The sequence below is a fragment of the Phytomonospora endophytica genome (assembly GCF_014202425.1).
Classification (GTDB): domain Bacteria; phylum Actinomycetota; class Actinomycetes; order Mycobacteriales; family Micromonosporaceae; genus Phytomonospora; species Phytomonospora endophytica.
The window spans coordinates 1-115,343 of the sequence record NZ_JACHGT010000002.1 but is presented as its reverse complement, the minus strand read 5'-3'; the positions used below and the strand labels follow the sequence as shown (position 1 = coordinate 115,343).

92 protein-coding genes (1 of these 92 running past the window's edge) are annotated in these 115,343 nt (G+C 70.1%); 47 read left to right on the top strand and 45 right to left on the bottom strand.

The features are described from left to right. On the bottom strand, positions 1-974 hold the 5' end (the start) of the coding sequence (locus HNR73_RS03740) for a protein kinase domain-containing protein (protein ID WP_203685915.1). It extends 5,230 nt beyond the left edge of the window; 974 of the gene's 6,204 nt are visible here — the first part of the coding sequence; the start codon lies at positions 972-974; its stop codon lies beyond the left edge, outside the window. A 220-nt stretch (positions 975-1,194) separates the two neighbouring features. Here HNR73_RS03740 and HNR73_RS40610 point away from each other — a divergent pair, with 220 nt between their 5' ends. Then, positions 1,195-2,610, top strand: coding sequence for an ATP-binding protein (locus HNR73_RS40610; RefSeq protein ID WP_184785848.1), 1,416 nt, complete (start codon positions 1,195-1,197; stop codon positions 2,608-2,610). A 135-nt stretch (positions 2,611-2,745) separates the two neighbouring features. On the opposite strand, the gene HNR73_RS03730 is transcribed toward HNR73_RS40610, so the two are convergent. Beyond that, positions 2,746-4,920 carry an Lsr2 family DNA-binding protein gene (locus tag HNR73_RS03730; protein ID WP_184785847.1) on the bottom strand — a complete coding sequence of 725 codons (2,175 nt, stop codon included), beginning with the start codon at positions 4,918-4,920 and terminating at the stop codon, positions 2,746-2,748. 433 nt (positions 4,921-5,353) lie between these two features. Between HNR73_RS03730 and HNR73_RS03725 the strand changes: the two genes are divergently transcribed. The 5 genes from HNR73_RS03725 to HNR73_RS03705 all read left to right on the top strand — a co-directional run bounded on the left by HNR73_RS03725 (position 5,354) and on the right by HNR73_RS03705 (position 11,415). After that, positions 5,354-5,578, top strand: coding sequence for a hypothetical protein (locus HNR73_RS03725; protein ID WP_184785846.1), 225 nt, complete (start codon positions 5,354-5,356; stop codon positions 5,576-5,578). 56 nt (positions 5,579-5,634) lie between these two features. Then, the gene (locus tag HNR73_RS03720; protein WP_184785845.1) at positions 5,635-6,159 is read left to right on the top strand and encodes a hypothetical protein; all 525 of its coding nucleotides are present in this window, start codon (positions 5,635-5,637) and stop codon (positions 6,157-6,159) included. Continuing rightward, entirely contained in the window at positions 6,159-7,964 is a 1,806-nt protein-coding gene (locus HNR73_RS03715; RefSeq protein WP_184785844.1) for an ABC transporter ATP-binding protein, read from the top strand. The genes HNR73_RS03720 and HNR73_RS03715 overlap by 1 nt, the downstream gene beginning before the upstream one ends. Then, the gene (locus HNR73_RS03710; protein WP_239122011.1) at positions 7,961-8,371 is read left to right on the top strand and encodes a S26 family signal peptidase; all 411 of its coding nucleotides are present in this window, start codon (positions 7,961-7,963) and stop codon (positions 8,369-8,371) included. Before HNR73_RS03715 ends, HNR73_RS03710 begins: the two co-directional genes overlap by 4 nt. An 86-nt stretch (positions 8,372-8,457) precedes the next feature. Beyond that, a complete protein-coding gene (locus tag HNR73_RS03705) occupies positions 8,458-11,415 on the top strand; it encodes an AfsR/SARP family transcriptional regulator (RefSeq protein WP_184785843.1) in 2,958 nt (985 codons plus the stop codon). Here HNR73_RS03705 and HNR73_RS03700 read toward each other — a convergent pair. From HNR73_RS03700 to HNR73_RS03690, 3 genes are read right to left on the bottom strand one after another with little or no spacing between them, the layout of a single operon-like run. Next, positions 11,378-12,166 carry a hypothetical protein gene (locus HNR73_RS03700; RefSeq protein WP_184785842.1) on the bottom strand — a complete coding sequence of 263 codons (789 nt, stop codon included), beginning with the start codon at positions 12,164-12,166 and terminating at the stop codon, positions 11,378-11,380. The genes HNR73_RS03705 and HNR73_RS03700 overlap by 38 nt on opposite strands. After that, the gene (locus HNR73_RS03695) at positions 12,163-14,460 is read right to left on the bottom strand and encodes a hypothetical protein (protein ID WP_184785841.1); all 2,298 of its coding nucleotides are present in this window, start codon (positions 14,458-14,460) and stop codon (positions 12,163-12,165) included. Before HNR73_RS03695 ends, HNR73_RS03700 begins: the two co-directional genes overlap by 4 nt. After that, positions 14,457-15,227, bottom strand: coding sequence for a nucleotidyl cyclase domain-containing protein (locus HNR73_RS03690; RefSeq protein WP_184785840.1), 771 nt, complete (start codon positions 15,225-15,227; stop codon positions 14,457-14,459). Before HNR73_RS03690 ends, HNR73_RS03695 begins: the two co-directional genes overlap by 4 nt. A 136-nt stretch (positions 15,228-15,363) precedes the next feature. Between HNR73_RS03690 and HNR73_RS03685 the strand changes: the two genes are divergently transcribed. From HNR73_RS03685 to HNR73_RS03675, 3 genes are all read left to right on the top strand, one after another. Then, on the top strand, positions 15,364-15,843 hold the full coding sequence (locus tag HNR73_RS03685) for a hypothetical protein (protein WP_184785839.1): 480 nt from the start codon (positions 15,364-15,366) through the stop codon (positions 15,841-15,843). Positions 15,844-15,913: 70 nt separating this feature from the next. Further along, on the top strand, positions 15,914-16,612 hold the full coding sequence (locus tag HNR73_RS03680; RefSeq protein ID WP_184785838.1) for a Crp/Fnr family transcriptional regulator: 699 nt from the start codon (positions 15,914-15,916) through the stop codon (positions 16,610-16,612). 78 nt (positions 16,613-16,690) lie between these two features. After that, a complete protein-coding gene (locus HNR73_RS03675) occupies positions 16,691-17,767 on the top strand; it encodes a metalloprotease (protein ID WP_184785837.1) in 1,077 nt (358 codons plus the stop codon). 3 nt (positions 17,768-17,770) lie between these two features. Here the strand turns inward: HNR73_RS03675 and HNR73_RS03670 are convergent, their stop codons facing one another. After that, positions 17,771-18,364 carry a hypothetical protein gene (locus HNR73_RS03670; RefSeq protein WP_184785836.1) on the bottom strand — a complete coding sequence of 198 codons (594 nt, stop codon included), beginning with the start codon at positions 18,362-18,364 and terminating at the stop codon, positions 17,771-17,773. A 49-nt stretch (positions 18,365-18,413) separates the two neighbouring features. Next, entirely contained in the window at positions 18,414-18,761 is a 348-nt protein-coding gene (locus HNR73_RS03665; RefSeq protein ID WP_184785835.1) for a hypothetical protein, read from the bottom strand. 186 nt (positions 18,762-18,947) lie between these two features. On the opposite strand from HNR73_RS03665, the gene HNR73_RS03660 reads away from it, so the two are divergent. Beyond that, positions 18,948-20,939: a restriction endonuclease gene (locus HNR73_RS03660; RefSeq protein WP_184785834.1), complete on the top strand. Its 1,992-nt coding sequence runs from the start codon at positions 18,948-18,950 to the stop codon at positions 20,937-20,939. Here HNR73_RS03660 and yidD read toward each other — a convergent pair. The 8 genes from yidD to HNR73_RS03620 form a co-directional block, all read right to left on the bottom strand. Then, a complete protein-coding gene (yidD, locus tag HNR73_RS39445) occupies positions 20,936-21,394 on the bottom strand; it encodes a membrane protein insertion efficiency factor YidD (RefSeq protein ID WP_239122010.1) in 459 nt (152 codons plus the stop codon). The genes HNR73_RS03660 and yidD overlap by 4 nt on opposite strands. A gap of 9 nt (positions 21,395-21,403) precedes the next feature. After that, entirely contained in the window at positions 21,404-22,303 is a 900-nt protein-coding gene (locus HNR73_RS03650; RefSeq protein WP_184785833.1) for a DMT family transporter, read from the bottom strand. Continuing rightward, positions 22,300-22,785, bottom strand: a complete 486-nt coding sequence (locus HNR73_RS03645; protein WP_184785832.1) for an anthrone oxygenase family protein — start codon at positions 22,783-22,785, stop codon at positions 22,300-22,302. Before HNR73_RS03645 ends, HNR73_RS03650 begins: the two co-directional genes overlap by 4 nt. A gap of 41 nt (positions 22,786-22,826) precedes the next feature. Continuing rightward, positions 22,827-23,612, bottom strand: coding sequence for an SDR family NAD(P)-dependent oxidoreductase (locus tag HNR73_RS03640; protein ID WP_184785831.1), 786 nt, complete (start codon positions 23,610-23,612; stop codon positions 22,827-22,829). Between the two features lie 55 nt (positions 23,613-23,667). Then, positions 23,668-24,093, bottom strand: a complete 426-nt coding sequence (locus tag HNR73_RS03635) for an OsmC family protein (protein WP_184785830.1) — start codon at positions 24,091-24,093, stop codon at positions 23,668-23,670. Positions 24,094-24,278: 185 nt separating this feature from the next. Then, a complete protein-coding gene (mctP, locus tag HNR73_RS03630) occupies positions 24,279-25,892 on the bottom strand; it encodes a monocarboxylate uptake permease MctP (protein ID WP_184786297.1) in 1,614 nt (537 codons plus the stop codon). A 2-nt stretch (positions 25,893-25,894) separates the two neighbouring features. Continuing rightward, the gene (locus tag HNR73_RS03625; RefSeq protein WP_184785829.1) at positions 25,895-26,116 is read right to left on the bottom strand and encodes a DUF3311 domain-containing protein; all 222 of its coding nucleotides are present in this window, start codon (positions 26,114-26,116) and stop codon (positions 25,895-25,897) included. Between the two features lie 1,476 nt (positions 26,117-27,592). Then, positions 27,593-28,558: a cation diffusion facilitator family transporter gene (locus HNR73_RS03620; protein ID WP_239122009.1), complete on the bottom strand. Its 966-nt coding sequence runs from the start codon at positions 28,556-28,558 to the stop codon at positions 27,593-27,595. Positions 28,559-28,701: 143 nt separating this feature from the next. Between HNR73_RS03620 and HNR73_RS03615 the strand changes: the two genes are divergently transcribed. Beyond that, positions 28,702-31,347 carry a valine--tRNA ligase gene (locus HNR73_RS03615; protein ID WP_184785827.1) on the top strand — a complete coding sequence of 882 codons (2,646 nt, stop codon included), beginning with the start codon at positions 28,702-28,704 and terminating at the stop codon, positions 31,345-31,347. A 420-nt stretch (positions 31,348-31,767) separates the two neighbouring features. On the opposite strand, the gene HNR73_RS03610 is transcribed toward HNR73_RS03615, so the two are convergent. Then, the gene (locus HNR73_RS03610; protein ID WP_184785826.1) at positions 31,768-33,114 is read right to left on the bottom strand and encodes an MFS transporter; all 1,347 of its coding nucleotides are present in this window, start codon (positions 33,112-33,114) and stop codon (positions 31,768-31,770) included. A 514-nt stretch (positions 33,115-33,628) separates the two neighbouring features. Between HNR73_RS03610 and efeU the strand changes: the two genes are divergently transcribed. The 7 genes from efeU (at position 33,629) to rarD (ending at position 41,095) form a co-directional block, all read left to right on the top strand. After that, a complete protein-coding gene (gene efeU, locus HNR73_RS03605) occupies positions 33,629-34,501 on the top strand; it encodes an iron uptake transporter permease EfeU (protein WP_239122008.1) in 873 nt (290 codons plus the stop codon). Beyond that, positions 34,498-35,646, top strand: a complete 1,149-nt coding sequence (gene efeO / locus HNR73_RS03600; RefSeq protein ID WP_184785825.1) for an iron uptake system protein EfeO — start codon at positions 34,498-34,500, stop codon at positions 35,644-35,646. The genes efeU and efeO overlap by 4 nt, the downstream gene beginning before the upstream one ends. Positions 35,647-35,656: 10 nt before the next feature. Next, on the top strand, positions 35,657-36,931 hold the full coding sequence (gene efeB, locus HNR73_RS03595; protein ID WP_184785824.1) for an iron uptake transporter deferrochelatase/peroxidase subunit: 1,275 nt from the start codon (positions 35,657-35,659) through the stop codon (positions 36,929-36,931). 37 nt (positions 36,932-36,968) lie between these two features. Next, complete coding sequence (locus tag HNR73_RS03590) at positions 36,969-38,288, top strand: bifunctional folylpolyglutamate synthase/dihydrofolate synthase (protein WP_184785823.1); 1,320 nt, start codon at positions 36,969-36,971, stop codon at positions 38,286-38,288. A gap of 19 nt (positions 38,289-38,307) precedes the next feature. After that, positions 38,308-38,733 (top strand): DUF4233 domain-containing protein, encoded by a 426-nt coding sequence (locus tag HNR73_RS03585; protein ID WP_184785822.1) that lies wholly within the window; start codon positions 38,308-38,310, stop codon positions 38,731-38,733. Positions 38,734-38,843: 110 nt separating this feature from the next. After that, positions 38,844-39,914, top strand: a complete 1,071-nt coding sequence (locus tag HNR73_RS03580) for an LCP family protein (RefSeq protein ID WP_184785821.1) — start codon at positions 38,844-38,846, stop codon at positions 39,912-39,914. Between the two features lie 224 nt (positions 39,915-40,138). Further along, entirely contained in the window at positions 40,139-41,095 is a 957-nt protein-coding gene (rarD, locus tag HNR73_RS03575) for an EamA family transporter RarD (protein WP_184785820.1), read from the top strand. Here the strand turns inward: rarD and HNR73_RS03570 are convergent. Then, entirely contained in the window at positions 41,073-41,987 is a 915-nt protein-coding gene (locus tag HNR73_RS03570; protein ID WP_184785819.1) for a VOC family protein, read from the bottom strand. The genes rarD and HNR73_RS03570 overlap by 23 nt on opposite strands. A 240-nt stretch (positions 41,988-42,227) precedes the next feature. On the opposite strand from HNR73_RS03570, the gene ndk reads away from it, so the two are divergent. After that, complete coding sequence (ndk, locus tag HNR73_RS03565; RefSeq protein ID WP_184785818.1) at positions 42,228-42,632, top strand: nucleoside-diphosphate kinase; 405 nt, start codon at positions 42,228-42,230, stop codon at positions 42,630-42,632. A gap of 7 nt (positions 42,633-42,639) precedes the next feature. Here ndk and HNR73_RS03560 read toward each other — a convergent pair whose 3' ends face one another. The 3 genes from HNR73_RS03560 to HNR73_RS03550 all read right to left on the bottom strand — a co-directional run bounded on the left by HNR73_RS03560 (position 42,640) and on the right by HNR73_RS03550 (position 46,786). Then, on the bottom strand, positions 42,640-44,268 hold the full coding sequence (locus tag HNR73_RS03560; RefSeq protein WP_184785817.1) for an alpha/beta hydrolase: 1,629 nt from the start codon (positions 44,266-44,268) through the stop codon (positions 42,640-42,642). Positions 44,269-44,278: 10 nt separating this feature from the next. Next, the gene (locus HNR73_RS03555; protein ID WP_184785816.1) at positions 44,279-44,581 is read right to left on the bottom strand and encodes a hypothetical protein; all 303 of its coding nucleotides are present in this window, start codon (positions 44,579-44,581) and stop codon (positions 44,279-44,281) included. Between the two features lie 72 nt (positions 44,582-44,653). Further along, positions 44,654-46,786, bottom strand: a complete 2,133-nt coding sequence (locus HNR73_RS03550) for an anthranilate synthase component I (RefSeq protein WP_184785815.1) — start codon at positions 46,784-46,786, stop codon at positions 44,654-44,656. Between the two features lie 381 nt (positions 46,787-47,167). Between HNR73_RS03550 and HNR73_RS03545 the strand changes: the two genes are divergently transcribed. The 6 genes from HNR73_RS03545 to ileS all read left to right on the top strand — a co-directional run bounded on the left by HNR73_RS03545 (position 47,168) and on the right by ileS (position 56,526). Beyond that, positions 47,168-48,928 carry an ABC transporter family substrate-binding protein gene (locus tag HNR73_RS03545; RefSeq protein WP_184785814.1) on the top strand — a complete coding sequence of 587 codons (1,761 nt, stop codon included), beginning with the start codon at positions 47,168-47,170 and terminating at the stop codon, positions 48,926-48,928. Positions 48,929-49,003: 75 nt separating this feature from the next. Continuing rightward, on the top strand, positions 49,004-50,032 hold the full coding sequence (locus tag HNR73_RS03540) for an ABC transporter permease (RefSeq protein WP_184785813.1): 1,029 nt from the start codon (positions 49,004-49,006) through the stop codon (positions 50,030-50,032). Further along, the gene (locus HNR73_RS03535; protein WP_184785812.1) at positions 50,025-50,933 is read left to right on the top strand and encodes an ABC transporter permease; all 909 of its coding nucleotides are present in this window, start codon (positions 50,025-50,027) and stop codon (positions 50,931-50,933) included. Before HNR73_RS03540 ends, HNR73_RS03535 begins: the two co-directional genes overlap by 8 nt. Next, positions 50,930-52,015 (top strand): ABC transporter ATP-binding protein, encoded by a 1,086-nt coding sequence (locus HNR73_RS03530; RefSeq protein ID WP_184785811.1) that lies wholly within the window; start codon positions 50,930-50,932, stop codon positions 52,013-52,015. Before HNR73_RS03535 ends, HNR73_RS03530 begins: the two co-directional genes overlap by 4 nt. Further along, a complete protein-coding gene (locus tag HNR73_RS03525; protein WP_184785810.1) occupies positions 52,012-53,037 on the top strand; it encodes an ABC transporter ATP-binding protein in 1,026 nt (341 codons plus the stop codon). The genes HNR73_RS03530 and HNR73_RS03525 overlap by 4 nt, the downstream gene beginning before the upstream one ends. Positions 53,038-53,379: 342 nt before the next feature. Next, positions 53,380-56,526 (top strand): isoleucine--tRNA ligase, encoded by a 3,147-nt coding sequence (gene ileS, locus HNR73_RS03520; protein WP_184785809.1) that lies wholly within the window; start codon positions 53,380-53,382, stop codon positions 56,524-56,526. Between the two features lie 105 nt (positions 56,527-56,631). Here the strand turns inward: ileS and HNR73_RS03515 are convergent, their stop codons facing one another. The 3 genes from HNR73_RS03515 to eccB (HNR73_RS03505) form a co-directional block, all read right to left on the bottom strand. Next, complete coding sequence (locus HNR73_RS03515) at positions 56,632-57,579, bottom strand: WXG100 family type VII secretion target (protein WP_184785808.1); 948 nt, start codon at positions 57,577-57,579, stop codon at positions 56,632-56,634. Positions 57,580-57,582: 3 nt separating this feature from the next. After that, entirely contained in the window at positions 57,583-57,987 is a 405-nt protein-coding gene (locus HNR73_RS03510) for a hypothetical protein (protein WP_184785807.1), read from the bottom strand. 82 nt (positions 57,988-58,069) lie between these two features. Beyond that, a complete protein-coding gene (gene eccB, locus HNR73_RS03505) occupies positions 58,070-59,428 on the bottom strand; it encodes a type VII secretion protein EccB (RefSeq protein ID WP_184785806.1) in 1,359 nt (452 codons plus the stop codon). 175 nt (positions 59,429-59,603) lie between these two features. Between eccB (HNR73_RS03505) and HNR73_RS03500 the strand changes: the two genes are divergently transcribed. The 3 genes from HNR73_RS03500 to HNR73_RS38955 are packed head-to-tail and all read left to right on the top strand — an operon-like array spanning position 59,604 to position 62,719. After that, a complete protein-coding gene (locus HNR73_RS03500) occupies positions 59,604-60,776 on the top strand; it encodes a type VII secretion protein EccE (protein ID WP_184785805.1) in 1,173 nt (390 codons plus the stop codon). A 51-nt stretch (positions 60,777-60,827) separates the two neighbouring features. After that, positions 60,828-61,331, top strand: coding sequence for a hypothetical protein (locus HNR73_RS03495; RefSeq protein WP_184785804.1), 504 nt, complete (start codon positions 60,828-60,830; stop codon positions 61,329-61,331). 11 nt (positions 61,332-61,342) lie between these two features. Continuing rightward, complete coding sequence (locus HNR73_RS38955; protein ID WP_203685914.1) at positions 61,343-62,719, top strand: WXG100 family type VII secretion target; 1,377 nt, start codon at positions 61,343-61,345, stop codon at positions 62,717-62,719. Positions 62,720-62,779: 60 nt separating this feature from the next. On the opposite strand, the gene eccD (HNR73_RS03485) is transcribed toward HNR73_RS38955, so the two are convergent. Continuing rightward, entirely contained in the window at positions 62,780-64,189 is a 1,410-nt protein-coding gene (eccD, locus tag HNR73_RS03485; protein WP_184785803.1) for a type VII secretion integral membrane protein EccD, read from the bottom strand. Positions 64,190-64,389: 200 nt separating this feature from the next. Between eccD (HNR73_RS03485) and eccCa (HNR73_RS03480) the strand changes: the two genes are divergently transcribed. The 3 genes from eccCa (HNR73_RS03480) to HNR73_RS03470 all read left to right on the top strand — a co-directional run bounded on the left by eccCa (HNR73_RS03480) (position 64,390) and on the right by HNR73_RS03470 (position 69,160). After that, positions 64,390-68,358 carry a type VII secretion protein EccCa gene (eccCa, locus tag HNR73_RS03480; protein ID WP_184785802.1) on the top strand — a complete coding sequence of 1,323 codons (3,969 nt, stop codon included), beginning with the start codon at positions 64,390-64,392 and terminating at the stop codon, positions 68,356-68,358. Positions 68,359-68,523: 165 nt separating this feature from the next. Then, a complete protein-coding gene (locus tag HNR73_RS03475) occupies positions 68,524-68,853 on the top strand; it encodes a WXG100 family type VII secretion target (protein ID WP_184785801.1) in 330 nt (109 codons plus the stop codon). A gap of 16 nt (positions 68,854-68,869) precedes the next feature. Further along, positions 68,870-69,160, top strand: coding sequence for a WXG100 family type VII secretion target (locus HNR73_RS03470; RefSeq protein WP_184785800.1), 291 nt, complete (start codon positions 68,870-68,872; stop codon positions 69,158-69,160). A 61-nt stretch (positions 69,161-69,221) separates the two neighbouring features. Here the strand turns inward: HNR73_RS03470 and HNR73_RS03465 are convergent, their stop codons facing one another. The 12 genes from HNR73_RS03465 to eccB (HNR73_RS03410) form a co-directional block, all read right to left on the bottom strand. Then, entirely contained in the window at positions 69,222-70,406 is a 1,185-nt protein-coding gene (locus tag HNR73_RS03465; RefSeq protein ID WP_184785799.1) for a S8 family serine peptidase, read from the bottom strand. A gap of 40 nt (positions 70,407-70,446) precedes the next feature. Further along, positions 70,447-71,085: a hypothetical protein gene (locus tag HNR73_RS03460; protein WP_184785798.1), complete on the bottom strand. Its 639-nt coding sequence runs from the start codon at positions 71,083-71,085 to the stop codon at positions 70,447-70,449. Beyond that, positions 71,086-71,655, bottom strand: coding sequence for a hypothetical protein (locus HNR73_RS03455; RefSeq protein ID WP_184785797.1), 570 nt, complete (start codon positions 71,653-71,655; stop codon positions 71,086-71,088). Positions 71,656-71,732: 77 nt separating this feature from the next. Continuing rightward, positions 71,733-72,803, bottom strand: a complete 1,071-nt coding sequence (locus HNR73_RS03450) for a hypothetical protein (RefSeq protein ID WP_184785796.1) — start codon at positions 72,801-72,803, stop codon at positions 71,733-71,735. Positions 72,804-72,858: 55 nt separating this feature from the next. After that, on the bottom strand, positions 72,859-73,287 hold the full coding sequence (locus tag HNR73_RS03445; protein ID WP_184785795.1) for a YbaB/EbfC family nucleoid-associated protein: 429 nt from the start codon (positions 73,285-73,287) through the stop codon (positions 72,859-72,861). Next, on the bottom strand, positions 73,284-73,691 hold the full coding sequence (locus HNR73_RS03440; RefSeq protein ID WP_184785794.1) for a YbaB/EbfC family nucleoid-associated protein: 408 nt from the start codon (positions 73,689-73,691) through the stop codon (positions 73,284-73,286). The genes HNR73_RS03445 and HNR73_RS03440 overlap by 4 nt, the downstream gene beginning before the upstream one ends. A gap of 85 nt (positions 73,692-73,776) precedes the next feature. Beyond that, the gene (locus HNR73_RS03435; protein WP_184785793.1) at positions 73,777-74,973 is read right to left on the bottom strand and encodes a hypothetical protein; all 1,197 of its coding nucleotides are present in this window, start codon (positions 74,971-74,973) and stop codon (positions 73,777-73,779) included. Then, positions 74,970-75,965: a hypothetical protein gene (locus tag HNR73_RS03430; protein ID WP_184785792.1), complete on the bottom strand. Its 996-nt coding sequence runs from the start codon at positions 75,963-75,965 to the stop codon at positions 74,970-74,972. Before HNR73_RS03430 ends, HNR73_RS03435 begins: the two co-directional genes overlap by 4 nt. 29 nt (positions 75,966-75,994) lie before the next feature. Continuing rightward, complete coding sequence (locus HNR73_RS03425; protein ID WP_184785791.1) at positions 75,995-76,312, bottom strand: WXG100 family type VII secretion target; 318 nt, start codon at positions 76,310-76,312, stop codon at positions 75,995-75,997. A 188-nt stretch (positions 76,313-76,500) separates the two neighbouring features. Beyond that, complete coding sequence (locus tag HNR73_RS03420) at positions 76,501-77,733, bottom strand: hypothetical protein (RefSeq protein ID WP_184785790.1); 1,233 nt, start codon at positions 77,731-77,733, stop codon at positions 76,501-76,503. Next, positions 77,733-78,089: a hypothetical protein gene (locus HNR73_RS03415; protein ID WP_184785789.1), complete on the bottom strand. Its 357-nt coding sequence runs from the start codon at positions 78,087-78,089 to the stop codon at positions 77,733-77,735. Before HNR73_RS03415 ends, HNR73_RS03420 begins: the two co-directional genes overlap by 1 nt. Before the next feature lie 128 nt (positions 78,090-78,217). Next, complete coding sequence (gene eccB / locus HNR73_RS03410; protein WP_184785788.1) at positions 78,218-79,663, bottom strand: type VII secretion protein EccB; 1,446 nt, start codon at positions 79,661-79,663, stop codon at positions 78,218-78,220. A 142-nt stretch (positions 79,664-79,805) separates the two neighbouring features. On the opposite strand from eccB (HNR73_RS03410), the gene HNR73_RS03405 reads away from it, so the two are divergent. Beyond that, positions 79,806-81,137 carry a S8 family serine peptidase gene (locus HNR73_RS03405; protein ID WP_184785787.1) on the top strand — a complete coding sequence of 444 codons (1,332 nt, stop codon included), beginning with the start codon at positions 79,806-79,808 and terminating at the stop codon, positions 81,135-81,137. Positions 81,138-81,776: 639 nt separating this feature from the next. On the opposite strand, the gene eccD (HNR73_RS03400) is transcribed toward HNR73_RS03405, so the two are convergent. Next, positions 81,777-83,171: a type VII secretion integral membrane protein EccD gene (gene eccD, locus HNR73_RS03400; protein WP_184785786.1), complete on the bottom strand. Its 1,395-nt coding sequence runs from the start codon at positions 83,169-83,171 to the stop codon at positions 81,777-81,779. Between the two features lie 206 nt (positions 83,172-83,377). On the opposite strand from eccD (HNR73_RS03400), the gene eccCa (HNR73_RS03395) reads away from it, so the two are divergent. From eccCa (HNR73_RS03395) to HNR73_RS03385, 3 genes are all read left to right on the top strand, one after another. After that, the gene (gene eccCa, locus HNR73_RS03395) at positions 83,378-87,355 is read left to right on the top strand and encodes a type VII secretion protein EccCa (RefSeq protein WP_184785785.1); all 3,978 of its coding nucleotides are present in this window, start codon (positions 83,378-83,380) and stop codon (positions 87,353-87,355) included. Between the two features lie 162 nt (positions 87,356-87,517). Further along, positions 87,518-87,817 carry a WXG100 family type VII secretion target gene (locus HNR73_RS03390; RefSeq protein ID WP_184785784.1) on the top strand — a complete coding sequence of 100 codons (300 nt, stop codon included), beginning with the start codon at positions 87,518-87,520 and terminating at the stop codon, positions 87,815-87,817. Positions 87,818-87,860: 43 nt separating this feature from the next. Continuing rightward, entirely contained in the window at positions 87,861-88,145 is a 285-nt protein-coding gene (locus HNR73_RS03385; protein WP_184785783.1) for a WXG100 family type VII secretion target, read from the top strand. Positions 88,146-88,338: 193 nt separating this feature from the next. On the opposite strand, the gene HNR73_RS03380 is transcribed toward HNR73_RS03385, so the two are convergent. After that, positions 88,339-89,796 carry an AAA family ATPase gene (locus tag HNR73_RS03380; protein ID WP_184785782.1) on the bottom strand — a complete coding sequence of 486 codons (1,458 nt, stop codon included), beginning with the start codon at positions 89,794-89,796 and terminating at the stop codon, positions 88,339-88,341. A 122-nt stretch (positions 89,797-89,918) separates the two neighbouring features. On the opposite strand from HNR73_RS03380, the gene HNR73_RS03375 reads away from it, so the two are divergent. Genes HNR73_RS03375 through HNR73_RS03365 form a run of 3 tightly spaced genes read left to right on the top strand, consistent with a single transcriptional unit; the run spans position 89,919 to position 92,750 of the window. Further along, complete coding sequence (locus HNR73_RS03375; RefSeq protein WP_184785781.1) at positions 89,919-90,635, top strand: hypothetical protein; 717 nt, start codon at positions 89,919-89,921, stop codon at positions 90,633-90,635. Between the two features lie 42 nt (positions 90,636-90,677). Further along, positions 90,678-90,977: a hypothetical protein gene (locus HNR73_RS03370; RefSeq protein ID WP_184785780.1), complete on the top strand. Its 300-nt coding sequence runs from the start codon at positions 90,678-90,680 to the stop codon at positions 90,975-90,977. Positions 90,978-91,034: 57 nt separating this feature from the next. Then, positions 91,035-92,750 carry a hypothetical protein gene (locus HNR73_RS03365; RefSeq protein ID WP_184785779.1) on the top strand — a complete coding sequence of 572 codons (1,716 nt, stop codon included), beginning with the start codon at positions 91,035-91,037 and terminating at the stop codon, positions 92,748-92,750. A 773-nt stretch (positions 92,751-93,523) separates the two neighbouring features. Here HNR73_RS03365 and mycP read toward each other — a convergent pair. The 6 genes from mycP to eccD (HNR73_RS03335) form a co-directional block, all read right to left on the bottom strand. Next, on the bottom strand, positions 93,524-94,789 hold the full coding sequence (gene mycP, locus HNR73_RS03360; RefSeq protein ID WP_184785778.1) for a type VII secretion-associated serine protease mycosin: 1,266 nt from the start codon (positions 94,787-94,789) through the stop codon (positions 93,524-93,526). A 56-nt stretch (positions 94,790-94,845) separates the two neighbouring features. Then, entirely contained in the window at positions 94,846-96,138 is a 1,293-nt protein-coding gene (locus tag HNR73_RS03355) for a S8 family serine peptidase (protein WP_184785777.1), read from the bottom strand. Positions 96,139-96,147: 9 nt separating this feature from the next. Then, positions 96,148-97,539, bottom strand: a complete 1,392-nt coding sequence (gene eccB / locus HNR73_RS03350) for a type VII secretion protein EccB (RefSeq protein ID WP_184785776.1) — start codon at positions 97,537-97,539, stop codon at positions 96,148-96,150. A gap of 861 nt (positions 97,540-98,400) precedes the next feature. Continuing rightward, positions 98,401-98,697 carry a WXG100 family type VII secretion target gene (locus HNR73_RS03345; RefSeq protein WP_184785775.1) on the bottom strand — a complete coding sequence of 99 codons (297 nt, stop codon included), beginning with the start codon at positions 98,695-98,697 and terminating at the stop codon, positions 98,401-98,403. Positions 98,698-98,714: 17 nt separating this feature from the next. After that, positions 98,715-99,050 carry a WXG100 family type VII secretion target gene (locus HNR73_RS03340; protein ID WP_184785774.1) on the bottom strand — a complete coding sequence of 112 codons (336 nt, stop codon included), beginning with the start codon at positions 99,048-99,050 and terminating at the stop codon, positions 98,715-98,717. Positions 99,051-99,188: 138 nt separating this feature from the next. Continuing rightward, positions 99,189-100,583: a type VII secretion integral membrane protein EccD gene (gene eccD, locus HNR73_RS03335; protein ID WP_275414554.1), complete on the bottom strand. Its 1,395-nt coding sequence runs from the start codon at positions 100,581-100,583 to the stop codon at positions 99,189-99,191. Between the two features lie 127 nt (positions 100,584-100,710). Here eccD (HNR73_RS03335) and eccCa (HNR73_RS03330) point away from each other — a divergent pair, with 127 nt between their 5' ends. The 4 genes from eccCa (HNR73_RS03330) to HNR73_RS03315 all read left to right on the top strand — a co-directional run bounded on the left by eccCa (HNR73_RS03330) (position 100,711) and on the right by HNR73_RS03315 (position 107,344). After that, a complete protein-coding gene (gene eccCa, locus HNR73_RS03330; protein ID WP_184785772.1) occupies positions 100,711-104,700 on the top strand; it encodes a type VII secretion protein EccCa in 3,990 nt (1,329 codons plus the stop codon). A gap of 63 nt (positions 104,701-104,763) precedes the next feature. Next, positions 104,764-105,066: a hypothetical protein gene (locus tag HNR73_RS03325; RefSeq protein WP_184785771.1), complete on the top strand. Its 303-nt coding sequence runs from the start codon at positions 104,764-104,766 to the stop codon at positions 105,064-105,066. 85 nt (positions 105,067-105,151) lie between these two features. Further along, positions 105,152-106,876: an alpha/beta hydrolase gene (locus HNR73_RS03320; RefSeq protein WP_184785770.1), complete on the top strand. Its 1,725-nt coding sequence runs from the start codon at positions 105,152-105,154 to the stop codon at positions 106,874-106,876. Between the two features lie 12 nt (positions 106,877-106,888). Further along, positions 106,889-107,344, top strand: coding sequence for a hypothetical protein (locus HNR73_RS03315; protein WP_184785769.1), 456 nt, complete (start codon positions 106,889-106,891; stop codon positions 107,342-107,344). A gap of 51 nt (positions 107,345-107,395) precedes the next feature. On the opposite strand, the gene HNR73_RS03310 is transcribed toward HNR73_RS03315, so the two are convergent. Beyond that, entirely contained in the window at positions 107,396-107,953 is a 558-nt protein-coding gene (locus tag HNR73_RS03310; protein ID WP_184785768.1) for a hypothetical protein, read from the bottom strand. 143 nt (positions 107,954-108,096) lie between these two features. On the opposite strand from HNR73_RS03310, the gene HNR73_RS03305 reads away from it, so the two are divergent. From HNR73_RS03305 to HNR73_RS03285, 5 genes are all read left to right on the top strand, one after another. Then, on the top strand, positions 108,097-108,531 hold the full coding sequence (locus HNR73_RS03305; RefSeq protein ID WP_184785767.1) for a hypothetical protein: 435 nt from the start codon (positions 108,097-108,099) through the stop codon (positions 108,529-108,531). A gap of 10 nt (positions 108,532-108,541) precedes the next feature. Beyond that, a complete protein-coding gene (locus HNR73_RS03300) occupies positions 108,542-110,131 on the top strand; it encodes a WXG100 family type VII secretion target (protein WP_184785766.1) in 1,590 nt (529 codons plus the stop codon). 103 nt (positions 110,132-110,234) lie between these two features. Next, positions 110,235-111,482 carry a S8 family serine peptidase gene (locus HNR73_RS03295; RefSeq protein WP_184785765.1) on the top strand — a complete coding sequence of 416 codons (1,248 nt, stop codon included), beginning with the start codon at positions 110,235-110,237 and terminating at the stop codon, positions 111,480-111,482. Positions 111,483-111,577: 95 nt separating this feature from the next. Beyond that, entirely contained in the window at positions 111,578-112,822 is a 1,245-nt protein-coding gene (gene eccE, locus HNR73_RS03290) for a type VII secretion protein EccE (RefSeq protein WP_184785764.1), read from the top strand. Then, positions 112,819-114,450 carry a hypothetical protein gene (locus tag HNR73_RS03285; protein WP_184785763.1) on the top strand — a complete coding sequence of 544 codons (1,632 nt, stop codon included), beginning with the start codon at positions 112,819-112,821 and terminating at the stop codon, positions 114,448-114,450. The genes eccE and HNR73_RS03285 overlap by 4 nt, the downstream gene beginning before the upstream one ends. Positions 114,451-115,343 lie beyond the last annotated feature (893 nt).

The window sequence follows — 115,343 nt, the reverse complement described above, 5'->3', positions numbered from 1 at the left end:
TCAGAGGTGGCCTCGTCGTTGACGGCGTACGACGGGTGGTCCGCTGTCGGCGTGTCGGGCAGGAAGGCGGCGGGGTCGCCGGTTCGGAAGCGCGCGGGCAGAGCCGTGGCCGCAGTGGTCCTGACGACTTCCCACAGGGCCTCGGCCACCGCCTCGGCGGTTTCGGGACGTCCGGCCAAAGCGGGATCGAGGAGGGCGGCCACAAGGATGGCGAGACGGGGAGGGACGTCTCCACGCAGATCCGTGAGTGCCGGGATCGGCACGTCGATCCCGACAGCCAGCTGCTCGGCCCGACGAGCGGTGAACGGTGAGGCGGAGGGCTCGCACAGAAGTTCGTAGAGGAGGCAACCAAGGCCGTACAGGTCTGTTCGGCCATCCAGATTCCCGCCGGACAGCTGTTCGGGAGCCATGTAGTTCTTCGAGCCCACCACTGTGCCGCTGCTGGTGATGCCGGGAAGGTCCAGTGGCAGGCCTACTCCGAAGTCGATGAGCTTGACCCGGCCGTTCGGCAGGAGCATGACGTTGCTGCGCTTGAGGTCGCGGTGAAGGATGTCCGCTCGGTGCGCGACCGCGAGGGCGTCGGCGAGCTGCGCGCCGATGGCTGCGACGGGTCCGACCGGGAGTGCGTCGCCCACCAGATCATTCAGGGTCAGTCCGTCGATGTACTCCATGATCAGGTAGGGTTGACCGCTGGCTTCATCGTGGCCGGAGTCCAGAACGCGGGGCAGACCTGGGGCGTCGAGTCGTTGCATGATCCGGATCTCGCGCTGGAAGCGCTCCAGGTCCTTGGCGGCTCCATGCCGTTTGATGGCATCGACGGGTTCGTGAAGGGGCAGGACGACTTTCAGCGCCACGATCGAGTCGGCTTCGCCCGTGGACTTCGTCACGTCCGCGGCGCGGTACACAGTGCCCATTCCGCCACCGCGTAGTTCGAGCCTGCGGTAGCGTCCCCCGACGAGATCACCCGATGCCATACGCCCTCCGCCTCCACAATCGGTGATGCCTGTCCATCATGCTGCATGTGGATTCGTTGTCAGGCAGGACGATGGCTGGGCAGGTGTGAATCTAGTACACACGGGCGGGCGCGGGCTGGCGCAGTGTGGTGGTGGTGCCAAACCTGCAACCGGGAGCCGGCGCGGTTCTAGGCCCCAATGCTATCGGCACCGATACTATCGCAACTGGTAGTATCGCTGGGTGCAAGCATTCATCGGCAGGCGTCGTGAACTCGCGGTTCTGCGGGAAGCCTTCGATCGTGTCAGTGACGGGATCGGCTCGTCGGAGCCGGGGCGTTGCCTGCTGATCCGAGGAAGACGCCGGGTGGGTAAGTCGAGCCTCGTCGAGGAGTTTCTCCGCGTCAGTGGGGCGCCTTCGGTGTACTTCACGGCGGCCGGGGGATCGGCTGACGCGGAGCTTGCCGAACTGTGCGACGCGGTCGCGCAGTCCGGCCTCCCGGAACGTGGTCTGTTCATCGACGAGGCGCCCGGTCAGTGGAACGCGGCGCTTCGGCTCCTCGCCGACATCCTGCCCGACGACCGTCCTTCCGTAGTCGTCATCGATGAGGTTCCGTATCTCATGGACAGTGTCGACGCCTTTGAGGGACAGCTTCAACGGCTGTGGGACCGGCATCTTCGGCGCAAGCCCGTTCTGCTGTTGCTGGTCGGATCCGACCTGTCGATGATGGAGGCGCTCAACGAATATCGCCGTCCGTTCCACCAGCGGGGCACCGAAATGGTTCTCGGACCCCTGGGGCCCGCTGATCTGGCCGAGATGCTCGATCTTGACGCCGCCACGGCGTTCGATGCCGCCCTGATCACGGGCGGACTGCCGTTGGTCGCGCGCGACTGGCTGCCGGGGACGTCGGTATGGGAATTTCTCGGAACCGCTCTCGACAACCCGACGTCGGCGTTGCTGGTCTCGGCGGAGCGGTCGCTCGCGGCGGAGTTCCCGCCGCAGGCCATGGCCGGGGAGGTGTTGCGGGCGATCGGGTCGGGTGAGAGGACGTTCACCAACATCGCCCGGGCGGCCGGCGGTATCGCACATTCCACCCTCACCCGTGCGACGGACCTGTTGATCGGGAAGCGGATCGTCATCGGTGAACTGCCACTGTCCACCCGTCCCTCGAAGGAGCGGCGGTACCGGATCGTCGACCCGTACCTGCGGTTCTGGCTGACGTTCCTGGAACCCCACATGGCTGAGATCGAGCGGATGCGTGGGGACCTGGCGTTGCGGAGGATCCGCGTCGGATGGACGTCATGGCGTGGTCGAGCCGTCGAACCCCTTATCCGAGAGAGCTTGGCCCGGTTGCAGCCCATCGACGGTCTGCCCGCGTCCGCGGTGGTCGGAGCCTACTGGACCCGGGGAAACGACGTCGAGATCGACCTGGTCGGTGCGGACCGGGCACCGATCGCGAAGCAGGTCCATTTCCTCGGATCGATCAAATGGCTGGAGAACTCCCCGTTCGACAACCATGATCTCGTGGCGCTCCAACGCCATCGTGTCGCGTACGGTGTCGAGCCGCTTCCGCTTGTCGCGGTTTCTCGCAGCGGCGTCACCAGTGCCGGTCTGCATGCGGCCTATGGGCCCGACGAGCTTGTCGAAGCTTGGCGCTGACCGTGGTCGCACCGTCGTGTGGCGGTAGAAGTCAGGCCGCGACGATCGGCATGGTGTACATCGCGGAACCGCGACCCGGCGCGGTTCCAGGCGCTGGGCGTCCGGATCTGTGAGTGGGCACTGGTCGACCGGTGCCTACGGCGAATCCGTTGAGTGGTGCGCGTGGAACGCTTCGACGACGCTCTTGGGCAGCTTTCCCAGCTTTCCGACACGGAAGCCGTTCTCAAGCGCCCAGGCTCTGATGCGGCCGGCGCGCACCGGGCTCGATACTCGTGGTGCGGGGATCGTGCGTGGTGGGGATGGACGCGTTGGTGGCCTCGTCGAAGGGGATATGAGTTCCAGTTTGGCGGCCATCGCTCGCAGCCGGGCGGCGACATGTGTCGGCGTGTCGGCCATGCTGAATCCTCCGCCTGCGGATTCGACGACGCCCTGGACGTTCGGGTGCGACAGCAGTTGAAGCACCTCGGTGACCTCGAGCTTGTCCAGCGGCGCATCCAGGTCCTTCCTCGCGGCGCGCCAGATCTCGTTCAAGCTGAGGCTTCCGCTGTTGTACTTGACCTCTTCAGGGTCATTGCCGCTGTCCCACAAGGTTCGTACGACTCGGCTCAGGACGGTGAACGAGCGCTCTTCGGAGGCCCAGATCGCGTCTGTATCCGAAGAGCCCAGGAGTTCAAGGGTCCGTTCGGCGTGGACCGGAATCTCGGCGTGCCGATCGACCAGAAGCCCGAGTTCACCGGCCGTGATCGACAAGACGCCCTTTTCCTTCGCCCAGGAAGACAGCTCCCGGGCGAAGGCGGGGGCGACGATCGCGGCCATCTTCGCCCTGTACTGCCGTCGGTACGTCTCCAGTCTGTCGAGGACGAAGTCCTCGCCGAGCTCGCCTGGCTGTGCTGAACGAGCGGCGATGAGCAGTCGTGACCTTTGCGTGGGGGACAACCAGAACGTCGCTACGAAGACCGGATAGTCACGGTCCGAGGTGTACTCGATGCTCGCACCCAGCCGCCCGAAGGCTTCGGCGGTCAGACTCTCGAAGCGGTTACTGTCGCCGCCGACCGATGAGACGAGCAGCTTTGCGGCGAGAGACTCCGCCTCGGCGGGCTTGAGATCGTCGGCCGCCGAGCCCGGGTCGGCGGCCGGCTGCCACAGGGGGATCGAGTTCCGGAAGGCGAGACCCCGCGGGGATAGGCGGTACGTGAGATGGGTGATTCGCTCGACCATTCCGCACTCACGAAGCAGCACGAGGCGGGTGGTGAGTTCGCTGCGCGTCACCGCCGCGGTTCCGTAGCGACTGGTGAGCCAGGCGTGGATGGAGGCCGTGTCGACCTTGTCCGTGGTGGACAGGGCCAGCAGGACCTCGGCGACCAGCGAGACCTTGCTGTGGATGATTCTCACCAGGTCGGCGGGCTCGTCGGAGGCCATCCACTCCTGACCGCAGCCTGTCGGACCAACGGTGTCGAGAGCGGTCTGTTCGAGAATCCCCAGTGAGCGCAGGTTGACCAGTGTCTGCCTCGCGGAGTTGTCGGCGATGCCGAAGTTCTCCACGCATGAGCGATGGAAGTCCTCGAAGGTGATCGACGGCGACGAGATGTTGACCAGGTCTCGCAGACTGTCGTGCAGTCCGTTGCCGGGAACGTACCCGACCGCGCTCTTGCGGTTGGCGAGCGCCTGTGTGTCGAGACTGGAAACGAGTGCCGCGATCTCCGGGCCGGGCGCAGCGATGGTCGGGGTCTCCACTGTTGTGGCCGAGACCGTTGGAAGATCGTCTGAACTCGCGATTCGGATCCTGGATCGAAACTCATGGCCCAGTTCGGTCAGCACGAGCTGGTTCCCCGAACGCCAGAGTTCCACGAGTTCAGCGGCGCGGGCCCAAGCCGTCCGCCGTCGGACCTGATCCATTGATGTCCAGGCCATCTGATACTCAGCGGCTGCGATGTCGTTCAGCTGCTCGTGAGTCCGTGGGGTGTCCAAGGAGTGGATCGCTTCACCCACGAAACGTACGTTGGCGTGGAACACCATCAGGAGATATGAACTGTCGTTCGTCTCCAGGAAGGTTCCCGCTTCCGGAGTCAACGTCGCCACGCCGTTGCCCTTTTCGACGAGTCCGGACCCGCCCAGGCTCTGCAGAGCCTGTCGAATGGTCGTTGTGGATCCTGTGATCGGCCAGGTGAAAGGTCGGTCCAGGTACGGCTGGCGTTCGATGTCCTCCAGCAGCGCGCGCAGATGAGGCAGGATCTGCGCCGTGTTGCCCGGCACCCACGGCATGGCACTGGCGCGGTGCCGCCAAGGCTTCGTGGCGGGTATCTCAGCCATGGTGGTTCTTTCTTGGTGTCGAGTCGAATAGATCTGGACAGTTTGTGCGAAAGGGTTCACTGCCTGTAAATGCTAGGCTGGTAGTTTTTGTGGGTTTCATCGGGTTCATCCGGTTCGGTGTATGGAAGTGTCTGCTATCGCCATGCAGGCGATATGGATGCGGATCGAAGCGGTGGTGGGATGCCGGCGCGTCATCGACCTCCGAAACTCCGTGCCCCGGACCGGCGCGGGCTGGTTGACATGCTCATGCGGCGATCGATCGACTGGAGAACCTGTCGGTCCGTGTCGTCGAGCGCCCGGGACGGCACCGGCGGACCACTTCCCTGCCGCTGCCCCCTCCCACCCCCGATTACAGAACTTGTACAGCCCCACGACAGGTGCGAGAGAGATCGTCTAGCCGCACGAACTCAGCCCCACTCCCCGGAGGTCTCGCATGACGAAGCTCGGCACCAAGATGCTCTCCTTCCTTCTCAAGACCGAGAAGGCCGGCGCCTGCGTCCCGGAGCACGGCAGCCGCTGCTGCGGCTACGCCACCAGCGTCTGCCAGAGCGGCCGCGTCTACCGCGTCTACAAGTACGGCACCATCAGCTGCAACGGCCCCTGCACCAACAAGACCGGTTCCCAGTGCGACAAGCAGGGCACCGGCGCGGTCTGTTAGAACCCCCCAGGTGGGACGGCACGTCCGTCCCACCTGCTCTTCTGCGAGGAGTCGTCATGACCGTTGTCCTTACCGCCGGCCTCGTCCTGGTCGCCTGCGTCGCCGTGCTCAACCTCAGCCTCACCCTCGCGGTGATCAAGAAGCTGCGCACCATCGAGCAGGGCCAGTCCGGAGGCGGCGGCGACACCCTTCCCGAGATCGGCAGCACGATCGAGGGCTTCCACACCACGACCACCGACGGCGAGACCATCGACGCCGCCGCCCTCGCGCACGGCAGGCGCCAGATCTTCGTGGTGTCACCGGGTTGCGAGCCGTGCCGGGACCTCATCGCCCGTCTCGTCGACGACCCCGCGCTCGCCGAGCCCGGCGCCGTGGCGCTGGTCGTCGGAGCCGACGAGGACTCCCGGGCGCTCGCCGCGACCCTGCCCTCCGGGCTGAAGGTCGGCCTCGACCGCGACGAGGTCCACATGGACGTCCTCTCCGTCGGCGCCTATCCCGCCGTCCTGACCCTCGTCGACGGCAAGGTCACGGCCGCGTCGCACGGCCTGCCGAAACGCGCGCGGGCGCGCAGCGCGGCCTGATGAGGGCGGCTCTGGTCGCGCTCCGGCTCGCCTGGCGCGGCCACAAGGGCGCGTTGCTCGCGATCTCGGTGTTGACCGTGGCCGGCGGCATGCTGCCGGTGGCCGGCGCGTGGGCGAGCAAGCTCCTCTTCGACGAACTGAGCCGGGGCCAGCAGGCCGACGGGGAGCGCGCGCTCCTCGTCGCCGTGGCGAGCGCGGTGGCGGTCGCGCTGGGCGGGGCCGTCGGGTACGCGCTCGGGCACCTGATGACGGTCGCGCAGGCCGCGATCGGCCTGGTGGCGGGCGACGACCTGTACCGGCGGGTCAACTCCTTCGTGGGCATCGCGCCCTTCGAGAACCCGTCTTTCCGCGACCGCCTCGAACTGGCGCAGCAGGCCGCCGAGCAGGCCCCGTTCGCGTTGCTGACCTTCGCCATGGCGACCGCGCACGGTTTCGTGAGCGTCGTCGGTTTCGCGGGCGTGCTGTTCGCGGTGGAGCCGACCGTCGGGTGGCTGTTGCTGGCCGCGGCCCTGCCCGAGCTGGTGATCCAGGTGGGCCTGGCGCGGCAGCGCGCGCGGGCGACGGAGGAGGCGACCTCGATCTTCCGTACCCGCTACATGTTCCAGGTGCTGCTCACCGACGTGCGGGCGGCGCGGGAACTGCGGCTGTTCGGCCTCGGCGACCTGTTCCGCGGCCGGATGCTGTCGGCTCTGCGGCGGGCGAACGGGATCGAGCTTCGCGCCGGGCGGCGCACCGCGACGGCGCAGTCGGGACTGTCGGTGGCGAGCGCGCTGGTGCTGCTGGCCGGGACGGTCGTCGCCGTGCGCGGGGTCCTGCGCGGCGAGCTGACCCTCGGCGACGTGGTCCTGTACCTGGGCGCGATGGCGTCGCTCCAAAGTGGACTGTCGGGGATCATGTCCCAGCTCGGCGATGTGGGCACCGGGATGCGGCTGTTCGGGAACTACGTGTCCCTCGTCCACCCTCGCGAGCCGTCGCCGGGCGAGCAGGCCGACGGGGCGCGTCCCGTGGAGCCGTTGCACACCGGGCTCACCTTCGAGGACGTGTGGTTCCGTTACACCCCTGACGGCCCGTGGATCCTGCGCGGTGTCAGCTTCACCGTCGCGGCCGGGTCGTCGATGGGGCTCGTCGGCGTCAACGGCGCGGGCAAGTCCACCCTGGTCAAACTCGCCTGCCGCTTCTACGATCCCGAACGCGGCCGGGTCCTGTGGGACGGCGTCGATCTGCGCGAACTGGACGTCGCCGCGCTGCGGCGGCGGATGGGCGCGGTCTTCCAGGACTTCATGGCCTACGACCTGATCGCCTCGGAGAACATCGGGCTCGGCGACCTCCGGTACCTCGACGACCTGCCCCGGATCAGGACGGCCGCGGGACTCGCGCGCATCGACGAGGCGCTGGAACGGCTGCCGAAGGCGTACCGGACGATGCTGAGCCGCTCCTTCCAGGACGACGAGGCCGACGACGGTGCGGCCCTGTCGGGCGGGCAGTGGCAGCGGGTCGCGCTGGCGCGTTCGCTGCTGCGCGAGGACGCCGACCTGCTGATCCTCGACGAGCCGACCGCGAGCCTGGACGCCGAGGCCGCGCAACAGGTCTCCGAAGTCCTGCGCCACCTGCGCCGGGGCCGCGCCAGTCTAATGGTGTCGCACCGGCTCAGCGCTCTGCGGCGGTGCGACGAGATCGTCGTCCTCGACGGGGGAGTGGTCATCGAGAACGGCGACCACGACGCCCTCATGACCCTCGGCGGTGAGTACGCCCGCCTCTTCGAACTCCAGGCCGCCGACTACCAGGACGCGCGGGTGGGCTCGTGATCGCCGTCACCGTCGCGGTGCTCGCCGTCGTGCTTCTCGTCCTCGCGCGCAGCCGCCTGCGGCTGATCGAGGTCGACGGTGTCAGCATGATGCCGACCCTCAACGACGGGCAGCGGATCCTGGCGTGGGTCGGCCGGTCGCCGAGGCTCGGTGACGTCGTGGTCTTCGCGATGGTTCCGCGCGGGCTGCCGGGCGACCCGCCCTGGATGATCAAGCGCGTACTGGCGTTGCCCGGCGATCCGGTGCCGGCGGGCCTGCGTGCGGTGGTCGGCGGCGATGTGCTCGTGCCCGAGGGCTCGATGCTCGTGCTCGGCGACAATCCGCGCAGCTCCGATTCGCGGGGGTTCGGGTACGTATCGCTCACGAGCGTTCTCGGTGTGGCTCCGGGCAGGCGGCGACGGTCCTGATCGGACGGCGATCGCGTCATGATCGCGTGCGAGAATGCGTGGTCCCTCCGATCATGCAGTGATCGCCGTCCACCTGGAGGCGCCGCGTGAAGTTCCGTGTTCTCGGTCCCCTCGAAGTCTTCGACACGACACGGTGGGTCTCGGTCGGCACGGCGAAATCCCGGGCGCTGCTGGCGACCCTGCTGATCGACGTCGGCCATATCGTGCCGACCGACCAGATCGCCCACGAACTCTGGGGCGACGTCCCGCCGAAGACGGTCGCCAACCAGGTGCACGGCCAGATCGCCCGGCTGCGCCGCGCCATCGGCGACGTCGACGGGCGGATGCTCGTCACCCGCGCGCCCGGCTACCAGTTACTGCTCGAACCCTCGATGATCGACGCGCACCGGTTCACCGACGCGGTCGCGGCCGGCCGGGAGGCGCTGGTCTCCGGCGACGCCAGGACCGCGTCGGTCCGGCTGCACGAGGCCCTCGCCTGGTGGCGCGGCCCGGCCTTCGCCGACGTGCCCGCGACCGCGGCGGTCCAGTCGGCGGCGGCGCGGCTGGAGGAGCAGCGGCTGGCCGCGCTGGAGCTGCGGATCGAGGCCGACCTCGCCTGCGGCCGGTACGCCCTGCTCGCGGGTGAACTGCAGGTCCTCACCGAGCGGCATCCCTTCCGGGAAGGGCTCTGGCGACTGCGCATGCTCGCCCTGTACCGCAGCGGTCGGCGCGCCGACGCGCTCACCGTCTTCCGCGACACCCGCGCGCGTTTCGTCGACGAACTCGGTGTGGAACCCGGTGCCGAACTGCAGAGCCTGCACCAGCGCATGCTCGCCGCGGATCCCGAGCTCGCCGACGTCGCCGCGGGCACCGACCCCGGCCACGCGGCGGCCGTCGTCGCGCCCGCCCAGCTGCCGCCCCCGCCGGTGCTGCGCGGCCGGGACCGGGTGACCGCCGAGGTGACCGCGACACTGACCGAGACCGGCCGGATGCCGGTCTGCGTCGTCCACGGCATGGCCGGCGTCGGCAAGACCGCCCTGGCGCTCAGCGTCGCGCACCGGCTCCGCCCGCGATTCCCCGACGGGCAGCTGTGGATCGACCTGCGCTCCGCCGACACCCGCCCGGTCCTGCCGCTCGACGCGCTCGGCCGCTTCCTGCGGGCGCTCGGAGTGCCCTCGGCGAGCCTGCCCGAGGACGTCGACGAGCGTTCGGCGCTCTACCGGTCGGTGATGGCCGACCGGCGGATGCTGGTCGTGCTCGACAACGCCGTGAGCGAGACACAGGTGCGGCCACTGCTTCCGGGCACGCCCGGGAGCGCGGTGATGATGACCGCGCGCGAGTGGCTGAGCGGACTCACCGACGCGTCCTCCGTCCACCTCGACGTCCTCACCCCCGACGCCGCGATCCAGCTGATCGCCGAAGGCGCCGAGCACCCGCCCGGCGTCGCCGCGGAGGTCGCCGACCTGTGCGGATACCTTCCCCTCGCCCTGCGGGTCGTCGCCGCGAAGGCGAGCGGCTACCCGCCGCGGACCCTGAGCGAGCTGCGCGATCGCCTGTACGACCAGCGCCGCCGCCTCGACGAGCTGTCCGTGCCCGCGATGAGCGTGCGGACGAGCCTCGCGGTGAGCTGGGCCGAACTGTCCGAACCGGACCGGCGGGTGCTCGGGGTCATGGCCGCGCTCGACGTGTCGAGCTTCAGCGCGGCCGCCGTCGGCGGTCTCATCTCCGGCGACCCGCCCGCGGAAGCCGAGGCGACCGACCGCCTCGACTCGCTGACCGGCCGGCACTGGCTCGAAGCCGCCGGCACCGGCGCCGACGGGCGGCGCCGCTACACCCTCCACGACCTGGTCAGGCTCTTTGTGCGCCGCACCGAACCGGCGGGCGACGCCGTCGTCGCCGACATGCTCGCCGACTGGGTGCGCCGCGCCCGCTCCGCGGCGGCGGCGCTGCCGATCCGGCGGCTCGGCGTGCACGTCGGCAGGGAGGACGACCCCACCGCGCTGCCCTGGTTCGACGCCGAACGGCACGTGCTGCCCGGCCTCGTCGAGCAGGCGGTCCGGCTGGGGCGCGACGCCGACGCCGTGGCCCTCGCCGAATACGCCAGCGCGTACTGCGAACTGCGGTCGGCGTTCACCGAGTGGGACGCGATGGTCGTCGCGCTCGAACCGGTCATCGCGCGAGCCGAGCCGGTGCTGCGCATCCGGGCGCTGTGCCTGGCGGCCGCGGCCGACTACAGCGCCGACCGGCTGGAGCTCGCCGAGCACCGCAGCCGCACCGCCCACGACCTGGCCGTCGCGCACGGCGACACCGCCGGGCTCGCGCACAGCCTGTCCGTGCAGACCTATGTGGCGGGTTTCCAGGGCAGGATCGACCTGGCCTACGACCTCGCCGGGCGGTCCCTCGAACGTTTCGAGGAGGTCGGCGACGAGCACTGCGCGGCCTTCTCACGGCAGGCGCTGGCCAACACGATGGCCAGGCAGCCGAAGTACGCCGAGGACGCCTGCGCGCAGGCCAGGATCGCCGCGGAGTGGTTCGTCGTCAACGGCGACCTCATCGGGCAGGCCGGATGCTGCATGGCGTTGCACCACGGCCTGCGCGAACTGGGGGACCACCGGGGCTCCCTGGAGGCCGCCCAGCGGATGCAGACGCTCTGCCGGCGCGCCGGAGACGACCGCGGTGTCGCCGTCGGACAACGCCTCGCCGGTGGCGCCTACCTGGAACTCGGCCGCCTCGCGGACGCCTACCGCGCCCTGACGGCGGCCCTGGAGACCAACCGCCGGATGAAGTCGGAGTCGGGCGTCGCGCGCAGCCTCGTCGAACTCAGCGAGGCCGCCGCCCGCCTCGGTCGCAACGGTGAAGCCCAGGCCCTCCTCACCGAAGCCGCCCACGCCTGGCGCCGCCTCGGCCGCGAAGACCTGCGCACCCGCGCGCTGGAACAGGTCGCGGCCTTCGGCTCCGCCGTCGCGGCGGTCGGGGACGAGGGGGGTGGGGAGGGGTTAGGGGTGGGGTGGGACGCGCCGCGCCGCCTCACGAATCATCGACCGGCTGAACGTGCGTCTGCTTGAGCAGGGCGCGCAGACTCTCCTCGTAGGTCTCGGCCCATTCGAAGCCGCCGATGCCCATGCGCGGGAAGTCGTTGATCGCCTTCCCGAGTAGCTGACTCACCGTCCGAAGTTCGGTGGCATGCTCGGCGGTCATGTCGTTGAGCACGTGATGGAAGTCCTCGCCCCACGCCAGCCTCGCGGCGGTGGCGAGAAGCGGGTCCCCGCGCAGTTCGCCGATGAGTGTGGACCATCGTCTGATGTGGTCGTCGATCATCTCGGCCCGGCGCATGCCGGAATCGTGGCGGTACTCGACCGTCATCCGGTCGATCACCGCAGGCCGCAACGCGTTCCGGACCCTTGGATCGAGAACGATCCGGGCGACGGGACGACACGAGACGGCACAACCGCCCCATCGGTACTGGAGCACCGCGTTCTCCAGTGCCTGGTTCAGTTCGAGTTCGAGCTCACGCGCCTGGTGCGGATGCCGTTCCCGGGCCAGCTCGCTGAGCTGCAGCTGGACGAAGGTCCGGACGGTCGCCTGATGCGCGTTCGCGGCGTCGGCCAGCCGCGCGTCGCTGAGGCCGCTCGCCGTCCAGGTGAGCGTCACCCGCGCGTGCAGCGGAAAGACGTTGCCGAGCGCGCTCGCCGAGAGGAACCCGGGCAGGTTCGCCGTGTGGCTCGCACCGAGGACGCCCACGGGACTGCTCGCCGCCCGCCACGCGGTGGCGAACAGAGCGGCCTTCCTCGTGAGCCATCTCCAGGGATGTATCACCGATCCGCCTCCTTGAGGATTTCTGCGACCTTGACGGCCGTCGGGTACCGGGGTTCACGCTGAGACCACACCCGTTCGAGGTGGAAGCGCATGCGCACCCGAAGCGGCGCGACGGCGCAGAGCCGTCCGACGACCGCCAGGACGATCTCTTCGAGGGCGGGATCGAAGCCGGCCGCGTGTACCCATCCTTCGAGAGCCCGCCAGGCGGCGAAGGCCGAAGGCGGCAGCAGCAGGGCGTTGCACCACAGTTCGGCGATGTGATTCAGGTCCTCCCGGTCGCCTCCGCTCCACCTCAGCACCGTCGGCCACGGGGTCAGCGAGGTCTGCGTGTTGTGCTCGGCGAGTTCGACCATCGTCCGCGCGGCGTGGACCGTTGTGACGGCCAGGCCGTCGTGCAGCCAGTCGAGCAACTGGCCGACCAGGACCGGCGCGGTCTCCTTGCTGAGCAGCCGCCTCATCGCTAGCCCGACCATCGGGCTGTACCAGTACCAGTCCTTTGACGCGATCCGGCGCAGATCCTGCAGGGCCTTCCGCATGGAGACCCGTTCGCTGAGGCCGGCCGCGTACGCGCGGGCCACGGTGTCGAGCACCAGGGAGGAGGTGTTCCGGCTCCACCGCCGGACATGGTCGGTGACGATCTGCTTGGGGTGCTTGTCCTCCATGGCGAACACGCAGGTGAGTGCCGCCGCCTGCCGGACACCGCCTCGGTCGTGTCGCGCCCAGCCGCTGATCAGTTCGCTGAAGATGAGCTCGCGGTCGAAGCCGGAGAAATAGCCCGCGACGACCGCGGCCCGGGACCGCACCTTCGGGCTGCGATCGAGAACCAGCTCATCGAGCCAGGAGGTGAGGATCCGCGGCGAGGACGGATAGTCGTTCCAGGCGACATCGAGGAGCGCCGGCATGATGCGGTTCGTGCTCGGAGTCCGGTTCTCGTCGTCGCCGTCGTGCCGGTCGCGCATGTCCGGCGGGATCAGCTTGTCGAAGGTGATGTCGGGAAGCTGTTCGGGGGACGTCTCGGCAGCCTGCCCCGGTAGCACCGGATTCGTCGTCACCGCGGTGGTCTCGACCGGTCTCATCTTCTGGAAGAGGTCCGAGGCCGCCTCCATCACGGCAACGCGGGGACAGTCGCTGAGCACCGTGTAGGCGATCCGGAAGGCTCGCAGCCATCGCCGCTTGACCGGGTCCGTCTCCGACGTGGCCGCCAGCAGGCTTCGAGCCGTGTCGACGCGACGCGTGGACAGCCCGGCCGTCACCTCCCGCAGGCCGATGTCGTCGGCGATCCGCCTGGTTGCGACCGCCGATGCCAGCATCGTGGCCTCCTGCGGGTTGCGGATCGCCGACAACTCGGCCCGCAGCCCTTGATCGTCGAGGCACCACACGCCGTACGCCTCGACACAGAACGCCGGGCACTCAACGGTCGCGCAACTGCAGCGGGGAGCGCATTTACCGTCCCGGACGAGCAGGCGCCGTAGATGCGCCTGGAACACTTCGGCCGGATCCGGAGACATGTGATCGACCACGAACCGGGCCAGTTCGCCGTGCTGCCCGGTCTGGTCGGCGATCACCACGACCCTCGCGTTGTGCGTTCGGGCGATGCTTTCGAGGTCGGTGAGCTCCCGTCGGCTGAGTTTCGACGCCTCCAGCCTGAGCAGGTGGCCGCAACCGTGGCGGAGCAGGTCCGCTTCCCGGGTCGCGGCGGCGAGAGGTGCGTCCGCGGGACCGATGAGGTCGGCGAGCCCTCCCGCTCCATGGCGCTGGGCGAGCGCCGAGAGCGCGGCGTGCGTCCGGCCGCTGCGCGGCTCGCCGAGCAGGCACACGAGATGCTGATCGCGCAGGCGCTCGTTGAGGAGTTCGTCGCTCGGACCCGCGACGTAGGCGTCCAGCTCCTCGCGCACGCTTTCCTCGGTGCGTGGTTCGAGACGGAAGTCGGGCCGTTCCACACCGAAGTACTGGTTCGCCGTGGCGCCTTCGCCGTAGGCCATGGGGCCGTGGGAGTTGATCCGGTCGGCGCGGTACCCGGTCGCGTTGAGGAGCGCCTCGATCAGATTCTCGGGAATGCTCCGCTCGTCCGGGCCGGGTGCACGGGCGTCCTCCGCGTTTCGGCGTGGCTCGCTCTTCTCCGGTTCGCCGTTATTCTTGTCCGTGCCACCGGACTTCCCCTCCTCGTCCGGTGATCGCGGCTCGTCCTTGGCAGGTGGTTCGTCGGTCTTCGGTTGCCTCTTGGGCGACTCCGCCTCGTCCGGGGGCGGATTCTCCACCTTCGGAGCGGGCGCGGGAGGCTGCGGGCTCGTCATCGTTCGGCCTCGTCCGTCCCGTGGTTGAAGGCCCGCGCGCCTTCCCCGAACGCGAAGGCTCCGTTGTTGTCGACGCGTTCGGCGTAGTAGGTCGCGCGTGGGACCGACCGGCCCGGCGCGGGTTCGCGGCTTGCGGCGCCCGGGGGTGTCGAGGGCTCGACGAGACGGCTCACATCCTCGCCGACGACGCTGAGCCAGCCCTCGGTGCGAAGGTCGTGCTCGTCGTCAACGACCGCGACCTTCCGGAAGCGGTCACGTCGAATTCCGCAGTACTGGGGATGTACGACGTCGTCGTATACGCGCGGCGAGACCATGAGGGCCAGCGCCGCATCCGGGAACGCCTTGAGGATCCTCTTCAGCACCTGGGCATCCCGCAGACGGCAGACGAGGTTGACCGCGTCGCCGGGAACACCGTTCGGCCCGTTCGGGTGGACGGCACCTTCGTGGACGGCCATGCGAAGGCGCACCCGCCCGAGATCGTTGCGGTCGCGGTTGTGTTCCCTGAGCAACTCGTCGATCCGCGCCGATACGGGTCCGACGATCGTCGCGATCTCGATGATCTCCGCGCGGAGCAGTGCCAGCACACTGTCCCCGGCTCGCTGCACGTCCCACTCGGGCACGGTCACGCCGTACTCGGCGAGAGCCGAATCCAGCGCTCGCCGGAAAGTCAGCTGGGCTTCGAACTGCGAGCGGTTGTCCTTTCGGCTGTAGCGTTCCATGTCGACGGTGACGAGCAGCCTGCGGTGTGCCGAGCGCGACGCGGTCATGGTTTCTCCTATCGGTTTTCGGGTCGACGTCCGGTGTACGCCCCGACACGGGGCCCGGACCACGTCAAATGACCAGGTTCGGCGGATCCCGTCCGGTGATGTGGTGTGGCAGGCCCGTTCGCGGTGTCCTTTGGCCATGACGCATCCAGTCCTCCGAAGCACGGAAGCCGCGCACGCTCTGTCCGTCTCCCTCGCGGCGATGGCGGCGAGCCGGTCGGAACTCAGGCGCGCGGACCAGTCCGCGACCGCCTTGATCGCGGTCTTGACCTCGGTCACGGGGGTGGTCGGGACCGTCGAGTCACCCGTCACGACGCTGTGGAGCCTCGGAGTCTGGGGAGCACTCGTGGTACTGGCTCTCGCGTCGACCTTCGCGCTCGGCACCGCCCTGGCCGGCTGGCGGTTCATCTCAGCGGTGACCGCCTGCCGCGGAGCCGATCGCTCCGGTTGTCATGACGATTCCGGCGAGGCTCTTGTGGACGAACTGCGCCGGCTCTCGGTGCTCACCACCGGACTTGTCGCGGCCAAGTACCGCAGGATCCGAAGCGGGGTCCCCTGGCTCGGCCTCGCCGCGGGCGCGGCCTTCCTCTGGTGTCTCCTCGCGGCGCTGGCGAACTGACCTGTCGGCTTCCCGTCACTCACGGCGGTGCGGATGCGCCACGGTGTAATACCGCCAGCACGGAGGCCCAGTGGAGTATCAGGAGAAGTGGCCGGTCGGAACGTACCTGTATCGGCTCGATGAACGAGACCGTCGTGACCTGCTCGGCTTGGGCGCGCTGCGCCGGGCCGATCGGGACGTGTTGATCCGCGCGGGTGAGATGAACATGCACGTGCTGCTGGTCCAACAGGGCTTCGTGAAGATCTCGGTGCCCACCGCCGGCGGGCGCGAGTCACTCCTGGCGATCAGGGTGCCGGGAGATCTGCTCGGGGAGATGGCGGTCCTCAACGGACGACCACGGTCGGCGACCGTCACCGCGTGCGGTGTCGCGGTCGTCCGCATCGTGCCCGAGGCACAGCTGCGTAGGTTCCTCGGGGAGCACCCGGGTGCCGCGGTCCAGCTGGCCGGGATGGTCGCCGACCGGCTGCGCTGGGCGAACCAGCGGCGGGTTGACGCCTCCACGTACTCGGCGGCCACACGGCTCGCCCGGGTCCTGGTCGAAATGGCGGTGACCTACGGGACCCGTACCGCCGACGGCATCGAGATCGGCATCGAGCTGACCCAGCCGGAGCTGGCGACCCTCATCGGGGTCTCCGACATCACGGTCCAGCGCGCGCTGCGAACCCTGCGTTCAGCCGGGCAGGTCGGCACCGGCTACCGGCGGATCGTGGTCACCGACATCGACGGGCTCTGCCGGATGGGAAAGGTTCTCGCGTCCACCGTCGACTAGCACGAATCTGTCGCCGTTTCCCCTCCCCGACCCCCGACTCCTTGATCAACTGTCCTCAGTAGCCGAGAGGAGTCCGCCATGCCGCGCCGCCGTCGCAGGCCGTCGGCGATGGCGGCCGCGTTGGCCCTCGCGCTGCTCTTCCCGGCCGGTGCGGCGTGCGCGCGGAAGCCCGCGGCCGACCCGGCGTGTCTCGCCGGGGTCCTGAAGTTCGAGCATCGCGACGCCGAGGCCGGGCCGGAGAAGCCGTGGGCGACCGAGACGGCGTCGGCCGCCGACTGGGAGTTGTGGAGCGGCACCTCGCAGCTGGCGACCGGCCGGACCGACGCCGACGGGACCTTCGTCGCGTGCGGCGGCGAGTCGTCGTACGCCGACATGCGGTTGCGTTTCCCCTCGGCGTCGGGCGATCTGTCGGAGGTCGTCACCGACCGCACGAAGCGGGCGCGCCACACCTTCGACTCCGCGACGGTCACCGACGTCGTCGGGCGCCGCGATGTCGGGGTCGTCGAGGTGCCGAAGAAGATGGCGAGCGCGTGGCACATCATCGACACTCTCGGCCTGCTCTATGCGAAGCGGGCCGGCACCTCGTCGTGCTGGACCCGCCAGTGCGAGCGGCTGACGGTCGTGTGGGGGCCGGCGCCGTCGGACGACGCGGGCTACTTCGACCAGGGCGGCACCGACGCGGTGATCCTCGCCGGGGACATGCCCGACTCGGAGCACGTCGTGCTGCACGAGGCGGGGCACTGGTTCCAGTGGGAGCTGTACGGCCACTGGCTGCCCGAGGCCGACAACTGCCAGGTCCACTTCGTCGAGTCGCGCAGTTCGCCGACGTGCGCCTGGGTCGAGGGCTTCCCCGACGCCCTCGCCGCCTACACCCTCGGCGATCGCCGCTTCGTCCACGAGGACGGCAACGCCGTCGCCATCGACCCCGACGCCAGCTGGGACACCGGTGACGCCGTCCAGGGCCGCGTCGCCGGCGCCCTCCTCGACCTCTGGGCCGGCCCCGACGGCGGCACGTGGGACGCGACGATCGCGCTCATGTCGCACGAGCGCAGTTCGACCTTCGACGAGTACTTCGCCGTCGACCGCCCGACGGCCGACCCGCCGCTGAGCACGACGGGCGAGGCGGCTGAGGTCGTGGAGGAGTGGGGGTTGTAGCCGTCAGAGCCCGCAGGCTGCCAGGAAGGCCAGCCACCGCTCGGCAGCTTCGGCGTGCGCGGAGTCGGCGGCGTCGAAGGCGAGTTCGCGCTGACGCGGGCCGAGTCCGAACTCGCCGACGAACGCGACGACGTCGTCGTGCAGCGGTCGCGGCCGGTGGGCGGGCACGGGTTCGAGGCCTGCGACGGCGCCGCTCTGGCGGTGCAGGGGGAGCAGCGCCGCGCGTTGGTGGTACCGGCCGACGGCGAACCAGTTCGCCGCCCCGTCCGGGTCGAGGCCCGTGTGGGCGAAGGCGGTGCCCAGGTCCGCGGTCGCGGCGATCGTCTCGGTCTCGTTGAACGGGAACAGCGTGCTGAGGTGCGCGGTGCCGGTGAGGCGCCGCAGGCGCCGCAGAGCCGTTGTGACGTCGGTGATCCGGCGCGGTTCGCCGCCCTTAGTGACGCCGAAGCCCAGGAGGTCGAGGTCCCAGCCGCCGAGCGCGCCCGACGACACGAGCACCTTCGCCCCGATCCTGCCGAGCCGACGCAGCTTCTCGGCGACAGGGCCTTGCGGGGGAGCGGCGCGACCGTCGTCGCCGGTTCGGGCCTCGACCGCCACTTCTCGCGTAGCGCCGCGGCCTCGGCGGGGTCGACGAGTCCGGCGTAGATCAGGAACGGCGTCCAGTCGTCGGGTGACAGCTCCTCCACGGCGGGATCGAAGCCCAGCAGCGGATAGCGGGTGCCGAGGACGACCTCGGTGTCAGGAAGGACTCCATGTCCGGCGCGAGCGTCCGTAGGCGCAGACGGCCCTCCTTGAGGTTGTCGGCGCTGTGGACGGCGATCTCGCCGCCGCGCATGTTCTCGTACGCGCTCGGCTGCGCCGTCGTCGCCACCCGCGCCCACCGCCCGTCGACGCGCAGCCCCCACTCGCTGAAGTCGTCGGCGACCTCCTCCGGCGACGCGAGTTCGTCGCCGTCTAGGAAACGCGCGTCCCTGAGCCGCGGCGCCCACGACAAGCGGTACAGATGCGCCAGGCCGACCGGGATCCCGGCACCGGGCTCGCCCCGGGCGGTAGCCGCCAGCTGGCGGGAAGAAGAGCGCGGAGGCGGGCGAGGAGGAGGTGCATGGAGGCGAGGTACCGGGATGATGGATGAGCCGGTCGGACGATGAGGCACCGTGGTCCCGCGTTCCAGACTTGGTGGATGCATGACATCGCGTCGCAGCGGCGGCTGCTCGAAGAGTACGGGCGCTTAGAACGGCTCGTCGGACACACCACGCAGACGCGGGGACAGCGTTTCGACCATTTCATCGCCGAGACCTTCAAGGCATGGGGCTTGACGGCACGCGCGTCCCAGCGCGGGCGAGGCGAGATCGACGTGGTCTTCACTTCAGGCGTGAACCAGCGCCACCTGCTGGAGGCGAAATGGCTGGCGGGGAAGGTCGACACCGGCCCTCTGGCGAAGCTGCACAAGCGCGTGCAGCAGCGCCTGAACGGAGTGTCGGGCGTCTTCCTGTCCATGTCCGGCTACACGCCCGACGCGCTGGCCGACCTCAAAGACGGGCAGAGGCTGGAGACCCTCCTCCTCGACCGATCCCACTTCGAGGCGATCCTCAGCGGCATCACCTCCGCCGAGGAGCTGTTCCACGCGGTCCACGACCGCGCGGCCTTCCACGGCGACCCCTATACGCCGGTCGATGTCCTCCTGGCCGGTGGTGCGGATGAGCCTGCCATCGACTTCGGTGACGCGCTCACCGACACCCTCGCCACGCCGCTCGCGGGCGCGAAGGCCGATACCGTGTTGACGGTTCGCGCAACGCGGAGTCTCTGCGTCGCGGCGGGAAGCGGCAGCTCGCTGCTCCTTGCCACCGACGGCGGCGTCTTCGAAGCCGACCCGGCTACGACGGCGCTCACCCGCCGGATCGCGCTCGCCGGGCCCTTCCGGGATCTGCTCGGTGGCGCCGACGGGACGGCGCACGTCGCCAGGGGTGCGGGCGTCGCACGGGTCGGCGTGAGCGGCGGTCCGGTGGCGGTCGGTGGCGGGCTTGGTGACGTGGTACGGCTGCGCCGGACGGGCGCCGGTCTGCAGGCGCTGACCGACGGCGACGGTGGCTACCGCCTGCTCGACATGGGCCCGTCACTGGCCGAACAGGTCGAGCACGCGGTCACCGTCGCGGGTCCCGGATTCACCGACCTGTGCTGGGACGGTGAGGACGTGCTCGGCGTCCGTGGCCGGCACCTGTGGCACTCGGCGGAGGGAGACGTGTCCACCGAGCTGTCGCTCGAACGGGTCAGGTCCCTGGGGGACGGCCGTGTCGTCGTGGTTGGACGCGACGATGACGACGTTCTGGTCCTGGCCGTCGGCGACTTCGCGGACCGGCGGTTCACCCAGGTCCTGCGCTTTGGGCGCGAGATCGTCTTCCGGGGGTTCATTGACGGCGACCGGCTGCTGCTGACCGTTCGTGACGACAGCGCCGCGCGATCGGCGCACACCGTCATCCAGGTCCATGTGCCCGAGGTCCTGGACGCGCCGGTTCCTGCCTCGCGGCCGTCGATCACCGTCGCGACCGCACCAGCGCCCCCTGAGCCCCATACCCTCGCGCCACGCCCGTGGGCGAGTCCCTCCAGTGACACGCCGGTGGTCTCGACAGGTGCGCCCGCTGCTCCTTCCTGGGACGTCGAACGCGGTGACCGGGCCAACGCCGGGCCTTCGGCCGCATTCAGCGAGAACCACGGATTCGCCGTGGCCATGACCGTCGTGGCGGTCTTCGCGGTGCCGGGCCTCGGGCTCGCCGCGTTCCTCGCCGACATCGCGGTGTGGGCACGCGTGGTCCTGGCGGTATTGGCGGTCCTCGTGTGCACGGCCGCGTTCGGTGCGCTGCAGAGCGCCCGCTCGCCGATCCGCCTGGAGATGGGGGAGCAGGGCATCCAGTTCTTCGGGCGCAAGAAGACCGCCTGGTTCCCTTGGGAGTGCGTGCAGGACGTCGCCGTACATAACGTGGGCGCGATTCCGCATATCACCGTCGCGTGTTCAGGCGCGGCGGCCTTCCCGCGGACCGACGTCGGCAACACCGGCCCGCGCTACATCCCCAAGCTCGACCGCGTCGCCGTCGTCTCGCTGAACAACCTCAAGGCCGATCGCGCCGAGGTCGTCGCCGCGCTTCGTGCCTTCGCCCCCACGAAGTTCACCCCCTAAACCCCCACCACCCCCACCGGCACCCGGTCCACCGTCCCCCGCCTGACCGTCCCGTTGCAGCGCAGGATCCGGCCCGCCGCGAGGCGTGTGCCGCGTACGAGGCCGTACGCGCGGACGGCGTCGAGCCCGTACTGGCTGCATGAGGGCCGGAAGCGGCAGTGGAACGGCAGTCGCGGCGACAGCCAGCGCTGGTATCCCCTGATCGCCGCGATCCCGAACCAGCGCGGGGCCGACCACCAGTGCATCGCCTTCACGCGTTCGGGGAAGCGGTCGAGGGCGATCGTCTCCATGAACCTGTGGACCGGGCCGCCGCCGCGTTTGCGGGGCTGCCAGTCGGGGTGCGGGGCGTCGGGGCGGTGCTTGTTCTTTTTCTTCTTCCTACCGTTGCTCGACCAGTCGCAGCCGTTGCCGCAGTCGCCACAGTCCCCGCAGTCGGGCAGGTCGCAGTCCACCATCCCGCGAGGTTAGACCGTCGCGTCCACCGTGATCGTCTCCCGCTTCTTCGCGCGCGAGACGGCGACGCCGGCCAGGCACAGCACGCCGCCGGCGAGGGTGAGCCAGCCCGGCACCTCACGCAGCGCGATCCACGACATCACGACGACCACGGCCGGCACGACGTAGGTCGTCGCGCCCATCTTCCCGGCCGTCGTCCGCGCCAGCGCGTACGCCCAGGTCGTGAAAGCCACCGCAGTCGGGAAGACGCCCAGGTAGACCATGTTCAGCGTCGCCGACAGCGGCGCCTTCGCGACCTCGCCGACGAGCTGCCCGGCGAACGGCAGGCACGCCACGGCCCCGATCAGGCACCCGTAGGCCGTCACCTGCAGCGCCGACGCGTGCCGTAGCGCCGGCTTCTGCGCCACGACGCCGACGGCCCACGTCGCCGCCGCGACCAGGCACAGCCCGACCCCGAGGATCGTCGCCTTCCCACCGCTCGACATCGAGATGCCGACGACGACCGCCCCCGCGAAGGAAACCGCCATCCCCGCCATCAGTTTGGGCGGGAAACCCTCCTTGAGCAGCCAGCCGCTCAGCAACGCGATCAGGACCGGCCCGACGTTGACGACCATCGCCGCGGTCCCCGCGTCGACCTGCTGCTCGCCCCAGTTCAGCGCCACCATGTACACGCCGAACCAGAACACGCCCGACACGGCGATCCCCGGCCACGCCGCCTTCGGCGGCACCCCGGCCCGGCGGATCAGCACGATCGCCATCAGCACGATCGCGCCCGAGGCCAGCCTTCCCAGGGCGAGCGCGCCGGGACTGAAGTACTCCCCGGCGCCGCGGATCGCCACGAAGGCCGACGACCACAGCAGGACCGTGACACCGGCGGCGGCGAGGGCGCGCCGGTCGGTTCCCGTGCTCATACGAGCAGGGCCCAGAAGGTCAGGATCGAGGCGATGACACCGGCGACGGTCCGCACGGCGTGCCGGGCGTTCCACGGCTTCTCGAACCAGCCGCGCGCCTCGGCGAGGCCCGCGTCGTCGAGGGACTCGACGTCGGTGGCCTCCAGGCGGTTGTTGAGCGGCACGTTCGCGCCGATCGTGACGAAGAACAGTCCGACGGTGTAGATCGCGGCGGCCGCCGCCAGGAACCAGAAGCGCGCCGAATCGGTGTCGTCGAAGTGCAGGACCACCGACAGGATCAGCAGGACCGGCGAGCCCACGAAGCACAGCATGAACACCGGGTTGAGGATCACGCGGTTGATCGACTGCATCGCGCGCAGGTACTCGCGGTCGGTCAGCTTGTTCAAGGCGCCGTTGACGGCCGTCGAGAAACCGAAGAACAGCCCCGTGATCAGCGTGCTGGTGACTCCGGCGGCGATGAGCACGACATTGGTGAAGAGCATGGGGTCGCCATTCTGATCAAGAGTCTGCGGGCGCCGAAAGTCTAGTGCGCTTCGGGGTCGGCGCCCAGTGCCGCGCGTCCACCGTCGACGGCCAGCGTCACGCCGTTGACGAAGCTCGCGTCCGGCGACAGCAGGTAGGCGACGGCGTCGGCGGCCTCGGCGGGTTCCCCGACGCGGCCCAGCGGGTGCAGGCGGCGCATCTCCTCGGCCGTGCGGGCCCGGTCGGCGGCCGAGGACTCGTCCAGGAACGCCTGGTACCGCTCGGTCGCGATCGACCCCAGCGCGACGGTGTTGACCCGGATCCCGTGTGGCCCGTACTCCACGGCCAGCGCCCGCGTCATGCCCTCGATCGCGGCCTTCGCGGTGACGTACGGCAGGCAGCCGGGGACGGCTCGCTGGGCCTGGTGGGAGGAGACGTTGACGATCGCGCCGCCGTCGCCGCGCGCGAGGAAACCCCGGACCGCGACCGCCGCGCCCACCACCGCGGGCCCCAGGTTCGCGTTGACCAGCGCGAGGATCTCCGCGGCGGGAGCACTGTGGACCGACGCGTCGCGGAACACCGCGGCGTTGTTGACCCATCCCGTGAACACGCCCGCCGAAGCCGCCAGCTCCACCGCGCGCTCGCACACCGACTCGTCGCCGGCGCTGCCGGTCAGCGCCGACACGCGCTCGCGGAGGGGGTGGCGGCCGAGCCAGTCGAGGGCCGCGGGGTCGCGTTCGAGGACGACGACGTGGCCGCCGTCGGCGTTGCTGTCGGAAGCCAGTCTCTCCACGATGGCGCGCCCGACTCCGCGTCCGCCACCGGTGACCACATAGGAACGGCTCACGTGCCACCTCCGTCAGCCGACGGTAGCGCGTGAGCCGTGTCCCGTGCGAGGTTCCTCAGGCGAGGCTGGCCGTCAGCGTGATCGTGGTGCCGGTGAGGGCCTGGCTGACGGGGCAGCCGGTCTTGGCGCCCTCGGCGGCGGCGACGAAGTCCTCTTCGCTCATTCCGGGGACCCGCCCGACGACGGTCAGGTGGATCCCGGTGATGCCCGTGCCCGGCACGAAGGTCACCTCGGCGCTGGTCTCCAGGCTCTCCGGCGGCGTGCCGGCCTTGCCGAGCCCGGCCGACAGCGCCATCGAGAAGCACGACGAGTGCGCGGCGGCGATGAGCTCTTCGGGGCTGGTCTTGCCGTTGGCCTCCTGCGAGCGCGCGGCCCACGTGACGTCGGTCGGCGGGAGATTGGAGGACTCGAAGTTGACGACGCCCTTGCCGCCGGCGAGGTCGCCTTCCCAGAGGGTGCGTGCTTTGCGGACCGTGGCCATGTGGACTCCTTCGGATGTGCGGCTACCCGGACGGCTTCGAGATTAGGCGGTGCGGGACGGCGGCACGCGCGAACCCGCCCACACACGCGTGGGGCGGGCCCGGCGGCCCGCCCCATCGCACCCCGCCCCCGGGGTCGCGGCGGCGGCCCGGAATCCGGGCCGCCGCCGTCGGTTCGTTCGACGCGTCAGGTCGACGACACCGGCTCCTTCTCGGGGTCGGTGGTGTCCACGTCCTTGTCGCCCTCGTCGACGAAGTAGTCGTCGCGGGCGGTGGCGTCGGCGCCGTCCGTGGTCTTCATCGCCTTGAGGACGAAGGTCGCGAGGACCGTCACGACCACGTTGACGAGGACCGCGACGAGTCCGACGTAGATCGTCATCTTCGTGTCGAGGCCGAACTTCTCCAGGGGGAAGTTCGAGCCGGCCCAGTGCGGTTTGGCGGCCTTCGTCGCCGTGGCGGGCGCGCTGATGTTGTAGAGCATCCACAGGCCCATGCCCATGCCGGCCACCCAGCCGGTGATGAGCGCGCCCCGGTGGAACCAGCGCGTGTACAGGCCGATGCCGACCGACGGGAGGGTCTGCAGGATGATCACGCCGCCGATGAGCTGGAGGTCGATGGAGAACGACGGGTCCAGCAGCAGGATGCACAGGACCGCGCCGACCTTCACGACCAGCGAGACGATCTTGCTGATCTTCGCCTCCTGCGCGGGGCTGGCGTCCTTCTTCAGGTACTCCTTGTAGATGTTGCGGGTGAACAGGTTCGACGCGGCGATCGACATGATCGCGGCGGGCACGAGCGCGCCGATCCCGATCGCGGCGAAGGCGACGCCGGTGAACCAGTCGGGGAACATCTTGTCGAAGAGGTTCGGCACGACGGTGTTCATGTCGGTGCCGATGGGCGTGATCTCGGCCGAGATGGCCATGAAGCCGAGCAGCGCGATCAGGCCGAGCAGCAGCGAGTACGCCGGGAGCGCCGACATGTTGCGCTTGATGACACCGCGGTTCTTGCTGGCGAGCACGCCGGTGACCGAGTGCGGGTACAGGAACAGCGCCAGCGCCGAACCGAGCGCGAGGGTCGCGTACTGGAGCTGGTTGTTGGCGTTGAGCAGGATCCCGTCGCCGGGGTTGGCCGTGGCGTCGAACTTCGCGGCGGCGTCGGAGAACACGACTCCCCAGCCGCCGAGTTCCATCGGGATGTAGATGACCGCGGCCAGGATGACGATGTAGATCAGCACGTCCTTGACGAAGGCGATCAGCGCCGGAGCGCGCAGGCCCGACTGGTAGGTGTACGCCGCGAGGATCGCGAAGGCCACCAGGATCGGCCAGTGCCCGGACACGCCCATCGACTTCAGGACCGCCTCGATCCCGACGAGTTGCAGCGCGATGTACGGCATCGTCGCGACGATGCCGGTGATGGCGATGATCAGCGCCAGGGTCGGCGAGCCGAACCGTGCCCGCACGAAGTCGGCGGGGGTCACGAAGCCGTGCTTGTGCGAGACCGACCACAGCCGGATCAGCACCAGGAACAGCATCGGGTAGATGACCACCGTGTACGGGACGGCGAAGAAGCCCATCGCACCCGCGCCGAAGACGAGCGCGGGGACGGCCACGAAGGTGTAAGCGGTGTAGAGGTCGCCGCCGATGAGGAACCAGGTGATCCAGCCGCCGAAGTTCCGGCCGCCCAGACCCCACTCGTCGAGGTGCTCCATGTCCTTCGGGCGACGCCAGCGGGCGGCGACGAAGCCCATTCCGGACACGCCAAGGAACAGGATGCCGAAGATGATGATCTCGGTCCACTGCATCGTCACTCACCCCCCTTCTTCTTCGTCATCTGGTAGACGAGGGTGGTGGTGGCGACGCCGACGGCGATGAACGCCAGCTGGAGCCAGTAGAACAAGGGGAATCCGAAGAGCCGGGGTTCGTCGCTGTTGAACAGGAACGTCAGCAGGGGTAGCACCACGGGCACGATCAGCAGCCAGTTCCAAGGGCTGCGATCGGAGCGGGGCGTCGGTTGCCGGGTGGTCAAGACCGTGACTCCAATACGAGGGGCTGGACAGGATTCTGTGATGTGCAGCACTTCTATCACGTGACCTACGTCATGTCACCCCCGCGGAACCGTCCGCGCCCTGTTTGCGCGAACGCGTGAGTCCCTGACTACGCCGCCTGCAAAATAGGGCGATGAAGACATATGGTGCGAGCCGTCGGAACGGGTCATGACCGCCGCCGCGCCCTCCGGCGGGCGCGACGAGGAACTCGACGCGCTGCGCCTGGAGGTCGAGCGCCTGCGTACGACCGGTGGCGGAGGCGCGGGCCGGCGTTGGCGCGACGGCGGCCGCTGGCTCGGGGCGACGGTGCTGCTCGTCGTCGCGACACTCCTCGCCGGAGTCGCGATGGTCGCCGTCTTCGTCCGTCATGAACTTCTCGACACCGACACCTACGTCGCCACCGTCGCGCCCCTCGCGAAGGACCCGGCCGTGCAGACGGCCGTCTCCAACCGGCTCACCACCGAGATCGTCAACGCCGTCGACTTCGACGGCATCACCGACCAGACCGTCGCCGCCCTCGAACGCATCGGCGCGCCCAAGGTCCTCGACTCCCTCGTCGGCACCGTCGCCGACGCCATCGAGGGCTTCATCGGCACCAAGGTGAGCCAGATCGTCGCCTCCGACGCCTTCGCCCAGGCCTGGGCCGACGCCAACCGCGTCGCCCACACCCAGCTCGACGCCGTCCTCACCGGCCAGGACACCAAGCTCGTCGCCACCAGCGGCACCACCGTCTCGGTCGACCTCGGCGCCTTCCTCGAAGTCGTCAAACAGCGGCTCGTCGACGGCGGCTTCGCCCTCGCCGGGAAAGTTCCCGCCGTGTCGATCCAGTTCACCGTCTTCGACTCGCCCGACCTCGCCAAGGCGCAGCGCCTGACGAAACTCCTCGACACGCTCGCCACCTGGCTGCCCTGGCTCGTGCTCATCCTCTTCATCGCCGCCGTGGCCGCCGCGCCCAAACGTCGCACCGCGATCCTCATCGCCGGAATCATGCTGCTGATCTGGGCGGCGATACTCGTCGTCACCCTCCCCGCCGCCCGCACCTTCTACCTGAACCACCTGCCCGACGGCGTCTCACCCGACGCCGCCGCCGTCGTCTACGACCAGGTCGTCGGACCGCTCGCCGACGCCTTCAAGGCTCTGCTCGTCGCCGCCGCCATCTGGGTCGTCGCCGCGTTCCTGGCCGGGCCGAGCCGTCCCGCCGCCGCGCTGCGCGGAGCCGTCGTCCACGGCTGCGAATGGCTCGCTCGCTCGCTCGGCCACCTGTGGCCGCCCCTCGGCCGCGCCGGACAGGCGCTCGCCCGCTGGTACCGGCCCGCCCAGGTCGCCGTCGTGCTCGGCGGCGTCGTGATCCTGCTCCTCGTGGGCAGGCCGAGCGCTCCGGGCGTGATCTGGACCGCGGTGTGGGTGACGCTGATCGTGCTCGCCCTCGAAGTCCTCGTCCGCGTCCCGCCGCCGCTTCAGTCCGGGGAGGCGGCGCCCGTCTCCTTAGCGGCCGGGCCCGGCGTCGGATCCAGGAAGAGGTACGTGATCGACGGATACCGCGCCCGCAACCGCTTCTCGGCGGCGTCGGCGGCCCGCTCGACGCGCCCGGCGGTCACCGAGTCGACGAAGTCGACCTTCGCCGCGACCAGGACCTCGGCCGGGCCGAGGTGCACCGCGACGAGTTCGCGCACGCCCTCGACCTCCGGCAGCGCCTCCAGCTCGCCGATGATCATCTTCCGCAGGCTCGCCGGAACCGTCTGGCCGACCAGCAGCGACATGTTCGCCACGGCGAGCGTCACGGCGACGCCGATGAGCATGAGCCCGATGACGACGGAGGCGGCACCGTCGTAGACCGGGCTGCCGGTGATCTCGGTCAGCGCGAGCCCGGCCGCGGCGATGACGAGGCCCGCGAGGGCCGCGCTGTCTTCGAGGACGACGGCCTTCAGCGAGGTGTCCGGCGTCAGCTTGAGGAAACGGCGCATGCCCGTCCGCCACCGCCGCGCCTCGTCGCGGGTCTGCCGGATCCCCCTGATCAGCGAGATCGTCTCCAGCACGAAGGAGATCGCGAGGACCGCGTAGGAGATGACGTAGTCGCCGGGCTCGTGGTCGGAACCCATCTCCTGGATGCCGTGCCCGATGGAGAAGCCGCCACCCGCGATGAAGGTGAAGGCCGCGGCGATGAAGGCCCAGAAGTACGCCTCCCGCCCGTAGCCCAGCGGGTGGCGCCTGCTCGCGGGCTTGCCCGAGCGGCGCAGCGCCACGTACAGGAACACCTCGGTGGCGGTGTCGGCCAGGGAGTGCGCGGCCTCGGAGAGCATCGCGGAGGATCCGCTGATCAGGCCCGCGACGGCCTTCGCCACCGCGATGGCGAGGTTCATCGCACCGGCCAGCACGACCGTGCCGACGCTTTCCTCGCTGACGGTGGGCGGGGCGTCGGTCACCGGGGCCTCCTGTGGGTCGTGTCCGGCGGTTTCGGTGAGGATATGACCCATCGTGTCCCCATCGGCGGCAGAACTCGCCGGGGGGCCCTCGCGGCACCGAAACCGGGGTGACCGCCCACTTCGCCCGTACGTAAACTCAGGCCGTGACGAACGCACCCGAACCGCAGCCCAGAGCGTCCCTTCCGTCCCAGTACGCGCCCGCCGAGGTCGAGTCGGCGCGTTACGAGCGGTGGGTAGCCGACGGCCGGTTCCGGGCCGAGACCGACAGCGACAAACCGGCCTACTGCATCGTCATCCCACCGCCCAACGTGACCGGCAACCTGCACGTCGGGCACGCCTTCGAGCACACCCTCATCGACACGGTGATCCGCCGCAAGCGCATGCAGGGCTTCGAGGCCCTGTGGCAGCCCGGCATGGATCACGCCGGGATCGCCACCCAGAACGTGGTGGAGCGCAAGCTCGCCTCGGAGGGCGTGTCGCGCCACGACCTCGGCCGCGAGGCCTTCGTGGAGAAGGTCTGGCAGTGGAAGGAGGAGTCGGGCGGGCAGATCCTCGACCAGATGAAGCGGCTCGGTGACTCCGTCGACTGGGACCGCGAGCGCTTCACCATGGACGAGGGCCTGTCGCGGGCGGTCCGCACGATCTTCAAGCGCCTCTACGACGACGAGCTGATCTACCGCGCCGAGCGCATCATCAACTGGTGCCCGCGCTGCCAGACCGCGATCAGCGACATCGAGGTCGACCACAGCGACGACGACGGCGAGCTCGTGTCGATCCGCTACGGCGACGGCGAGAACGCGATCGTGGTGGCCACGACCCGGGCGGAGACGATGCTCGGCGACACCGCCGTGGCCGTCCACCCCGGCGACGAGCGCTACCGGCACCTGGTCGGCACCGAGATCGAGCTGCCGCTGACCGGCCGCCGGATCCCGATCGTGGCCGACGAGCACGTCGACCCGGAGTTCGGCACCGGCGCGGTGAAGGTCACCCCGGCCCACGACCCCAACGACTTCGAGATCGGCCGCCGGCACGGCCTGCCGTCGATCACCGTCATGGACGAGCGCGCGGTCATCACCGCGCACGGCCCGTTCCTCGGCCTCGACCGTTTCGAGGCGCGCCCGGCGATCGTGGCCGCGCTGCGCGAGCAGGGCCGGATCGTGGCCGAGAAGCGCCCGTACGTGCACGCCGTCGGGCACTGTTCGCGCTGCAAGACGACGATCGAGCCGCGCCTGTCGAAGCAGTGGTTCGTGAAGGTCGCGCCGCTGGCCAAGGAGGCCGGGGACGCGGTGCGCGACGGCCGTGTGAAGGTCTCGCCGCCGGAGATGGAGAAGCGCTACTTCGCCTGGGTCGACAACCTGCACGACTGGTGCATCTCGCGGCAGCTGTGGTGGGGGCACCGGATCCCGATCTGGCACGGCCCGAACGGTGAGCAGGTGTGCCTCGCCGAAGGCGAGGAGCCGCCGGCCGGCTACGTCCAGGATCCCGACGTGCTCGACACGTGGTTCTCGTCGGCGCTGTGGCCCTTCTCGACGATGGGCTGGCCGGACGAGACGCCGGACCTGGCGAAGTTCTATCCGAACGCGATCCTGCTGACCGGCTACGACATCCTCTTCTTCTGGGTCGCCCGGATGATGATGTTCGGGCTGTACGCCTTCAAGGACGCCGAGCCGGCGAAGGCGATCCCCTTCGGCGAGATCGTGCTGCACGGGATGGTCCGCGACCAGTTCGGCAAGAAGATGTCGAAGTCCTTCGGCAACACCATCGACCCGATCGAGTGGATGGACCGCTACGGCGCCGACTCGCTGCGGTTCACCCTCGCGCTGGGCGCCAACCCCGGCGTGGACGTGCCGATCGGCGAGGACTGGGTGCAGGCCTCGCGGAACTTCTGCAACAAGCTGTGGAACGCCACGCGCTTCGCGCTGATCTCGGGCGCCACGACCGAGGGCGAGCTGCCGGCCGCGGAAGGCCTGTCGACGCCCGACCGCTGGATCCTGTCGCGGCTCAACCACACGATCGCCGCCGTCGACGAGTTCTACGCCGACTACGAGTTCGCCAAACTGTCGGACACGTTGCGGCACTTCGCGTGGGACGACGTCTGCGACTGGTACCTGGAGCTGATCAAGCCGGTCCTCGCCGAGGGTGGTGTGGCCGCCGAGCGGACCCGCCGGGTGCTCGGGGAGGTCCTCGAAACGCTGCTGCGGCTGCTGCACCCGCTGATCCCCTTCGTGACCGAGGAGCTGTGGCTGGCGTTGACGCGCGGCGACCAGCTCGGCGAGTCGGTGATGACGGCGCCGTGGCCGGCCCCGCGTGAGGCCTACCTCGACGACGTCGCCGAGGCGCGGGTCACGGCGATCCAGCGGGTCGTCGGTGAGATCCGGCGTTTCCGCAGCGACCAGGGTGTCAAGCCCAGTCAGCGGGTCTCGACGCGGCTGACCGGCCTCGACTCCGCCGGGATCGGCGGCGACGAGGCGCTGATCCGCGCGCTGGCCCGCTTGGGCGAGCCCGGCGACGACTTCGCCGAGACGGCCTCGCTGGCCATCGACGGGGACGTGACGGTCGCCTTCGATACGCGCGGGACGATCGACGTCGCCGCCGAACGCGCCCGCCTCGCCAAGGACCGCACGGCCGCCGAGAAGGAGCTGGAGCAGTGCCGCCGCAAGCTCGGCAACGAGGGTTTCCTGGGCAAGGCGCCGGAGAACGTCGTCGCGGGCATCCGTGAGCGGGAGGCCGCGGCCGCCGCCGCGATCGAGCGGATCACGGCGGCGCTGGCGGCCCTGCCGGAGGGCTGACGCGCACCGAGCACAGGGGACGGCCTCCGCCTTCGGGCGGGGGCCGTTCCTTCGTGGGGGAGAGGACGTTTCCTCGCGCCGGGCGGATCGCGACCCACCGCACGGGTGCCCGGGGCCCGTTCGGTCCGTGCGACGTCGTGCTCGGCGCCTGCCGGGAGCGGCCGGGCACGCGCGGCGGTGTGGAGGGAGGGCCGCTTCGGTCCGTGCGACGTCGTGCTCGGCGCCTGCCGGGAGCGGCCGGAGGTCACCCTCCACCCGCTGCCGCTGCCGCTGCCGCTGCCGCTGCCGCTGCCGCTGCCGCTGCCGTCGGCGACGCTGCCGGAGGCACTGGTCGCGGGTGACACCGGACTCGGCCCGGGCCTTCTCGACGCATCGCGGCGGCGGAGGGGACGCTCTCCCCGCCGCCCCGATCGTCGGTCGCTAGCGGCCGTCTCCCGCGGCGACCACCACGTCGCCCTTCGGCGACGGCGTTGCGGCCGGTTCGCCGTCGTCGCCGCCGGAGGCACTGGCGGCGGCCAGCACGTCGGCGGGGACGTGCCGTTCCAGGAAGCGGCGGGCCATCCGGGTGGCCGGGTGGATGAAGACGGTCGCCACCACGATGACCCCGGCGATCACCAGCCAGCCGGCGGCTCCCCAGCTCAACGCGAGGAAGGTGTAGGCCGCGGGTGCCCCGACCTTGCCGAGGGTGATGGTCAGTTCGGCGGCGCCCTGGTAGGCGCCCCGCCGGCGCGGGTCCATGAGCTCGGCCTCGAAGGTCCAGGTCGCCGCCGACATGTAGAGCTCGGCGCCGGTCAGGGCGATGTGGCCCAGCCAGACCAGCGCGATCGTCGCCCAGCCGATGGTCTCGTGCGTCGCGAGCGTGATCAGGCAGGAGACGACGAACAGGGTCGAGGACAGCCGAATGGCCTTCAGCGCTGTCGGGATGTTCTTGACCCCGCGGGCGGCGGCCATCGGCAGGACGATGCACATCACCGTGTTGGTGCCGAACAGGAAGGCCAGCAGCACGGGCGGGGCGTCGGTCTGCTGGACCAGCCACAGCGGGATGACGACGTTCAGCACCGCCTGGTTGGTCCAGAACACGCCGGTCAGGAACCCGGTGAACAGCCAGCCGGGGTTGCGCAGCGGACCGGGCCCGGGGATGCGCGTCTTGCGTTCCGTCGGGGTGCGCAGGTCGTGCGGGGCACGAGGCAGCCGGGTGACCGCGACCGCGTTGACCAGGGACACCGCGGCGGTGAACCAGGGCAGCGCGTGCAGGACGTCGGTGGAGCGGAAGGCGAGCGCGACCCCGCCGATCGCGGCGCCGAGGGTGAAGCCGAGGTTGAGTGCGGAGTACATGTAGGCGCGCGACCGGACCCGCTCGTCCGGCGGCAGCACGTCGAGCGTGTACGCCCCTTGCGCGGAGAAGCCGAGCGCGCCGATCACCTCGATGCACACGGCCAGCACGACGAAGCCCGTGAAGTCGGTGACGAACGGCCAGACCGCGAACACGCACGCCAGCGCGGCGGCGCTCACCGCCCACATCCGCTTCGGCCCGAAGCGGTCGACGAGCTTGCCCATCGGTACGGCGGCGAGGAAGGCGGCGACGCCCGCGATCGTCAGGCCGATGCCGACCTGGGCGGGCGACAGGCCGACGATCTTGGTGAAGAACACCGCCGACCCGGTCATGAACGCGCCGTCGCCGAGGGCGAACAGCAGCGACTGGAGGGAGAGGCGGCCGGCCAGCCGCGAAGGCGGGCGGGCATGGCCGAGCAGGGCGGAGAACGTCACCGGGGGATTCTCGGCAGGTCGCGCGGCGGGCGCCACCTTATTTTCACGGCCACGACGGGCCGGGTGCCCGGCGGCCGTTCACCGCCGGACCCTCGCCGACCGGTCCCGGTGGGAGCCGAACCGGGACTCGTCCGGCAAATGCCACGACGTGGTCCGGTCGCGCGCACGGACAGTGCGGGCGGCGCGTGCGGACCGTGATCGGCCGGGCGGGTCGGGCGCCGCCCCTCGGTGGGCTTGGTCACGGTGAGGCGGACGCTTGCGGCACGGTGCCCGCCCCGATCGTGCCGCCGGTCGCGCGACCGTCCCCTGTGTCCCCACGGCACTCCGGATCGCGAAATGAAACCGCTTTCCGTGATCGCCGGGTAACGATTCGGCTCCTTCTGTGCTCTCAGGCGGATCTCAGCTTGACATGCTCACCCGAACCGTCACTAAGGTGACCAAGGCAAGGCTTACCTAGCAATGGTGAGCCTTACCGAGCTTCCCCGAACATCCGCCGTCATCCCCGGAGCCAGTCGTGCCGAACCTCGGGATCTACCTCATCGGCCTGCGCGAAGGCCTGGAGGCGACCCTCGTCGTCTCCATCCTCGTCGCCTTCGTCGTCAAAGCCGACCGGCGCAACCGCCTGCCCCTCATCTGGCTCGGCGTCGGCGCCGCCGTCGCGGTCTCCGTCCTCTTCGGGTACCTGCTGAGCTACACCGAGACGAGCCTGCTGGCCGATCCGAGCGACCGGGAGCTCTTCGAGGCGATCACCTCGGTCCTGGCCGTGCTGTTCGTGACCTGGATGATCTTCTGGATGCGCAAGGTCTCCCGCCGGCTCAAGGGCGACCTCACCGCCAAACTCGCCGAGGCCATCGCCGTCGGCGGCTTCGCCGTCCTGGTGATGGCCTTCCTCGCCGTCGTCCGCGAAGGCATCGAGACGAGCCTGATCTTCTACGCCGCCGCGCAGAACACCGGCGGCAACGGGCCGCTGCTCGCGCTGACCGGCGGGGTGGCGACCTCCGTCGTCATCGGGGTCCTGCTCTACCTCGGCGCCGTGCGGATCAACCTCGGCAGGTTCTTCACCTGGACCGGCGTCCTGCTGGTCTTCGTGGCCGGCGGGATCCTCAAGTACGGCGTGCACGACTTCCAGGAGGCCAACGTCCTCCCCGGACTCAACGACCACGCCTTCGACATCTCGGCGAGCTTCCCGCCCACCGAGTGGTACGCCGAACTCGTGCGCGGCCTGTTCAACTTCACGCCCGCGCCCACCGTCCTGGAGACGATCGCCTGGGCCGCCTACGTGGTGGTCGTGCTCGTCTTCTTCCTCTGGCCGGCCAAGCCGTCCGCCCCCGCCGCAGAACCCGTCGCCGACGACGCGACGTCCACGAAGGAGACCGCGCAGAAATGAACGCCCCCCACAACCGGCTGATGATCGGCGGCGCACTCGCCGCGACGGTCGCCCTGGCACTCGCCGGCTGCGGCGGTGACGACGCCGGCGGCGGCGAAACGCCCGCCGGCAACGAGATCGCGGTCACCGCCACCGACACCGAGTGCACGCTCTCCAAGACCGACCTGACCACCGGCAACTACACCTTCGCGGTCGAGAACAAGGGCACGCAGGTCACCGAGTTCTACGTCTACGGACCCGACGACCTCATCGTCGGTGAGGTGGAGAACATCGCCCCCGGCCTGTCCCGCAAGCTCACCGTGCCGCTGAAGTCGGGCTCCTACCAGGGCACCTGCAAGCCCGGCATGGTCGGCGACGGCATCCGCCAGACCCTCACCGTCACCGGTGACGACGCCGCCGCGGCCGACGACGCCGAACTGGCCGCCGCCGTGGCTACCTACAAGCAGTACGTCGCCACCCAGGCCGACGAGCTCGTCACCCTGACCGGCCAGTTCACCGAGGCCGTCAAGAAGGGCGACGCCGACGAGGCCAAGCGCCTCTTCCCGCTCGCCCGCGAGCCGTGGGAGCGCATCGAGCCCGTCGCCGAGATCTTCGGCGACCTCGACCCGATCATCGACGGCCGCGAAGGCGACGTGCCCGAGGGCGGCGAGTTCACCGGCTTCCACAAGCTGGAGAAGGACCTGTGGGAGACCAAGGACATCTCCAAGTCCGGTGAGATGGCCGACAAGCTGCTCACCGACGTCAAGGAGATCGCCGAGAAGGCCAAGGGCGCCGAACTGACCGCCGCCCAGGTCGGCAACGGCGCCAAGGAACTCCTCGACGAGGTCGCCAGCACCAAGATGACCGGTGAGGAGGACGAGTTCTCGCACACCGACCTGTGGGACTTCAACGCCAACATCAGCGGTGCCCAGCAGGCCATCGAGGCGCTGCGCCCGGTCCTCGCCGCACGCGACGCGGCCTTCCTCGGCACCCTCGACACCGCCTTCAAGAACGTCAACGACACCCTGGCGCAGCACAGGAAGGGCGACGGCTGGAAGCTGCACACCGAGCTGACCGACGCCGACCTCAAGGAGCTGTCCGACGTGATCAACGCGCTCGCCGAGCCGCTGAGCCACGTCGGCGCCAAGGTCCTGCCGACCCAGTAGGGGAAACGACATGAGCAGCAGCACCGACCAGAGCGGACTGTCACGCCGGGCGATGCTCGGGGTCGTCGGCGGCGCGGGTGTCGCCGTCGGCGTCGCGGGCGCCTCGATCGCCTACGGTCCACAAGGGACCGCGCACGCGGCCGACGTGGACGGGCCGATCGAGTTCTACGGCGAGCACCAGGCCGGGATCGTCACGCCCGCGCAGGACCGTCTGCACTTCGCGGCCTTCGACCTGATCACCGAGTCGAGGGACGACCTGGTCGCACTGCTGCGCGCCTGGAGCGAGGCCGCCGCACAGATGACCGCCGGTCGCCCCGCGGGGGCGACCGGCGCCGTCGACGGCCACCCCGCGGCGCCGCCCGACGACACCGGCGAGGCCCTCGACCTGCCGCCCGGCGGGCTGACGCTGACCATCGGTTTCGGGCCCTCGCTGTTCGTCGACGCCGAAGGCCGCGACCGCTTCGGCCTCGCCGACCGCAAACCCGAGGCGCTCGCCGAGCTGCCGCACTTCGTCGGCGATGCCCTGCGGCCCGAGATCTCCGACGGCGACCTGTGCGTCCAGGCCTGCGCCTACGACCCGCAGGTCGCCGTGCACGCGATCCGCAACCTCGCGCGGATCGGCTTCGGGAAGGTCTCGGTGCGCTGGTCGCAGCTCGGTTTCGGCCGGACCTCGGCGACCTCGCGGGAGCAGACGACCCCGCGCAACATGATGGGCTTCAAGGACGGGACCAACAACCTCAAGGCCGAGGACACCGCGCTGCTCGGCGAGCACGTGTGGGTGCCCGAAGGCGAAGGCCCGGCGTGGATGGCCGGCGGGTCCTATGTGGTCACCCGCCGCATCCGGATGACGATCGAGACCTGGGACCGGACGCCCCTCGGCGAGCAGGAGACGATCATCGGCCGGACCAAGGGCTCGGGCGCGCCCCTCGGCGGCGTCAAGGAGTTCGACGAGCTCGACTTCGGCAAGGCCGGCGCCGACGGGACCCCGGCCATCCCCATGCAGGCCCACGTCCGGCTCGCCCACCACTCGACGACCAACGGCGCGCGCATGCTGCGGCGGGGGTACAACTTCACCGACGGCTCGGACGGGCTGGGCAGGCTGGACGCGGGGCTGTTCTTCATCGCCTACCAGCGTGACCCGCGGACCGGGTTCGTGCCGGTGCAGCTCAATCTGGCCTCGGACGTGCTCAACGAGTACATCCGGCACGTGGGCAGCGGTTTGTTCGCCTGCCCGCCGGGGGTGAAGGGGCCCGGCGGGTTCTGGGGCGAAGGGTTGTTCGGGTAGGAGTGCGGGCGCCGGAAGCCGCGTCTACCCTGACCAGGTGACCGAAGACTTCGCCGCCGTCAACGCCGAGCTGGAGGCTCGCGGCTTCAGCCGCTGGGTCTTCAAGCTCGAACGCATCAAAGCGCTCCTCGACCTTCTCGGCAACCCCGAGCGCGCGTTCCGTTCGATCCACATCACCGGGACCAACGGCAAGACCACGACCGCGCGCATGATCGAGTCGCTGCTGCGGGCCCACGGCCTGCGCACCGGGCGCTACACCAGCCCCCACCTGCGCTCCATCGTCGAACGCGTCAGCATCGACGGCGAGTACATCTCCGAAGACGACTTCGTCCGCGTCTACCGGGAGGTCGCGCCCCTCGCGAAGCTGGCCGACGAGAAGTACGACGAGAGCCTCACCTACTTCGACGTCACCACGGCCCTCGCCTTCGCCGCCTTCGCCGACGCGCCCGTCGACGTCGGCGTCATCGAGGTCGGTCTCGGCGGCGAGACCGACGCCACCAACGTCCTCGGCGCCGAAGTGGCGGTCGTCACGCCCATCGGGCTCGACCACACCGAATGGCTCGGCGACCGCATCGAGGACATCGCCGACATGAAGGCCGGCATCATCCACAAGGGCGCCACCCTCGTCACCGCCGAACAGGAACCCGAGGCCCTCGAACCCCTCCTGCGCCGCTCCGCCCAGGTCGGCGCCACCGTGATGCGCGAAGGCAAGGACTTCGGCGTCACCGAGCGCTACCTCGCCTTCGGCGGCCAGGTCCTCACCCTCCAGGGCATCGGGGAACGCTACGAAGAGGTCTTCGTCCCCCTCCACGGCGGCCACCAGGCGCAGAACGCGGCCATCGCGCTCGCCGCCGTCGAGTCGCTGCTCGGCGCCGGACTCGACGCCGAGGTCGTGCGCGAGGGCTTCGCACAGGTCACCTCACCGGGCCGGATGGAACGCGTCCGGACCGCGCCGACGGTCCTCCTCGACGTCGCCCACAACCCGCACGGCATGGCCGCCACCGTCAAGGCCGTCAGCGAGGAGTTCGGTTTCGAACGCCTCGTCGTGGTCATCGGCGTCGTCGCCGACAAGGACGTCGCGGGCATGCTGGAGCTCCTGGAGCCCATCACCGACCAGCTCATCGTCACCCGCAGCACCAACCCCCGGGCGATGGCGCCGGCGAAGCTCACCCGCATCGCCGAGGACATCATGGGCGAGGAGCGCGTGCAGTCCGAGCCGTCCCTGCCCGAGGCGATCGAACTGGCCGTCCAGCGCGCCGAGGACGCCTCCGGCATCACCCTCGGCGCCTCGGGCGTCCTCATCACCGGCTCGGCCTACCTCGTCGGGGAGGCCCGCACCCTGCTCGTCAGGGAGTGACCGCCCCCACCCCCGTACCATGGCTGGCGTGGAACAGGTGCGCGAAGACGCCGTCGACCAGGCCGAGCCCAATGACGCGGACGACGCGACACGCTCGGGCCTGCGCGACCCCCAGCGGGCCGTCCGCGGTCTCGGCGCGATGGTGCTCGCCCTGGAAGGGCTCGTCCTCCTGCTGGCGATCGCGCCCTTGAACATGCTCGACGTGCCCAACGTCGGCCTGGCGATCGGTGTCGTGGTCGCGCTGTCGGTCGCGTCGATGGCGCTCGCCGGGATGATGCGACGCCCGTGGGCGTGGCACGCGGGCTGGGCCGTCCAGGCCGCACTGCTCGCCTGCTATCCCCTCCACTGGATGCTCACCGCGATCGGCGTGGTGTTCGCCCTGGTGTGGCTGTACTCGCTGCACGTGCGGAGGGTGCTGTCGCGCCCGCCGGTCCGTGATCTTTGATCTCGACTCGGCGTCGGATTGGTCACGGTCCTCTCCGGCGCAACCGATCCGTCATCTGAACGCGTTTTCCTCCATGAAGAGACTTTCACCTTCATCGAGGACGGACGATCATGGCCTGGAAGCGTCGTGGTGACGGCGAGCGCGGCACGAGCCGTGATCGGCGCAGAAGTCCGCTGTGGGCGAAGATCCTGGTGTTCTGCGGCGTCCTGCTCATGGCCGCCTCGGGCGGCGCGGTGGTCTACGCGCGCATGCTCACCGAGACGGTCAACGACGCCGTCGTCGAGGAGGACCTGCTCGGCGAGACCGCCGTCCAGACCGGCGTCGACTACGTCGCCACGAACGGGCCGCTGAACTTCCTCATGATCGGCACCGACTCGCGCGACGCCAAGGACGTCGACGCCGAGGCGCGCACCGACACGATCATGATCCTGCACATCCCGAAGGGCCTCGACAAGGCCTATCTGATCTCGATCCCACGGGACCTGTGGGTGAAGATCCCGCGCTGCTGGGACGGCGAGACCGGCTGTGAGGAGCGCGTCAACGCCGCCTACGTCTTCGGCGGCGACACCCGCGCCAAGCGCTTCAAGCTCCTCGCCGAGACCGTCAGCGGTTTCACCGACCTGAAGTTCGACGGCGCGGCCATCATCAACTTCAACAGCTTCAAGGAGGTCGTCGACCTCGTCGGCGGTGTCGAGCTGTGCCTTGAGGAGACCATCACCTCCATCCACAGCTACAAGACCTTCAAGAAGGGCTGCAAGGAGTACCAGGCCAAGGACGCGCTCGACATCGTCCGCCAGCGCAAGATGTACGCGGACGGCGACTTCGCGCGCCAGCGCATGCAGCAGCGTTTCGTCAAGTCGCTGCTGAAGCGGGCCGAGGAGCAGGGCTACCTGTCGGATCCGACCAAGATCACGACGCTGATCGAGAAGGTCGGCGCCACCTTGACCGTGCAGTGCCCGACGGGGATGCGCCCGACCGACGTCGCCTACACCCTGCGCGGCATCAAACCGGGCGCGATGACGATGGTGAAGGTGCCGACGACCCCGCAGACCATCGGGGCGGCGGAGGTGCTGGTCGCCGAGGACACCGCGAAGGACCTGTGGAAGGCCATCGCCGACGACGGCCTCGAACCCTTCCTCGCCGAGCACGCCGACCTGGTGAACAAGGACGTCGAGAAGTAGGCGCCCCGGCGGAGAACGCCGCGATCCGTCCGTACCGTGCTTGTCGGGACCCCTGGGGATGCCGAGGGAAGCGCGTGTTCCGGTCGGGCGCGGGCAGCCTCGCCGTGCCTCCCGGTGAGCTTCGGCACAGGCACCGCGTCCCGCCCGCCACCAGCCTCGCAGGCGGCCTCACCGGCGCCCGCCGGTAAGTTGCGGGTACCCACACCGCCCCGTACGTTTGCGCGGTGAGCGACACCCGCCGTGGCTACGCGTTCGCCTTCGCGGCGTACGGCCTGTGGGGCCTGGTCCCCTTGTACTGGAAGCTCCTGCGGCCCGCAGGACCCGTCGAGATCCTCGGCCACCGCATCCTCTGGTCGGTGGTCTTCACCGGGCTGCTCCTGTGCGGCGTGTGGTTCCGCGGCCGCCGCCGCGACCCACTCAACGGGCCGGGAGCGCTGCGCACGCTTCTGCGCGACCGCCGCAAGCTCTTCGGCGTGGGCGTCGCCGCCACCGTCATCACGGTCAACTGGGGCGTCTACATCTACGGCGTCAACGCCGACCGGGTCGTGGAGACCTCGCTCGGCTACTTCATCAACCCGCTCGTGTCGGTCGCCCTGGGCGTGCTGTTCTTCCGGGAGCGCCTGCGCACGTGGCAGTGGGCGGCCGTGGTGGTCGGCGCGCTGGCCGTCGGGGTACTCACCATCGACTACGGGCACCCGCCGTGGATCGCGCTGACCCTGGCCTTCAGCTTCGCCGCCTACGGCGCGGTGAAGAAGCGCCTGGGGCTCCCGCCGGCCGAGAGCCTGTTCGTGGAGTCGGTGTTCATGGCGCTGCCCGCGCTGGTCTTCATCGGCTGGCTGGAGGCGGCCGGCGAGGGCACGTTCACGTCGGTGTCCTGGGCCCAGTCGCTGCTGCTCGCCGGCGCCGGCGTGGTGACGGCGGTGCCGCTGCTGTTCTTCGGCGCGGCGGCCAACCGGCTGCCGCTGTCGGTGCTGGGCATGATCCAGTACGTCGGGCCGGTGCTCCAGTTCGTCTTCGGGGTCACCGTCTTCGGCGAGGCGATGCCGCCCGGCCGGTGGATCGGCTTCGGGCTGGTCTGGGCGGCCCTGCTGATCTTCAGCGCCGACGGCCTCCGCCGCTCGCGCCGGCTTCGGCGCCCGGTCTCCGAGCCCGCCGTGGTCACAGCTCCCGTATCTCGGTGATCGCCAGACCGTGCCCGTCGGGGTCGCTGAAGGACGCCGCGACGACCTCGTAGGTCCCGCCGGTGATCGCCGCCCGGGGACCGTGGCTGAACACCACACCCCGGTCCTGCAACTGCAGGTAGGCGTTGTCCACATCGGACACCTCAAGGGCCAGGTGCATCAGCGGACTGTGCCGCTCCGGCGTGTCATCGCGACGGCGGACCAGCAGCACCCGGCCGAACCCGGCCTCCAGCAGCACCGCGTCGGCCGAACGGTCCAGCTCCACCAGGCCCAGCAGACCCGTGTAGAACTCCACCGACACCTCGATGTCGGCGACGACCAGCGTCGCCGCCACGTCGCGCACCGACGCCGCCGGCAGGAAGGTCTCATCCGACACGAAGGCCCGCGAGTCGTCCAGCGGCCCACCGAGCTCGTCGACATGGCCGCTGTAGCGCTCGTTGCGGTCGCCGGGCTTCGGCTTGGGATCCCAGGCGGGCTGGCGCTGCCTCGGCGCCACCGGGGGCGGCGGAGGCGGCGGCAACGGATCCTCGTCGACGCGCAGCCGCGCCTCCAGATCGTCGATCGAGGCGAGCTCGCTCTCGTCGAGCGGCTCCTCCTCCTCTTCCTCTTCGTCGGGGTCGTCACCGCGCATCTCGGCGATGAACTCCTCGACCGGGCCGGGAGGATTGCGCGGCTCGGCCTGCGGGGTCCGGCGCAGTTTGTTGCTGATGCGCTCACGCGTCAAGATCGCCACACCGCCGCCCAGCAGGAGGAAGGCCAGCAGGCCCGCCGTGATGCTGCGGCTCCCCGCCGCCAGCGCGAGAGTGAACAGCGAGAGCAGTATTAACAGCCCCGCGCCCAGCAGGCGCCCGGACATGGGCCGCCGAGCCGGCCGCCGCTGCCGTACCGCCATGGTCCCTCCCTTGTGGACACAGGACCTCCGGGGCCCTGCGCGCAGCTTAGATCGGCGCGCGCGCCGGGGGCAACCTGCCGGTCACTCCCGGCGAGCGCGCCCGGCGGAGTGGCCCACGTCTCACCAAGCCCCTCACCAGGCACGATCCCTCGACGAGCGCTCCCTGCGGCCCCGCCCGGCCGCCGCGTCCGGTTAAGCTGGCCGCCCACGGTCAACCGAAGCCGCAAGGAGGCCACTTCCGTGTCCCAGCAGACCCTGGTCCTGATCAAGCCCGACGCCGTCGCCCGCGGCCTCGTCGGCGAGGTGCTCGGCCGGCTGGAGCGCAAGGGCCTGCGCATCGAGGCGATGCGGCTGCGCACCATGGACGCCGCGCTCGCCGACGCGCACTACGCCGAGCACGTCGAGAAGCCGTTCTACCCGCCGCTGAAGGAGTTCATGACCAGCGGCCCCCTCGTGTCGCTGATCGTGTCCGGCGACGAGGCCATCACCGTCGTGCGCGCCCTCGCCGGAGCGACCGACGGCCGCGCCGCCGCGCCCGGGACGATCCGCGGCGACCTGTCGCTGTCGAACCGCGAGAACCTGATCCACGCCTCGGACTCCCCGGAGTCGGCGAAGCGGGAGATCGGGTTGTGGTTCGAGGACTGAACCCGGTTCACCACCGCGGTATCGGCCGCTGGTCGAAGGGGTTGAAGTCCTTCCCCTTCGGCGCGGTCACCTCGTCGCCCCGGCCCACCACGATCTTGCCGACGTTGTCGTTGAACTCCTTGCTGGACCAGTAGCCGGTGTGCCCGGCGTCGGCGCTGTCGAAGACCTTGGCCCCGTACTCAGGTGAGATCGTGCGCGGTCCGTGCACGTCGATGTTGGCGACCTGGTCGCCGCCGCCCTGGGTGGCGTAGACCTTCGGGTTGCCGACGTACCCGTCGGCCTTCTCGGAGCGGTCCTCCTGGCCGCTGCCGGGTGAGGCGACGTGCACGATGTTGTCGGCCTTGAGGTCGTACTTGTCGGCCGCGTAGCCGACGGTCGAACCGCCGTAGCTGTGGCCGAGGACGGTGTTGTTCGACTTCGCGGGGCCCTCGTGGGTCTCGCGCAGGCCGTTTTGGAAGTCGGCGAGATCCTTGGCGCCGGCCTTGAAGTAGGAGTCCGACGGCGAGTTGAGGGCCGGGTTGTCCGGGGCGTCGTAGTCGAGCCAGGTGATCGACGCCGTCGACTTGTTCGGGTCGGCGGCGGCGGCCTCCTGCTGCGTGGTGTAAGAGCGGTCGAGGTCCTCGCCGAAGGTCGCCAGGTCGGCTTTCGTGCCCGGCACGTAGGTCACGACGTTGTCGGCCTTGTCCGGGTCGCCGATCGACACGATCGCCTTGCCGTCGTCGGCGGTGTCGTACTTGAGGAGGAGGGTGTCGGGGCCGGGCTTGGCGTCGACCTCGGCGAGTTTCTTCTCCAGCTTGTCGAGGGCCGCCCACTCCTTGCCGAGTTCTCGTTGCTCGCGCTGGAGCTTCGCGCGTTCCTCGGGGGTGGTCTCCGGGTCGTGGAGCTTGTCGTAGATCTGCCGGGCGCGGTCTTCGATCTCCTGCTGGCGGTTGTCGAGCTTGAGGCGGTTGGCGTCGTCGCGGTCCTTGGCGGGGACGCCGTCGAGGTCGCCGATCTTGCCGGGGTACTCGTTCTTCAGGGCCTCCTGCTCGGCGGGACTCAGGCTCTTCCACCAGGCGGCGACCTCCGCCGGGGTGTCGACGTCCTTGCCGGGCAGTTTGCCGGCGAGGTCGGCGTCGCTGAGGTTCGCCGCGTCGGGAGTGACCACCGAGGCCAGCTTGCCGCTCGCGCGGCCGTCGGCCTCGTTGGCGGCCTTGAGCGCCTCGGCGATCTTGTCGGCGACGGCCTTGGTTCCGGTGGCGATGTTGGCCATCCAGCCGTCGGACTTGCGGGCCTCGGGCGGCGGTGCGGCGGTGACGGTGCCGTCCGCGGAGATCTTCGCCGGCACCGACGCCGCCATCTCGTGGGCCTGCGTGAGCAGCTTCTGGGCGTGCTGGATGCCGGCGGCGAGTTCGGTCAGCGCGTTGCCGACGGTCTCATAGGCCGCGGTCGCCTGCTCGTAGTCCCGCTGCTGCGTGGTGAACGCCGCCTGCGCGGCGTCGGAGTCCTTCCCCGACCACAGTCCCGGCAGGCGTTTGCGCTGGATCCGGACGTCCTCGGCGAAGGAGTCGAGGTCCCGGGCGACGGAGGCGGCCTTCTCCCCGGCGGTCACCAGCGGGCCCGGCCGGGCGGCCCGGAGTTCGGCGTAGTCCACCATGTGCGCTCCCTCAGCCCAGCGCGTCGACGACGGCGTCGAGATTGTTCTTGGCCGAGCGATCGGTGCGCTCGTGGTCGTCGACGGCGGCGTTCAGAGCCCCGGCCGCCTTCGCGGTGGCCTCGCCGACGGCGGTGGACTGCCGGTGCAGCTTGTCGTTGACGTCCCCGAAGGCCTTCACGGCGGTGAACCCCTCGTTGCCCTCGGCGGCCTTGTCGAGGGTGCTCTTGGCGCGGTTGAGGAACTCGGCCACGTCCTCACCGACCGCGCGGACCTTCTTGGCGCAGTCGCGGACGTCGCCGTACCGGATCTCCATGGCCCCGCTCCTCTCCTCGCGCCCGCAGCCTAACGAAGAGAGGAGCCTTCCCGCTGTCCCGGAAAATCGGGCCTATCCGGCCCGTTCGCCCACCAGCCCCAGCACGTTCGCCACGATCGTGTGCCCGGCCCGGCCGGTCGCCGTCAGGATCGACTCGGGGTGGAACTGCACGCCGTAGCGCCGGCGTTCGTGGTCCTCGATCGCCATGACGACGTCGTCGGTCATGGCGGTGGCGGTGAAGCCGCCGCGGACCTGGTCGGCCTTCGCGTGCAGCGAGTGGTACCTGGCGGCGGTGAACTCGTCGGGCAGTCCGGCGAGCATCCGTCCACCGAGGACCTTCACGACGCCGGGCTTGCCGTGCACGGGTTCGGGCAGCAGCGCGAGGGTCCCTCCACCGTGCTCGATCATCGCCTGCAGCCCGAGGCACACGCCGAAGGCGGGCAGGCCACGGCCGTCCAGTTCGGACAGCAGCCCCGCGCAGTCGAAGTCCTTCGGGCGGCCGGGCCCGGGGGACAGCACGACGAGGTCGGGCCGGTCGGTGTCCAGCATGGACGGTGGGAAGCCGAAGCGCAGCGTGGTCACGTCGGCGCCGTACTGGCGGAAGTAGTCGGCGAGGGTGTTGACGAACGAGTCCTGGTGGTCGACGAGCAGGATCCGGCGCCCGGCGCCGACCGGCTCGGTCACCGCCGCCGGGGCGGCCGGCGCGGGCGGCGTGCCGACCGACTCCAGCAACGCGCGGGCCTTCAGGTGCGTCTCGCGCTCCTCCGACGCCGGGTCGGAGTCGTACAGCAAAGTCGCCCCCGCCCGCACGGTCGCCAGACCGTCGCGGATCTGCGCGGTCCGCAGCGTCAGGCCGGTGTTGGCGGTCCCGTCGAAGCCCAGATACCCGACGGCGCCCCCGTACCAGCGGCGCGGTGTCGCCTCGTGCTCCTCGATGAACTGCATCGCCCACGTCTTCGGCGCACCCGTCACGGTCACCGCCCACGTGTGGGTGAGGAAGGCGTCGAGCGCGTCGAACTCCGGGCGCAGCGTCCCCTCGACATGGTCGACGGTGTGGATCAGCCGCGAGTACAGCTCGATCTGGCGGCGCCCGATCACCTGGACGCTGCCCGGCACGCAGACCCGCGACTTGTCGTTGCGGTCGACGTCGGTGCACATCGTCAGCTCCGACTCCTCCTTCGCCGAACCGATCAGCTCGGCGATGCGCACGGCGTCCTCCAGCGGGTCGGCGCCCCGGCGGATCGTCCCGGCGATCGGGCACGTCTCCACCCGGCGGCGCCCGGGCGGGCCGCTGACCCGCACGTACATCTCCGGGGAGGCGCCGACGAGGTACTCGCCGTCGCCGAGGTTGAAGAAGAACTCGTAGGGCGCGGGATTGGCCGCGGTCAGCCGCTCGTAGAACGCGCCCGGGGAGTCGCAGGCGGCGTGCATGGTGTGGCTCGGTGTGACCTCGAAGAGATCGCCCTGGTAGAAGCGCTCGCGGGCCTTTTCGACGATCTCGGCGTAGGCGCCGGGCGTCGGCGGCGGCGGGACGACGGCCGCGGGGGAGTAGGGCGTGGGCTCGGCCTCGCGGGCGAGACCGGCGGTCGACTCGCCGTCGACCTCGAACTCGTAGCGGTGGACGTGCGCGCGTTCCCGCTTGCGGTCGACGACATAGATCTCGTCGGCGAGGTGCAGGACCAGGTCGCGGTCGCCGGGGGCGCGGTCGAGGACGGTCCGGATCGGCTCGAACTGGAAGGACAGGTCGTAGCCGAAGGCGCCGTAGAAACCGAGGTGGGGATCGGTGCCGGCCATCGCGGCCATCATCGCGCGCAGGGCGGTGAACACCGACGGGCGGCGGGTCCGTTGCTCCTCGCTGACGACGGCATCGCTGCCGGGGACGTGCACGGTGACGAGCCCGGGCTCGTCGGCGACGGTCTCCCCGCAGGGCAGGATCGCCCGCCGCAGCAGGGGGAGCAACACCAGTCCGCGCGCGTTGAGCGAACGCACGGTCAGCGTCCGGCCGCGTGCGACGACCTCGACGGAAGGATGCAGGTAGGCGAGGTTCCAGCGGCTGTAGCGGCCGGGATACTCCATGCCCGAACTGAGCACGCCCCCGCGCCCGTGCTCAACGGCCGCCACGATCGCGGGCAGGTCCGCCGGGTCGAACTCCTCGGTGTGCCGGGTCACGCGCGCGCCCCCGGCGGTCAACTCTTCACTGGTCATGCCCACAGCCCTCGATAGCTCTCAACGATCGATATCCCACCGGAGAGCCGGGCCGCCCAAGGAAAAAGCGACCGCCATCACCCCGGCGGTCGCGTACGACTACATGCGAAATCCACGCCGCCTGTCAGCGGCGCCACCAGCTTCGATGGGTCACGGGTCGCATGGCGGCGACTTTAGCACGGGCTTCCCGGCCGCCCCTGAAGCGGAGTGTCTCACCGTGATAACGGATAAATCACGAAAGGGATTCGACCGATCCGGGGGCAGCGCATCGACAAGAATCTATGCCACCGTATGGTCACCGCGGCGACGCGCCGCGGAAACCCCGGGTGCACCCCGTGACCACAGCAGATCACCGGGTGCTCGGCCCTTCGAGGAGCGCCCATGCTGCTATCCCGAAAGCGCCCGTTAACCACCCTCATTCCAGTCCTCGGCGCGGCCGCGCTGCTGGTCCTGGCCTCCTGCGCCGGATCCGAGGACGGCACCTCCGGCACCGGCCGTGGACTCGCCGACTGCGCCGCCAACGTCAACGCCTGCAACTCCGGCGACCGCGCGGACGGCGGCGAGATGGTCTGGGCCATCAGCAACGGCTGGGAGGAATGGAACAACACCACCTCCAGCGGGAACTCCGTCTACCTCAACCAGATCCTGCACGGCGTCTTCCCGCTCACCGGCCGCTTCCAGCCCGACGCGACATGGCAATGGAGCCGCGACCTGCTCGTCGAGGAACCCAAGCTGCTGTCGGAGGACCCGCAGTCCTGGCAGTACAAGATCAGGCCCGAGGCCGTCTGGGACGACGGCACCCCCATCGGCGTCGACGACTTCACCTGGTACTGGTACGCCCTGTCCGGCGACGCGTCGCTCTGCACCGAGTGCAGCCCGGCGGCGACCACCTACGGCGGCCAGATCGCGTCGATCACCGAGACGGAGAAGGGCACCGTCACCATCACCCTCAAAGACGGTGAAAAGAACCCCGAGTGGCGCACGGCGACCGCGCTGTCCTACCCCGCGCACGTCGCCGCCACGGCCGGCCACGACTGGAAGAACGACCCCGCCCAGATGGCCGCCTCGATGAAGTACTTCGCCGAGACCGTCCCCGCCTGGTCGGGCGGCCCCTACCGCATCGACACCGCCGTCGTCGGTGAACAGGTCGTGAAAGTCCCCAACGAGAAGTGGTACGGCGCCGTGAAACCCACCCTCGACAAGCTCATCGTCAAGGTCGTCGCCGACCCCCGCTCACTGCTGCCCGGCATCGAGAACGGCGAACTTCAGGGCTCGGCCCCGGCCGCGCTCGACGCCGACGTCGCCGAACAGGCCGGGGGTGTCCAGGGCCTCTACAGCGACCTGGCCACCGGACCGAGCTGGGAGCACGTCGACATCAACGTGCACAACAAGTGGCTGTCGGACCTCCAGCTGCGCACGGCGATCCTCACCGCGATCAACGTCGACGACATCAACGCCCGCACCTACGGACAGGTCACCGACCAGGTCGAGCGGCGCCTCAACCATCTGTTCAAGGCGACCAGCCCCTACTTCACCGACCAGATCACCGCCAGCGGACAGGGCAGCGGCGACATCGAGAAGGCCAAGGCGATCCTGACCGCCGCCGGATACTCGATCGTCGACGGGAAGCTCACCAAAGACGGCGAGAACGTCGGGCCGTTGCGGCTGCGCTCGCTCGACGGGCACCCGATGCGGCAGATCAGCGTCGAACTGATCCAGTCCTACCTGGCCGAACTCGGCATCGAGATCACCCTCGACCCCATCGCCGCCGACAAACTCGGCAGCGCCCTCGCCGAACGCGACTTCGACATCGTGCTGTTCGGCTGGAGCGGGACACCGGAGTTCAGCACCGCGCCCAAGCAGTTCTGGGGCAGCGCGTCGGCCAGCAACTTCGGTGGCAACGAGAACAAGACGATCGACGAACTCATCGCCACCGTCCGCCAGACCGTCGACCCCGCCGAGGCCGCGGCCCGCACCAACGAGGTCATCGCCAAGGTCGTCGGCGACGCCTACATCCTCCCGCTGGTCACGACACCGTCGATCGTGCTGGTCAGCGACAAGTACGTCAACGTGCGCGACACCTCGGCCTCACCGCTGAGAGCCCTCTACAACCACGAGGAGTGGGGCCTGGCGGCCCAGTAGGAATGCGGGTCCCGCGCCCGGCCGCGAAGCCGGACGCGGGACCCGACCGACCGGGCACTGTGGAGGTCCCCCACGATGTACGCCTACATCGCCCGCCGGCTGCTGCTGGCGGTCCCGATCCTCATCACCGCCTCGATGCTGGCCTTCGCCCTCGTCGACCTGAGCGGCGACCCCATCGCCGACCTCATCCTGCGACTCCAGCAGTCCACATCGGACGGCACGGTCCCACAGGCCACCATCGACGCCGAACGCGAACGCCTCTACCTCGACCGCTCCATGCCCGAGCGGTACTGGCTGTGGCTCACCGGGATCGGCGGCCACGGCGACATCGGACTCCTGCAAGGCGAGTGGGGACCCTCGGTACGCGCCGAAGGCCACGACATCGGCGGCGAGATCGGCGCCCGCTTCCTCGTCACCCTCCGGCTCGTCCTCATCGCCGTGTTCATGGCCATCGGCCTGGCGATCATCACCGGCGTCGTCAGCGCCGTCCGCCAGTACCGCAAGACCGACTACACCCTCACCTTCATCGGCTTCCTCGCCCTGGCCATGCCCACCTTCTGGCTCGCCGCCCTCATCAAGGAAACCGGCATCTGGGTCAACCAGCGCGTCGGCACTACCATCTTCTACACCATCGGCGCGACCTCGCCCGACACCCGCGACCTCACCCTCGGCCAGAACCTCGGCGACATCGCCGGGCACCTCATCCTGCCCACCCTCGCCCTCATGCTCACCGGCTACGCCGCCGCCAGCCGCTACCAGCGCTCGGCCATGCTCGACGTCCTCAACAGCGACTACATCCGGCTCGCCCGCGCCAAAGGACTCCGCAACCACGTCGTCATGCGCCGTCACGCCCTGCGCACCGCCCTCATCCCCGTCGCGACCTTCGCGCCCCTCGCCATCGCCGGAGCCTTCAGCGGCGTGGTCATCGTCGAGTTCATCTTCAACTGGCGCGGCCTGGGCACATACCTGCTGGAGTCCATCATCAACAACGACTCCTACGCCGTCATGGGCTGGCTCGTCCTCGCCGGATCCCTCGTCGTCGCCGCCAACCTCGCCGCCGACCTCCTCTACGCCGCACTCGACCCGAGGATCCGCTATGGCTGAACCCATACCGTCCATATTGGATGCCGACGCGCTCGCCGCGGCCGAGCGCGGCCAGTGGCGCCTCGTACTCCGCCGATTCCTGCGGCACCGCCTCGCCGTGGCGAGCCTCGTGCTGTTCCTGCTCGTGATCGTCTTCGCCTTCATCGGGCCGCTGGTGTGGAAGTGGGATCACCTGCTGCACCGCGAGATCCCCAGCCTCGCCTCCCCGAGCGCCGACCATCCCTTCGGGACGACCCGCGCCGGCAACGACGTCCTCGCGCAGGTGATGCGCGGAACCCAGCAGTCGCTGAAGGTCGCGCTCACCGTCGCCGTCCTGGCCACCGGCATCGGCTCGGTGTGGGGCGCGGTCGCCGGCTTCTACCGCGGTTGGATCGACACGCTCATGATGCGGATCGTCGACGTCATCTTCGTCATCCCCTTCCTCGCCGTCGCGGCCTCACTGTCGGGAGCCGTCCGCGGGGGAGTGACGTGGTTCCACATCGCGGTGATCCTCGGACTCGTCGGCTGGATGGGCACCGCCCGGGTCGTGCGCGCCATGGTCCTGTCGGTGCGGGAACAGGAGTTCATCGAAGCAGCCCGGGCCGTCGGCGCCTCCGACCCGCGGATCATCTTCCGCCACCTGGTGCCCAACACGACCGGCGTCATCATCGTCGCGGCGACCCTCGAAGTCGCCACCGCGATCCTCGCCGAGGCCGGACTGTCCTTCGTGGGACTGGGAATCCAGCCACCGGACACCTCCCTCGGGCTGCTCATCAGCTCGGCGACCTCGGCGGCCTTCACCAGGCCATGGCTCTTCTACTTCCCGGGGGTGTTCATCATCGTGATCTGCCTGACGGTCAACTTCATCGGCGACGGGCTGCGCGACGCGCTCGACCCGCGCCAGACCATGGTGCGGCGATGACCTTCGACACGGACGGCCCCGAGCCGCCCGGCGACGGGACCGTCCTCGACGTCGCCGGCCTCACCGTCGCCTTCCCCGGCGACGCGGGGCTCGTCCGCGCCGTCCGCGGGGTCACCTACCGCGTCCACCGCGGCGAGTCCGTCGGCATCGTCGGGGAATCGGGCTCCGGCAAGAGCGTCACCTCGCTCGCCGCGATGGGCCTGCTCCCGCGCACCGCCCGCACCGGCGGCTCCGTCCGGCTCCTCGGGCAGGAGATGCTCGGGCTCGGCGACGCCGGGCTCAGTGCTCTGCGCGGCAACAAGATCGCGATGATCTTCCAGGACCCGCTCACCTCCCTGAACCCCGTCTACACGATCGGTCAACAACTCGCCGAGGCCGTGCTCGTGCACAACGACGTCGGCCGCGACGCCGCCCGCGAACGGGCCGTCGAGCTGCTCGGCGTCGTCGGGATCCCCAACCCGCGCAGGCAGATCGACGCCTACCCACACGAGCTGTCCGGCGGGATGCGCCAGCGGGTCGTCATCGCCATCGCCATGGCCAACGACCCCGACATCATCATCGCCGACGAACCCACCACGGCCCTCGACGTCACCGTCCAGGCGCAGGTCCTCGAAGCGCTGGAGACCGCCCGCGCCGCGACCGGCGCCGCCCTCGTCCTGATCACCCACGACCTCGGCGTCATCGCCGGGCACGTCGACCGGGTCGTGGTCATGTACGCCGGGAAGATGGTCGAAGGCGGCGACGTCGACGAGATCTTCTACGCACCCCGGATGCCCTACACACTCGGGCTTCTGGGCAGCCTCCCGCGCCTCGACCGGGCCCGCGACCACCGGCTCACACCGATCCTCGGGGCGCCGCCGTCGATGGTGACCCTCCCGCCCGGCTGCCCCTTCGCACCCCGCTGCCCGATGGCCGAAACCCGCTGCCGGGAAGAGGAACCCGAACTGCGGCCCGTCGACGGCGGGCCCCGCACCGCCGCCTGCCACTTCGCCGAACGCCTCGCCGGAGTCGCCCCGTCGGACCTCTTCGCCCCCGTCGCCGCCGACCCCGGCGCGCCACAGTCCACAAGGGAGGGCACATGAGCGAACTGGCCGTGCCGCCGGTCCTGTCGGCCAGGAACCTCGTCAAGCACTTCCCCGTGCGCGGCAGGGGAATGCTCCGCCGCAAGGTCGGGGAGGTGCACGCCGTCTGCGACGTCTCCCTCGACATCCGCGCCGAGGAGACCCTCGCCCTCGTCGGCGAATCGGGCTGCGGCAAGTCGACCACCGCGCGCCTCCTGCTCAACCTGATCCGCCCGACCGCGGGCGAGGTCCGCTACCGGGGCCGCGACATCACCCGCCTGTCCCGCCGGAAGATGCGGCCGCTGCGACGCGACCTCCAACTGGTGTTCCAGGACCCTTACGCGTCACTCGACCCGCGGATGACCGTCTTCGAGATCATCGCCGAACCCCTCCGCGTCCACGGCCAGTTCCCCTACGGCGGAAGGGAAGCCGTCCGAGAACTCATGGCGACCGTCGGACTCGACCCCGAACACCGCAACCGCTACCCCCATGAGTTCTCCGGCGGGCAGAGACAGCGCGTCGGCGTCGCCCGCGCCCTCGCGCTGCGCCCGAAGGTGCTCATCCTCGACGAACCCGTCTCCGCCCTCGACGTGTCCATCCAGGCCGGCGTCATCAACCTCCTCGAAGACCTGCAGGAAGAGCTCGGACTCGCCTACCTCTTCGTGTCACACGACCTGTCCGTCGTCCGCCACATCGCCGACCGCGTCGCCGTCATGTACCTGGGAAAGATCGTCGAGGTCGGCGATGTCGGCTCGGTGTTCGAAGCACCGGCGCACCCGTACACGCAGGCACTCCTGTCGGCGATCCCGGTGCCCGACCCGCGCAGAGAACGGCGCAGACGCCGCGTGATCCTGGCGGGAGACGTGCCAAGCGCCGTCGAGCCACCGTCCGGATGCCGCTTCCGGACCCGGTGCCCGAAGTTCGAGAACGAACTGTCGACGATCCGGCGACGGAGGTGCATCGACGAGGTGCCCGAGCTGAAGTACCGGTACAGCGGGACGGAAGTGGCTTGTCACTACGCGGCGGTGTCCACCGTTCTGTGAGGCCCGGTGTTCTCCGACTCGCTGCGGCCGGCACCGCCACGCCTCGCGCTCGCACCTGAACCTTTGCCCCCCCGGTCCCCGCCGCCTTCCAAAAACCACCCGGCTCCGCCCGAAACCTCCCGCTACACTGGCCCCAGCACGGCTACGACCCGGCCATCACCGGTGAGCCTCCGGCAGAACAGGCGCCCGCGGCGCCCCAGTAGATCCGGACGGGTGCGGCCCGTCACAGCCGTTCGATGAGCGGACGGCGTTCCACCGGAACGGCGTCAAGCGAGGTGGTACCGCGGGCTTCGGCTCGTCCTCGCACCGGTTGCAGGTGTGCGAGAGACGAAGGAGCCAGTCGTGGCCGCGTATCCCAAGGACGACCCGACGCGGGGGGTGCCCGCGAGTCCCAAGCTGCCCGAGGTCGAGCGGCGCATCCTCGACTTCTGGGATGCCGACGGGACCTTCCAGGCCTCGATCGACCGCCGGCCCGCCGGGTCCGACGGCGCCAACGAGTTCGTCTTCTACGACGGACCGCCCTTCGCCAACGGACTGCCCCACTACGGGCACCTCCTCACCGGCTACATCAAAGACGCCGTCCCCCGCTTCCAGACCATGCGCGGCCGCCGCGTCGAACGCCGCTTCGGCTGGGACTGCCACGGCCTGCCCGCCGAAGTCGAGGCCGAGAAGCAACTCGGCATCTCCACGAAGGCCGAGATCCTCGAACTCGGCCTCGGCAAGTTCAACGAGGCCGTCCGCGAATCCGTCTTCCGCTACACCGGCGAATGGGAACGCTACGTCACCCGCCAGGCCCGCTGGGTGGACTTCGCCAACGACTACAAGACCCTCGACCTGGACTACATGGAAAGCGTCATGTGGGCCTTCAAATCCCTCCACGACAAGGGATTGATCTACGAGGGCTACCGCGTCCTCGCCTACTGCTGGCGCTGCGAGACACCACTGAGCAACACCGAGACGCGCATGGACGACGTCTACCGCGACCGCACCGACCCCGCCCTCACCGTCGGCTTCGAACTCGACACCGGCGAGCGGCTCCTCGTGTGGACGACGACGCCCTGGACGCTCCCGTCGAACCTCGCCGCCGCCGTCGGCCCGGACCTCGACTATCTCGTCGTCGAACTCGACGGGACCCGCTACGTCATCGGCAAGTCCCGCTTCGCCGCCTACGAAAGGGAACTGGGCGAGGCGACCGTCGTCGCCGAACTCAAGGGCCGCGACCTCGCCGGGCGCCGCTACACGCCACTGTTCGGCTTCCTCGCCGACACCCCGAACGCCTTCCAGGTCATCGCCGCCGACTTCGTGTCCGATGAGGACGGGACGGGCGTCGTCCACATGGCGCCCGCCTTCGGCGAGGACGACCAGAACGCGTGCGCCTCCGTCGGCATCCCGACGGTGATGACCGTCGACGAGCACACCCGCTTCACCGCCCTGGTCCCGCCGTACCAGGGGATGCAGGTCTTCGACGCGAACAAGCCGATCGTCGCCGAACTCAAGGGGCGCGGTGTCGTCCTGCGCCACGAGGGTTACACGCACTCCTACCCGCACTGCTGGCGCTGCGACACGCCGCTGGTCTACAAGGCCGTGTCCAGCTGGTTCGTCGCGGTCACCGAGTTCCGCGAGCGCATGGTCGCCCTCAACGGCGAGATCAACTGGACGCCCGAGCACATCAAGGACGGCCAGTTCGGCAAGTGGCTCGAAGGCGCCCGCGACTGGTCCATCTCCCGCAACCGCTTCTGGGGCTCGCCGATCCCGGTGTGGGTGTCCGACGACCCGGCCCATCCGCGCGTCGACGTCTACGGTTCGCTCGACGAGCTCGAAGCCGACTTCGGGGTCCGCCCAACGGATCTGCACCGGCCCTTCATCGACGAGCTGACCCGCCCCAACCCCGACGACCCGACGGGCCGCTCGACGATGCGACGCGTGCCGGAGGTCCTCGACTGCTGGTTCGAGTCGGGCTCGATGCCCTTCGCGCAGGTGCACTATCCCTTCGACAACCGCGAATGGTTCGAGCAGCACTACCCGGGCGACTTCATCGTCGAGTACACCCCGCAGACGCGCGGCTGGTTCTACACGATGCACGTGCTGGCCACGGCCCTGTTCGACCGGCCCGCGTTCCGCGACTGCGTCGTGCACGGCACGCTGCTCGGTGACGACGGCCGCAAGATGTCGAAGAGCCTGCGCAACTATCCCGACGTCTACGAGGTCTTCGACAGCTACGGCGCCGACGCGATGCGCTGGCTGCTGGTCTCCTCGCCAGTCGTCCGCGGCGGCGACATGGTCGTCAGCGAGGCCGGGATCCGTGACGCGGTAAGGCAGGTGCTGCTTCCACTGTGGAACGTCTGGTACTTCTTCACCCTCTACGCCAACGCCGAGGGCTACGACGCCACACCGCGTTCGGCACGGTCGGGCGCGCTGGCCTCCGAGCATCTCCTGGACCGCTACATCCTCGCCAAGACCCTCGTCCTGCGCGACGAGGTCGACGCGCGGATGGGTGCCTTCGACCTGTCGGGTTCGGCGCAGTCGGTGCGGGCGTTCCTGGACGCGCTCACCAACTGGTACGTGCGCCGTTCCAGGGACCGGTTCTGGCAGGGCGACCGGCGCGCGTTCGACGTGCTGTCAACGGTTCTGGAGACGGTCTGCCGGATCGCCGCGCCTCTGTTGCCGCTGCTCACCGAGGACGTCTGGCGCGGCCTGACCGGCGGCCGCTCGGTGCACCTCACCGACTGGCCGTCGCGCGAGGAATTCGGCGCCGCCGACGCCGACGCCGAACTGGTGCGCACGATGGACGCCGTGCGCGAGGTCTGCTCGGCGGCGCTGTCGCTGCGCAAGTCGACGCGCCTGCGAGTGCGGCTGCCGCTGGCGTCGCTGACGGTGGCCGCGCCGGGCGCCGAACGGCTGCGTCCCTTCGCGGGCCTCATCGCCGACGAGGTCAACGTCAAGTCGGTGGAGTTCACCGAGGACCTGAGCGACTACTCCGAGCGCACGCTGAGCCTCGTCCCACGAGCCCTCGGTCCCCGCCTCGGCAAGGACGTGCAGCGGGTGATCAAGGCCGTGAAGGCCGGTGACTGGTCGGTCGCCGACGACGTCGTCACCGCCGGCGGAGTCGAGCTGCGCGAAGGGGAGTACGAGCTGACGCGGGTCGCGAAGGCGGCCGACCGAACCGCGACCCTCCCCGGCGACGGCGGCGTCGTCGTGCTGGACACCGTGGTCACGGAGGAACTCGCCGCCGAAGGGCTGGCGCGCGACGTGGTGCGCGTCGTGCAGATGGCCCGGCGCGACGCGGACCTGGACGTGTCGGACCGGATCGCGCTCACCGCGGACCTGCCGGCCGACGTCCGGGCGGCGGTGGAGACCCACCACGAGTTCGTGACGGGCGAGACGCTGACCTCGACGCTGGAGTTCGCGCCCTTGGCAGCCGACGCGTTCAGCGGTGAGGCGGGGGACGGCGTTGTGGTGAGGGTGAGGGTGGAGAAGGTCCGAGGCTGAGGGCCGGGGCCGGGCGGCTCAGCCGCCCGGCCGAACGGCACGCGAGGTCGAACTCCGCCGCTTGAGGCGTGGCGGCCGACGCGCCTTCACCCGCACCACCGCCCACTACCCCCGCCGATCCACCACCGGCGCCGGCGTCCCTTCGGCGTTGCCCCAGACCATCTCGTCTTCGGTCAGCCACGTCCGGTTGCCCTCGTCCTCTTCGTCTTCGACGGGCCGGCCGCGGTGCGCGGCGCCGCTTCCGCCGAAGAGCCCGGATCCGGTCCGGGTGGGCGTGGTGCTCGGCGAGATCGCCATGCCGGGCCCGATGGCGGAGCTGAGGCCGGTCGCCGACATGCCCGGCGAGTAGCCGGGGGCGCCGCCGGCGCCGAGTCCGCCGGGGGTGGCGAGCGCGGCGGGTGCGGCCGAGGCGAGGCCGGTTTCTCCGCTGCCGCCGCCTTCGAGGACGGGCACGTAGGGCACGGGCTCGGTTGGGCTGGGCGGCAGCGGGGTCGTCCCGGGCGGCGGTCCGGTTTCCTGGAAGGGATCCGGGGTGCCTTCGTAGGTGTCGACGACGTCGAGCGGCTCGTCCTGGACGAAGTCGTCGTCCTTGGGGAGGCTCGCGGGCGCCTTCGTCGGGGTGCGGAAGTAGCTCTTCTCGCTGCCCCGGTACTTCCCGCCGAGTTCGCCGAGGAGTTTGGCGAGTTCCTTGCGGACCTTCTCCTTCTCCTTGGCGTTCTTCGGCGGCGGGTTGAGCAGGGCCTCGGCCTTGGCCTTGTAGGAGGCGCCGTCGGCGGCGAGTTCGGCCATGCCGGCGCTCATCTCGGCCTCGTCGGCGGCGAGTTTGGCGCAGAACTTGTGGATGTCGTCCATGTACTCGCTGAACGCCCCGGCCGCCGCGCCCTTCCAGTCGTGCATGAGCGCCGACAGGCGTTTGGCCAGCAGGGATCCGAGGTCGGCGGTCTTGCCGTTGGCCTGGTTCCAGGATCCGGCGCTGGCGCGGACGGGGGCGATGTCGATGGACTTGAACGCCGCTACGAGCTCCTCGTAGGACATGCCGTCGTATGAGCCCATGGCTTAGGCCTCCTTCGGGCCGTGACCGGCGATCATGCCGGGCGCGTCGCCGGTGCCGACGACACCGGGACCGGGGGTGAGGGTCGCCAGGAACGAGTTCATGTTCGTCTTGGCGACGTTGTCGGACTCCTCGTAGTCGACGATCACCTGCGCCGTGGCCCTTTCGGACGCCTTGAGCGCGGCGAGGAGCCGCTTGAGGCGGGCCATGTGCTCGGTGCGCAGCCGGGCATGCTCGGTCGCGACCGTGACGGCGTCCTCGAACTGTCCGAGGCCCGCCGCCTTCGTGCTGTGCACCGACCCGTGGGCGGAGGTCTGTAGCGCCTGGAGCTGCTCGAAGATCTGCATGAACTCTTCGAGCGCGTCGATGTTCACGTCGATGACGCCGTCGGCCGCGGTGGGACCCAACATGTGCTGCCTCCCTGGAAATGAGGAGTGTGGGCGCCAGGATAGAACAAAGTGGATGGTGCGGCTGTCCCCTAGTGGATCTTGCTCAGATGACCGGAAGGGCGGTCAGCGCGGGCCCCGACGGGACCAGCGCGAGGTAGGACTCGAACACCGGCTGCGGTTCGGATCCACCGAATCCGAGGCGCGTGACCGCGTCGGGCGTGAGGGCGTATTTCACGCCGTTGGTGACGAGGTAGACCGTTCCGCCGGTGTTCCCGTCGGCGGCGATGGCGCGGGCGAGGACGCCGGTTCCGCCGGGCTGCCAGACGTACTCGGCGGTCTTGGTCGGGTCGGTACCGGCGACGGTCGGGGGCACGCCCTCGGTGAGGGTTCCGGTGACGGGGGAGTGGACCTGGGCGCTGAACGCGGTCCCGTTGGCCGTCGCCTGTCCACTGTGGGCACCGCACACGGCGATGCTCTGATCCCGGTCGATCGGCGCCAGCTGCGGCACGGTCTGCGGGAAGCGCTCCGGCTCGACCGGCGTGGCGCTCTGGTTGGCGGTCACGTCGGCGGCGCTGAGCTGCGGACCGCCTTCGGTCCACCCGAGGATCTTCGCGGCGAGTTCGCCGATGAGGTGGAGTCCGGCGGCGTCGAGGACGTAGAAGCGCGTCTCGACTTTGAAGACGTCGCCGTTGACGCGGGGTTCCCCACCGAGTTCGCGGGCGGGCCGGCCCGCGTCGGCGATGGGGATCGACAGGACCGGCCCGGTCTCGATCGCGTTGAGCAGCAGGGGAGTGACCTCGACGGCGTCGGCGGTCGACATGCCGATCGCGGGCAGGGTCCGGTCCTGCTCGGGGACCTGGTAGAGCCGGTCGTTCCACAGCAGGTAGTACTGGCCGGCGGTGGTGAGCAGGACCGCGCGCCCGGCCAGGTCGCTGGCCGGATCGGTCGCGGCGCCGAGGATCACGCGGGTGGCGAGCCTGTTCTCGGCGGCCGGGGACACCGCACTGCACACCTGCCAGGGCATGGTGAGCAGGAACTTCTTGTCCGGCACCGATTCCGGTGCGCCGACGATGCCCATCGGGTTGCCGCGCGGGGTGTTCTCCAGCGACTTCTGCCGGATCGTCATCACCTTCGGGGCGTCCGACTCCACGAACAGCCGGGCGGAGGCGAAGTTGAGCATCGGGACGAGCGTGCCCTGGTTGTACACGTAGGTGGCGCCGGTCTCCTGCTCGATGACGATGGTCCCGTTCTCCTTCCAGGCCGTGGCGCCGCCGGGGAACAGGAATCCGACGACGAAGAAGCCGACCGCGATGAGCACCGCCGCCATGGCCCCGCCGAGGATCGACAGACCCATGCGCCGCATCGGCAGTTCGAGGGACTCCGGGTTGGCGCTGAGCATCGCCGACACGATCCGCCGGATCACGAATCGCTGTGCCTGCACCTGTTCTCGTCTGGTCCGCATGGCGGGCCGCTCCCTCGAAAGTGATGGGACAACTTCGCGGGGAACTTACCGCTAACGTGACTTTCACGTGGGCCGACGCGTTCGTCGAAGGCCTTCTTCGACGTGCCCGCGGACACCTTTCGCCGGTGTGTCGGCCTCTCGTCCAGTTCCCCGCGACCGCAAAGGATCTCGGCTGATGGCGACCACTTCGGGGAGTCGAGTGAGGGTCGGTGTGTTCACCGCCGCGCAGCTCATCGTGCTGGAACTGATGTGCGCCGGGGCGCTCCTCGCGACGGGTCTGCCGCGCCCCTGGTTCATCACCGTGGCGGCCGTCGCCCTGGTGGTCCTGGTGGTCACTTTCGGGCGCAGCGGGGGCCGCTGGTGGTACGCGTCGGTCACGGTATGGCAACGATTGCGGCGCCGCAGGCGCGTCGACGGGCGTCTCGCCGCCGGACGGGAGCTCGCGACGGTCGCCGTCACCGACGGCCTCGCCGAGTTCGGACCCCGCCCGAGACTGGCGACGATCACCGAGCGCGGCGGGAATCTGGGCGTCGCCTTCGACGGATCCGGCTGGTACTCGGCGATGGCGGTCGACACGGCCGAGTCGCAGGCCGCCGTCTTCGAGGTGCTCGCGGGCGTCCTGGCGCACAGCGGCGCGCCGGTGTCGAGTCTGCAGATGCTGACCCAGACGGTGCCCGCGCCGAGCACCGGCCTCGACCACGACGTCCCCTGTGCACAGTCCTATAGGGAGCTTCTCGATGGTTTTCAGACGGTGGCGCACCGGGAGAGCTGGTGTGTGGCGCGCCTCGACGTGCGCGACGCCGCGCCGGTCGCCGCCGGTCGCGGCGGCGGGGAGCAGGGCGTCCACCGGGCCCTCACCTCGACGGTGAGCCGGCTGACGAAAGGCGCCGAGGGCATCGGCGTGCGGCTGCGGCCCCTCGGTGAGGCCGAGCTGTCGCGCGCGCTGCGCCAGTCCATCGGCGGCGAGACCGTCGCCGCGGCCGTCGCCGACGACGTCGCCGAGCACTGGGACACCTGGCGTGTGGGCACCCTCAGCCAGGTCACGTACGCCCTGCACGGCCGGATCGCCGAGCCCGGCCTCGTTCGCCGGCTGTGGACGTCGGTGACGGAGTTGCCGGCCGATTTCACGACGGTCTCGGTGAACCTGCGCCGTCTCAACCAGCGCCGCCACGACCCGCGCCTCGACGTGCAGTGCCTCATCCGCCTCGCCGGCGACGAGGAGCAGATCGAGGAGATCTGTGCGCGCCTGCTCCAGCTGGCGCACATGTACCGCGTCCGCCTCCGCCGCTGCGACGGGGAACAGGGGCCCGCGACCTACGCCTCGGCACTGACCGGGGGCGGGTGGTGAGGGTGAGCGGGCGAGCAGACGAGTCCACGACCGAGCCGAGCGGAGGCGACCATGCCTGATCCCGACAATCCGTACGTCCCTCCGGGCCGGAGGGAGCCGAAACCCGAGGGCCGCCGGTTCATCGCCCACGGTGGAACCACGAGTTTCGACCATCTCGGCCGGACCGCCGGGGACATCGCCACCGACGTCGGCGACCGGGCGGTGAAGGAGGCCGCCGAGGCGATCCGCCCGAACGTCTTCGGGCTGAGCGCCAAGATCGGTGACGGAGCCGCCGGGGCGCCCGCGAAGAACCCCGGCATGAACGCCGACGGCGGCATGTTCGGGCAGAGCGTCGGCGGCGCGGCGATCATGCGCGCCCTGGGCACCTCACTGGACAACGTCTTCACCGACGTCGACAAGGTGCACGGATCGCTGAAGCACCTCAAGTCGACGCTGCCCCAGGTCGGCGAGAAGTACGCCGAGTCCGAGAAGGTCAGTAAAGGTCTCGTCACGGAGGTGCAGGCCATGCTCGACGAGCAGCCGAAGCCGTCCACGACCACCGTGAAGCCGCAGTAGGAGGGGACGTCATGCCGAAGACGAACTGGGAGGACTACGTCTGGCGGATCGTCATCAAGGGCGATCCGGAGAAGATCGGCCAGACGGCGGCCTCGGTGGTGAAGTTCAGCGAGGGCCTCGACGCGGCGACCGACCGCGGGTTCAGCCTGATCTCGGAGAGCCGGCCCGGCGCGAAGTCCGGGACAGGCTGGGAAGGCGACGCCGGCGAGGCCTTCCGCGACTACACCTTCAAGAAGGTGACCGAGCCGATGCAGGACCGGTCGAAGGCACTGGGACCGGTGATCGTCGGGCTGGGCGTCGCCGAGAACGCGCTGCGGCAGGCTCAGCGGAAGATGCCGATGCCCGCGCTGACCGGCACCTCGCAGGACGACAGGTTCCCCGGTGAGGCCGCCTACAACACCTCGCGGGCCGTCGGCAGCGCCACCGGCGAGCAGAAGGGTCTCGTCAACGGCAGCCTCAACTACAAGGCGGCCGCCGCGGACTTCATCAATCAGAACGAGCAGGGCTGCTGGCTGAGCTGGGCGCCGTTCCCCGCGGGCGGCGCCAAACCGGTCTGGGTGCCCCCCGAGCGGGAACGGGCGAAGAAGGGCACCGACGTCGGGGGCCTGGTCGATTCCTGGTACGAGGTCGGGAAGGCGGCCGCGGCGACCGTCGAGCAGGAGCTGGAGAAGGCCTACGCCGACGCCGAGGAGCAGATGGCGGTCGAGCCGTACCAGCCCACCGAGACGGGCAAGCCCAAAACCGAGGAGGAGAAGGAAAAGCCGCACACCCCCTCCAACAAGGACACCACCGGAGGCCCGACGGACACCGGGACCCCCGAGACCAAGCCCACCACCACGCCCGAGACCAAACCCGAGACGAAGCCGGAGACGAAACCCGAGACCAGGCCCGAGGACACCAAACCCGAGGACACCAAGCCCGAGGAGACCCCGGAGCAGGAGAACGAGCAGACCCCCGAGGAAGAGCAGCAACCCGAGGAGCCTCCGGGCACCGACCCCTACGAGCCGGATCCCTACGAACCCGACCCGTACGAGCCCGACCCCTACGAACCCAAGCCCTACGAACCGCCCGAGACCGGTCTCGCCGGTGCGGGCGGCGGCGGTGGCGGGGGTCTCGGCGGCGGCGGTCTCGGTGGAACACCGACGGGTGCCGCGGTCGGGACGGGCATCTCGGCGCCGACGGGTCCGGTGGGCGCCGGTGGCGGCGTGCTGGCGGTCGGCGGGGCCGGTGCGGGCGGCGCCGGGCGCGGCGGTTTCGGCCCGATGGGCGGCGGCCACGGCGGTGGCGCGCACGGTGGCGGCGCGCAGGACACCGAGACCTGGCTGACCGAGGACGAAGACCCCTGGCACAGCGACGAGAACACCGCGCCGCCGGTGGTCGGAATGTAGTCACGGCAAGCGAAACGGGCCGCCTCCGGCAAGGAGGCGGCCCGTTTCGCTTGCCGTCGGTCAGCCCGGGAGGGTCCGCAGCAGCCAGTAGACGTCCCAGACCCACAGGGCCATCGGGATCACGCCGACGATCAGCACGATCTCGGCGATGTCGAGCAGCCGTCCCCAACTCGGCGAGATCCGCTTCCCCGCGATGCTCAGCGCGTACGCCAGAGCGATCAGCGCCAGCGCGAACAGCCCGCCCAGCACGATCAGCAGGCGTTGCGACGGCGTCCACCCCGTCACCATCGTCGTCACGGCGAGGGATCCGAAGCCGACGGCGCCGGACAGCAGCAGCGGCAATCGTTGCCGAATCGTGAGGAATACCCTCGCCCGCGCCATCACGACGAGGGTCAGCCAGCCCGTCAGCAGCGAACCGGCGACCGTACGGTCGAGCGGCATGAGGACCCCGGCGACGGCGGTGATCACGGCGACCGCGGCCAGCAGTCCGGTCAGGTGCTCGTCGGCGCGTTCACTGCGCTGGAGGGCCTGCTCGCCGTCGACGGTCTCGCTGTCGGTGCGCAACTGCTGCGGTGAGGTCGGCACCGTTGGCATCGGCAGGCGCGCCATTCGGTAGGCCAGCATCGGCATCGCGGGCATGAACGCCAGCGCGATGACCGCGACCGCGGCGGCCGCCCTGCCCGGAGTGACCACGGTGGACGGGAGAAAGGCGCAGAGGGCCGCGCCGACGGTCAGCGCGACACCGCAGATCGCCGCCGGATGGAAGATCGGCGTCGAGCGCGGCACGGCGATCCCGGCGACGACGGCGAAGACCGTGAACACCGTCCCCGCCGTGAGCAGGTGAGGCGCGCGCAACGTCGTCATCGACAGGCCGTCGGCGAGCAGCAGCGCGCCGCCGCTGAAGCCGTAGGCGAGCGCGACCAGCCCGAACACCGTCGCGGCCTTCGTGCTGCCCAGGGCCCGTGCCATGACCACGGCCGCCAGTAGCAGCGCGACGCCGACCGCCAGCGAGGTCCACAGCGCGACCGTTCCGCCGGTGGTGAGCGCGGCGGCGGCCCCGCCGAGCAGCGCGACCGTGCCGAGCCCGATCCCGAAGACCCGTGAGGTCGCGGGGCTCCAGCGGCCGGCGCGTTCGCCGGCGGCGGTGGCGACGGCGTCGATCACGTCGTCGAAGACCATCTCCGGCCCGGTCTGGCTGTAGGGCGTGAGGAACAGCTCCTCACCGTCCACAATGCCCAGTTGGCGGGGGGACAGGTCCGGGTTGAGCGGCGACTTGCCCAGTCTGGCCAGGACCCACCCGCCTTTGGCCGCACCGGCGTCGGCCAGGTCCATGGCGTCGGGACCGCCGGAGGCGTAGTGCAGCAGGTCCTGCTGCAACTCCGCCAGCGGCACGTGGCTGGGCAGGGCGATGTCCATCCGGGTGTGCGGGGCGACGATGGTGACCCGGCACAGCTCGCTGGTGACCGTCATGGTGGCTTCTCCTAGCAGGGGGTTCGCGCGGGAGGAGCGTACCGAGCCGACCCCCTTTCCCGCTGACCCTCGAAACGGGCGGGCCCGCTTCTCGGTGCCCCCACGGAAATCGTTCGAAGCCATACGATGCAGGCACCCCCACCCCCCTTTTCTTCTCTTGAAGCACCCCGTTTCCCGTCGTCTCCCACGAGCAGGGTCCAATGAGTACAGTCGTGTTCACCCGGCCGCCCCGCCCCCAGGGGCCGCCCATGCCCGACGGCGAACTGGCCTTGGAGCCACCGCCTGACCTGCCGGTCCCGGTACCCCGCAGTGTCGCCCAGATCCTGATGATGCTGCCGATGATCGCCGGTGTCGCGGCGATGATGGTCCTCTACAGCGGCCGCAACCGCGGTGTGCTCACGCTCGTCGTCGGTGGTCTGTTCGGCCTGTCGATGGTCGGCATGTTCATGGGTTCCTTCATGGGCGGCGGATCGGGCGAGAAGAAGGCCGAGCAGACCGCCCAGCGCCGCGACTACATGCGTTACCTGGCACAGGCGAGGCGGCGGATCCGGCGGGCGGCGGCGCAGCAGCGCAAGTCGATCCAGTGGCGGCACCCGGCACCGGCGGCGCTGTGGACGATGGTGAACTCCTCGCGCCTGTGGGAGCGCCGGCACACCGACGCCGACTTCGTCGAATTGCGCCTGGCCATGGGGACCCAGCGCATGGCCGTCGGGATCAGCACGCCCGAGACCAAACCCGTCGAGGACCTCGAACCCATGAGCGCCCTGGCCCTCCGGCGTTTCGTGCGCGCCCATTCGACCCTGCCGAACATGCCGATGGCCCTGCAGTTGCGGGCCTTCCGGCGCATCGCGCTCCGCGGGGAGCAGGAGCACGCCGACGACCTGATGCGCGCGATGATCTGCCAGGCCGCGACCTTCCACTCGCCGGAGGACCTGCGCATCGCCGTGGTCGCCGCGCCGGAGCGGATGGCGCGCTGGGACTGGCTGAAATGGCTCCCGCACGCCCAGCTCGACGGTCTGCCCGACGCCGCCGGGCCCCGGCGCCTCATCGTCGACACGATGAGCGAGCTGGAGGCGCTGCTCGCCGACGAGCTGTCCGACCGGGCGCGCGGCGGGGTGGACCAGGGCAGTTTCGCCGAGACGCCGCACGTGATCGTGCTCCTCGACGGCGGCGACGTCGACGCCGACTGTGACCTGGCCGGTCCCGGTCTGGCGGGCGTCACCGTCTTCGACCTGTCCGGGATGGTGCCGCGGCACGCCGGGAACTGGCTGCTGCGCCTGGACGTCACCGAGTCCACGTTGGACATGTTCCTCCGGGGACGGCGCACCCCCCTCGGCCGTCCCGACACCTTCAGCGAGGTGCAGGCCGCGGCGATCGCCCGTCGCCTCTCGCGTTTCCGGCCCTCGGCGGTGACCAGCGCCAGCGAACCCCTCGCGGTCTCGGCGGAACTGCCCGAGCTGCTCGGGGTCGGCGACGTCGGCGTGCTCGACCCGCGCGTCATCTGGCGCCCGAACCGGCCCACCGCCGACCGGCTGAGCATCCCGCTGGGCCTCGATCCGCAGGGCGCCAAGATCTTCCTGGACCTGAAGGAGGCGGCACAGGGCGGGATGGGCCCGCACGGCCTGATCATCGGCGCGACCGGTTCGGGCAAGTCGGAGCTGCTGCGGACGATCGTCTCGGCCCTGGCGATCACGCACTCCTCGGAGGAACTGAACTTCGTCCTCGTCGACTTCAAGGGCGGCGCGACCTTCGCGACCCTGGATCGCCTGCCCCACACCAGCGCGGTGATCACGAACCTGGAGGACGAGCTTCCGCTGGTCGACCGTATGGCCGACGCCATCAGCGGCGAGATGACCCGCCGCCAGGAGCTTCTGCGCGCCGCCGGGAACTATGTCTCGCAACGCGACTACGAGAAGGCCCGCCGTGCCGGCGCCGACCTCGCGCCCCTGCCGAGCCTGCTGATCGTCTGCGACGAGTTCTCCGAACTGCTGTCGGCGAAACCCGAGTTCATCGAGTTGTTCGTGATGATCGGCCGCCTCGGGCGCTCCCTGGGCGTCCACCTCCTCCTCGCCTCCCAGCGACTGGAGGAAGGGCGCCTGCGCGGCCTCGACTCCCACCTGTCGTACCGCATCGGCCTGCGAACATTCTCCGCCATGGAATCGCGGGTCGTCCTCGGCGTCGCCGACGCCTACGAACTCCCGCAGGCCCCCGGCCACGGCTACCTGAAGATCGACACCCAGACCATGCTGCGGTTCCGCAGCGCCTACGTCTCCGGCCTCTACCGGGGCGTGCGGACCGGCTCCGGCGGCACCGGCGCCGGAGGCGAGCGCATGGTGCCGTTCAGGCCCGGCCACATGCCGCTTCCCGAGGCGCCCGAACTGATCGAGGCCGTCGACGACGACGAGCCGGACAACCCCGACGACATCGTCAAGAACTCGATGCTCGCCGTCATCACCAACCGCATCGCCGGGCAGGGCCCGCCGGCGCACCAGGTGTGGCTGCCACCGCTGTCGGAGTCGCCGGCCCTGTCCGACCTCTACCCGGACCTGCGCGTCGATCCCGCCCGCGGCCTGTCCCCGGCGGGCTGGGCCGGGCAGGGCGCCCTCGCGGTGCCGCTGGGCATCGTCGACCGGCCCTTCGAGCAGCGCCGGGACCTGCTCATGATCGAGCTGGCCGGTGCGGGCGGCAACCTCGCCGTCGTCGGCGGCACCCAGTCGGGCAAGAGCACGCTGCTGCGGACGATGGTCTGCTCGCTGGCGCTGACCCATACGCCGCAACAGGTCCAGTTCTACTGCATCGACCTGGGCGGCGGCACCATGCGCGGACTCGAAGCGCTCCCGCACGTCGGTGGTGTCGCGGGCCGCCGCGACGTGAACAAGATGCGCCGGACGGTCGCCGAGATGTCCTCGCTCCTCGACGAGCGCGAGGGGCTCTTCGCCGAACACGGCATCGACTCGATGGCCGCCTACCGCCGTCGTAAGGCAGCCGGTGAGTTCACCGAGGACCCGTTCGGCGACGCGTTCCTGATCATCGACGGGTGGACGACGGTCCGCTCCGACTTCGAGGAGCTCATCGACGACGTCACCGCGATCGCCCAGCGCGGTCTCGGTTACGGCGTCCACCTGGTGCTGGCCACCAACCGCTGGACCGACATGCGCCCGGCCCTGCGCGACCTGCTCGGCACCAAGCTCGAACTGCGGCTCGGCGATCCCTCGGAGTCGGAGATCGACCGCCGTTCGGCCTGGAACGTCCCCGAGCGCGCCTCCGGTCGCGGCCTGACGCCCGACAAGATGCAGATGCTGACCGCCCTGCCCCGGGTCGACAGCCGTTCGTCCAATGAGGACCTCGCCGACGGTGTGCAGGACCTCGTCACGCGTGTCACCAAGGCCTGGACGGGAGCCCCGGCCCCGGCGGTGCGGCTGCTCCCGGCGCGGTTCTCGGTCGCCGACATCGCACCCGATCCGAGCACGGCGATGATCCCCTTCGCCATCAACGAGAGCCATCTCGCGCCGGTCACCCTCGACTTCGCCAACGAACCGCACTTCCTCGCCTTCGGCGACGGCGAGTCGGGCAAGACGAACCTGCTGCGGACCATCGCCAAGCAGCTCGTCACCCGCTACGGGCCGCGCGACGTCCGGCTGCTCGTCGTCGACTACCGGCGTTCGCTGCTCGGCGAGATCGACGAGGACCGCCTCACCGGTTACGTCGCCTCGGCGAGCACCGCCGACGAGCTGCTCGGCGGGGTCTACGGGGCTTTCAAGCAGCGGCTTCCCGGGCCCGACGTGACACCCGAGCAGCTGCGCGCCCGCAGCTGGTGGACGGGCCCGGAGATGTTCGTCCTCGTCGACGACTACGACCTGGTCGCGGGCGGTTCGCCGAATCCCGTGCACCGGCTTCTCGAACTGCTCCCGCAGGCGCGGGACGTCGGTCTGCACCTGGTTCTCGCGCGCCGTTCCGGCGGGGCCGGGCGGGCGCTCTACGACCCGGTGATCCAGCGTCTGCGCGAGATCCAGACGCCGGGGCTCATCATGTCCGGCAGCCGCGACGAGGGCGCGCTGCTGGGCAACGTCCGGCCGGCCCAGCAGCCGCCGGGACGCGGTGTCCTGGTCTCGCGGAGGGGCACCGGGCTGGTGCAGATCGCCTGGACCCCACCGCGCCATGAGTCGTGATATCGGGCCCTCTCAGGGGTCCTCACCTGCGGTTTCGACGGGACAGCGAGAACGCGTCGACTCCGCTATCGTCAAATCCGTTCCAGTCCCCCGCGTCGACCGACGACAGTGGACGGTCCTATGTGGCATGTCGACGGGGACGAGTAGGAAAGCTGGTGAATACCCGTGATTCGCAATGATTCCGAGGCGTTCAGGCAAGCGGCATCCGATATCGGGGCCGCGGTCTCCGACGCGCACGCGCAGATCACGAAGGTCCGCAAGGAGTGCCAGGACGTGGTCGACATGTCGTGGCGCGGTGCGGCCGCGGGGGCCTTCGGAACCCTGATGGAGGAGTACGACCGGCACGCCAACGAGCTCAACACCGCCCTGGACAAGATGGGCGAGCTCGTCGGCACGAGCGCCGACCTCCACGAGAACACCGACCAGGACCAGAGCACCGCCGTTCAGCACGTCATGGCCGACATGGCCGGACCCGGTTTTACCGGCCTGAAGTGAGGATTGAGGAGCAGCCATGACCGAAATGAAGGTTGACCCGGGAGCCCTGGAAGTCGCCGCGAGCGAGATCAAGGGGGCGTCGGCCCAGCTGGAGTCGATCCTGTCGGGTCTCGCGAGCAAGCTGACCCGCCTGACCTCGGACTGGGAGGGCGCCGACATGGAGGCCTACAACCAGACCAAGCAGGAGTGGGACAAGGCGGCCGAGGGCCTCAACGCCGTGCTGGAGAAGGTCGGCACGACCGTCCAGCAGGCCAAAGAGGAGTACGTGGCCACCGAGGCACACAACGCCGGACGCTTCCAGGTCTGACAGAGACGCGACGATCGCGGCCCCCGCCTCGGAAGAGGCGGGGGCCGCGATGTGTCGCCGCTCAGCCCTTCCAGCCCCGGCGGCGGCCGCGGGGCAGGGCGAAGCGCGCGGCGGCGAGGATCACGATGGCGCCGACGCCGAGGACACCGACGAGCAGGGCCGTTCCGCGGGTTCCGGCCATCTCGTCGACGCCGAGCACGGGCGCGGCGACCGGCACCGAACTGACCGCCTCGGCGGGGGTCAGAGGTGCGGTGACGGCCCGGTACGGGTCGATCTCACCGAAGCCGACGCGCTGGTCGTGACCGCCGGGCGGGTGCACGGCGGTGGCCTTCATCCGTGCGACGACCTCGGCGGCCGACATCGTCGGGTAGTACTGGCGCAGCAGCGCCGCCGTGCCGGAGACGTACCCGGCGGAGAAGCTCGTGCCACCGGATTCGCGGACGCCGTAACCGTTCCCGGCCGCCGTCGGTCCCTCGATCAGCACGCCCGGGGCGGCGATGTCGACCATCGAGCCGGTGCTCGACGACGAGGACCACGCGCCGTTCTGGTCGACGCCGGCGACCCCGATGACCTCGGGGAAGTCGCTGTTGTACCCGGCGGGGTACTCCGTTTGCCCCTTGTCGCCGTTGTTCCCGGCCGCCACGACGATCACGATGTCGGCGTCGGCGGCCTTCTCGATCGCGCGTTTCAGGGCGCCGCTCGGCGCGGCCGTCAGCGAGAGGTTGATGACGTCGACACCGCGCTCGACGGCGTACTCGATGCCCTCGACGATCGGCCCGGTGTCCTGCGCGCGGCCGTCGCTGGGTTTGTCGGCCAGGACCCGGATCGGGACGATCTCGGCGTCGGGTGCGATGCCGTGGAACAGGCTCTTGGGATCCCGTATCCCCGCGATGATCCCGGCGATCAGCGTGCCGTGCGTGGCGAGGTCGCAACGCGGCCCCGCGACCGCTTCGGCCGGCTCGGTGACGAAGCTCTTCCCGTCGCGCACATGGTCGTTGATGACCGGGTGGTATCCGACTCCGGAGTCGACGAGCCCGACGACGACGCCCCTGCCCGTCGTCAGTGGATACACGCGTTCGGGCGCCAGCCGCACCAGCGGCCAGGGCCTGCCCTTCAGCTCGTCGGACCGCGACGCCGGCTTGCAGTCCGCCGCCCACGACGGGGTCGAGACCCCGGTCACGAGGCTCGCGGAGGCCACGAGAAGCGCTGCGGTCAGACTCCCGAGTCTGCGGAGTTGAGGCGACATGGGGTCACCTTAAAGTCAGGGGAGCCTCCGCCGCTGTCCCTCACTCCGCGGGCAGGCCGGGCAGTACGGCCGCGGCGATCGCGTCGACCTTCGCACGCACCGACGCCACCGGATCATCCGTTGTGGACAGTTCCACCGACAGCACCCGCACTCCCCAGCGCACCACCAGCACGCCCACGGCCGGATCCGCGCCGGAGGAGGAGAACCAGACCGCCTCGTCACCGAGCCCCGGTACCGGCTCGGCGTCGGCCTCGGTGGTCGTCGCGGCCGAGTCGACCTTGTGGGCGTACAGCTCCACGGCCTCGTCGAGCATCGACCCGTCGTCGTAGACCGGGTCGGGACGGCTCGCGTACAACGAAAGCCGGACCTCGCCGTCCTCGCGCGGAGCCGACCACGCGCACTCCGACGTGTCCCGGTCGAGGATCCGCAGCGACCGCGCCCCGCCCTCCACCGCCTCGGCGACAAGGGACGCCGGGGCCAGCGCGCACAGGTCGGGATAGGCCTGCCGGTAGGGCTCTTCCGGTTCATCGGGTGCGACCAGCCGCCGCGCCACCACCAGCGCGAGGACGCACACCGGCACCAGCCACGCGATCGTCTTCGACAGGCCGCGCATCGCCGGGCTCGCACTCGGCGGGCGCTCGCGGGCCAGCCAGAGCAGAACCCCTCTCCCACCGGACATCTAGGCCACCTCCCGCAGGCTCGACACGACCCGGGCGGCCAGGCCGAGGGCGAGATCCTCGGCGTCGACGGCGAGTGGGTCTCCATCGTGGACGGTCACCCGCGCGATGAGATCCCCGACCCGGGTGAGGACCACGCCGTCGAGTTCGCCGTAGTCCGGCTGCTCCACGGAGAAGGCCTCCGGTCCCAGCTCCGGCGCCGGATGCGCCTCGTGCCCGCTCTCCAGCTCACCGCGAAGTTCGGCGAAGCGGCTCTCCGCCGACCATCGGCCGGGGGAGTAGACCATCACCTCGACGGAGTCCGGCACGTCCTGGACCCGCCACTGGCAGACCAGCACGCTCTCGTCCTCGTCGACGTAGTACACCGGGGCCGGGCCGCCGATGCCCACGACGCTGCCGAGGTCGGCGGGGACCGCCGCGCAGGAGGCGGGCGGCGACGGAGGCGAGATCCGTTCCGCCACCACGAGAACCGCGGCCGCGAGGACCGCAAGCTCGATCCCCAGCAACGCGAAACGCGTCAGGGCACCGGCCGCGCTCACCGGCCTCGGCTCAACGCCCGGCGGAGGGGACATGACACGCACCTCGAATCGGCGACGGGTGGGCGTCATGGTGCCAGGTGGGGTCAAGGGCGGCCGCGACTCCGGCCCGCTCAGCCCGCCGTGACCGTCGGCTTCGCGGTGAACGCCACCGCCGCCGTCGGCGCGTCCCAGTCCTGATAGGACTGGTTCAATCGCGTCCGGATGTCCACCAGCGACACCGCGTCGTAGTTCTCCGGCGACGGCTGGATCTCCGTACGGGACGCCACCGCCACCGACAGGCGGCCCGTCACACCCGCGGTCACCTCGACCGTCGCCGTCACCGGGACGGGACCGCTCGGCGGGGCGTCCTTCGCCAAGAGCGGACCCGCGACCTCCAGACGCAGATCGTGGCGGCCCGGGGGAAGCGCGTACCACCATTGGGTCCACGAGACCGGGAACTCCTCGTCGCCGATCCACAGGCGCGGAGACGGCACCCAGCCGTGCGGCGAGGTCGACGTCTCGACCGGCATGCCGTTCATGCGCACCTCGTGCGACAACGCCACCGCCAGCAGCAGCCCGCCCTGACCCTCCGCAGGCTCCGGGACGAGCTTCGGCGTGCTCCCCAGCAGGACACCGTTGCCGACGGGACGGGGACCGTCGGCGGCCCGGACCCGGAAGCGGGCGTCGCGGCGGCGGACACCGATCTGCCAGGCCACCACCGCCAGGATCCCGGCCAGGATCAGCCCGACCGCGACCGGCGTCGAGGCCGCGCCCAGCCGCGCCGACGCGCCCGTCGACTTCAGCAGCAGCGGCACCCCGGCCAGGTACAGCATGAACAGCAGCCACGGCCGCAGCGAGGTCCCCACCACCCGCGACGGCGGGATCGACAACACCCCCGAAGGGGCGAAAGTCCGCGGAGCCGCGTACTCCAGCTCCACCAGCTCACCGGCCGTCACCGTCACCAGGCGCGTGCCCTCGACGTGGACATGCCGCACCTCGACCAGATGACCACCCGGCTCGACGACCGCCACCATGCGGCCGAAACCATGCCACAGCGGCCTGCCGCCCACACCCACCGCACGCGGCCGCGGCGGCTTGTTGTGCTCCCACCCGTCCCGCTCGACCGAACGCACCGAGATGCCGCCGAGACCGGCCGGCAGAACCGGCGCGGCCGTCCCGTCCGGCCAGGGCAGAACCGTCACGCCCGAACCGGGAAAAGGCCGCGCCGGGTACGACGTCGCCCCCGCGCCCACGCCGTCAGTATCCGCGACGACGCTCGTCGGCGCGCGCCCGCAGCGTCTCGTGCACCTCGCCGGGCATCTGGTCCCGTACCTTCGACAGCATGTCGAAAGGACCCGTGCCGTCCATCTTCTCGACCAGCTCGACCATCATCGCCGAGTGCACGATCTGCGCCTGCCGGATCGCGCCCATGATCGAGTGATTCAGCCGTCCCAGACTGCGCATCGCCAGGTCGCTGATCTCGATCGTCTCGACACCGCCCTCGTCGTCCAGCACGACACGGACCATGCCGTCCTCCGAGGTCGCCTCGGCCTTCATCGCGCCGAGCTCCTCACGGGCCTGCTCGAAGCTCGCCAGCATCTGCTCGGCCTGCGCCTGAAGCCGCTCCAGCTTCGCCATCGCCGCCGCGGGGTCCACCGAGGGACCGCCGCCGAATGGGTTGGTCACAGACCCATCTCCCTCTTCATCTCCGCGCGCTGCTCGTGAATCGCCTCGCGCTCACGGCGGATCTCCTCCACCGAGGGGAACCCGAGATCGTCGACCGCGTCGGCGACCTCCGCCGCCTGCTGCATCCCCAGGATCTCGGCCATCTGCCCGTTGAGCTCGGCGGTGAGCTGCCGGTTCGCCTTCTTGATCTCGGCGACGATCAGCTCACCGATCTCGTCGCCGCTACGGCCCATCGCCCGCGAGGTGACCTCGATGTCGACCACCGTGCCGCCCGGACCGACCGTGACCCGCACGGCGTGATCGTCGCTGACGCTCTCCGCCCGCGCGTTCTCGACCAGGGCGCGCAAGCGCTCGCCCTGGAACTGGACCTGCTGGCCGTAGTCGGCCCGGCCTGGGTCGGCCATGTCCTCTCCTCAGCTCCTCCGCCCTCGGCGGCCTGTACAAAAGTGAAAATACCTCGTGCCCCTGTTCGCCGGCCCCGCCGGACGCTCAGACGGCCCGGTCGACCGCCATCGCCGAGAACCTGCCCAGCGCCGGACGCTCCCGGTCGCTCTGCATCGTCACCGACACCGTGTAGGCGACCTCCACGACGGCACCCGCGCCGACCGTGACGCTCTCACGGACGAAGGCGCCGTCCACGTCCACGACCGTCCGCGCGTCGGTGATCGCGTCCGAAGGCCGCGCCACCGCGAAGGTCAGCTCATGCGCGCCGGGCGCCAGCGGCACCAGCCACCGCCCCCACGGCAACGCCAGCGCACGCCCGTCGACGGCGAAACCGACCGGCCCCACCCACGGACGATGCGGAAGCGGCAGCGGCTCACCGACGCGCAGCAGGTTCTCCGTCAACTCACGCCGCCGACGACCCTCGGCACCCTCGGCGAGGAGCTCGCCGAGCCGGTCGCGACTGTTGGGACTGACCACGAACCGCGCGTCGACCAGCACGGCGCCCATGCCCGCGGGCGGCGCCGGCACGTCGCGTTCCCGCGCGGCCAGCAGCACCAGGCCCGGCGCCACCGAGGGGACGGCGGCCGGAGCGGGTCGCAGGGCGTTGCGGACCTTTCGGCCGCGCACGAAACCGAGGATGAAGATCACCACCGGGAGGACGATGACCAGGGCCATGCCCGAACCGCCGACGATCTTCTGCGTCACGCCGGTGAAGTTCTCGGCGACGACGAGCATCCCACCGGCGCCGAAGGCGCACAGCGCGAAGGCGCCGAGCCCGGCCCACGTGTACTTCTGCTGCGTCGCCGGAGCCAGCGTCACCTCGCCGCGCGGGCCGAGGGCGGTCTCCTTCTCCTCGGTGTCGTAACGCCAGGGCGCGCAGTGCAGGTAGTCCAGCGCGACCGTCCCACCGGACGGCACCGAGACCACCTGCGTGAGCCGCGACCGGCCCGCCTGCACCTCAAGGACGTGCTCGCCGGCGGGCAGCACGATCCACGCCTGCCCCCAGCCCTGCGTCACCGGCCGCGAACCGATCAGCACGACCGGCGGCTGCGGCCGGGGCGCGCCGACGCCGAAACCACCGGTGAAGACGCCGCCGACCCGCAGGTCGAGAACGCCGTGACCGGCGGGGACCCCGGCGACCGGCGAGGTGTCCACCCGCACCCGCGCCTCCGGGTGCGGCGTGAGCGCCCACTCCGGCTGGGGCGGGCCCCACACGGTGCGCGGGGTGGAGGTCAGGATCACTGCAGGGCCTCGGAGACGTCGTGGTTCGACATGTTGTCGTCGGCCCGCAGCCACGACTCGCCCTTGCCCATGAGGCCGGGAAGGGCCTTGATGGCCGCGAAGGTCTTGCCGTACTTGCGGACGATCTCGCCGATCTTCTCCAGGACCTTGATGATCGCCTGGAAGATCTTCGAGCCGTCCTTCATGGCCTTGGCGACCTTGAGCATCATGCGGCTGTAGGACATGAGCGTCTCGGCGACGAACACCGCGATCGAACCGCCGAAGGAGACGCCCGAGGTCGAGGCCGCCACGACCCACGCGATGAGCCGCTTGGCGAGGAAGTCGCTGATGAAGCTCTTGATGATGTCCTGCGCGACGGCCGCCAGGGCCTTCGCGCACTCCATGATCCCTTCGAGGCCGTTGATGCTCTCCCGGACGTCGTCCATCGCGTCGGCGAGCTCGTTGAGGCGCTGCTTGGCGATCACCGAGGCGTCGCCGTCCCACTTCTTGAGGTCTTCGCTCGCGGCGGCCCGGAGGTCCTCGGAGAGGGGTTCGAGGGCGTTGCGGACCCGGCCCCAGCGGTTCGACTCGGTCTCCATGCGCTCGGGGTTGCCGGTGACGAGGCCGAGGAGGTCTTCGAGGGGCTGGACGAGGTCGATGAGGAAGGAGACGCCGCAGTTGACCAGGAACCCGATCGGGTCGAGGAACATCAGGCCGATGTTGGCGGCGAAGTCGGTGATCTGCACGCCGATGTCGGTGACGCTGCCGGCGATCTCCTCGCCTTTGGCGAGGTTCTTGACGGCCTTGGCCGAGGCGTTGAAGTTGTTGACGCCGACGACGTTGTCCCAGGCGCCTGAGCTGTGCCGGCCGATGGTGTTGTCGGCGACGTCGCGGTTGTCGACGTAGCTTTCGCTGTTGCCCCAGTCGCCGCCGAAGACCGAACCCTGGGTCTGGTTGTGGGCGTCGTCGTTGCCGACCTTGGTGTCCTCGTCGTTCTGCCGCTCTTCGGCCATCTCGTTCCCGTCTCCCCGGTGCCCGCGGTCTACTTGCCGTCGAGCCGGCTCTTGATCTTGTTCATGATGCCGATGTTGTCCTCTTCCTTGGTGGCGTAGGACTCGCGGCAGAACTTGATGCGGTCGGAATGGGCGCCCAGCGCCTCGCTGAGGTCGCCCAGGTGCTGGTGGATCTCGGGCGCGAAGGCGCCGTACCACTGCGCGAACGCCAGACCGGGCAGTCCCCACGTGTACCACTCGGGGTCGGCGTCCTTGGCCAGGTCGGCGATGCCCTTGCTGTCACCGGAGAGGCCGGTGAGCCGTTGTTCGGCGGCCTGCATTCCGGCGGGGTCCACGTGCAGAACCATCGGGAGTGCTCCTTGGTCGTCGGGCGGCGGGATCTGCCGCACACCATAGTTGAGTCGAGCCAGCGCTACAAGCTGCGGTTTCGGTGCGATGAGCGCCGTGGAGGGCGGGAAACCCCGGCGGCGTGTCCGGGCCGGGACGTGGAGAAGGCGCGGGGGCGAACCCCCGCGCCTTCCGCCGTACGCCGGCGTTACGTCTCGTCGTTCCCGTCGTCCTCGCCGTGGAAGTCACCGGAGGCGGTGACCGCCTCGTCGTCCCTGCGGCGCTTCGACAGCAGCGTGGGCGGGGCGTCGGCGTCGTTGCCCCACACCATGTCGTCCTCGGTGAGCCAGGTCATGTAGGTGTCGTCGTCGCCGTCCGACGGCTGCCCGGTGGGCGTGCCACCGCGGCCGCGGTTCTGCGGGGGCGGGTTCGGGCCGCTCGCGGGTTTCGCCGTCGTGGCCGAGCCGCCGCCGCCCCCTTTCGCGCCGGCGAGGCCGCCGTTGTTCATGCCGTGTGCTCCCGCGGCCGCTCCGGCCGCGCCCGGGAACAGTCCGGCTCCCGCGCCGCCGGCGCCGCCGAGCAGCGCTCCGCCACCGCCGGTACCGGCCAGGCCGAGGCTGCCGGTCGTGCCGACGCCGACACCGGTGATGGTGCCCGGTCCCGCGCCGAGGAGGCCGGAACCGTCACCGGTGAAGTTCGGGTCGCCGGGGCCGGTTCCGGGGCCCGTGCCGTCGCCGGGGCCGTTGATGTCGTGGGTGCCGGGAGTCGTCGCGGGTTTCGGCGTGAACGGCTCAGCGGTCGGTACCGGGGCGCCGGTGATGCTGGTCAGCTCGGAACTGCCGTTGTCGGTGGCGTCGGGCAGATCCACCGGCGGCAGCGGCGGCGGCGGTTTGATCTGCTGCGCGGTGTCGTAGTCCTTGGCCAGGGTGGCGATGATGAGCACGATCTTCTCGTGCGCCTCTTTCTTCTGCTCCTCGTCCTGGCTGTGCCCGATGAGCCCGCCGATCACACCGCCGACGGGGCCGGCGACGGCCGTGCCGATGGCCGCTCCGGCGACCGCGCGCCCGTTGTCGTCGGTCTCCTCGGGGTCGGGGGCGTTGCCCTGCGCGGTGCGCAGCGACCCCTCCCAGGCGGTGAGGTTCTCGCTGATGGTCCCGACGTGCGCGCTGAGCTCGTCGGCGAACTTCACGACGAGCTCCATGCGGCGCTTGAACTCACGGCCGCCGGCGGAGGTCACGCTCCAGTAGTTCTCCATCAGGTCGGTGAGGTCACCGTCCAGGTCCAGCACGAAATCGTCGAGCGTGGCCCGGATCGGGTCGACCCAGGCGGCGTTGAGGCCCGCGACCTGGTCGGGATCACCGGCCGGTTTCTCCAGCTGGCTCCACAGGGTCTGGTGGTCGACCTCGCGGTACGGGGGCATGTAGTCGTCGACGCCGCCCATTACGCGCCACCTCCGGTGAGAGAAGTGTCGACCTCGTCCATGCGCGACGCGATCGAGTCGGCCGACAGGGTGCTCAGCTGCTCGGCCGTCTTGTAGTTCTGCAGGATCGTGCCGGTGGCCGCCTCGGCGGCCACGACGGCCTCCATGAGGCGGTTGATGCGATCGGCGAAAGCCGCGTAGTGGCCGGAGTACAGCTCTTTGTTCTCCTCGGCGTGCTGGAAGGCGCCGAGGGCGGGCGGCTTGTCCTTGAGGAGCTCGTTCATCTTGTTGATGACGGTCTCGATCTGTATCCGCCGGTTGGAGAGGTTGGCGTGGAAACCCTCCAGGGAGGAGACATCCACATCGGTGTGACTCATCTGGCGGTCATCCTTGGCTCGACGTCCGGCGGCGAACGCTGCGCCACCATGGTGTGACAGCCCACACTATCGTTTCCGCGCAAGAAGTCCACATCGCCGGGCGGGCCGAACCCGCCCGGCGGGGGACGTCAGTTCGCGGGGGGAGGCGTGGCGTCGGGCTGGAGCTGCGTGACCGCCTGGAGCGCGGCCTCCTGGCTCAGCGGGACACCCGAGGGAAGCAGGTCGAGGACCGCGCCGGGGACCATGACGGGCCCGACCGACTCGTAGCCGAGCGCGATCTTCGGGTTCGAGGTCGTCGTCGCCACGAAGCCGTACTTGATGCCCTGCTCGTTGACCATGTACGTGGTCCCGCCGCCTTCGGCGCCGGTGACCGGGAGGTCCTGGGCGAGCACGCCGCGGCCACCGGGGATGACGACGCGGTCGGCGAGGCCGGAGGCGCTGTCGAGGAGTTCCTGATTCTCCGGGACGACGAGCGTGTCGGGGAGCTTCTCGTAGGTCATGACGCGCATCACGGCCTGGTTGCCGGCCGAGGGGTCGAGCACGCCGCAGATCGCCGGGTGCGGGCCTTCGACGAGGAAGATGCTCGGCTTGAGCTGCGGGAAGCCCTCCGGTTCGACCTGGACGCCGTCGACGAGGGCCTGGCTGGCGGCCTCGGCGGTGATGGAGGTCGGGCTGTCGCCGTTGGGGATCAGGCCCGCGAAGACCGGGCCGACGCGGACGAGGCCGCGGCTGGTGAGGACGTAGGACGTGCCCGAGCCGGAGAACACCGTGCCGACCTTGGCGGAGCTGCCGGGGACCGGTTTGGTGCTGTCGGTGCCCGCGTTCTCGATGTTCACGCGGTCGAGGTTCGGGCCCTGCTGGAACACGCCGAGGGCGCTGGTCGTGATGGGCGTCGGCGTGATGCCGTCATAGCCGAGGGCGGTCTTGGCGAACGGCGACAGCGGCAGGCGCTTGTCGTCCCAGAGCAGGAACATCTGGTCGGTGCCGATCTCCTGGACCAGGATCGCCTGCTTGCCCAGCGGGTGCGCGCCGTCGACGCCGAGCACGGTGAGCTGGGTGACGTAGTCGCTCGTGGCCGTCGCCGTCGACCGCGGGTGGGAGCTGCACACCTGCCACGGGTCGCTCTGCATCAGGTTCTCGATGAGGGGCAGCGCGTCGGGGGCGTTGGGAATGCCGAGGCCCACTCCGCGCGGATAACCCTTCAGCGAGTTCTGCGACATCAGCACGGTGTCGGGCTTGGGATTGTTGAGGATCAGCCGGGCCGAGGCGTAATTGACGACGGGGTGCAGTTTCGCCTGGGAACCGTCGCCGAGATCGCGATAGAGGTACCGGACGCCGGTTTCCTCCTCGATGATGATCTTTCCGACCTCGGGGGTGCCGCCGCCGGGTTTGAAGAGTCCGAAGAGACCGAAACCCGCGGCGACGAGAACCGCCACCATCACGCTGCCGAACACCGAGAAACCGATGCGGCGCATGGGCGTTTCGGTGCTCTCCGGGTCGCCCATGAGCAGGGCGGACACCAGGCGGTGGGTGACGAAGCGGTGTGCCTGGACCTGTTCCTTGCGCGATCGCATCAGCAATTACCTTTGCGGGGGTGTCGTCGGTGAAAGGTGGGGACTGTGGCGTGACACCACGATAGGGCCTGCTGTCACCCTTTTGGCAAAGGCCCGGCCTCGGTATCGTCGCACTCGTCTGACTACCGATCGGAGGCAGTGCATGACCGCACGGTGGAGAGCGGGTGCCGCGATCGCCGCGGCGGTGCCGCTGGTGGCGGGGGTGGTGCTGGCCGCACCGGCGCCGGCCGCGGCGGAGATCACCGGTTGGCAGCTGGAGGCCATCAAGGCCGCCGAGGCCCAGGCCGAATCGACGGGCGAGGACGTCGTCGTCGCCGTCGTCGACACCGGTGTGGGCGAGCACCCCGATCTCGACGGGCGCGTGCTCGACGGCAAGAGCTTCGTCGACGACCGGCCGAGACGTGACCAGTCCGGGCACGGCACCGACATCGCCGGGCAGGTCCTCAGCGTCGCGCCCGGCGCGCGGATCCTTCCCGTCAAGGTGACGTCGAGCGGCGAGCAGTTCTCCTTCGTCGCCGCCGTCGATGGCATCCGCTGGGCCGTCGACAACGGTGCCGACGTCATCAACATCTCGCTCGCCGGGAACGTCGCCTCCGATGAGGCCATCAACGCGATCCAGTACGCCCTCGACAACGACGTACCGGTGATCGCCGGTACCGGCAACGATCCCGGCGGCGAGGTCGGTTCGCCCGCCTACCTCCCCGGAGTGGTCGCGGTGTCCGGGTACGCCGAGTCGGGAGAGATCTGGCCGAAGTCGACGACGGGACCCGAGACGGTCCTGTCGGCCCCGGCCGAGAACATCACCGGACTCGTCCCCGACAACCCCGGCACCGACGCCGGTTACGCCGAGGGCGGCAGCGGCACCAGCATCGCCACGGCTCTGACGTCGGGCGTGGCCGCCCTGGTCCGCGCGAAGTACCCCGACCTCGGCGCCGCCGACGTCATCAACCGGCTCATCACCACCGCCGAAGACGCCGGCGACCCCGGCCGCGACGAAGCCTTCGGCTTCGGCAAGGTCGACGCACTCGCGGCGGTCACGGCCGACGTCGCGCCGGTCACGGCGAACCCGCTGGGGAACCCGTCCGACGCGCTGGCCGCCACGACCTCGTCCGACGCCGACGGGATCGGCGGCGGCGTGACACCGGGGATCCTGATCGGCGCGATCGCCGGCGGGGTGCTGCTGGTGGCGGTGGTCGTGGTGGTGATCGTGGTGTTGAACCGGCGCTCGCGGCGGAAGGCGGGGACGGTCTCGCATCGGGGGGAGGGGTATCCGCGGGGGTACGGGCAGGTGCCGGGGGCGGGGTATCCGCAGCAGGCGCCGCCGCCGGGTTCGTCGCAGCGGCAGGCGGGGGAGGCGTACCGGAAGGCGCCGCAGCATCCGCAGCAGCCGGGGGTGCCGTACCGGGAGCAGCAGCATCGGCCGCCGCAGCCGCCATCGTCGCAGCCACCGCCGCCGCCGCCGCCGGGACGCTGACCGGCCGCGCACGACGTGGTGGACACGGTGGACGCGGTGGACACGGTGGACGCGGTGACGGAAGTGCCACCGCACGACTGAGACGGCCCTCGCTCCGGCGGGGGCCGCTCTGGTGTGTTGGGGCCGCTGGCCGCTGGCCGCTGGCTGCTGGCTGCTGGCTGCTGGCTGCTGGCCAGCGGTTGCTGGATGCTGGCCGTTGTCCGCTTGCTGCTGGCTAGTGGCCGCTGGCCGCTGGCCGGTGTCCGGTGTCCGCCGGCTAGCAGCTGCTGGCCGGTGTCCGCTGGTGAAACGTGAATGGCGCCAGGGGCCTCCCGGCCTCCGCCCTAAATCTGACCGTAGCGCAGGTCCAGGCGTGGCCGGCGAACACGAGCGCGGCTCGCTGTGGATAACCGGGCGGTTGTGGATAACCGCCCGCGCAGCCCCAGCCCCGCCCGCGAGGGGCCGCTCGAAGAAGCAGGCGTCGGCGAGCAGGCCCGAGCCACCCCGCCCCGCCCGCGAGCGCCGCGCCCCACCCCGCCCGCAAACCCGCGCCCCACCCACGACCCCCGCCCCACCCACGACCCCCCACAAAAAACGACCCCCGCCACATCCCGGCGGGGGTCGCTCCAGCTCGGCCGCGCCTCTCGGCCCGGCACCACCTCACCCGTTCAAACTCCGCATCCACGCGTACAGTCCACCGATCCATCCGGCGAGCGGCACGATCGCGACGATCAGGAACACCTCGATGATGTCCAGCGTCCGTCCCCACACCGGCGAGATCCGCTTGCCGGTCACGGCGAGCCCGTAGAACACCGCGATCAGCGTGATCACGAGCAGCGCGCCGAGCACCGCCGAGAGCCGCACGATCGACGACGACGCGACGAACACCGCGAGCGTCAGCATCCCCAGTCCGCCGATCCCGGCGGTGAGGAGCGGGATCCGGGCGCTGCGCACGATCAGGGCCCGCGCCCGCGACAGCAGCACGGCCGACAGCACGCCGGTCAGGATCCAGCCGGGCACTCCGCCGTCGAGGGACAGCGCGATGCAGCAGCCGAAGCTGATGACGGCGATCGTCCCGTACATCGAGGTGAGGAACTCGTTGGCGCGCGTGGACCGTTCGAGGGCCTGGGCGCCGTTGACGGAGTACGAGTCCGACTTGAGTTCCTCGACGTTGCTCGGCAGCTGCGGCATCGGCACGCGCGCGAGTCGCAGCGACAGCATCGGCGTCATCGGGATCAGCGCGAAGGCCAGTCCGGCGACGATCGCCGCGCCGAGCGCGAAGTTGCCGTCGAGGACCATCGAGGCGCCCGAGGCGATGCCCAGCGCGACCGCGCAGAACGACGCCGACAAGAACAGCGGCGCCCGGTCGGCGACGGCGACCAGCGCCATCACCGCGAACACCAGCACCGACGAGGCGGCGATCACGAGGTTCGCCGCGGTCAGCTCGGCGAACGTCCGGTCACCGGCACCCGCGAGCGCGCCCCCGACCCCGGCGTAGGCCAGCGACACCATCGCGAAGGCGACGGCCGCGTCGGTCGCGCGCAGGGCCCGGGCGAAAACGGCCGCGATGGACAACAACGCCGTCGCGACCACGAAGGCCGTGATCGCGCCGAAAAGCTGCGGCGGGCCCGAGAATAGGACCGCGAGCGCGCCCGACAGCAGCGCGCTCACCCCGACGGTCAGGCTGAACCGGCGCGTCGAGTGCTGGTCCCAGCGCGACCCGCGGTTGTTCGTCGCCGTCGCGACCGCCTCGATGACGTCGTCGAAGACCATTTCCGGCGCCATCTTCTGGCGCATCGTCAGATAGAGCAGTTCACCGTCGCGCACCGACAACTGGGACGTGCTGCGACCGGAGTCGAGGGGCTGTCCGCCGAGTCGGGCCAGGACCCAGCCGCCGTGCGCGGCGCCCTCGTCGGCGAGCTCCTCACCGGCATGGCGCAGAACCGTCGGCAGGAGTTCGGCGAGGGGCACCTCGGCAGGCAGAGCCAGGTCCACCCGGGTGTTCGGACTGACGATCGTCACACGCGTCAGTTCTCCGTTTGCGGTGCCGGCCACGAATGGCTCCTCCCATGCTGGTTTCGCTCAAGGGCGTGACTGCCTTTTCCGTGACCGGAGGGGTCGAAATGGCCACGGTTGGCGAGAACTGCGGCCCAGCGTACCGATGTGCGCAACACAGGCGCACGACCCCGGCAGTTGGACCCGGGGTTGCGCCCGTAAGTATCGTCTGGGGTAACCCCGCAATAGTCCGAGAAGGGCAACCGGTGAGCACCGAACTGTTCAAGCGGCCCCCCCGGCGCCGTGGACCACAATTGCCGCGCGGCGAACTGCTGCTCGAATCTCCCCCGGAGCTTCCGGAGGTTCTGCCGAAGAGTTTCGGTCAGCTCCTGATGCTGCTCCCGATGCTCTGCGGGGCCGGGGCGATGATGTTCATGATGGGCAGCCGCAGCGGCGGGACGATGTCCTACGTCGCCGGCGGCCTCTTCGGCGTGTCCATGCTCGGGATGGCCATCAGCAACCTCGGCAACACCGGCGGCAAGGACAAGGCGGAACTCAACGCCGAACGGCGCGACTACATGCGGTACCTCGCGCAGGCCCGCAAAAGGGTCCGCCGTGCCACCGACCAGCAGCGTGCCGCCCAGCAGTGGCGTCACCCCGAGCCCGACAGCCTCTGGTCGATCGTCGCCTCGGGACGCATGTGGGAACGCCGCAGCACCGACGACGACTTCGGCGAGGTCCGCGTCGCGCGGGGCCCGCAGCGTCTCGCCGTCAAGATCGTGCCACCGGAGACCAAACCGGTCGAAGACCTCGAACCGATGAGCGCCATCGCGCTGCGCCGCTTCGTGCGCACGCACAACTCGGTTCAGGACCTGCCGATCTCGATGTCGATCCGCTCCTTCAGCAAGGTCGTGATGCGGGGCGAATACGACACGACCACGGCCATGGCCCGGTCGCTGATGTCGCAACTCGCCGCGCTGCACTCTCCCGACGACCTCATCATCGCCGTCGTCGCCGCCGCCGAACGCATGGACAACTGGCGCTGGACCAAGTGGCTTCCCCACCTCCAGCACCCGACCCGTGTCGACGCCGCCGGCGCCGTCCGCCTCGCCTTCGAGGACATGATGAGCCTGGAGCGCGCGCTCCAGGAGGAACTCGCCGGCCGGGTCCGCTTCGGTCCCGAGGCGAAACCCCTCGTCGGGGCACCGCACATCCTCGTCATCCTCGACGGCGGAGAAGTCGGCCCCAACTGCCAGCTCGCCGGTCGCGGTCTCCTCGGCACGACCGTCATCGACACCTCCGGGTACGTCCCCCGCGACTCCGGCCGCTTCCTGCTGTGCCTGGAGACCAACGGCGACGCGCTCTACGTCGACCAGGGCAACAAGCAGAACTCCCTCGGCCGGCCCGACCAGATGTCGATCAGCCAGGCCGAGGGCATCGCCCGGCAGATGGCCCCCTTCCGGCTCTCCCAGCAGGCTCAGGCCATCACGGAGGAACCACTCTCCTCCACGATGGAACTCCCCGACCTGCTCGGCATCGGCGACGCCGCCGCCCTCGACCCGAACGTCCACTGGCGTCCGCGGCCGATGAAGGAGTTCATGAAGGTGCCGCTGGGCATGGCGCCCGACGGCGGTGTCGTCGACATCGACTTCAAGGAGGCGTCGCTCGAAGGCATGGGCCCGCACGGCCTGATGGTCGGCGCGACCGGTTCGGGTAAATCCGAGGTGCTCCGCACCATCGTGGGCGCGCTCGCCGCGACCCACTCCTCGGAAGAACTCAACTTCGTCCTCGTCGACTTCAAGGGCGGCGCGACCTTCGCATTCCTCGACCAGATGCCGCACGTCAGCGCGGTCATCACCAACCTCGCCGACGAGATCGCCCTCGTCGACCGCATGCAGGACGCGCTCGCCGGTGAGATGGTGCGGCGCCAGGAACTCCTGCGCGCGGCCGGCAACTACGTCAACCGGCAGGACTACGAGAAGGCCCGCAAGGCCGGGGAACCGCTCAAACCACTGCCCGCGCTGATGATCATCTGTGACGAGTTCTCCGAGATGCTCGTCGCCAAACCCGAGTTCATCGACCTGTTCGTGCAGGTCGGCCGGATCGGGCGATCCATCGGCGTCCACCTCCTGCTCGCCTCGCAGCGACTGGAGGAGGGCAAGCTCCGCGGTCTCGACACCTACCTGTCCTACCGGATCGGTCTGCGGACCTTCTCGGCCGTGGAGTCGCGGGTCGTGCTCGGCGTCGGCGACGCCTACGACCTCCCGCAGGCTCCCGGTCACGGCTACCTCAAGGTCGGCACCGAGGTCATGCAGCGCTTCCGCGCGGCCTATGTCTCCGGCGCCTACAAGCCGACCGGCAAACTCCCGGGTCTCCCGGGCCAGGTCGCCAAACGCGAGGAGATCGAGCTCGTCGGGTACGACATCGAGTACCTGCCGATCATCGAGAAGCCCAAGGAGAAGAAGGCCAAGGTCGAGGCGCCCAAGAACGAAGAGGGCAAAGAGATCTCGATGCTGGAGGTCATGGTCGGCAAGATGAAGGGGCACGGCCGCCCGGCCCACCAGGTCTGGCTGCCGCCGCTGAAGGAGCCCCCGACCCTCGACCGCGTCCTCCCCGCCCTCGGCGTGGACCCCCAGCGGGGCCTCAGCCCCGTCGGATGGAACCACAACGGCCGCCTCATGGCCGTCGTCGGCGAAGTCGACCGGCCCTTCGAGCAACGGCGTTCACCCTTCGTCGTGGAACTCGAAGGCGCGGGCGGCAACGTCGCCATCGTCGGCGGACCGCAGTCGGGCAAGAGCACCATGCTCCGCTCCATGATCGCGTCGCTGTGCCTCACGCACACGCCACGCGAGGCGCAGTTCTTCGTCCTCGACTTCGGCGGCGGAACCATCCGCGGCCTCGGCGACCTGCCACACGTCGCCGGCGTCTACGGCCGCCGCGACGAGGAGGGCGTGCGACGCACGATCTCCGAGGTCACCAACATCATCGAGGAGCGCGAGGCGCGCTTCACCGAGCACACCATCGACGGCATCGCCGGATACCGTCGCATGCGGGCCCGCGGCGAACACGCCGACGACCCGTACGGCGACATCTTCCTCGTCGTCGACGGCTGGGCGACGCTCCGCGAGGACTACGAACAGTTCGAGCAGAAACTGCTCTCCCTGGCCGGCCGCGGCCTCGGTTTCGGTGTGCACATCATCATCACCGCCAACCGCTGGTCGGAGATCCGCATCAACATGCGCGACCTCATGTCGACCAAACTCGAACTGCGCCTCGGCGACCCCTCGGAGTCCGAACTCGACCGCAAGGCCGCCCGCAACGTCCCGGAGAAGACCCCGGGACGAGGCATGACGAAGGAGAAGCTCCACTTCCTCACGTCCATGCCCCGCATCGACGGCAAACAGCGCGACGAGGACCTCCCCGACGGTGTCACCGACATGGTCGCCAAGGTCCAGGCCGGCTGGCGCGGCCCGACGGTCCCCAAGGTCCGTCTCCTGCCGCGCGAACTGACCATGGAAGAGCTCGCCACGGCCGCGGGCCGTCGTCACCAGGGCATCCCGATCGGTCTCAACGAGACCGGCCTGAAGCCGGTGTTCCTGGACTTCGACGACGAGCCGCACCTGATGATCTTCGGCGACTCCGAATGCGGCAAGAGCAACCTGATGCGGCACATCGCCAAGTCGATCGTGGAGAAGCACACGCCCGACCAGGCGCGCATCATCATGGGCGACTACCGGCGCGGCATGCTCGGGTCCATCGAGGGTGATCACCTGCTCGACTACTCGATGAACTCCACGCAGTTCGAGCAGACCGTCGGAGCGGTGAAGAAGCGGCTCCAGCTGCGGCTTCCCGGCCCGGACGTCACCCCCGACCAGCTGCGCAACCGCAACTGGTGGACCGGGCCCGACGTCTACTTCCTCGTCGACGACTACGACCTCGTCGCCGTCGGCCGCTCCAACCCCCTGGCGGCGATCGCGGAGTTCATTCCGCAGGCCAGGGACATCGGGCTGCACATCATCATCGCCCGCCGCATGTCCGGCGTCGCCCGCACCATGAGCGACCCCGTCATCCAGCGCATGAAGGAACTGGAGGCCCCCGGCCTCCTCATGGACGGACGCCGTGAAGAGGGCCAGGTCCTCGGCACGCTCCGCCCGAGCCGCCAGCCGGCCGGACGAGGCACCCTGGTGCGTCGCCGGGACGGCGAACAGCTGATCCAGACCGTCATCCGACCGGCCGACCAGTAGTCATGGGCCGCGCAGGGACCGCCTCACCTGGGGAAAAAACCTCCAGGGCGGGACTTGCGCGGCTCGGATATGGTGGCACGAACGGAAGGCGGGTTCAGTCCCGTGCCGTAGGCGTTCACCCGCCGACGGTGTAAGCACGGCAGACCAACAGGAGGATCTCAGATGCCAATTGCCGCCTCAGTAGAGACGATCAATCAGGCTGCGACCGACACGAACAACACCGCGGAGTCCATTCAGGGCAAGCTGACCAGCCTCCGCAACCTCATGGAGGGCCTGGCCGGTTCCTGGCAGGGTGCCGCCTCGGCCAAGTTCATGCAGGTCATGCAGGCCTTCGACAAAGAGGGTAACGACATGATGACGGCTCTCGGGAACATCGCCGAGATCCTCAAGCAGTCGGGTGCCAACATCCAGGCGAACGAGGAAGAGTCGAACTCCTCCTTCGACAAGTTCGGCATGATCTAGCCGATTCGGCAACCAGCAGACTTCAGCGAGAAGAGAGCAGAGCATGAGCGACAGGATTCTAGTCGATTACGCCCAGATGGAGGAATCCGCCGGGCAGATGAAGAAGCTCGCCGGCGAGATCCAGGGCGAGGTCGAAGACCTCAAGTCGAAGCTCGGCGGCCTCGACTGGGAAGGTGCCGACAAGGAGGCCTACCAGGCGCAGCAGACCGAGATGGACACCTCGATCATCGAGATCAAGGAACTCCTTGAGGCCATCGCCGGTGCCGTCGACCAGGCGAACTCGAACTACCAGGCCACTGAAGGCGCGAACGCCAAGGCCTGGGGCTAATCGCCTCACCCCCGGCGTACACGGCCGGTCCCGTGCAGGGACCGCTCCGGCCGCCGGTCGGGTCTGTTGTCCCTGGGACATCGGGTCACCCGGTCGCAGAGAGCCCGCCCGCGCCGCCAGTCCGGCAAGAACTCGCGGCGCGAACTCTCGAAAGACCCGGTCGCCACCCGCAAGGGTCGGTGACCGGGTCTTTTCACGTCCTCTCGGAGTACAGCGCCGCCGTGTCCACCAGCGTGACTTCACCGCGGTCGGCGGCGGTCCGCAGCGCCGGGGTGAACCCGGAACCGCCGAAGCAGTGGAACGCGGGAGCCCCGACGTGATGCGTCCCGGCGTCGCGCACGAGCGCGGCCGTCCGGCGCAGCTCCGCGAGGTCCGCGACGTCCATGGGACCGTCCCAGCGGCAGGCGCCCAGCGCGCGCAACTCGGGGCGGCCGTCGACCGGCTCGCCGAGGACGACGACGGGGGCGCGCCTCGGCACGTCGATGCCGGGTTCGTCGACGGTGCCGTGCCCGACCCACACTCGTCCGCCGCCGAAGAATCCCTCGGGGGCGTAGTTCTTGGCCCAGGTGCGGCAGACCTGGGCGAACTGTGGATTCACGATGAAATCGGAATAGCGGACGGCCCGGTACCTCCACAGGTATTCGAGGATGTAGCCGCGCTGGATGCGGCCCATGTCGACGCGCATCATCCCCATGAAGAAGTTGAACAGCTGGTCGGCGATCCGGTAGTGGACGGCGCCGGGCGAGAGCAGGTCGCGGTCGCGGTCGAGTAGCCCGGACGCGGTCAGGATCGACAGGTGTTTGCGCAGGTCGACCGGCCGGCGGTTCACGCACTTGGCGAGGAGGTCGAGCCGGGTCGCGCCGAAGGCCACGTTGAACGAGATCGAGCGGTAGAAGCCCAGGTCGAAGGGACCGGTCTCGTGCCGCAGGCTCCGGCGGGCGGCGTCGAAGAGCGGATGTCCCTTGCGCAGAACGGTTCGCCGGGTGAACGGGCCCATGTCGCCGGGGCCGCTCGGGAGCTCGTCCACCCAGTCGCGGTGGACGGGCGTGCCGCCGAGGACGGCGTAGACGGAGAACGCGATCGCCGGATCCTCGATGCCCCACCACTTCGCCATGCGGCGGTGGTCGTGGCCGGTGAGCCGCAGGTCGAGGGCGGCGTGCTCGCGAAGCGACCTGTCGCGCAGCAGAGGTCTGCCGTCGGCCGACACCGCCGACCCGCCGAGCAGCAGCCGCGCGCGTGACGACCGGCCGCCGGGACCGTCGACGGCCTTGACGATCGACGTCAGCAGCCAGTCGTGGGGGGCGTTCACCTGGGCCAGATCGTCGAGCACGACCGGGATCTCGCGTTCGGCGCCGAGCGCGACCAGGGCCTCGACGGCCTGGCCGAGGTCGGTGAAGGCGGGATGCCCGGCGCCCGTGTGGGCCCGCACCGCCTCGGTCAGATCGGCGAGGAAACCGTCGTAGTCGACGGCGGTGACCCGGTGGTAGAAGCCGCCGGTGGTCTCGGCCAAGGTCCGCAGGAGCGTGCTCTTGCCCATCCGTACACGACCGGAGACCAGTCCGAGCGTCGCGCGCGGCTCACCGCTGGTGGCGAAGGCGAACAGTTCGCGCCATTCGTCCTCTCGCGCGTCGACGGCGGCGGGGATGCGCATGGCGGCTCCGATCCAGGTGGGGGCGCGACAGTCTAGCCAGGGTAGGCGAGGCCTCCGTTAGGTCCGAAACCGGCACGAATCCGTGACCTGTCGTTGTTGACTCTGTTGGTTACGATGGCCGGATGAGCCGACTGATGTCATCGACCAGCCGTGGGCGATCGCGCTACGGGCGCCTCGCCGTCGGTCTCGCGCTGAGCGCCGGCCTTGTGCTGTCCGCCGCGGCCTGTGGCGGCGACAAAGGGAACACCGGAGGCGACGGCGGCGAAGACGATCCGGCCACGATCGCCGCGGCCGAGATCGAGGTGATGAAGGTCTGCGAGCAGGTGGACCTCGCGCCTCTGCTCACGGCCACCAAGGCGAAGTTCGCCGAGGGCCCGACCGACACCGGGATGGGCGTGGGCGCCGACCCCGCGGGGCCGCAGTGCACCGCGCAGATCGACTTCGAGCCGCTCCGCTCCGGTGAGAACTCACCGGCCGTGGACCCGGCGAACGGCCGGCTGAACGTGGCGGTGCTGCCCTACCTGTCGGCGGAGAACGCCGCGGCGGAGTACGACACGCGCGTCCAGCAGACGACGCAGTTCGCCTCCGTCGAGAAGACCGACACCCCGCTTACCGGCGAGTGGACCAAAGGCGTCGTGATCAACGGCCGCGACCAGGCGAGCGACAAGGTCTACGCCCTGGTGCAGAAGGACAGCTACCTGCTCAAGTTCGAGCTGACCTGGGACACCGACGCCGAGTTTTTCGACAAGTACCCGTTCACGCGCGATGACATCGCCGGCACTTTCCAGACGATGATGACGCCCTTCTACACCGCGGTCAGCGCCAAGGCCGGAGGCTGATGGTGGCATTCGCGACAAACACACTCAGGGAGGAACCCGGCCATGGCGGGGGTTAAGTTCAGCGACGCCGCACTCACGGCATACCAGTTGAAGATCCGCGAGCAGATCGACGCGATCGAGGATGTGATCATCCCGAAGCTGAAGGGCGACCTCGCCGTCGAGCCCGCCTTCGGGAAGTTCCCGCAGGCCGTGCAGGCCGGGGCGAAGTACCGCGAGAACTACGACAAGGCCTGGCAGGACATCCAGAAGCTGCGCAACGCGCTCAAGGCCATCGACGAGTCCGCCACCACGACCTTGAAGAACTACGGCAAGGCCGAGGACGACAACACCGTCAAGCAGTAGTCCCTCGGTACGTGGACCACGCCACGTTCAGCCAACACAGACGAGAGCAGAGAAGAGATGACAACCAACCCACCGGCTGAGACGATCGACGCCACGCCGGAGTTCATGAAGGTCAAGGCCGAGACCGCCGGTTCCGGCGGGAGCGAGAACCTGGCCCAGCGGTACCAGAAGTGCACGAAGAACGACTGCGGGCTGCAGCCCTTCGAGACGGAGTGGCAGGGCTGGGAGGAGCTGTTCGCCGGCCGTGTCGACGAGTCGGTTCTCCCGTACCCGGCCGACATGGAGGCCGCGACCTCCCCGACGAAGGCCGACTTCGACGCCGCCGTCGCCGCGATCCGTCCCGACATCGGCAAGAGCTACTCGCTGACGACGGTCCGTGACCACTGGCAGAACACGGTTCTCGACGCGCTCTCCGACATTCAGACCGCGCTCGACACCGCTTACAAGAACCTCGACCCCGAGTGGGACGGTAAGGACTTCGACGAGTTCGCCAAGCGGGCCAACGCGACGAGCGAGTTCCTCAAGGAGATCATCGACGACATCTCCGGCCAGGACGAGAGCATCATCAAGGGTCTCAACGACTACATGAACACGCTCTCGACCAAGCAGGGCGGGTGCCCGTTCCCGGCCGCGAAGGTCTGGTCCTACGAGGAGACCGACGGTTCCGACGAGGACCGGGTGCACATCCGGCCCGCGTTCACCCGTCGCGACTGCAAGGACATGTCGCTGGAGGACGCCGCCAAGGTCCTCGTCAACGGCATGGGCAACGCCGGCAGCCAGTACCGCGGTATCGAGCAGCAGTGGGCCTCGCACTTCAAGCAGACCAACTGCACGACGTACAGCCACCGCGACAACGACTTCTGGACCGAGCGCGACACCAAGATGGACCTCGGCAACAGCTGCGAGGTGCTCCCGGCGGACGAGCAGCGCACCCAGGCCGAGGCCAACGAGATGGCCAACCAGCACGTGTCCGCGGCGGCCCGTACCGCCAAGGACGAGGTGCTGGAGAAGTACAACGGCCAGTACGAAGAGGTCAAGACCGACATCATCGGCCGTCGTGACGGCGCGAACTCGGCTTACGAGAACGAGCACCCCAAGCTCGACCCGAACAAGCCGCCGCCCCCCGGGACTCCCGGTCAGGACTCCGGCACGACGCCGAGCCCGAGCCTGGCGAAGCCCCCCGGCAGCACGCCGCCCCCCGGCGGCATGCCGGACACGCCGAAGATGGACCCGCCGCCCAGCTTCAAGCCCGACCCCCCGACGGACATCAAGCCGCCGGACACGGACCTGCCCCCGCGGCCGGACATCGACAACCCCTCCAACCCCCCGACGCCGGACTACGGTGACATCCAGGGTGGCGGCGACCTCGGTGGCATCGGCTCCATCGGTGGCGGCGGTGGCGGCGGCTCCATCGGAAACCCGGGTGGTTTCGGTGGTGGCGGTGGCTCCATCGGCAGCCCCGGTGGCGGACTCGGTGCCGGTGGCGGTCTCGCCGCCGGTGGCGGCATGGTCGGAGCCGGCGGCAGTGCCGCGGGTGCCGGCAAGGGTGCCGCCGGCCGAGGCGGCATGGGCATGATGGGCGGTGGCGCCGGTGCCGGTGGTGCCGGTAAGGGCGCCGCCGGTCGCGGTGGCGCGGGCATGATGGGCGGCGCCGGTGCTGGACGCGGTGGTGCGCACGGGAACGAGAACGAAGAGCACGGCACGTGGTTGAAGGAAGACGAGGACGTGTGGGGGACCGACGGGGACGATGCTCCGCCGTCGTTGCTGCACTAGGTTTGTTCTGGTCTTAGGTAGGGGCCGGCGGCTGGATCCTGTGGGGTTCGGTCGCCGGTTTTTTTGGGTGGGGGGGTGCGGGTGGGGTGCCGGGGCTGTGGTTTTGGGGTGTGACCGGGGCTGTGGGTTCGGGGTGTGACCTGGGCTGTGGTTTTGGGGTGTGACTGGGGCTGTGGTTTCGGGCCGTGACCGGGGCTCTGCCCCGGACCCCGCAAGGGGCTTCGCCCCCTTGACCCCCGGCCTCGCTCGGGAGACTGGGGGTGCCTTGGCGGTCGCTGGTTGGGTGGCTGGGGTGCGGGCTGGGGTTGTTTGGCACAACCTGTCTCCGTCTTTTTCGGCCGGTCAAGGGGACACGAAGAACCTGGGGCTGTCAAGGGAAAGAGCGCCCTTGACAGCCCCAGAACCTTCGTGTTGCACCAATCCCTGGCCGAAGCGACGGAGACACAGGTAGACGCCTGGGGGTGTGTCGCGCTGCGCGCGACCCGGGGGCCTGGCTCCCGAGGGGTGCGGTCCTGCTTGCGTCACAAGCCGCCTGTAAGGCTGCTGATCGGGCCGTAGGGCGTCTCTCGGGGCGAATCGCCTGAAGAGGGGTGCCGAGCTGGGTGCTGAGCCGCTCCGGGGGTTTCAGCGTGCGGGGGGCTCGCGGCGCGCCCGTTTCGCGGCCGAGTTACCGAGCCGCGTCGAGCACATTGGGTCACGTCCAGCCGCGTCCAGCCGCACCGAGCCACGTCTCGCCACGTCCAGCCGCGCCAGGGAACCGTCGTGCCCAGCTCTTAGGCCGTGACTCGCCCGACGGCCTTCCCCGGTGTCCCGCGTCCGCCGCCGTTTCCCGTCCCGTTGCTTCCGCCGCCGGGGCGGTCGCGTCGGACGTGCTTCCGTACGGCTTGTCCCACCAGGATGATGATCGTCAGCAGGATGGCGCCCGCCGCGCTCAGCGAGGCCGCCACCTTGAGGTTGGCCAGCGGGTCGGCCGGGGGGACGGGTTGCGTGAAGGTCTGCGCGGGGAGGGCGGCGGGGGCGTGGGCGAGCTTTCCGTTGAGCGACGCCACCGCCTGGTAGGGGTTCACGATCCCGTAGCCCAGGTACTTGTCCCAGTTCCCGGCGGGCGAGTCGGCCGTCGCGAGGATGCGCTCGATGACGTCGGGGGCGCTCATGTTCGGGTAGTAGGAGCGCACGAGTGCGGCGGTGCCGGTGACGAACGCCGTCGCGAAGCTGGTGCCGCCGTCCTTCAGGACGCCGATGCCGCCGCCTTTGGGGGCGACGCTCGTGATCTGCACGCCGGGAGCGGCGATGTCGACGAAGTTCCCGTAGTTCGACTTGTCCGAGCGGACGCCCTGGGGGGTGATGGCCGCGACGCCGATGACGCCGTCGTAGGCGGCCGGGTAGACCGTCGTCCCCGCGGGGAGCTTCTCACCGATGTTGCCCGCCGCGGCGACGATCACCACGTCCTTGCTGACGGCGTCGGCGATGGCCGCCGCGAGCTCGTCGTTCTCGGGGGAGCGCACCGAGAGGTTGATGACCTTGACGCCCGCTTTGACGGCGTCGCGGATGCCTCGGGCGATGCGTCCCGGCGTCTCGGCGTCCTGACCGGCCTTCTCGCTGTCGACGATGACGCGGAAGGGCACGATCTGCGCTTCGGGGGCGATCCCGTAGAAGGGGCTGCCCTCCTGGTACTCGGCGGCGATGATGCCGCCGATGACGGTGCCGTGCGAGGCGCAGTCCTCCGTCGGGTCGTTGCCGACGTAGTCCTCGCCCTCACCTTCCAGGACTCGCGATTCGAGCAGGGGATGGTCGTCGGAGACCCCGGAGTCGACGACGCCGACCTTGACGCCTCGGCCCTTCGTCATCCCCCAGGCCGCTTCGGGTCGCAGCCGGCGCAGTTCCCACTGCTTGTCCGACGGCGAGTCCGACAGGGACTGCACGTTGCAGTCCTCGGCGACCGCTGCCGTCGGCAGCACCAAGGGGGCTCCGGCGAGCCCTATCAGCGAGGCGAGCAGGGCGGCGGTGGCGCGACGTACGGCGCGGGATTTCGTCGACACGTCGCCAGCCTATCGTGCGTCGTCATCCCGGACGCCTGCCGCGAAACGGTCCCGTTTCACAGCTTCAGGTCGCGCAGCAGGGCGATGGGTGCGCCGTCGTCGGGTTCGTCCGGTTCATCCGGTATGGGCTTGCGTCCCGCGCGCCATCCCCGGCGGCGGCCCCGGCGGAGGGCGCCGACGACGGCGAGGACGAGGATCGTGGCGACGGCGAGCACGGCGCCGATGAGCATGGCGCGGTCGGTGGCGACCTCGCGGTCGTGGGCGGCGGCGAGTTCGGCGGGGTCGGCCGGGGCGATCTCCATCGGCGCCATGCTGGCCCTGGGGGTGTCGCCGGGCATGTCGTCGGTGACGGCCCGGTAGGGGTCGACGATCCCGGCGCCGTAGGCGAGGCTGTCCATCCCGCCGGGGGCGGGCGAGGCGGTGGCGAGGATGCGCGCGGCGACTTCGGGGCCCCGCAGTTCGGGGTACGCCTCGATGACGAGTGCGGCCGTCGCGGACACGAAGGCCGCCGACAGGCTGGTGCCGGTGTTGGCGCCGTACTTGCCGTCGGGGGTCGCGAAGTGCACGTTCTCGCCGGGCGCGACGACGTCGATCCACGGCCCGATCTCGGATTCGGGGGAGCGCACGCCCTGCGCGGTGACCGCGCCGACGCCGATGACGCCGTCGTAGCCGACGGGGTAGCTGACGGTGTCGACGCCGGTCTTGGCCACGACCTCCTCGGAGTGGTCGTTGCCGCCGGAGGCGACGAGGACGACGCCTTTCTTGACGGCGGCGGCGATCGCGTTCTCGATGGCGTCGTCGGGGCGGTCGAACTTCAGGGACATGTTGACGACGTCGGCGCCCTGCGCGACGGCCCAGTCGAGGGCGGCGGCGAAGCCGCGGGCGTCGACGCGTTCGCCTCCGGTGTTCTCACCTTCGACGCCGCCGGCCTTCGGGTCGCCTTCGGTGACCTTCACCGGCAGGATCGTCGCGTCGGGCGCGAGGCCGCGAAAGCCCGTCGCGGGCGAGTCGCCCTGCCCGACGATGAGGCTGGCGATCCCGGTGCCGTGGCCGACGCAGTCGGTGTCGCCGCGTCCTCTCGCCTTTCCGGTGACGAAGCTGGTGCCGGCGAGGACGTGCCCGTCGAGCTGGACGTGACTCGCCGCGGCGCCGGTGTCGAGGGTCGCGACGACGACGCCTTTGCCGGTCGCGAAAGGCGCCACCTTCTCCGGCGGGAGCATCTTCTGCGCCCAGGGCACGGATTTGAGTTCGGCGCCTTCGGCGCAGTCGGCGGCGAACGCGGGTTGTCCACTGAGGACGATGAGGCCGCCGAGGAGGGCCGCGGCGGTCAGGAGGCGGGGGAGTCGCATCGCCTGCACCTACTGGCTCTTGATGGCGTTCTGCCGGGCCGCCGCCGGATCCAGCTGCGGGCCCATGGGCAGTCGCGAGGTCAGCAACGCCGGGAGTTTGACGATGTCGGACTCGCCGTAGCCGAAGTTCCCCACCAGTTCCCTTGAGGCGAAGGGATAGAAGACGCCCCAGTCGTTGACGAAACCGACGGTGCCGCTGCCCTCGGTGCCCGTCATCGACTCGACGAGCGCGGCGTGGCCGGGCGCGATGATGACCTCGTCGACGAGGTCGGTGCCGTTCGCCGAGGTGTCGGTGGTCTTCATCCCGCCGGAGGCGGGGACGGTGGCGTCGACGAGGACGCGGGGGGCGTCGCTCTGGTTGGCGAAGGTCGCGCAGGCCGAGCGGCCGGGCATCAACGGCATGATCGACGGGACCGCCGACATGACCGGAGCGTCGGTCGTGACCTGCGGGAAGAGGCTCGTCGTGGACTGCGCGCCGATGCTGGCCGGGCTCGGCACCTCCGTGACGGTCGCATCCTTCGTCACCGACTGGATGAGCACCGCCTGGAGTCGCGTGATCTCGGCCCAGCCGTCTTTGAGGGCCACGAAGCGCCGGTCGCCGGGCTCGCGGTAGATCTTCCCGACTTTCGCGCCGGTGATGGCGCTGGCGCCGTTGACGCCGTCGAGTTTCGGGAGCGCGATGGGCTGGCCCATGGGGAGCGAGTTGACGAAGGCCGCTTCGGTGCGGAGGCTGCGGGACGCGTCGGTGTCGCTGCCGCCGATGGCGGTGATGAGGCCGTCGTCGGCGATGGGGAAGCGGTGCTGGTTGGCGATGAGGTAGCGCTCGCCGGTCTGGAGGACGGCGATGACGCCTTCGTCGGGGGCGAGTTCGCGGCCTTGGGCGGGTTGCGCGCCGACGAAGAGGACGGAGTTGATCTCTTCGGCGTTGGTGGCGGATTTGCCGGGGCGGGCGCACAGTGCCCAGTCGCCGTGGAGGAGCCGTTCGGCGTCGGGGATGGAGTCGGGGGCGTTGGGGATGCCGACGGGGACGCCGCGGGGGAGTTCGGCGAGGGAGTCGCTGGAGCGGGAGAGGATGTTGGTGCCGCCGACGATGAGCGCCCCGGAGGCGAAGTTGAGGACGGGGTGGAGGGTGCCGTCGAGGTAGACGTAGCGGCTGCCGGTCTCTTTTTCGAGGATGACGGCTTTGCCTTCGGTGACGTCGTTGTTGATGCCGCCGGCGAAGAAGCCGATGACGCCGACGACGGCGAGGGCGAGCACGGCGACCATGATGCTGGCGAAGACGGCGCCCCCGGCTCGCCGGAACGGGGACTGGTCAGGGTCGGTCTTGCGGAAGACGAGGGCGGAGACGACCCGTTGCACCATGAACTGGTAGCTGTGCAGTTGATCGCGGCGGCTGGCCATTCGTCCTCCACGCTGGGGGCGTTGTCTCGGTACACACTAGGGCTTTCGCGGTGCCCGGGGACAGCCCGGCGGCGGGCGGGGCGGGGTGTTTCCGGGCGGCGGGGGCGGTGGATCTCTGCGGCGGGCGACCGAAGCCGAAGCCGCGGCCGAAGCCAGTACCTCCGGCGGCGAGCGGCGGTCGAGCTGTCCGCCCGCACAGGCTGGCGGACGCGCCGTACAGGCACGCGCCCACGGTCTCCCTCTAGCCGTCCGCCCGCGCAGGCTGGCGTGAACGGGCGGCGGTCTAGCCTTCCGGGCCGACGCGGGCCGACGTGAGTGGTCCTCACGTCAGCTCTTCTGTCGCACCTCGCCCGTATCGTGATTTTTGGGGCCCCTTTGGGGCGAGCGGGGGAGCGCGTTTTTCACGCGGCCATCCGCCGCCGAACGCTGCCCGCGACCCGCGACCCGCGACAAACACTCACACGAGCCCGTCTTCGAGACCGACCCACGGCGGGACCCGGGCGACAACCGCAACCCGCACCCACGCGAGCTCACCGACACGAGCCAACCTAAGCGAGCCAACCCAAGCGAACTCACCGACACGAGCCCACTCAAGCGAGCCCACCGACACGAGCCCACCCAAGCGAGCCCACCCACACGAGCAAGCCCCACAGTCACGACCCACCCACGCCGGGAACCCGGCACTGGCGGCGGGCCGAGCCCGATCCCCTACCTGGCAGGCGGTTTCGTTCGCGCCGCCCAAACAAGCAGAGCGCCGCCCAAACAAACAGAGTGGCGCCCGTCTGTGGATATCACCTTGGGGAGGCATCAGCACCAAGACGGGCGCCACGTTCTGTTTCGGGGGTGAGCCCGATTGCCGGTTCAGCGCTGGAAGTAGGTGGCCGCGCGCTTGTCGGTGGTGCTCATGTTCTGGGACGACTGGGTGAGTGCGGTCTGGACCCGGCCGAGGATGTCGCGGATGGAGTTGGCGGCGTCGCGCCATTGCTGCCGGCGCTGGAGGTACGCGGTGAGGGCTTCGCCCTGCCAGGTTTCTTCGATGGGTTTGAAGCCGGCTTCGACGTCGGCGAGTTGCTGGTTGAGTTTCCCGATGGCCGTACCGATGGAGCCGGCACCGTCGGCCATGACGCCGTGGTTGTAGACGAGCGTGGGGTCTGTCATGTTGTCTGCCCTCTCACCTAGAGCCGGTCGACGATGCTGGTGTCTTCGATGGTCTTGGCCACGAGGGACTGGGCTTCGCTGTCTTCGACGTCGAACTGGGCGCCGGAGGTGCGTACGCCTTCGGCGACCTCTAGGAGGGCGTCGGTAATTTTGATCATGTTGAGGCGGATGGCCTCTTGGACGCCTTGGAAGGTGGTGCCGGCGCTTCCGCGGAATCCGCTTTCGAGGGGCGCGAGGCCCGTGAGGAGCGTGGTGAGGTTGCCGGTGATCTCAGCTGCGACGTTGTCTGCCTTGCCGGCGGCGATGCGAAGATCGTTGGTTACTGCCTGGAGTTGAGCCAACTTGGGAGTCACCCCCACTGGTCTTGGGCCCCTGTGGGTCCACAGGATCCCGCATTTGTCGGGTCAGGGCGAAGGTATCGCCTTGTGTCAAGTCACGTTAGTGCCTGTTGTCAAGGAAGGGATGCGCGACTTTTCGCGGGTGGTGGGGAATCATCCGCCGAGGCCGTGGACGAGCCCGAATAGGCCGAGTACGAGGCATGCCATTGGGATCATGGAAATGATCAAAATGATGTCGGTGATGTCGGCGATGCGCCCGAGATATGGGGTGGGGGCGCGGCGGGCGTAGACGAGGCCGGCGGCGGCGACGATCGCGGCGAGGGGGAGGACGCCGCCGAGGAGGACGGCGAGGACGAGTCCGGAGTCGAGGTTCCAGACGAGTCCGGCGGTGAGGAGCGCGAGGCCGAGGACGCCGGTGGCGAGGAGGGGTACGCGTTGCCGGACGGCGGGGAAGAGCCTGGCGCGCAACAGGAACACGCAGGCGATGGTTCCGATGAGGAGGCCTTCGCCGGGTTGGGTGCCGGTGAGCGCGAGGACCACTGTGGACACGGCGGCGACGATGGACGCGCCGGTGAGCAGTCCGGTGAGGAGTTCGTCGGCTTGGACGACGGCGCTGAACACGCGGTCTTTCGGCGGCGGGTTTCCTTCTTTGACCAGGTCTTTGGCGGTCTGGGGGAGTTCGGGCATGGGCAGTTTCGCCAGGCGGATCGCGAGCAGTGGGCACATCGGCAGCAGTGCGACGGCGACGCTCATGATGATCGCGGCGACACCGTCGGTGCCGAGTGAGGTGAGGCCGATCAGTGCGGCGGCGACGCCGAGGAAGCCGATGAGGGCGGCGGCGGTGAACACGCGGAGCAGGTCGGCGATCCCGACGAAACCGATGATCCCGCCGAGCAGCAGTGCCGCCGATCCGACCAGGAGGCTCGGTGCGCCGAGGCCGGTGAGGGGCAGGTTCGCGCCGAGTACCAGGTAGCCGCCGGCGAACAGGTACGGCAGTCCGAGTGCGCCGATCAGCGCGCCGGCCATGGAATCTCCGGCGGCGCGTGACAGGACCAGGCCGATCAGCAGCAGGCCGAAACCGACGGCGACGGTGAGAATCCCGGCGAGGAACCAGTTCGGGCCGGTGGCGAGCACGCCGGCGAGGGCGAGCAGTGCGGTCACGGCGGTGATTGTCAGCCCGGTGCGGCGGGTGTGGCGTCCTTGCCAGGGGCTGCCCAGAACCTTTGCGCCGTCGGCGATCGCTTCGACGACGTCGTCGTACTCGCCTTCGGGCCAGTCGGCGTAGCGGGGCGCGAGGTGCAGGATCTCGCCGTCGCGGATCTGCTGCATCGCCAGTGATTGGGTCGAGTTGAGGGCCTTGCCGTCGGGCCGCCGCAAAGACCAGCCGCCGTGCCTTTCCCCGTCATCGGCGGCCGATTCCCCGGCGTAGTCGAGGACGGTCGGCAGCAATTCGGCCAGTGGAACGTGATCGGGAAGCACGAGGTCGATTCGGCGGCGCGGTGCCGATATGGTTAGCCGGGCAAGGCCGGTACGAAGGGGCGTGCTCACCGGGTACGTCCATCTCTTTAGGTGGAAGTATTCGCGGCTGCCGAAAGTACCAGGCCGCCGCATACGATGAGCCGACGCAACGCTGGAGATTCCCGACTCCGGCGGGCCGGCATGGGAGGTGCACCACGTGGGTCTCGTCGTGATCAAACGGCGTCCGCGCCGTCCGGCGCCGGACCTGCCCGAGGGCGATCTGGTTCTCGAATCGCCACCGGAACTGCCTGAGCCGGGCGGTAAGCAGTGGGGCCAGATGGTCATGATGGTGCCGATGCTCGCCGGTTCGGGCGCGATGATGCTGATGTTCACCGGCGGCCGGATGGGCGGCGGGGGTTCGAACACGACGCTCACGCTGATCTGCGGTGGTCTCTTCGGCGTCTCGATGCTCGGCATGATGGTCACGCAGCTGTTCCAGGGCGGGAGCCAGCCCAGTAAGCGCGAGATGCTGAACATGCGACGCGACTACCTGCGCCGCCTCGGTCATCTCCGCCGTGGTGTGCGCAAGACCGTCCGCGACCAGAAACGCGCGATGTATTACCGCCACCCGGATCCCGACACGCTCTGGTCGACGGTCGGCAGTGCCCGCGTCTGGGAACGCCGGCCCGCCGACGGCGACTTCGGTGTGGTCCGCATGGGTCTTGGCCCGCAGCGTCTCGCGACGCGGATGATCCCGCCGGAGACGAAACCGATCGAGGACATCGAACCCTTGTGCGCGGCCGCTCTGCGGCGTTTCGTGTCGACCTACGCGATCGTCGAGGGTCTGCCCGTCGCGATCGACCTGCGCGGTTTCTCGAAGATCTACCTGCGCGGCGAACCGGCCCGCGTCCGTGGTCTGGCCCGCGCGATGATCGCGCAGAGCGCGGTGTGGCATTCCCCGGAGGATCTGCTGTTGACCTTCTGCGTCGACGGTGAGACCGAACGCCTGTGGAACTGGGCGAAGTGGATGCCGCACGCCCTGCACCCGGAGAAGACCGACGCCCTCGGCCAGATCCGTCTCGTCGCGGCTTCGCTGCGCGAGATCGAGGAGCATCTCGGCGACATCGTCGAGCACCGGCCGCGGTTCAATCCCGCGACGCCCCCCACCGACGACAAGCACATCGTCGTCCTCGTCGACGGCGGCCACACCGGCGGCGCCGACACTCTCGCCACCGAGGGCGGCGTCGAAGGCGTCACCGTCCTCGATCTCACCAACGCGCCCCCGCGCACCCTCGACCCCGGCTACCTCGTCATGGAGGTCGACGCCGACGGCAGGCTCTGGTCGGTGTCCGGCGACGCCCGCGACGAGGTCGGCACCGGCGACAGCCTGAGCTTCATCGAGGCCGAGACCCTCGCCCGCCGCCTCACCCCGCTGCGCCTGTCGGCCATCACCGGCTCCGGCGGCGACGATTCCCCGCTCACCGGCGATCTCAGCTTCACCGACCTCCTCGATCTCGGCGACCCCTACGAGTTCGACACCAGCAGGCATTGGGCGCCCCGCCCCAACCGCGACCGCCTCCGCGTCCCCATCGGTGTCGGCCCCGACGGCGTCCCCGTCGAACTCGACCTGAAGGAGTCCGCCCAGGACGGCATGGGCCCGCACGGACTCATGGTCGGCGCGACCGGTTCGGGCAAGTCCGAGGCCCTCCGCACGCTCGTACTCGCCTTGGCCTGCATGCATTCCCCGGAGACGCTCAACTTCGTCCTCGTCGACTTCAAGGGCGGCGCGACCTTCACGCGCATGGACAAGATGCCGCACACGTCGGCGATCATCACCAACCTCTCCGAGGAACTGCCCCTCGTCGACCGCATGCTCGACGCCATCGCGGGTGAACTCAACCGCCGTCAGGAACTTCTGCGCAGCGCCGGGCAGTTCGCGTCCCTGCGCGACTACGAACGCGCCCGCGCGGCCGGCGCGCCCCTCGCGCCCCTGCCCAGCCTGATGATCATCTGCGACGAGTTCTCCGAACTTCTCACCGCCAAGCCCGAGTTCATCGACATGTTCGTCCAGATCGGACGCGTCGGCCGTTCCCTCGGCGTGCACCTCCTCCTCGCCTCGCAACGACTTGAGGAGGGCCGCCTCCGCGGCCTCGACACCCACCTGTCCTACCGGGTCGGCCTGCGGACCTTCTCGGCCGTGGAGTCCCGCTCGGTCCTCGGTGTCGCCGACGCCTACGAGCTGCCGCGTTCGCCCGGTCACGGTTACCTGAAGTTCGGCACCGAGGCCCTGACCCGGTTCAAGGCCGCCTACGTCTCCGGCGTCTACCGGCGCAGCGCCGCCGAACGCGCCATCGCCGCCGCCGGCGGGCCCGCGATCCAGCAGTACACGGTGAACTACGTGGCCCCGCCGCCCGAGCCGGAGGCGCCCCTCGACTTCGACGACGCCGACAACGAGGCCGTCGGGGAGAGCCTGCTCGACGTCCTCGTCGGCCGCATGGAGGGCAAAGGCGTTCCGGCGCACAAGGTCTGGCTCGACCCGCTCGACGAAGCGCCCACATTGGACACTCTGCATCCGGCGCTGGTCACCGACGCCGAGCGCGGCCTGACCATCAGCCGCGAAGACCTGCGGGGCTCGCTGGTGATCCCCGTCGCCGTCGTCGACCGTCCCTACGAGCAGCGCCGGGACGTCCACAGCCTCAACCTGTCCGGTGCCGCCGGGCACATCGGTATGGCCGGCGGAGCACAGACCGGCAAGTCCAGCGCCGTCCGCACCGTCATCACCAGCCTCGCCCTGTCGCACACCCCTCGCGAGGTACAGATCTACTGCCTCGACTTCGGCGGCGGATCCCTCGCGCCACTGCGGAAACTCCCGCACGTCGGCGGTGTCTGGCAGCGCCTCGACGTCGACCAGGTCCGCCGGACCGTTTCCGAGGTCTTCACGATGCTGGAGGACCGCGAACGCCAGTTCGCCGCCGAGGGCATCGACGGCATGGGCACCTACCGGCAGCTGCGCAAGGAGGGCAAGTACGCCGAGGACTCCTTCGGCGACGTCTTCCTCGTCATCGACGGCTGGCTCACCCTCCGCAACGACTTCGAGGACCTCGAAGCCGTCGTCACCCAGATCGCCCAGCGCGGCCTCTCCTACGGCGTGCACGTCGTCGCCGCGGCCAACAAGTGGTCGGAACTGCGCCCGGCCATCCGCGACCTGCTCGGCTCGAAACTGGAGTTCCGTCTCGGCGACGTCTTCGACTCCTACCTCGGCCGCCGCGGCGCCGAGGCCGTGCCCGAAGGCCGCCCCGGCCGCGGTCTGACACCCGAGGCGATGCACATGCTGACCGCGCTGCCCCGCATCGACGGCGATTCCGACCCGCGGACCGCAACGAAAGGCCTCGGCGACCTCGTCGACCGCGTCGCCGCGGCCTGGACCGGTCCCGTCGCGCCACAGGTCCGCATGCTCCCCGAGAAGGTCTCCTACGAACTCCTGCCCGTCGGCGAGGACCTCGACCGCAAGGGCCGCATCCCCATCGGCATCGCCGAGTCCAACCTCCAGCCGGTCTTCGTCGAGTTCGACAACGACCCGCACCTGATCTATCTGTCCGATGTGGAGACCGGCAAGAGCACCTTCATGCGCTCCCTCATCCGGTCCATCACCACCCGCTACAGCGCCAAAGAGGCCGCGATCATCCTCATGGACTACCGCCGCAGCCTCCTCGGCGAAGTCCCCGAGGAGTACCTCCTCAAGTACTGCTCCTCCACCGCCGTCACCACCGACGCGGTCCGCCAGATCGTCGTCGGCATGGACAAGCGCCTCCCGCCCGCCGACATCACCCCCGAGCAGCTGCGCGCCCGCAACTGGTGGACCGGCCCCGAACTCTTCGTCCTCATCGACGACTACGACCTCATCATCGGCGGCGCCCAGAACCCGCTCCTGCCGCTCCTCGAATACGCCTCCCAGGCACGCGACATCGGCCTCCACATCGTCCTCACCCGCCGCTCCGGCGGCGCCGGGCGCGCCATGTACGAGACCTTCATCAACCGCCTGCGCGAACTCGCGTCCCCCGGCTTCCAGGGCTCGGCGCCCAAGGACGAGGGCGTCCTCCTCGGCAACGTCAAGGCACGCCCCCTCCCACCCGGACGCGGTCACCTCATCACCCGCCGCGAAGGGGTCCGGCTGGTGCAGCTCGCCCACGTGGAACCGAGGATTTAGGCTTGCTGCACCGGTAACCCGCACACCACGGCCGCACCCCTCGGTCCACGGAGGTCGATCGACATGCCCACCGACCCGGCACGACGCACGTCGACCGACGCCTACGGCACCCTGCGCCCGGCCGCGTCGGAGGCGCCCCCGGAGTTCGACGGCGACTACGTCGACGACGCCGCCGTGTGGGCACCGGCGAAACGAGCCGTCCCACCCGTCCTCGGCCGTTACGAACGCGACACCGGCAAACCCCTCATGCGCTACGACGACCAGGTCGACGAAGGCCGCGACGAGAGCGCCGGCGCCAAGAAGAAGGACGCCTTCGACGACGGCTGGCAGGACGACAACGGCTCCGCCATCGACATCAGCTTCTGACCCACCGCCCGCTTCACGCGGATTTCACCGCTCGCTTCCTAATCTGAGTGCACACCTGTGCCTCATCATTCCGGGAGCCCCAGCGATGGTGACCTTCGCGCAACTCCAAGCAGCCAACTCCCAGCCCTTCCGCGACTCCGCCAAGGCCTACGGCGAACTCGCCGACTGGCTCGTCGACCGCAGCGACGCCGGGGTCAGGCAACTCAACCTGGTGCCCGACGCCTGGGACGGCGAAGGAACCGCCGCGGCCGTCACGGCCATCAAGAACGTCTGCGTCGAAGTCGACGACGCCGTCGTCGTACTCCAGCGCCACGACCAGATCCTGGCCGACTTCGCCGGTGAGATCGACAAGGCGAAGGCACTGCTCACGTCCGCGATCGGGCAGGCGCAGGCGATTCCGGCGACCGTCGGTCCCGACGGGGCCCTCACCGTCGACCCGAAGGACGGACCGCCCGCCGGGCACCCGGCCTGGGGCGGGATCAACACCCTGGTCACCGCCGCCGCCAAGGCGATCAGCGACGCCGTGCAGTACGCCACGACCGCCGACACGACCGCCGCGACGAGCCTGAACGCGTTGGTGCCGGGCCTCACCAGCAGCCCCTACCCGGTCGAGGGCATCCCGCCGCGCGGATCCGATCCGAAGAAGGTCAAGGAGTGGTGGGACTCGCTGACACCGTCCCAGCAGCAGTTCCTCATCGCCCGCAACCCCGACATGATCGGCTGGCTCGACGGCGTTCCGGTGACCGCGCGCGACCAGGCGAACCGGCTGACCCTCGTCCAGCAGCAGACGAACCTGCAGAGCGAGCTGGAACGCCTGGAAGGCGAGGGGAAGAAGGACAGCGACGAGTACAAGGCCGCCAAGGAGAAACTCGACACCCTCAACATGGTCGAGCAACGGCTCGAAGCCGGCACCGGTGACGGTCAGGCGGCCGACGGCCTCCAGGGCAACAACCAGCGCGCGTACCTGCTGGGCATCGACCCCAGCGGTGACGGGAAGGCCATCGTCGCCATCGGCAACCCCGACACCGCCGACAACGTCTTCACCTACGTCCCCGGCACCTCCACGGACCTGTCCAGCATCAAGGGCGACATCAACCGCGTCGAACGCGGTGTGTTCGACGCCAACAACATGGATCCGAGCAAGCGCACCGCCGGGATCATGTGGCTCGGCTACGACGCGCCCGACAAGGTCTGGGAGAAGGACTGGTCCTTCGGCACCGGCGACGCCATGGACCTCACCTACGCCAACAACGCCGGCGCCGACCTCGACCGCTTCCAGGACGGGCTGCGCGTCACCAACGCCGGCGCGCCCTCGAACAACACCATGGTCGGGCACTCCTACGGGTCGACCGTCATCGGCGTCACCGCACGGGACCACGGCCTCGACGTGAACAACATGGTCTTCGTCGGCAGCCCCGGCGTCGGTGTCGACACGGCCCCCGAACTCGGGATCGACCCGAACAACGTGTACTCCTCGCACGCCAAGAACGACCCGGTGCTGCTCGGCAAGGACCCCATCGACCTCATCTACGACGTCGGCAGCGGGCAGGGAACCTCGGACACGGACCTGATCCACGGCAACAACCCGACCAGCAAGGACTTCGGCGGGCACTCCTTCAAGAGCAACGACGGGCCCAAGTTCGCCGACCCCGAGGTGAAGTTCAAGGCGGCCTGGCCGCCCGTGACGGTCGACCCGCACTTCAACGGCGACGCCCACTCCCAATACTGGGACGACGGCAACGAGAGCCGCACCAACATGGCGAAGGTCGTCACCGGCAACGGCCCCACCGTCACCGGCGACCACAAGTAGCGAAGAGGACCCATGACCACCGCATCCCCTCCCTCGCAGCCGATCCCGAGCGAGCAGAACGCCTACGCCCGCGCCGACGAGCACATCGGCGAGGCGATCGTGGCGCTGTCCGATCCGGTGCGGCTGGAACCCGGCATCCGCAACGCGATCGCCTACGACGCCGGCGGCATGGGCACCGGCGAGCTCTCCAACGTCGAGGTCTCCTACACCCTTGAGGACTTGCGCGACGACGAGATCCCGAGCGCCCGCAACGAGCGCTACTTCGCCGTTCTCAAGGAGTTCTGGACACAGCGCGGCTACGTCCTGGTGTCCGACACCGCCGAGGGTGACGACCCGCAGCCGCCGGGGTTCCGTGCCGTGCACGTCGAACATCCGGCCGACCGCTGTCACCTGTCGCTGAAGCAGGGCGGTCAGTACAACCTGTGGATCACGGCGTCGATGACGGCGCTGACCGCGAAAGCGGAGTAGACGGCCGCTCCGGTCGCGCCCGAGACCAGGGCGCGACCGGACTCGCCCTGGTCACCGGCGCGGCGCTCCTGGCCGAGCCGTCGTGAGCCGGTAACCCGACCAGCCCACCACGACCACCGCGACGCCCAGCCCGACCAGCAGCGGACGGCTCAGCGCGAAGGGGTACAGCGGAAGCTGCGGCCCCGAGGTCACCGATACCGACCGTCCACACAGGATCGTCGCCGCCCCCGCGAACCACGGATCGAGCCGCACACCGCCCGAAGGCACGGCCACGGTCCGGACCTCGCCGTCGTCGGGCCGCACCAGGCACTCGGAGTAGTTCGCGTCGCCGCTCCCGATCGGGCCTCCGGCGAGGAACACGGCCTCACCCGGCCACCGGTACGGCGACTCGTAGCTCGCCGGTGCGCCCCCGAGGGTCGCGTACGCCAGCAACACCAGCCCCACGACGAGAGCCGCGAGCAGTACCGGCACCACGATCCGCATGCACAGCCGCCCGATGCGCCGTCGCCTGCGGCCGCGCGCCGACGCCGCCAGCTCATAGGAGCGGCGCCGCTCCCCGAAACGCGGTGTCCCGGCCGACCGGCCGCCCTTATCCCCATGCATTGTCATCACGGAATGTAACGACTGGAGTGCGTATTGGTGGCGACGCGGCTTTTGCTTCCGAATGGGCTCAACCGAATGGTGGCGAGGGTTGCACCCGATCGGTACGCTCATCGCACCATGTAGGCGCCCGCACATGGGGGAGGTAGATCATGACCGAGCCCGGTCCCGGCTTCAAACCGGTCGAAGTCGATGTGTATTCCATGCGATCTTTCGCGCTCGCGCTCAGAGCGGAGGTAGAGACCAACCTCTCCGACGCCGTCGTGAACGTGAACAGTCAACTCAAGAACCCCAACGTCCACCCGTCCGGCCTGTACGTGGAGGGCCAGCCCTTCGGGGCCGATCCCCGCAACGAGCCCGCTCAGCTCATCTCCAATTACCACACCGGCGCGATGCAGCAGGGCACGCAACTCATGATCGCGTTCATGCAGGGAATGACGGCCCTGTCGAACATCGCGATGAAGGTGGCCGCCGAGTACCGGTCGACCGATGATCTCAATCGGGCGACCGAAGAGGAGATCCGCGAGAAACTCAACATTCCCAAAGATCTTCCCCTCGCTCCCCGTCGCGCGATGATGCCGGATTAGAGAGGCGGCCATGGGAGATTTCGAGAAGTACAACCTGACCGAGATCAATGAGATCGTCCACGCCGACGACCCGGCCGCCATGCAGCAGCAGGTCGCGGGCTGGCAGGAGATGAAGAAGTTCTTCGACGACCAGCTCACTCGTTTCGACGGACGTCTCCCGGCGATCCAGCAGTCCTGGAGCGGACCCGCGGCCGAGGTCTTCTTCGGCGAGGTCGCGAGCATGCGCAAGACCCTTGAGGACGCCGCCAAGACGGCCGACGGCAACGCTCAGGGCTGGGCGGCGATCGCCGAACGGACCAAGACCGCACAGGACAAGGTCAAGGACATCGAGGGTCGCTTCCAGACCGCGATGGGCAAGGCGAACGACGACTACGACAAGGCCAAGAAAGAAGACGACGAGAACTTCAGCCTGCTCGACCTCTCCGACCTGTGGGAGAACCCGGCCAAGCCGAAGGCCGACGACGTCCGGGCGCCGTTCGACCGTGAGGCGCGCACCGAGATGGACAGCGCCTCGACGGAAGCCCACACGGCGTACATGCAGAAGATCTTCTACCCGCCGGACTTCGAACCCCTCAACGATCCCGGCGCGGTCGCCGACCCCGGCGAGTGGGACGAGTACACCACCAACAACGAGAACAACAACCTCGGCGGCAGCCGCAACAGGCTGCCGAGCACGCCGGAACCGGGCGGACCGCCGACACCGACGCCTCCGCCGCCCACCCCGCCTCCGACGCCGCCCCCCACCCAGCCGCCCCCGACCCCGCCACCGACTCCACCGCCCCCCACACCTCCGCCGACACCGCCACCGGTGCCGCCGCCGAACGACCCGCGCCTGGAGTTCCCGCCGGTGCCGCCTCCGGTGACCCCACCGGTCGCGCCGCCCCCGGTGACCCCGCCGGTCACACCGCCGGTCACGCCACCGCTTCCGCCACCTCCGGTGACTCCGCCGTACGTGCCGAAACCCCCGGTGTCGCGGCCCCCGGTGACTCCGCCGAAGCCGCCGGTCACGCGACCACCGGTGACCCCGAAACCCCCGGTCGCCAGGCCACCCGTGACGCCGAGACCTCCGGTGACGCCACGGCCGCCCGGCACGATCACCCCACCGAAGCCCGGCGGACCCCCCGGCACGGGCACGCCGAGACCACCGGTCAGCAGGACCACCCCCTACGGCAAGATGACCAACCCGGTCATCGGCCAGCGGACGACCGGCACACCGCCTCCCGGCACGCGCAACCCGGCCATGCCGCGGGAAGCGCCGGGAAGCCGCGGCGTCATCGGGCAGCGCGGCAGCCAGCCGACCGCCCCCGGACGCGGCGCCGGCCAGCCCGGCGTCCGCGCGGCCGCGCCGAAACCGGTCAAGGCCCAGGAGAACGGCGTGATCCGCGGATCCCGCCCCGGCCAGGCCAACGGCGTCCCGCCACGCCAGGTCCAGCGGGCGCGGGAGGACGAGGAAGAGGAGGAGCGGTACGGCGACGGTCCCCTCGACGACGACCTGTTCCGCGTCGACGGGGGAGTCCCCGACGTCTTCACCGCCAAACTCCCCTACCAGGGCGAGCATCGGTCCGGGCCGGCTCTTTCCGGCCGGGACGACCGTAATTGACGGCAATCGGGTGACACGGTCCGTTTGTCACCCGTGACACGCCCGGGGCCGGCGACTATCGTCGGCTTCGGGCGTTGTCCTACCACGGGAAGGAGCGGCGACGGTGAACACGATTCCCCGCCGGCTCGGCTCCGCGATCACGGCCTTCGCCATCGGCGCGGCCGGTGTCCTCTCCTTCCCCGCCACCGCGTCGGCCGACGAGAACCGCGACGGGCAGTGGTACCTCGACGCCCTCAAGGTCGCCGAGGCCCATCAGGTCACCAAGGGTGAGGGCATCACCATCGGCATCCTCGACTCGGGCGTCGACGCGACCCACCCCGACCTCGCCGGCAACGTCCTGCCCGGCACGGACCTGGCCGGAACCGGCGGCGACGGCCTGACCCCCTCCGACGACCACGGCACGAGCGTGGCGTCGATCCTCGTCGGCGGCGACGACACCGACGGGATCCTCGGCATCGCCCCCGCCGCGAAGCTCATCTCCGTGCGCATCACCGACGCCGACGGCGAGTTCGAGGTCGGCCGGATCCAGGAGGGCATCCGCTGGCTCGCCGACAACGGCGCCGACGTGATCTCCCTGTCCCTGTTCGATCCCGGCGCGGAGGAAGGCGGCCAGGCGGCCGTCGACTACGCGATCGGGAAGAACATCGTGGTCGTCGCCGGGGCCGGCAACCGGCGCGGTGACGAACCGAACGAGACCTGGTCGGCCGTCGGCTACCCGGCCGCCTACCGCGGCGTCGTCGCGGTCACCGGGACCACCCGCGAAGGGGAGTACTGGGACGGTTCGGTCGAACACGCCTACGGCATCGGCAACTGGGCGATCTCCGCGCCCGCGACGGACATGCGCGTCGCACTGCGCGGCGGCGGCTACGAGACCGCCGACGGGACCTCCTTCGCCGCGCCGATCGTCGCCGGGACCATGGCCCTGATCAAGGCGAAGTACCCGAACCTGAACCAGCGCCAGCTCCTCGAACGCCTCCTCCTCACCGCCGACGACAAGGGCACCGAAGGCGAAGACCTCGAATACGGCTGGGGCATCGTCGACCCCCTGGCCGCCCTCACCGCCGACGTCGACTACTACGAAGACCCCGCGCCCACCGACGACACCGCCTCCGAAGCGGTCGCCGCCACCGGCGACGACGGCGCGGGGACCGGCGACCTCGTCCCCGTCATCGTCTCCGGCACCGTCCTGGCCGTGGTCGTCGTCGGCGTACTGCTCCTCATCCGCTCCCGGCGACGGCCCCCGACACCCGCCGCCGCACCGCGAAACCGGCCGGTGGGACCACCGCCGCAGGCCGCACCCGAAAGCTGGCGCAGGCCACCCGAACCAGGACCCCCGCCGCCCGCGAGGTGACGGGGTCCCACGAGAGTGGCGGGCACTCGTAGGATGGGCATATTCGTACGAACAGGCTGCCCGCCGCACACCACCCTTCAGGAGGGCCGCAAGACATGACGATGGTGCAGGCGCCACCGCGCGCCCGTGGCAGCGCCACGATCCGCGGGGCGGCGAAACGCGAGAACCGGATCGCGTTCACCGCCTCGGTCCGCAACCGCCTCGGCCCGTTCACGATCACCCAGCTGGTCGCGATCGAACTGGCCGCCGTGGCGGTAGGGGCCACCCTCGGCCGACCCCTGCCGTTCCTGATCGGTGGCGGGGTGGCCGCGTTCCTCCTGCTCATCGCGGTCTTCATCCCCAGCGGTGGACGGTGGCTCTACCAGTCGGTGCCCATGCGGCGCCGCCTCAAGGCCCGCCGCAAGGCGTCCCTCCAGGTCCGCGACGACAACCTCCTCGAACAGCTCTCCCCGGACATCTCCATCAGCCGGGTGGAGGACCGCGACGCCATCATCGGCGTCGCCCGCGACGGCGCCGGCTGGTTCGCCGCGCTCGCCATGGGCGGCCCCGACGGGATCGGCGCGCCGGTGCCCTTCGAGCGGCTCACGCGCCTGTTCACCGAGGCGGGCGCGCCCGTGTCGGCGATCCAGGTCATCGCGCACACCGTCCCCGTCGGCGTCGCCATCCAGGGCAGCCCGGCCGCCCAGTCCTACCAGGAGCTCCTCGGCGGCACCGCCGCCGTCGTGCACCAGACGAGCTGGCTGGCCGTCCGTCTCGACCTGGGCGACGCCGCCGACGCGGCCGTCAACCGCGGTGGCGGCGTCGAGGGCGTGCACAAGTCCCTCGCCGTGACCGTCAGCCGCATCGGGAAGGCACTGCGCAACGCCGGCGTGACCCACCGGGTCCTCGACGACGACGGCCTCCGCGCCGCCCTCAAGCAGTCGCTCGCGCTGACCACCGTCAGCCCCACGGCCAACCCGCGCACCAACGAGACGTGGAAGTCCTGGCAGGCCGGCGGCCTGGAGCACATCACGCACCGGATCCGCAGCTGGCCCAGCGACATGGCCACCCTCCCGCGCGTCCTCGACGAGGTCGCCGCCGTCCCCGCCGCCTTCACCACGGTGTCGGTGACCATCTCGCCCGGCCCGGTCTCCCGCCGGGCCCCCGACGGCGCCCCCCTGGAGCGCCGCATCGAGGTGCGCGGACTCGTCCGCCTGTCGTGCGACCCGAACACCTCCGCGATGGTCTGCGGCCGCCTCCGCGACGCCGCCGCCCAGGTCGGGACGCGCCTGTCGCGGCTCGACGGCGAACACGGCCCCGCCGCCTACGCCTCGGCCCCCACTGGAGGAGGTCCCCGATGAGCGACCCCAACGGCCCGTACCAGCAGCAGCCGCCGCAGTACCCCGGCCAGCGCTACGTACCGCCCCCCGCCGAGGAGGAGCGGCCCGAGGAAGGCGACCAGCCCCGCCGTCCCACCTCCGGGAAGGCCTCCGTGCCCGGCCTCATCCAGCCGCCCCCGGCCGGACAGGCCCCGCCGCCCCCGACGACCGGACGCGCCAGCGCCTCGGTCTACGGCAGCGCCCGGCCCGTACCGCCGCCCGGCGGTGACATGCCGACCAGCAGCCAGCCGCCCCCGGCGAACCCGAACCCGCCGACGACCGGCCGCGCGAGCGCGTCGGTGTACGGCACCGCGCGCCCGGTGCCCCCGCAGCCCGCTCAGCAGCCGCCTCAGCCCCCGGTGAACCCGCCGACGGGCCGGACGGCCACGGGCGCGCCAGGACGCGCCAGCGTGCCGATGCCGCCCGCGCCTCAATCGGGACCGCCCGCGCCGCAGTCGGCGCCGCCGGCGCCCTACCGGCCCGACCCCATGTCGGGGACCATCAGCGGACGCATGGACGCCCTCGCGCCCCCCACGCCCTCGGTCCCCGTCGCGCCGCCCAGGCCGCCACAACCGCCGTCGGTGCCGATCTCGGCGCCGCCGAGCATGCCCGTGTCCGGGCCCCCGAGCATGCCGGTCTCCGGACCGCCCATCTCCGCCGCGCCCATGTCGGGCCCCATCTCAGGACCGATCTCGGGACCCCCCTCCGGACTCATGTCCGGCATGTCCGGGCCCGTCTCCGGACCGATCTCGGGCATGCCGGTCTCCGGACCGCCCATCTCCGGCGCACCCGTCTCCGGCGGATCCAGCCAGTTCTCACCGGGCATCTTCGGACCCAAGTCCGCCAGCCGGGTCGGGACCGTCTACGGAGGCCAGGGCGGCCCCGCCGCCGCCACCGAAGTCGTCGAAGGACCCGACGGCAGGACCATCGACCCCCTCGGCGCGGGCCGTCACATCGCGACCCCCCGAGCACTCGAACTCCTCGCCACCCCCGCACCCCCCGCCGGACTCGTCATAGGGCGCGACGCCGAACGCAAACCCGTCGTCGTCCCCATGTTCCGGCCCGAACCGACCCGCGCGGCACTCGTCGGAGGCCTCTGGGCGGCGAAGATCGTGGTCTTCCGCGCGCTCGCCCTGGGCGCCCGCGTCGCGGTCTGCACCGTCCGCCCCCGCGAATGGGAAGGACTGGGACGCGCCGCCACCGGACGCGACGACAGGCTCGCCGTCCTCGCCGGCGACAGGCCCGTCACCGTCGACGCGAACCCGCACTCGCCCGCGCTCTACGTCTACGACGTCGGCGACCACGGCACAGCGACGACCCCGGTACTCGGCCCCTGGCGCACACAGCTGACGGTGCTGCCCAGGCTCACCGTCTACGGGTCACAGGCGGTCGAAGACGCCCACCTGAGCATCCTGCAAAGGCTGCACCCCGACGAGGCCCCCGCAGCGACCACGTCGCTGCGAGTCAATACCGACAACCTCAGGCTCCTGCAGATGATGTACGACGACATGGTCGCCGTCGTCCGCGACGGAGTGCCCGAACGCTTCGTGTGGTCGACACCGACGTCGCACGAGACGAGGCTGTTCGGGAACCCGCACCGGGGGTACTGAGGTTCTGGACGTGCGGAAGCCCGGCTCACTTGTGGGCCGGGCTTTTGCGTGGGTGGGGGTTGGAGCGGTCTCGGTGGGGTGGGGAATGCCGTAGCCCGGCCGCTCTGCCGCTCGCCGCAGCAGTAGCCGCCGACCCGCCATCAGCGCCGGGGCAGCGCCACTGGCATCTCGTCCCTCCGCCGCTGCACCCCCGCCCCTCCGCCCCTCCGCCACGGGAGGTGCGGGTAGTTGAGGCGTGTGTGCGGGTTTCGCGACCGGATGTGCGTGCGTCGCTTCTTGGGTGGGGGTTTGGCTGGGTCTGCGCGCGTGGCCGCACCTGTTGGCGCTTTTCGTGTCTGCTCCGCTTCCACACTTGCGCCCGCTCCCGAGCCGCAGCCGCTCCTGCCTCGGTACGCGCGTTTGCTCCAGCTGCTTCCGGCAGTCGCTGCACACCCGCGTTCGCCGTGTGCCGTGTCGCCGACCGAGACCACGCCCGCCTTCCCCGCCTCTCCCACCTCCCCCGCCTCTCCCGGGCTAGGGCGCGTGGGGGTGGTGTTGATCTCGCGGTGTGTTCCCGGGTTCGCCGGGAAGCCATACCCACCACACGACCGTGACTTTCGGGGACAGGCCCCCTGGGGTCGCGCGCAGCGCGACACACCCCAGGGCGTCTACCTGTGTCTCCGTCGCTTCGGCCGTTGATTGGACGACATGAAGGTTCTGGGGCTGTCAAGGGCGCTCTTTCCCTTGACGGCCCCAGGTTCTTCATGTGCCCTTGAAAGGGCCGAAAAAGACGGAGACACGCAACGCCAAACCACCCCGGCCCCACAACCCCGGCCACCCAACCAAAGACCGCTAAGGCACCCCCAGTCTCCCGAGCGAGGCCGGGGGTCAAGGGGGCGAAGCCCCTTTGCGGG

Coding starts and splice junctions, on each gene's coding strand:
- HNR73_RS03730 (WP_184785847.1), bottom strand. CDS start 4,920: ATGGCTGAGATACCCGCCACGAAGCCTTGGCGGCACCGCGCCAGTGCC.
- HNR73_RS03725 (WP_184785846.1), top strand. CDS start 5,354: ATGACGAAGCTCGGCACCAAGATGCTCTCCTTCCTTCTCAAGACCGAG.
- HNR73_RS03720 (WP_184785845.1), top strand. CDS start 5,635: ATGACCGTTGTCCTTACCGCCGGCCTCGTCCTGGTCGCCTGCGTCGCC.
- HNR73_RS03715 (WP_184785844.1), top strand. CDS start 6,159: ATGAGGGCGGCTCTGGTCGCGCTCCGGCTCGCCTGGCGCGGCCACAAG.
- HNR73_RS03695 (WP_184785841.1), bottom strand. CDS start 14,460: ATGACGAGCCCGCAGCCTCCCGCGCCCGCTCCGAAGGTGGAGAATCCG.
- HNR73_RS03690 (WP_184785840.1), bottom strand. CDS start 15,227: ATGACCGCGTCGCGCTCGGCACACCGCAGGCTGCTCGTCACCGTCGAC.
- HNR73_RS03685 (WP_184785839.1), top strand. CDS start 15,364: ATGACGCATCCAGTCCTCCGAAGCACGGAAGCCGCGCACGCTCTGTCC.
- HNR73_RS03675 (WP_184785837.1), top strand. CDS start 16,691: ATGCCGCGCCGCCGTCGCAGGCCGTCGGCGATGGCGGCCGCGTTGGCC.
- HNR73_RS03660 (WP_184785834.1), top strand. CDS start 18,948: ATGCATGACATCGCGTCGCAGCGGCGGCTGCTCGAAGAGTACGGGCGC.
- yidD (WP_239122010.1), bottom strand. CDS start 21,394: ATGGTGGACTGCGACCTGCCCGACTGCGGGGACTGTGGCGACTGCGGC.
- HNR73_RS03650 (WP_184785833.1), bottom strand. CDS start 22,303: ATGAGCACGGGAACCGACCGGCGCGCCCTCGCCGCCGCCGGTGTCACG.
- HNR73_RS03645 (WP_184785832.1), bottom strand. CDS start 22,785: ATGCTCTTCACCAATGTCGTGCTCATCGCCGCCGGAGTCACCAGCACG.
- HNR73_RS03635 (WP_184785830.1), bottom strand. CDS start 24,093: ATGGCCACGGTCCGCAAAGCACGCACCCTCTGGGAAGGCGACCTCGCC.
- mctP (WP_184786297.1), bottom strand. CDS start 25,892: ATGCAGTGGACCGAGATCATCATCTTCGGCATCCTGTTCCTTGGCGTG.
- efeO (WP_184785825.1), top strand. CDS start 34,498: ATGAACGCCCCCCACAACCGGCTGATGATCGGCGGCGCACTCGCCGCG.
- efeB (WP_184785824.1), top strand. CDS start 35,657: ATGAGCAGCAGCACCGACCAGAGCGGACTGTCACGCCGGGCGATGCTC.
- HNR73_RS03585 (WP_184785822.1), top strand. CDS start 38,308: ATGGCTGGCGTGGAACAGGTGCGCGAAGACGCCGTCGACCAGGCCGAG.
- HNR73_RS03580 (WP_184785821.1), top strand. CDS start 38,844: ATGGCCTGGAAGCGTCGTGGTGACGGCGAGCGCGGCACGAGCCGTGAT.
- HNR73_RS03570 (WP_184785819.1), bottom strand. CDS start 41,987: ATGGCGGTACGGCAGCGGCGGCCGGCTCGGCGGCCCATGTCCGGGCGC.
- HNR73_RS03560 (WP_184785817.1), bottom strand. CDS start 44,268: ATGGTGGACTACGCCGAACTCCGGGCCGCCCGGCCGGGCCCGCTGGTG.
- HNR73_RS03555 (WP_184785816.1), bottom strand. CDS start 44,581: ATGGAGATCCGGTACGGCGACGTCCGCGACTGCGCCAAGAAGGTCCGC.
- HNR73_RS03550 (WP_184785815.1), bottom strand. CDS start 46,786: ATGACCAGTGAAGAGTTGACCGCCGGGGGCGCGCGCGTGACCCGGCAC.
- HNR73_RS03545 (WP_184785814.1), top strand. CDS start 47,168: ATGCTGCTATCCCGAAAGCGCCCGTTAACCACCCTCATTCCAGTCCTC.
- HNR73_RS03540 (WP_184785813.1), top strand. CDS start 49,004: ATGTACGCCTACATCGCCCGCCGGCTGCTGCTGGCGGTCCCGATCCTC.
- HNR73_RS03535 (WP_184785812.1), top strand. CDS start 50,025: ATGGCTGAACCCATACCGTCCATATTGGATGCCGACGCGCTCGCCGCG.
- HNR73_RS03530 (WP_184785811.1), top strand. CDS start 50,930: ATGACCTTCGACACGGACGGCCCCGAGCCGCCCGGCGACGGGACCGTC.
- HNR73_RS03525 (WP_184785810.1), top strand. CDS start 52,012: ATGAGCGAACTGGCCGTGCCGCCGGTCCTGTCGGCCAGGAACCTCGTC.
- HNR73_RS03515 (WP_184785808.1), bottom strand. CDS start 57,579: ATGGGCTCATACGACGGCATGTCCTACGAGGAGCTCGTAGCGGCGTTC.
- HNR73_RS03510 (WP_184785807.1), bottom strand. CDS start 57,987: ATGTTGGGTCCCACCGCGGCCGACGGCGTCATCGACGTGAACATCGAC.
- eccB (WP_184785806.1), bottom strand. CDS start 59,428: ATGCGGACCAGACGAGAACAGGTGCAGGCACAGCGATTCGTGATCCGG.
- HNR73_RS03500 (WP_184785805.1), top strand. CDS start 59,604: ATGGCGACCACTTCGGGGAGTCGAGTGAGGGTCGGTGTGTTCACCGCC.
- HNR73_RS03495 (WP_184785804.1), top strand. CDS start 60,828: ATGCCTGATCCCGACAATCCGTACGTCCCTCCGGGCCGGAGGGAGCCG.
- HNR73_RS38955 (WP_203685914.1), top strand. CDS start 61,343: ATGCCGAAGACGAACTGGGAGGACTACGTCTGGCGGATCGTCATCAAG.
- eccD (WP_184785803.1), bottom strand. CDS start 64,189: ATGACGGTCACCAGCGAGCTGTGCCGGGTCACCATCGTCGCCCCGCAC.
- eccCa (WP_184785802.1), top strand. CDS start 64,390: ATGAGTACAGTCGTGTTCACCCGGCCGCCCCGCCCCCAGGGGCCGCCC.
- HNR73_RS03470 (WP_184785800.1), top strand. CDS start 68,870: ATGACCGAAATGAAGGTTGACCCGGGAGCCCTGGAAGTCGCCGCGAGC.
- HNR73_RS03465 (WP_184785799.1), bottom strand. CDS start 70,406: ATGTCGCCTCAACTCCGCAGACTCGGGAGTCTGACCGCAGCGCTTCTC.
- HNR73_RS03460 (WP_184785798.1), bottom strand. CDS start 71,085: ATGTCCGGTGGGAGAGGGGTTCTGCTCTGGCTGGCCCGCGAGCGCCCG.
- HNR73_RS03455 (WP_184785797.1), bottom strand. CDS start 71,655: ATGTCCCCTCCGCCGGGCGTTGAGCCGAGGCCGGTGAGCGCGGCCGGT.
- HNR73_RS03440 (WP_184785794.1), bottom strand. CDS start 73,691: ATGGCCGACCCAGGCCGGGCCGACTACGGCCAGCAGGTCCAGTTCCAG.
- HNR73_RS03430 (WP_184785792.1), bottom strand. CDS start 75,965: ATGGCCGAAGAGCGGCAGAACGACGAGGACACCAAGGTCGGCAACGAC.
- HNR73_RS03425 (WP_184785791.1), bottom strand. CDS start 76,312: ATGGTTCTGCACGTGGACCCCGCCGGAATGCAGGCCGCCGAACAACGG.
- HNR73_RS03420 (WP_184785790.1), bottom strand. CDS start 77,733: ATGGGCGGCGTCGACGACTACATGCCCCCGTACCGCGAGGTCGACCAC.
- HNR73_RS03415 (WP_184785789.1), bottom strand. CDS start 78,089: ATGAGTCACACCGATGTGGATGTCTCCTCCCTGGAGGGTTTCCACGCC.
- eccB (WP_184785788.1), bottom strand. CDS start 79,663: ATGCGATCGCGCAAGGAACAGGTCCAGGCACACCGCTTCGTCACCCAC.
- HNR73_RS03405 (WP_184785787.1), top strand. CDS start 79,806: ATGACCGCACGGTGGAGAGCGGGTGCCGCGATCGCCGCGGCGGTGCCG.
- HNR73_RS03390 (WP_184785784.1), top strand. CDS start 87,518: ATGCCAATTGCCGCCTCAGTAGAGACGATCAATCAGGCTGCGACCGAC.
- HNR73_RS03385 (WP_184785783.1), top strand. CDS start 87,861: ATGAGCGACAGGATTCTAGTCGATTACGCCCAGATGGAGGAATCCGCC.
- HNR73_RS03380 (WP_184785782.1), bottom strand. CDS start 89,796: ATGCGCATCCCCGCCGCCGTCGACGCGCGAGAGGACGAATGGCGCGAA.
- HNR73_RS03375 (WP_184785781.1), top strand. CDS start 89,919: ATGAGCCGACTGATGTCATCGACCAGCCGTGGGCGATCGCGCTACGGG.
- HNR73_RS03370 (WP_184785780.1), top strand. CDS start 90,678: ATGGCGGGGGTTAAGTTCAGCGACGCCGCACTCACGGCATACCAGTTG.
- HNR73_RS03365 (WP_184785779.1), top strand. CDS start 91,035: ATGACAACCAACCCACCGGCTGAGACGATCGACGCCACGCCGGAGTTC.
- HNR73_RS03355 (WP_184785777.1), bottom strand. CDS start 96,138: ATGCGACTCCCCCGCCTCCTGACCGCCGCGGCCCTCCTCGGCGGCCTC.
- eccB (WP_184785776.1), bottom strand. CDS start 97,539: ATGGCCAGCCGCCGCGATCAACTGCACAGCTACCAGTTCATGGTGCAA.
- HNR73_RS03345 (WP_184785775.1), bottom strand. CDS start 98,697: ATGACAGACCCCACGCTCGTCTACAACCACGGCGTCATGGCCGACGGT.
- HNR73_RS03325 (WP_184785771.1), top strand. CDS start 104,764: ATGCCCACCGACCCGGCACGACGCACGTCGACCGACGCCTACGGCACC.
- HNR73_RS03320 (WP_184785770.1), top strand. CDS start 105,152: ATGGTGACCTTCGCGCAACTCCAAGCAGCCAACTCCCAGCCCTTCCGC.
- HNR73_RS03315 (WP_184785769.1), top strand. CDS start 106,889: ATGACCACCGCATCCCCTCCCTCGCAGCCGATCCCGAGCGAGCAGAAC.
- HNR73_RS03310 (WP_184785768.1), bottom strand. CDS start 107,953: ATGACAATGCATGGGGATAAGGGCGGCCGGTCGGCCGGGACACCGCGT.
- HNR73_RS03305 (WP_184785767.1), top strand. CDS start 108,097: ATGACCGAGCCCGGTCCCGGCTTCAAACCGGTCGAAGTCGATGTGTAT.
- HNR73_RS03300 (WP_184785766.1), top strand. CDS start 108,542: ATGGGAGATTTCGAGAAGTACAACCTGACCGAGATCAATGAGATCGTC.
- eccE (WP_184785764.1), top strand. CDS start 111,578: ATGACGATGGTGCAGGCGCCACCGCGCGCCCGTGGCAGCGCCACGATC.
- HNR73_RS03285 (WP_184785763.1), top strand. CDS start 112,819: ATGAGCGACCCCAACGGCCCGTACCAGCAGCAGCCGCCGCAGTACCCC.